The 115,343-nt window shown below is 33.5% G+C and carries 101 protein-coding genes, 2 tRNA genes, 1 other RNA gene and 2 pseudogenes; 57 read left to right on the top strand and 49 right to left on the bottom strand.

The genetic code is table 11. The annotated features are described in order from the left end of the window. Positions 1–157 precede the first annotated feature (157 nt). The 6 genes from lon to H603_RS0114245 all read left to right on the top strand — a co-directional run bounded on the left by lon (position 158) and on the right by H603_RS0114245 (position 8,476). Positions 158–2,608, top strand: a complete 2,451-nt coding sequence (gene lon / locus H603_RS0114275) for an endopeptidase La (RefSeq protein ID WP_026709249.1) — start codon at positions 158–160, stop codon at positions 2,606–2,608. Between the two features lie 294 nt (positions 2,609–2,902). Beyond that, positions 2,903–3,598, top strand: a complete 696-nt coding sequence (gene cmk, locus H603_RS0114270) for a (d)CMP kinase (protein ID WP_026709248.1) — start codon at positions 2,903–2,905, stop codon at positions 3,596–3,598. Between the two features lie 70 nt (positions 3,599–3,668). After that, on the top strand, positions 3,669–5,045 hold the full coding sequence (locus H603_RS0114265) for a nucleoside permease (protein ID WP_026709247.1): 1,377 nt from the start codon (positions 3,669–3,671) through the stop codon (positions 5,043–5,045). Positions 5,046–5,409: 364 nt separating this feature from the next. Then, entirely contained in the window at positions 5,410–7,191 is a 1,782-nt protein-coding gene (rpsA, locus tag H603_RS0114255) for a 30S ribosomal protein S1 (RefSeq protein ID WP_026709246.1), read from the top strand. Positions 7,192–7,434: 243 nt separating this feature from the next. Then, on the top strand, positions 7,435–7,764 hold the full coding sequence (locus H603_RS17495) for a DUF5362 family protein (RefSeq protein ID WP_245576124.1): 330 nt from the start codon (positions 7,435–7,437) through the stop codon (positions 7,762–7,764). A gap of 157 nt (positions 7,765–7,921) precedes the next feature. After that, the gene (locus H603_RS0114245; RefSeq protein WP_026709245.1) at positions 7,922–8,476 is read left to right on the top strand and encodes a fasciclin domain-containing protein; all 555 of its coding nucleotides are present in this window, start codon (positions 7,922–7,924) and stop codon (positions 8,474–8,476) included. Between the two features lie 110 nt (positions 8,477–8,586). Here the strand turns inward: H603_RS0114245 and pheT are convergent, their stop codons facing one another. Further along, complete coding sequence (pheT, locus tag H603_RS0114240; RefSeq protein ID WP_026709244.1) at positions 8,587–11,007, bottom strand: phenylalanine--tRNA ligase subunit beta; 2,421 nt, start codon at positions 11,005–11,007, stop codon at positions 8,587–8,589. Positions 11,008–11,327: 320 nt separating this feature from the next. On the opposite strand from pheT, the gene H603_RS17390 reads away from it, so the two are divergent. After that, on the top strand, positions 11,328–11,471 hold the full coding sequence (locus tag H603_RS17390) for a helix-turn-helix domain-containing protein (RefSeq protein ID WP_084157752.1): 144 nt from the start codon (positions 11,328–11,330) through the stop codon (positions 11,469–11,471). A 52-nt stretch (positions 11,472–11,523) separates the two neighbouring features. On the opposite strand, the gene H603_RS0114230 is transcribed toward H603_RS17390, so the two are convergent. From H603_RS0114230 to dinB, 3 genes are read right to left on the bottom strand one after another with little or no spacing between them, the layout of a single operon-like run. Beyond that, positions 11,524–12,138, bottom strand: a complete 615-nt coding sequence (locus tag H603_RS0114230; RefSeq protein WP_026709243.1) for an alpha-ketoglutarate-dependent dioxygenase AlkB family protein — start codon at positions 12,136–12,138, stop codon at positions 11,524–11,526. Between the two features lie 20 nt (positions 12,139–12,158). Beyond that, on the bottom strand, positions 12,159–15,209 hold the full coding sequence (locus tag H603_RS0114225; protein ID WP_026709242.1) for a DNA polymerase III subunit alpha: 3,051 nt from the start codon (positions 15,207–15,209) through the stop codon (positions 12,159–12,161). A 15-nt stretch (positions 15,210–15,224) separates the two neighbouring features. Continuing rightward, on the bottom strand, positions 15,225–16,409 hold the full coding sequence (gene dinB / locus H603_RS0114220; protein ID WP_026709241.1) for a DNA polymerase IV: 1,185 nt from the start codon (positions 16,407–16,409) through the stop codon (positions 15,225–15,227). An 86-nt stretch (positions 16,410–16,495) separates the two neighbouring features. Between dinB and H603_RS0114215 the strand changes: the two genes are divergently transcribed. Then, positions 16,496–17,263: an XRE family transcriptional regulator gene (locus tag H603_RS0114215; protein ID WP_026709240.1), complete on the top strand. Its 768-nt coding sequence runs from the start codon at positions 16,496–16,498 to the stop codon at positions 17,261–17,263. A gap of 80 nt (positions 17,264–17,343) precedes the next feature. On the opposite strand, the gene H603_RS0114210 is transcribed toward H603_RS0114215, so the two are convergent. Further along, positions 17,344–17,520 carry a histone H1 gene (locus H603_RS0114210; RefSeq protein ID WP_026709239.1) on the bottom strand — a complete coding sequence of 59 codons (177 nt, stop codon included), beginning with the start codon at positions 17,518–17,520 and terminating at the stop codon, positions 17,344–17,346. Positions 17,521–18,038: 518 nt separating this feature from the next. Here H603_RS0114210 and H603_RS0114205 point away from each other — a divergent pair. Further along, a complete protein-coding gene (locus H603_RS0114205) occupies positions 18,039–19,751 on the top strand; it encodes an FAD/NAD(P)-binding protein (protein ID WP_035676101.1) in 1,713 nt (570 codons plus the stop codon). A gap of 432 nt (positions 19,752–20,183) precedes the next feature. Further along, positions 20,184–20,630: a DUF1810 domain-containing protein gene (locus H603_RS0114200; RefSeq protein WP_026709237.1), complete on the top strand. Its 447-nt coding sequence runs from the start codon at positions 20,184–20,186 to the stop codon at positions 20,628–20,630. A 125-nt stretch (positions 20,631–20,755) separates the two neighbouring features. Here H603_RS0114200 and H603_RS0114195 read toward each other — a convergent pair whose 3' ends face one another. The 19 genes and pseudogenes from H603_RS0114195 to H603_RS0114090 all read right to left on the bottom strand — a co-directional run bounded on the left by H603_RS0114195 (position 20,756) and on the right by H603_RS0114090 (position 36,650). Beyond that, entirely contained in the window at positions 20,756–21,577 is an 822-nt protein-coding gene (locus tag H603_RS0114195) for an SDR family oxidoreductase (RefSeq protein WP_026709236.1), read from the bottom strand. Positions 21,578–21,829: 252 nt separating this feature from the next. Then, the gene (locus tag H603_RS0114190) at positions 21,830–22,186 is read right to left on the bottom strand and encodes a hypothetical protein (protein ID WP_026709235.1); all 357 of its coding nucleotides are present in this window, start codon (positions 22,184–22,186) and stop codon (positions 21,830–21,832) included. Between the two features lie 709 nt (positions 22,187–22,895). Next, entirely contained in the window at positions 22,896–23,441 is a 546-nt protein-coding gene (locus tag H603_RS0114180; RefSeq protein WP_026709234.1) for an AI-2E family transporter, read from the bottom strand. A 160-nt stretch (positions 23,442–23,601) separates the two neighbouring features. Beyond that, positions 23,602–24,120: a DUF2141 domain-containing protein gene (locus tag H603_RS0114175; protein WP_026709233.1), complete on the bottom strand. Its 519-nt coding sequence runs from the start codon at positions 24,118–24,120 to the stop codon at positions 23,602–23,604. A 237-nt stretch (positions 24,121–24,357) separates the two neighbouring features. Further along, a complete protein-coding gene (locus H603_RS0114165) occupies positions 24,358–25,284 on the bottom strand; it encodes a mechanosensitive ion channel family protein (RefSeq protein WP_026709232.1) in 927 nt (308 codons plus the stop codon). 140 nt (positions 25,285–25,424) lie between these two features. Further along, a complete protein-coding gene (locus H603_RS0114160) occupies positions 25,425–25,949 on the bottom strand; it encodes a PRC-barrel domain-containing protein (RefSeq protein ID WP_026709231.1) in 525 nt (174 codons plus the stop codon). A gap of 22 nt (positions 25,950–25,971) precedes the next feature. Beyond that, complete coding sequence (locus tag H603_RS0114155; protein ID WP_026709230.1) at positions 25,972–26,574, bottom strand: hypothetical protein; 603 nt, start codon at positions 26,572–26,574, stop codon at positions 25,972–25,974. A gap of 497 nt (positions 26,575–27,071) precedes the next feature. After that, the gene (locus tag H603_RS0114150) at positions 27,072–28,070 is read right to left on the bottom strand and encodes a sterol desaturase family protein (RefSeq protein WP_026709229.1); all 999 of its coding nucleotides are present in this window, start codon (positions 28,068–28,070) and stop codon (positions 27,072–27,074) included. 374 nt (positions 28,071–28,444) lie between these two features. Beyond that, positions 28,445–28,831: a DUF302 domain-containing protein gene (locus H603_RS0114140; RefSeq protein WP_026709228.1), complete on the bottom strand. Its 387-nt coding sequence runs from the start codon at positions 28,829–28,831 to the stop codon at positions 28,445–28,447. A 370-nt stretch (positions 28,832–29,201) separates the two neighbouring features. After that, the gene (locus H603_RS0114135) at positions 29,202–30,701 is read right to left on the bottom strand and encodes a trypsin-like peptidase domain-containing protein (RefSeq protein WP_026709227.1); all 1,500 of its coding nucleotides are present in this window, start codon (positions 30,699–30,701) and stop codon (positions 29,202–29,204) included. A gap of 270 nt (positions 30,702–30,971) precedes the next feature. Next, positions 30,972–31,118, bottom strand: a pseudogene (locus H603_RS17385) (thiamine pyrophosphate-binding protein); the annotation flags it as partial. Between the two features lie 64 nt (positions 31,119–31,182). Then, entirely contained in the window at positions 31,183–31,683 is a 501-nt protein-coding gene (locus tag H603_RS0114125; protein WP_245576123.1) for a DUF4833 domain-containing protein, read from the bottom strand. Positions 31,684–32,133: 450 nt separating this feature from the next. Next, complete coding sequence (locus H603_RS0114120; RefSeq protein WP_026709225.1) at positions 32,134–32,433, bottom strand: 4a-hydroxytetrahydrobiopterin dehydratase; 300 nt, start codon at positions 32,431–32,433, stop codon at positions 32,134–32,136. 279 nt (positions 32,434–32,712) lie between these two features. Next, on the bottom strand, positions 32,713–33,696 hold the full coding sequence (locus H603_RS0114115) for an NADP-dependent oxidoreductase (protein ID WP_026709224.1): 984 nt from the start codon (positions 33,694–33,696) through the stop codon (positions 32,713–32,715). A 205-nt stretch (positions 33,697–33,901) separates the two neighbouring features. After that, positions 33,902–34,570, bottom strand: coding sequence for an FAD-binding oxidoreductase (locus H603_RS0114110; RefSeq protein ID WP_026709223.1), 669 nt, complete (start codon positions 34,568–34,570; stop codon positions 33,902–33,904). Positions 34,571–34,601: 31 nt separating this feature from the next. Next, positions 34,602–34,823 (bottom strand): hypothetical protein, encoded by a 222-nt coding sequence (locus tag H603_RS0114105; RefSeq protein WP_026709222.1) that lies wholly within the window; start codon positions 34,821–34,823, stop codon positions 34,602–34,604. A 10-nt stretch (positions 34,824–34,833) separates the two neighbouring features. Further along, entirely contained in the window at positions 34,834–35,586 is a 753-nt protein-coding gene (locus tag H603_RS0114100; RefSeq protein WP_026709221.1) for a PRC-barrel domain-containing protein, read from the bottom strand. Between the two features lie 119 nt (positions 35,587–35,705). Beyond that, on the bottom strand, positions 35,706–35,936 hold the full coding sequence (locus H603_RS17635; protein WP_211223779.1) for a hypothetical protein: 231 nt from the start codon (positions 35,934–35,936) through the stop codon (positions 35,706–35,708). Positions 35,937–36,434: 498 nt separating this feature from the next. Continuing rightward, complete coding sequence (locus H603_RS0114090; protein WP_026709219.1) at positions 36,435–36,650, bottom strand: aldehyde dehydrogenase family protein; 216 nt, start codon at positions 36,648–36,650, stop codon at positions 36,435–36,437. A gap of 623 nt (positions 36,651–37,273) precedes the next feature. On the opposite strand from H603_RS0114090, the gene trhA reads away from it, so the two are divergent. Beyond that, positions 37,274–37,921, top strand: a complete 648-nt coding sequence (gene trhA / locus H603_RS0114085; RefSeq protein ID WP_026709218.1) for a PAQR family membrane homeostasis protein TrhA — start codon at positions 37,274–37,276, stop codon at positions 37,919–37,921. A 354-nt stretch (positions 37,922–38,275) separates the two neighbouring features. Here the strand turns inward: trhA and H603_RS0114080 are convergent, their stop codons facing one another. From H603_RS0114080 to H603_RS0114055, 4 genes are all read right to left on the bottom strand, one after another. Further along, positions 38,276–40,528, bottom strand: a complete 2,253-nt coding sequence (locus H603_RS0114080) for an FUSC family protein (RefSeq protein WP_026709217.1) — start codon at positions 40,526–40,528, stop codon at positions 38,276–38,278. A gap of 1,144 nt (positions 40,529–41,672) precedes the next feature. Next, entirely contained in the window at positions 41,673–42,989 is a 1,317-nt protein-coding gene (locus tag H603_RS0114070; RefSeq protein WP_026709215.1) for an APC family permease, read from the bottom strand. An 890-nt stretch (positions 42,990–43,879) separates the two neighbouring features. Next, positions 43,880–44,200 (bottom strand): HPF/RaiA family ribosome-associated protein, encoded by a 321-nt coding sequence (locus H603_RS0114060; RefSeq protein ID WP_026709213.1) that lies wholly within the window; start codon positions 44,198–44,200, stop codon positions 43,880–43,882. 20 nt (positions 44,201–44,220) lie between these two features. After that, the gene (locus H603_RS0114055; RefSeq protein WP_245576122.1) at positions 44,221–44,739 is read right to left on the bottom strand and encodes a hypothetical protein; all 519 of its coding nucleotides are present in this window, start codon (positions 44,737–44,739) and stop codon (positions 44,221–44,223) included. Positions 44,740–44,890: 151 nt separating this feature from the next. Between H603_RS0114055 and H603_RS17810 the strand changes: the two are divergent. After that, positions 44,891–45,001, top strand: a pseudogene (locus tag H603_RS17810) (IS91 family transposase); the annotation flags it as partial. Between the two features lie 545 nt (positions 45,002–45,546). Here the strand turns inward: H603_RS17810 and mnmE are convergent. Continuing rightward, positions 45,547–46,947: a tRNA uridine-5-carboxymethylaminomethyl(34) synthesis GTPase MnmE gene (gene mnmE, locus H603_RS0114050; RefSeq protein ID WP_026709211.1), complete on the bottom strand. Its 1,401-nt coding sequence runs from the start codon at positions 46,945–46,947 to the stop codon at positions 45,547–45,549. A 293-nt stretch (positions 46,948–47,240) separates the two neighbouring features. On the opposite strand from mnmE, the gene H603_RS0114045 reads away from it, so the two are divergent. Both H603_RS0114045 and H603_RS0114040 read left to right on the top strand, forming a co-directional pair. Continuing rightward, positions 47,241–48,074 carry a universal stress protein gene (locus H603_RS0114045; RefSeq protein ID WP_026709210.1) on the top strand — a complete coding sequence of 278 codons (834 nt, stop codon included), beginning with the start codon at positions 47,241–47,243 and terminating at the stop codon, positions 48,072–48,074. A gap of 205 nt (positions 48,075–48,279) precedes the next feature. Further along, complete coding sequence (locus H603_RS0114040; protein ID WP_026709209.1) at positions 48,280–50,052, top strand: MutS-related protein; 1,773 nt, start codon at positions 48,280–48,282, stop codon at positions 50,050–50,052. A gap of 30 nt (positions 50,053–50,082) precedes the next feature. On the opposite strand, the gene H603_RS0114035 is transcribed toward H603_RS0114040, so the two are convergent. Then, positions 50,083–50,424: a DNA polymerase III gene (locus H603_RS0114035; protein WP_084157751.1), complete on the bottom strand. Its 342-nt coding sequence runs from the start codon at positions 50,422–50,424 to the stop codon at positions 50,083–50,085. A gap of 22 nt (positions 50,425–50,446) precedes the next feature. Between H603_RS0114035 and H603_RS0114030 the strand changes: the two genes are divergently transcribed. Then, positions 50,447–50,683 (top strand): hypothetical protein, encoded by a 237-nt coding sequence (locus tag H603_RS0114030; RefSeq protein ID WP_026709207.1) that lies wholly within the window; start codon positions 50,447–50,449, stop codon positions 50,681–50,683. A gap of 31 nt (positions 50,684–50,714) precedes the next feature. On the opposite strand, the gene dnaX is transcribed toward H603_RS0114030, so the two are convergent. The 3 genes from dnaX to H603_RS0114015 form a co-directional block, all read right to left on the bottom strand. Beyond that, entirely contained in the window at positions 50,715–51,800 is a 1,086-nt protein-coding gene (gene dnaX, locus H603_RS0114025; protein ID WP_026709206.1) for a DNA polymerase III subunit gamma/tau, read from the bottom strand. Positions 51,801–51,990: 190 nt separating this feature from the next. Next, a complete protein-coding gene (locus tag H603_RS16895; RefSeq protein ID WP_035676098.1) occupies positions 51,991–52,287 on the bottom strand; it encodes a hypothetical protein in 297 nt (98 codons plus the stop codon). A 51-nt stretch (positions 52,288–52,338) separates the two neighbouring features. Beyond that, a complete protein-coding gene (locus H603_RS0114015) occupies positions 52,339–52,650 on the bottom strand; it encodes a hypothetical protein (protein ID WP_026709205.1) in 312 nt (103 codons plus the stop codon). Positions 52,651–52,769: 119 nt separating this feature from the next. On the opposite strand from H603_RS0114015, the gene rnpB reads away from it, so the two are divergent. Both rnpB and H603_RS0114010 read left to right on the top strand, forming a co-directional pair. After that, an RNA gene (gene rnpB, locus H603_RS17170) (RNase P RNA component class A) lies at positions 52,770–53,104 on the top strand. A gap of 120 nt (positions 53,105–53,224) precedes the next feature. Next, entirely contained in the window at positions 53,225–54,169 is a 945-nt protein-coding gene (locus tag H603_RS0114010) for a ketopantoate reductase family protein (RefSeq protein ID WP_026709204.1), read from the top strand. 71 nt (positions 54,170–54,240) lie between these two features. Here the strand turns inward: H603_RS0114010 and H603_RS0114005 are convergent, their stop codons facing one another. Continuing rightward, positions 54,241–55,785: a hypothetical protein gene (locus H603_RS0114005; RefSeq protein WP_026709203.1), complete on the bottom strand. Its 1,545-nt coding sequence runs from the start codon at positions 55,783–55,785 to the stop codon at positions 54,241–54,243. A gap of 154 nt (positions 55,786–55,939) precedes the next feature. On the opposite strand from H603_RS0114005, the gene H603_RS16890 reads away from it, so the two are divergent. From H603_RS16890 to H603_RS0113930, 15 genes are all read left to right on the top strand, one after another. After that, complete coding sequence (locus tag H603_RS16890; RefSeq protein WP_084157755.1) at positions 55,940–57,103, top strand: 2-isopropylmalate synthase; 1,164 nt, start codon at positions 55,940–55,942, stop codon at positions 57,101–57,103. A 66-nt stretch (positions 57,104–57,169) separates the two neighbouring features. Further along, positions 57,170–58,294, top strand: coding sequence for a 3-isopropylmalate dehydrogenase (leuB, locus tag H603_RS0113995; RefSeq protein ID WP_026709202.1), 1,125 nt, complete (start codon positions 57,170–57,172; stop codon positions 58,292–58,294). 41 nt (positions 58,295–58,335) lie between these two features. Beyond that, complete coding sequence (ilvD, locus tag H603_RS0113990; RefSeq protein WP_026709201.1) at positions 58,336–60,009, top strand: dihydroxy-acid dehydratase; 1,674 nt, start codon at positions 58,336–58,338, stop codon at positions 60,007–60,009. A 40-nt stretch (positions 60,010–60,049) separates the two neighbouring features. Then, the gene (gene ilvB, locus H603_RS0113985) at positions 60,050–61,747 is read left to right on the top strand and encodes a biosynthetic-type acetolactate synthase large subunit (protein WP_026709200.1); all 1,698 of its coding nucleotides are present in this window, start codon (positions 60,050–60,052) and stop codon (positions 61,745–61,747) included. A gap of 96 nt (positions 61,748–61,843) precedes the next feature. After that, a complete protein-coding gene (ilvN, locus tag H603_RS0113980; RefSeq protein WP_026709199.1) occupies positions 61,844–62,371 on the top strand; it encodes an acetolactate synthase small subunit in 528 nt (175 codons plus the stop codon). A gap of 10 nt (positions 62,372–62,381) precedes the next feature. Beyond that, positions 62,382–63,851, top strand: coding sequence for a ketol-acid reductoisomerase (gene ilvC / locus H603_RS0113975; protein WP_026709198.1), 1,470 nt, complete (start codon positions 62,382–62,384; stop codon positions 63,849–63,851). A 521-nt stretch (positions 63,852–64,372) separates the two neighbouring features. Continuing rightward, entirely contained in the window at positions 64,373–66,280 is a 1,908-nt protein-coding gene (gene acs, locus H603_RS0113970) for an acetate--CoA ligase (RefSeq protein WP_026709197.1), read from the top strand. A 173-nt stretch (positions 66,281–66,453) separates the two neighbouring features. Then, positions 66,454–67,761 carry a mechanosensitive ion channel family protein gene (locus tag H603_RS0113965; protein WP_035676095.1) on the top strand — a complete coding sequence of 436 codons (1,308 nt, stop codon included), beginning with the start codon at positions 66,454–66,456 and terminating at the stop codon, positions 67,759–67,761. Positions 67,762–67,848: 87 nt separating this feature from the next. After that, on the top strand, positions 67,849–68,979 hold the full coding sequence (locus H603_RS0113960) for an NAD(P)/FAD-dependent oxidoreductase (protein WP_026709195.1): 1,131 nt from the start codon (positions 67,849–67,851) through the stop codon (positions 68,977–68,979). Beyond that, the gene (locus H603_RS0113955; RefSeq protein ID WP_026709194.1) at positions 68,980–69,693 is read left to right on the top strand and encodes a methyltransferase domain-containing protein; all 714 of its coding nucleotides are present in this window, start codon (positions 68,980–68,982) and stop codon (positions 69,691–69,693) included. It abuts the gene before it with no gap. Next, positions 69,690–70,742 carry a type III polyketide synthase gene (locus tag H603_RS0113950; protein ID WP_026709193.1) on the top strand — a complete coding sequence of 351 codons (1,053 nt, stop codon included), beginning with the start codon at positions 69,690–69,692 and terminating at the stop codon, positions 70,740–70,742. The genes H603_RS0113955 and H603_RS0113950 overlap by 4 nt, the downstream gene beginning before the upstream one ends. A 12-nt stretch (positions 70,743–70,754) precedes the next feature. After that, positions 70,755–71,204, top strand: a complete 450-nt coding sequence (locus H603_RS0113945; RefSeq protein WP_026709192.1) for a 3-hydroxyacyl-ACP dehydratase FabZ family protein — start codon at positions 70,755–70,757, stop codon at positions 71,202–71,204. Then, entirely contained in the window at positions 71,197–72,471 is a 1,275-nt protein-coding gene (locus tag H603_RS0113940) for a beta-ketoacyl-[acyl-carrier-protein] synthase family protein (protein ID WP_026709191.1), read from the top strand. The genes H603_RS0113945 and H603_RS0113940 overlap by 8 nt, the downstream gene beginning before the upstream one ends. A 5-nt stretch (positions 72,472–72,476) precedes the next feature. After that, entirely contained in the window at positions 72,477–72,731 is a 255-nt protein-coding gene (locus H603_RS0113935; protein WP_026709190.1) for an acyl carrier protein, read from the top strand. 57 nt (positions 72,732–72,788) lie between these two features. Further along, positions 72,789–73,277 carry a 4'-phosphopantetheinyl transferase family protein gene (locus H603_RS0113930; RefSeq protein WP_026709189.1) on the top strand — a complete coding sequence of 163 codons (489 nt, stop codon included), beginning with the start codon at positions 72,789–72,791 and terminating at the stop codon, positions 73,275–73,277. Here H603_RS0113930 and H603_RS0113925 read toward each other — a convergent pair whose 3' ends face one another. Both H603_RS0113925 and H603_RS0113920 read right to left on the bottom strand, forming a co-directional pair. After that, a complete protein-coding gene (locus H603_RS0113925) occupies positions 73,278–73,874 on the bottom strand; it encodes a 3'-5' exonuclease (RefSeq protein ID WP_026709188.1) in 597 nt (198 codons plus the stop codon). Between the two features lie 2 nt (positions 73,875–73,876). Continuing rightward, positions 73,877–75,793, bottom strand: coding sequence for a DUF294 nucleotidyltransferase-like domain-containing protein (locus H603_RS0113920; protein ID WP_026709187.1), 1,917 nt, complete (start codon positions 75,791–75,793; stop codon positions 73,877–73,879). A gap of 766 nt (positions 75,794–76,559) precedes the next feature. On the opposite strand from H603_RS0113920, the gene H603_RS0113915 reads away from it, so the two are divergent. From H603_RS0113915 to H603_RS0113885, 6 genes are all read left to right on the top strand, one after another. After that, complete coding sequence (locus H603_RS0113915; RefSeq protein WP_026709186.1) at positions 76,560–77,498, top strand: hypothetical protein; 939 nt, start codon at positions 76,560–76,562, stop codon at positions 77,496–77,498. A 167-nt stretch (positions 77,499–77,665) separates the two neighbouring features. Beyond that, entirely contained in the window at positions 77,666–79,438 is a 1,773-nt protein-coding gene (locus H603_RS0113910; RefSeq protein ID WP_026709185.1) for an ATP-dependent nuclease, read from the top strand. 193 nt (positions 79,439–79,631) lie between these two features. Next, positions 79,632–79,874 carry a hypothetical protein gene (locus tag H603_RS0113905; protein WP_026709184.1) on the top strand — a complete coding sequence of 81 codons (243 nt, stop codon included), beginning with the start codon at positions 79,632–79,634 and terminating at the stop codon, positions 79,872–79,874. Between the two features lie 21 nt (positions 79,875–79,895). Beyond that, positions 79,896–80,282, top strand: a complete 387-nt coding sequence (locus H603_RS0113900) for a DUF6624 domain-containing protein (protein ID WP_026709183.1) — start codon at positions 79,896–79,898, stop codon at positions 80,280–80,282. A 90-nt stretch (positions 80,283–80,372) separates the two neighbouring features. Next, positions 80,373–80,930, top strand: coding sequence for a hypothetical protein (locus H603_RS0113895; protein ID WP_157510451.1), 558 nt, complete (start codon positions 80,373–80,375; stop codon positions 80,928–80,930). Positions 80,931–81,547: 617 nt separating this feature from the next. Continuing rightward, positions 81,548–82,078 carry a CIA30 family protein gene (locus H603_RS0113885; protein ID WP_211223778.1) on the top strand — a complete coding sequence of 177 codons (531 nt, stop codon included), beginning with the start codon at positions 81,548–81,550 and terminating at the stop codon, positions 82,076–82,078. A gap of 127 nt (positions 82,079–82,205) precedes the next feature. Here the strand turns inward: H603_RS0113885 and H603_RS0113880 are convergent, their stop codons facing one another. The 6 genes from H603_RS0113880 to H603_RS0113845 all read right to left on the bottom strand — a co-directional run bounded on the left by H603_RS0113880 (position 82,206) and on the right by H603_RS0113845 (position 89,484). Beyond that, positions 82,206–82,871 (bottom strand): aspartate/glutamate racemase family protein, encoded by a 666-nt coding sequence (locus H603_RS0113880; RefSeq protein WP_026709179.1) that lies wholly within the window; start codon positions 82,869–82,871, stop codon positions 82,206–82,208. A gap of 46 nt (positions 82,872–82,917) precedes the next feature. Beyond that, positions 82,918–83,973: an ArsO family NAD(P)H-dependent flavin-containing monooxygenase gene (locus H603_RS0113875; protein ID WP_026709178.1), complete on the bottom strand. Its 1,056-nt coding sequence runs from the start codon at positions 83,971–83,973 to the stop codon at positions 82,918–82,920. A gap of 517 nt (positions 83,974–84,490) precedes the next feature. Next, positions 84,491–84,781, bottom strand: coding sequence for a putative quinol monooxygenase (locus H603_RS0113865; RefSeq protein WP_026709177.1), 291 nt, complete (start codon positions 84,779–84,781; stop codon positions 84,491–84,493). Positions 84,782–84,999: 218 nt separating this feature from the next. Then, complete coding sequence (locus H603_RS0113860; protein ID WP_026709176.1) at positions 85,000–85,224, bottom strand: hypothetical protein; 225 nt, start codon at positions 85,222–85,224, stop codon at positions 85,000–85,002. Between the two features lie 400 nt (positions 85,225–85,624). Continuing rightward, positions 85,625–87,376 carry a DUF885 domain-containing protein gene (locus H603_RS0113850; protein ID WP_026709174.1) on the bottom strand — a complete coding sequence of 584 codons (1,752 nt, stop codon included), beginning with the start codon at positions 87,374–87,376 and terminating at the stop codon, positions 85,625–85,627. A 131-nt stretch (positions 87,377–87,507) separates the two neighbouring features. After that, the gene (locus H603_RS0113845) at positions 87,508–89,484 is read right to left on the bottom strand and encodes an alpha-ketoacid dehydrogenase subunit alpha/beta (RefSeq protein ID WP_026709173.1); all 1,977 of its coding nucleotides are present in this window, start codon (positions 89,482–89,484) and stop codon (positions 87,508–87,510) included. Positions 89,485–89,704: 220 nt separating this feature from the next. On the opposite strand from H603_RS0113845, the gene H603_RS0113840 reads away from it, so the two are divergent. Further along, positions 89,705–90,145: a response regulator gene (locus H603_RS0113840; protein ID WP_026709172.1), complete on the top strand. Its 441-nt coding sequence runs from the start codon at positions 89,705–89,707 to the stop codon at positions 90,143–90,145. Positions 90,146–90,186: 41 nt separating this feature from the next. After that, a complete protein-coding gene (locus tag H603_RS0113835; protein ID WP_026709171.1) occupies positions 90,187–92,439 on the top strand; it encodes an ATP-binding protein in 2,253 nt (750 codons plus the stop codon). Here the strand turns inward: H603_RS0113835 and H603_RS0113830 are convergent. Continuing rightward, the gene (locus tag H603_RS0113830; RefSeq protein ID WP_026709170.1) at positions 92,429–92,989 is read right to left on the bottom strand and encodes a biliverdin-producing heme oxygenase; all 561 of its coding nucleotides are present in this window, start codon (positions 92,987–92,989) and stop codon (positions 92,429–92,431) included. The genes H603_RS0113835 and H603_RS0113830 overlap by 11 nt on opposite strands. Before the next feature lie 180 nt (positions 92,990–93,169). On the opposite strand from H603_RS0113830, the gene H603_RS0113825 reads away from it, so the two are divergent. The 9 genes from H603_RS0113825 to H603_RS0113785 all read left to right on the top strand — a co-directional run bounded on the left by H603_RS0113825 (position 93,170) and on the right by H603_RS0113785 (position 100,186). Further along, positions 93,170–94,120: an isopenicillin N synthase family dioxygenase gene (locus H603_RS0113825; RefSeq protein ID WP_026709169.1), complete on the top strand. Its 951-nt coding sequence runs from the start codon at positions 93,170–93,172 to the stop codon at positions 94,118–94,120. 187 nt (positions 94,121–94,307) lie between these two features. After that, a complete protein-coding gene (locus H603_RS0113820; protein ID WP_026709168.1) occupies positions 94,308–94,700 on the top strand; it encodes a GxxExxY protein in 393 nt (130 codons plus the stop codon). A 335-nt stretch (positions 94,701–95,035) separates the two neighbouring features. After that, positions 95,036–95,365 carry a translation initiation factor gene (locus tag H603_RS0113815; RefSeq protein ID WP_026709167.1) on the top strand — a complete coding sequence of 110 codons (330 nt, stop codon included), beginning with the start codon at positions 95,036–95,038 and terminating at the stop codon, positions 95,363–95,365. A 119-nt stretch (positions 95,366–95,484) separates the two neighbouring features. After that, positions 95,485–96,354: a nucleoside phosphorylase gene (locus H603_RS0113810; RefSeq protein WP_026709166.1), complete on the top strand. Its 870-nt coding sequence runs from the start codon at positions 95,485–95,487 to the stop codon at positions 96,352–96,354. A gap of 123 nt (positions 96,355–96,477) precedes the next feature. Next, the gene (locus tag H603_RS0113805; RefSeq protein WP_026709165.1) at positions 96,478–97,005 is read left to right on the top strand and encodes a GNAT family N-acetyltransferase; all 528 of its coding nucleotides are present in this window, start codon (positions 96,478–96,480) and stop codon (positions 97,003–97,005) included. After that, a complete protein-coding gene (locus H603_RS0113800; RefSeq protein WP_026709164.1) occupies positions 97,005–97,856 on the top strand; it encodes a substrate-binding domain-containing protein in 852 nt (283 codons plus the stop codon). Before H603_RS0113805 ends, H603_RS0113800 begins: the two co-directional genes overlap by 1 nt. 24 nt (positions 97,857–97,880) lie before the next feature. Further along, positions 97,881–98,810, top strand: coding sequence for a hypothetical protein (locus H603_RS0113795; RefSeq protein ID WP_026709163.1), 930 nt, complete (start codon positions 97,881–97,883; stop codon positions 98,808–98,810). A 233-nt stretch (positions 98,811–99,043) separates the two neighbouring features. Further along, the gene (locus H603_RS0113790; protein WP_026709162.1) at positions 99,044–99,610 is read left to right on the top strand and encodes a DUF3575 domain-containing protein; all 567 of its coding nucleotides are present in this window, start codon (positions 99,044–99,046) and stop codon (positions 99,608–99,610) included. 12 nt (positions 99,611–99,622) lie between these two features. Further along, positions 99,623–100,186 (top strand): hypothetical protein, encoded by a 564-nt coding sequence (locus H603_RS0113785; RefSeq protein ID WP_026709161.1) that lies wholly within the window; start codon positions 99,623–99,625, stop codon positions 100,184–100,186. A gap of 34 nt (positions 100,187–100,220) precedes the next feature. Here H603_RS0113785 and H603_RS0113780 read toward each other — a convergent pair whose 3' ends face one another. From H603_RS0113780 to ribB, 3 genes are all read right to left on the bottom strand, one after another. Then, positions 100,221–101,138, bottom strand: coding sequence for a bestrophin family protein (locus H603_RS0113780; protein WP_026709160.1), 918 nt, complete (start codon positions 101,136–101,138; stop codon positions 100,221–100,223). A gap of 86 nt (positions 101,139–101,224) precedes the next feature. Continuing rightward, entirely contained in the window at positions 101,225–101,800 is a 576-nt protein-coding gene (locus tag H603_RS0113775; protein ID WP_035676091.1) for a Crp/Fnr family transcriptional regulator, read from the bottom strand. Continuing rightward, complete coding sequence (gene ribB / locus H603_RS0113770; protein WP_035676089.1) at positions 101,801–102,463, bottom strand: 3,4-dihydroxy-2-butanone-4-phosphate synthase; 663 nt, start codon at positions 102,461–102,463, stop codon at positions 101,801–101,803. It lies immediately after the preceding gene. Positions 102,464–102,727: 264 nt separating this feature from the next. Here ribB and H603_RS0113765 point away from each other — a divergent pair, with 264 nt between their 5' ends. Beyond that, positions 102,728–103,426 (top strand): pseudouridine synthase, encoded by a 699-nt coding sequence (locus H603_RS0113765; protein ID WP_026709157.1) that lies wholly within the window; start codon positions 102,728–102,730, stop codon positions 103,424–103,426. 217 nt (positions 103,427–103,643) lie between these two features. Here H603_RS0113765 and H603_RS0113760 read toward each other — a convergent pair. Then, positions 103,644–103,718 (bottom strand) — tRNA-Val (locus H603_RS0113760). 165 nt (positions 103,719–103,883) lie between these two features. After that, positions 103,884–103,958, bottom strand: a tRNA-Val gene (locus tag H603_RS0113755). 218 nt (positions 103,959–104,176) lie between these two features. Between H603_RS0113755 and H603_RS0113750 the strand changes: the two genes are divergently transcribed. Further along, positions 104,177–105,967: an ABC transporter ATP-binding protein gene (locus H603_RS0113750; protein WP_026709156.1), complete on the top strand. Its 1,791-nt coding sequence runs from the start codon at positions 104,177–104,179 to the stop codon at positions 105,965–105,967. A 43-nt stretch (positions 105,968–106,010) separates the two neighbouring features. After that, positions 106,011–107,297 (top strand): porin, encoded by a 1,287-nt coding sequence (locus tag H603_RS16885; protein ID WP_169628301.1) that lies wholly within the window; start codon positions 106,011–106,013, stop codon positions 107,295–107,297. 72 nt (positions 107,298–107,369) lie between these two features. Here the strand turns inward: H603_RS16885 and H603_RS0113740 are convergent, their stop codons facing one another. Beyond that, on the bottom strand, positions 107,370–108,542 hold the full coding sequence (locus tag H603_RS0113740; protein ID WP_026709155.1) for a proline dehydrogenase family protein: 1,173 nt from the start codon (positions 108,540–108,542) through the stop codon (positions 107,370–107,372). Positions 108,543–108,702: 160 nt separating this feature from the next. Between H603_RS0113740 and H603_RS0113735 the strand changes: the two genes are divergently transcribed. The 5 genes from H603_RS0113735 to H603_RS17490 all read left to right on the top strand — a co-directional run bounded on the left by H603_RS0113735 (position 108,703) and on the right by H603_RS17490 (position 115,337). Beyond that, entirely contained in the window at positions 108,703–111,087 is a 2,385-nt protein-coding gene (locus H603_RS0113735) for an O-antigen ligase family protein (RefSeq protein WP_026709154.1), read from the top strand. A gap of 6 nt (positions 111,088–111,093) precedes the next feature. Then, the gene (gene aroB, locus H603_RS0113730; protein ID WP_026709153.1) at positions 111,094–112,173 is read left to right on the top strand and encodes a 3-dehydroquinate synthase; all 1,080 of its coding nucleotides are present in this window, start codon (positions 111,094–111,096) and stop codon (positions 112,171–112,173) included. 291 nt (positions 112,174–112,464) lie between these two features. Further along, the gene (locus H603_RS0113720) at positions 112,465–113,865 is read left to right on the top strand and encodes a type III PLP-dependent enzyme domain-containing protein (RefSeq protein ID WP_026709151.1); all 1,401 of its coding nucleotides are present in this window, start codon (positions 112,465–112,467) and stop codon (positions 113,863–113,865) included. 92 nt (positions 113,866–113,957) lie between these two features. Further along, positions 113,958–114,929: a deoxyhypusine synthase family protein gene (locus tag H603_RS0113715; protein WP_026709150.1), complete on the top strand. Its 972-nt coding sequence runs from the start codon at positions 113,958–113,960 to the stop codon at positions 114,927–114,929. A gap of 9 nt (positions 114,930–114,938) precedes the next feature. Beyond that, positions 114,939–115,337: a hypothetical protein gene (locus tag H603_RS17490; RefSeq protein ID WP_026709149.1), complete on the top strand. Its 399-nt coding sequence runs from the start codon at positions 114,939–114,941 to the stop codon at positions 115,335–115,337. Positions 115,338–115,343: the final 6 nt, after the last annotated feature.

Genomic DNA, 115,343 nt, shown 5'->3' with positions numbered 1-115,343 from the left:
TATGACTTAAGGCAACAATTACATGATATTATGGCATAGTGATTGCCCCATTACCCCTGTAAATATTTTATAGTGTTTGTTGCTCTATTTTAAGTAAAGCCAAGCCAATATTTACTTAGAATATTAAACTTAATGACAAAAAGACTTAAAAAATACTATGTCAAATCATAAAATACTAACAATTGACAACTTGTCACTTCAAGAATTCGATTCTGAAGCCGAATTGATACCTTTATTAACACCAGAAGATGAAGAGGAAATGATCAACGAGCAATTGCCCGAGTCATTACCTATTTTACCATTGCGAAATATGGTTTTGTTTCCTGGCGTTGTAATCCCAATTACTGCTGGACGCGATAAATCGATCAAATTAATTGATGATGCTAATGCCGCTGGAAAAATTATAGGTGTGGTTGCTCAAAAGAACGAGGAAGACGAAGATCCAACAAAAGAGGATATTCATAGCATAGGAACTGTAGCGAGAATTTTACGTGTTTTAAAAATGCCTGATGGAAATACGACTGTAATTCTTCAAGGTAAAAAGCGCTTTGAAATTGATACCGTAGTTTCTGAAGATCCCTATCTTACTGCAACTATTAAGGAATTTGAAGAAAGCCGCCCTGATCAAAAAGATAGCGAGTTTCTAGCAATCTTAGAATCGGTTAAAGATATTGCTATCCAAATAATAAAGGAGAGTCCGAACATTCCTAGTGAAGCAACTTTTGCCATTAAGAATATCGAGAGTCAATCTTTTCTAATCAATTTTGTAACTTCAAATATGAATTTGACAGTTAAAGAAAAGCAAGATTTATTAGCAATTAGTAATCTTAAAGACAGAGCTTTAGAGACGCTTCGATATATGAATATCGAGTTGCAAAAACTAGAGCTTAAAAATGATATTCAATCTAAAGTTCGTTTTGATTTAGATCAGCAACAAAGAGAATATTTCTTGCATCAACAAATGAAAACAATCCAAGAAGAGTTGGGTGGTGTTTCACAAGAAGAAGAGATGGACGAGATGTCTCAGAAAGCTAAGACAAAAAAATGGGACGATAAAACGCAAAAACATTTCGAGAAAGAATTGTCTAAAATGCGTCGTATGAATCCGCAAGCTCCAGATTTCGGAATTCAAAGAAATTACTTGGAGTTGTTTTTAGAGTTACCATGGAATGAATACTCAAAAGATAATTTTGATTTAAAAAGAGCGCAAAAAATTCTTGACAGAGATCACTTTGGATTAGAAGAGGTAAAGAAGAGAATGATTGAGCACTTGGCAGTCTTGAAATTGCGTAATGATATGAAATCGCCTATTATATGTTTAACAGGACCTCCAGGTGTGGGAAAAACATCAATAGGTCGTTCAGTTGCAGAAGCATTAGGCAGAGAGTATGTTCGTATTTCTTTAGGAGGTTTGCGTGATGAATCTGAAATTAGAGGGCATAGAAAAACATATATTGGCGCTATGCCAGGACGTATTATTCAGAGTTTGAAAAAAGCGAAAACGGCTAACCCTGTTTTTGTTTTGGACGAAATTGATAAATTATCAAATAGCAATCAGGGAGATCCGTCTTCTGCCTTGTTAGAAGTTTTAGATCCAGAACAAAATAGTTCGTTCTATGATAATTTCTTAGAAATGGGATTTGATTTATCGAAAGTGATGTTCATTGCTACTTCAAATAATATGGCAGCAATCCAACCGGCTTTGCGCGACAGAATGGAAGTAATTAAGATGTCGGGATATACTATTGAAGAAAAGGTAGAAATAGCTCGTCAACACTTATTTACGCGTCAATTAAAAGAGCACGGATTGACTTCGAAAGATTTGACTATTGGAAAAAAACAATTAGAAAAAATCGTTGAAGGGTATACAAGAGAATCTGGAGTTCGTGGATTAGAAGCAAAAATTGCGCAAGTAATTAGAAATGCTGCTAAGTCAGTTGCGATGGAGGAGGAATATAATAAAAAAGTTACTGACGAGGATATTATTAAAGTTCTAGGGGCTCCTAGAATGATCAGGGATAAATATGAAAGCAACGATGTTGCTGGTGTAGTTACAGGATTAGCTTGGACGAGCGTAGGTGGAGATATATTATTTATAGAATCGTTGATTTCTCCAGGAAAAGGAACCATGACCATTACAGGTAATTTAGGTAATGTAATGAAAGAATCGGCTACAATTGCTTTAGAATACATTAAGGCAAATGCTGAAATTCTAGGAATTAATCCTGAGATTTTAACTAAAAATAATATTCATTTACACGTTCCGGAAGGTGCAACTCCAAAAGACGGACCTAGTGCTGGTATTGCAATGCTAACATCTTTAGTGTCATTATATACTCAAAAGCGCATTAAGAAAAATATTGCGATGACTGGTGAAATTACTTTAAGAGGAAAGGTATTGCCAGTAGGAGGAATTAAAGAAAAAATTCTAGCAGCTAAAAGAGCAAACATTAAAGAGATCATCTTATGTCAAGAAAATAAGAGTGACATTGACGAGATCAAACCAGAATATTTAGATGGATTGACTTTTCATTTTGTGAAAGAAATGAGTGATGTTCTTAAAGTGGCTCTTACAGATCAAAATGTAAAAAACGCTAAGAAATTGTAAACTAATTTTCAGTGTATTAGATAGGATTCCAATGCTAAAGCTTCAGTTAGAAGTTTTGGTATTGGAATTTTTTTTGTTCGAAAAGACAACATATCCTTAAAGATGTTTTGGCTTGATTGCTTTTTTAGCTTTATATTCGCGCAGTAAATGCTTTTGCTTTTTAAGAAATTAAAACGGGATCGCATTTAATTTTAAAATGGTTTTTTTTAAAGGGAAAGTCTAAATTTGAACTTGCTTCTTACTAGATGTTTTTATCTTTAATATTAAGACTACTTAATTTTCAATCTTATTATTTTGACTAAAAAAATTACAATCGCCATAGATGGTTTCTCATCTACAGGAAAATCAACAATTGCAAAACAGTTAGCAAATAGTTTAGGTTACGTTTATGTCGATACAGGCGCAATGTACCGTGCAGTTACTTTATATGCTATGCAAAATAATTTAATAGCTAAAGATTATTTTAAGGTAGAAGAATTGATTGCTGCGCTACCTACAATTAAATTACAATTTAAATTTAGTTTCGAGGCAGGCTTCGCTGAGATATTTTTAAACGGACTTAATGTCGAAAAGGACATTCGCAATATTGAGGTTTCTAGTTTTGTGAGTAAAGTCGCTGAAATTTCTGAGGTGCGTTCTAAATTAGTAGAGCAGCAACAAGAGATGGGTAAAGACAAAGGAATTGTAATGGACGGTAGAGATATAGGAACCGTAGTTTTTCCTGAAGCAGAATTAAAAATTTTTATGAATGCAACGGCTGACACTCGCGCTCAAAGGCGCTATGACGAATTAAAAGCCAAAGGTGATCAAGTGACTTATGAAGCTGTTTTAAAAAATGTACAAGAGCGCGATTACATTGATACGCATCGAGAAGACTCTCCTTTAATTGTAGCAGAAGATGCCATTGAGATGGATAACTCATCAATGACAAAAGACGAACAATTTAATTTTGTTAGTACGCTAGTAAACGATATTACTAAAACGTTATAATTTTTTGTAGATACCATTTTTAATATTAGATTTACGCCTTGTAAATTTTGAAATAAATACAATTCATCACATGGGAATTAAGTACAGGTTGATCTTAATGAGTTTTCTACAATTTTTTGTTTGGGGAGCTTGGTTGATTACAATTGCAAACTATTGGTTTGGGACTAAAAATTGGGATGGTACGCAATTTGGGTTAGTTTTTAGTACCATGGGGATTGCCTCCTTATTCATGCCTACTTTAACCGGAATTATTGCAGACAGATGGGTAAACGCTGAAAAGTTATACGGAGTATTACATATTTTGTATGCCGGAGTCTTATTTTATTTACCAATGGTAACAGAATCTACGACATTTATTTACATTATATTACTGGCAATGTGTTTCTACATGCCAACGATTTCTTTAAGTAACTCGATTTCCTACAATGCTTTGATAATGAATAAGAACGATATCGTAAAAGATTTTCCTCCTATTCGCGTTTTTGGTACAATTGGTTTTATTGTAGCTATGTGGATTACCAACTTAACTGGAAATAAAGCTACAACGTATCAGTTCTATATTGCAGGAGTTGCTGCCTTAATTTTAGGGATATATGCATTTACATTACCTAAGAGCAAGCCACAGCGTTTGATTAAAGAAAACGCATCGACTATGGAGGTGCTAGGATTAGAGTCTTTTAAATTATTTGCCAATTATAAAATGGCGTTATTCTTTGTTTTTTCTATGTTTTTAGGAGGCGCTTTGCAATTAACAAATGCTTATGGTGATGTGTTTTTAGATGAGTTCAAACATTTTCCAATGTACGCTGATTCATTTGTAGTAGAATATTCTACAATAATCATGTCGATTTCACAGGTTTCTGAAACCTTATTTATATTAGCAATACCATTCTTCTTGAAACGATACGGAATTAAAAAAGTGATGTTAATTAGTATGTTGGCTTGGGTACTTCGTTTTGGATTTTTTGCTTATGGAGATCCTATAGATGGATTGTGGATGATTATCATGTCATGCGTAGTTTATGGAATGGCTTTTGACTTTTTCAACATCTCAGGTTCTTTATTTGTGGAAACAAATACCGATCCTAAAAATAGGTCATCTGCACAAGGATTGTTTATGATGATGACTAACGGTTTTGGAGCTATTCTAGGAAGTTTTACATCAGGGTGGGCGATTGACCATTTTTTTACTAAGTCATTCAATTCGACAGAAACTTTATCAACTTTTTTAGAAACAGAACCTACTAATCCTTTAATGGGAGAGTTTATCAAGGGGCAAGGAGTAGAGATTTTATCGAATGGTACTTTTAGTAACGCGATATTTATGAAAGATTGGCATACGATTTGGCTATCATTTGCATTGTATGCCTTAATTATAGCAGTTGCTTTTGCAATATTATTCAAGCACAAACACGATCCAAAAATAGTTGAAAAATTAAATCATTAAGATGATACCTTTATATAACAACCCGATATTGAAAGATGTCGGGTTTTTTTGTGGCTGAAAATGAAGGGTGTAAGCTGCTTAGCCCCGATGGAGCCGGTATCCTCGTAGTCACTTTTGAGGGACGTAGAGATAAAGGCGAGAGCGGGAAACCATGCTAGCAAACAAAGCCAGTTGTTTCGCTTCTGATTTTCAATAGTTTATCTTTTATAGAATATTTTGTTGTTTCAAATAAAAGTATTACTTTTGCACACCTTTTGGTGGATAAGAGTCTCCATTAGGTATCAATTAATTATACAAACAACTTCTGTTGTTTTCTACTACTTTAAGAGACTCGAGAGAATGCAGAATACAAATTTTAATCAGCATGTCTGAACAAATCCAATCACAAGAAGAGTTTTTAGCAAATTTTAACTGGCATAACTTTGAAGAAGGTATTGATCCAGTAGATGAGAAAAACTTACAAGAATTCGAAGAATTAGTATCAAAAACTTTTATCGCTACTGACCAAGAAGAAGTAGTAGATGGTACTGTTGTAAGAATTACAGATAGAGACGTTATCGTTGATATCAACGCAAAATCGGAAGGTGTTATTTCATTAAACGAATTCCGTTACAACCCAAATTTAAAAGTAGGTGATACTGTTGAAGTATTAATCGATATCCGTGAAGACAAAACTGGACAACTAGTTTTATCTCACAGAAAAGCACGTACTATCAAATCATGGGATAGAGTTATTGCTGCAAACGAAACAGGTGAAATCGTTAATGGTTTTGTAAAATGCAGAACTAAAGGTGGTATGATCGTTGACGTTTTCGGAATTGAAGCGTTCTTACCAGGATCTCAAATTGATGTTAAACCAATTAGAGATTACGATGTTTACGTAAACAAAACAATGGAATTCAAAGTTGTGAAAATCAACCACGAATTTAAAAACGTTGTTGTATCTCACAAAGCGCTTATTGAAGCGGATATTGAAGTACAGAAAAAAGAAATTATTGGTCAATTACAAAAAGGACAAGTATTAGAAGGTGTTGTTAAAAACATTACTTCTTATGGTGTCTTTATTGACTTAGGTGGAGTTGATGGATTAATTCACATTACTGACCTTTCTTGGTCTAGAATTAATCACCCATCTGAAGTTCTTGAATTAGATCAAAAATTAAATGTTGTAATCCTTGATTTCGATGATGAGAAAACAAGAATTCAATTAGGATTGAAACAATTAAACGCTCACCCATGGGATGCATTAGATGCTAACTTGGCTATTGGAGATAAAGTTAAAGGAAAAGTAGTTGTTATTGCTGATTACGGAGCTTTCATCGAAGTTGCTGAAGGTGTTGAAGGTTTAATCCACGTTTCTGAAATGTCATGGTCTACTCATTTACGTTCTGCTCAAGATTTCGTAAAAGTAGGTGATGTTGTTGAAGCTGTTATCTTAACATTAGATAGAGATGACCGTAAAATGTCATTAGGTATCAAACAATTGTCTCAAGACCCTTGGACTGATATTACTTCTAAATACCCTGTAGGTTCTAAACATTCAGGTATCGTTAGAAACTTTACAAACTTTGGTATCTTCGTAGAACTTGAAGAAGGAATTGATGGATTAATTTACATCTCTGACTTATCTTGGACTAAGAAAATCAAGCACCCATCTGAATTTGTAAACGTTGGTGAAAAACTTGACGTTGTAGTATTAGAATTAGATGTTGATGGACGTAAATTATCTTTAGGTCACAAACAAACTACTCCTAATCCATGGGATCAGTATGAAGATTCATTCGCTGTTGGAACTATCCACAACGGAGAAATCTCTGAAATCGTTGATAAAGGAGCTACTGTAGAATTTGGAGATGATATCGTTGCTTTCATTCCTACTCGTCACCTTGAAAAAGAAGATGGTAAGAAATTGAAAAAAGGAGAATCTGCTGATTTCAAAGTAATCGAATTCAACAAAGAATTTAAAAGAGTAGTTGCATCTCACACTGCTATCTTCCGTGAAGAAGAAGAGAAAAATGTGAAAGCTAACACTGAAAATAATTCTTCAGCTTCAAACTCATCTAATGCACCTGCATCTACTTTAGGAGATAGCAATGATGTATTAGCTGCATTGAAAGCTAAAATGGAAAAATCAGAGAAAAAATAATTCTCAGACAATCTATATATTCAAAGCCTCACAGTAATGTGAGGCTTTTTTTTGTGTTGTAATTTCTGATTAAATTCATATATTTAGTACTTAATAACTAAACTAAAATTTATGAATGTATTTACTCCAAAAGAGAATCAAGACTTAGCAATTGATTTTGAAGCACAAGGTTTTTTAAAGGAAACTGCAAAGTAGACACACTTCCTATCAATTTTAGGATTTGTAGGTGTAGGACTATTTGTTATGATAGGACTCTTCGTTCAGTCCATATTTTCCAAATTGGGGAGTATGTCTGGTGGTATGATGGGTAATCAAATGGGCGGTGGTTTTATTGGTTCATTTTACATTGTGATGGCAGTCATATACTTCTTTCCAGTTTACTACATGTTCAAATTTTCAACTAAGCTTAAAGCTGCTCTTAGAACTAATGACAATCTAGAATTAAAAGCTGCTTTTAAGTTTTTGAAGTCACATTTTAAATTTGTGGGTATATTATTCCTAGTTTTAACAGTATTATATCCAATCGTTTTTGTAATTGCTTTATCTGCTGGAGCGCTAGCTTTTTTAGCTTAGAAATAATTTAAACAACAATCTTTTTTCAATGTTTTTTAGTCTTCTAATCTCTTGCTAAATAGCATGCTATATTTTTTATTGTTTATTTATCATTTATTTTAAAACCATAAGAGTTATAATGGCGTAAATGCTTTTATATAACTTAATAAATATAATTATGAAAACAAGAAAATTTTTATCAGTAGCATTTTTAGCATTAGTATTCGGAGCAACTTCATTTGCTCAAAAATCAGTAATGGTTGGTGGAGCAGAGATGTTTCCTAACAAAAACATTGTTGAGAATGCAATTAATTCAAAAGATCATACAACATTAGTTGCAGCAGTAAAGGCAGCTGATCTAGTGGAAACATTACAAGGAAAAGGACCTTTCACAGTTTTCGCTCCTACAAATGCAGCTTTTGACAAATTACCAGAAGGAACAGTAGAAACATTACTAATGCCTGAGAACAAAAAAATGTTACAAACAATCCTTACTTACCATGTTGTAGCTGGAAAAATGAACGCTTCTGATATTGCAATGGCAATCAAAAAGGGAAATGGAAAAGCAACAATGAAAACAGTAAGCGGTGGAACATTGACAGCTTGGATGAAAGGAAAAAAATTATATATTACTGATGAAAAAGGTGGTATGTCAATGGTTACAATTGCTGATGTAAACCAATCTAATGGTGTAATTCATGTTGTTGATGCTGTTTTGTTACCAAAAAACTAAATAGCTTTTAGTGTAGCTATCATTAAAATAGAAGATAGTAAATACTTATAATAAAAAAGTCCCAACACTGTGATAAGTGTTGGGACTTCTTATTTTAAGATAATTGAGTTTTATCTAAGAGTTGCACCAAGTTCTGTTTCGAATGCTTTTTGCATTTTCCCCATTATTTTATCAATTTGAGTATCTGTCAATGTTTTAGATACATCTTGAATTATAAAACTAATGGCATATGATTTTTTACCTTCTGGCAAATTCTTTCCTTCATAAACATCAAACAAGTTAATGTCTTTCAAAAGGTTTTTCTCTGATTGTTTTGCGATTGCAAATATAGCGTCGTAGTTCACATTGTTATCAACAAGTAGCGCTAAATCTCTACGAACCTCAGGATATTTAGGAATGTCGGTGAATTTAATTTTAGTGGCCGCAGCTTTTAATATAATATCCCAATTAAAATCAGCATAGTTCACTTCTTGCTTGATACCAAAAGTTTTTAAAATTGATTTTTTTACCAATCCAAATTCTACTAAGTTATTGTGTCCGCTTCCTATTGCAATTCCTTCTGAGAATATATCAGAAGATACTGGGCTATTTTGTGTTTTCTGAATTCCGAAACGAGATAATACAGCATCAACATATCCTTTCAATAAGAAAAAGTCTGTGGGTTTTTGTGCGTTAATCCAGCTTTCTTCTGTTTTATTTCCAGTAATGAATACAGATAAATGTTTGTGCTCTTCATAACCTGATAAAAACTTATGGTAAGTTTTACCAAATTCAAATAACTTTAAATCGCTATTTTTTCTGTTGATATTATAAGAGATAGCTTCTAGTCCAGAGAACAATAATGATTGACGCATTGTCGCAAGATCGTTACTCAATGGATTTAACATTGTAACATTGTGCTCTTCTTTTAATGTTTCAGACAGCGCAACATAACTTGCCGTTGTCAATGAATTTGCCATCATCTCATGAAACCCTTGTGAATTCAATTGAGTAGCAATAATATTTTGCAATTTGTAATCTTCGTTTCTTGGAGAGTTTGCTACTGTAGCATTAAATTTATTCGAAAAATTAATGTTGTTGTATCCGTAAACTCTCAAAATTTCTTCGATAACATCAATTTCTCTTTGCACATCTACTCTGTATGCAGGAATTGTTAATCCCAAGCCAGTTTCAGAAACACTATTTACTTTAATCTCTAGTGAAACTAAAATTTGTTTGATGATGTCTTTAGGAATTTCTTGACCAATGATTTTTTTAACATTGCAAAAATTTAAGAAGACAGCAAAATCTTCAATTTTCTTTTGGTAAATATCACTCACATCTGAGGTTATTTCTCCACCAGCAACTTCCTGAATTAATAATGCCGCACGCTTTAAAGCATAAGCAGTTATAGTAGGGTCGATTCCTCTTTCAAATCTAAAAGAAGCGTCTGTGCTAAGTTGGTGTCTTTTTGCAGTTTTTCTAATGCTTACCGGATTAAAGTAGGCACTTTCTAAAAAGATTGTATTGGTATGTTCTGTAACTCCTGAATTTTTACCTCCAAAAACTCCAGCGATACACAATGGTCCTTTTTCATCACAAATCATTAAATCCTCTTCGTGTAAAGTACGCTCTACATCATCTAATGTTGTAAATTTTGTACCTGCTTCTAGGGTTTTTACAATAATTTTTCCATTAATTTTAGAGGCGTCAAAGGCATGTAACGGTTGTCCTAAATCATGCAAAACATAATTAGTAACGTCGACTATATTATTTTTTGGAGTTAATCCAATAGCTTTTAATCTATCTTGTAGCCATTTTGGTGACGGCTTTACTGTAATTCCAGAAATGGTTACACCGCAATATCTAGGTGCTAATTGAGTGTTTTCGATAACAGTATCAATTTTTAAAGTACGCATATCAACTCTAAAATTGCTTACAGATGGAGTTATAAGTTCTAAATTAAGACCACTTTGTATTAATCCTGCTCTTAAATCGCGTGCAGTACCTAGATGACTCATGGCATCAGCACGGTTTGGTGTTAAACCTATTTCAAAAACTTCGTCATTTTCTACTTTAAAAACTTCTGCTGCTTTTGTACCAGGTACTAACGCCTCATCTAAGATCATGATACCGTCATGACTTTCACCTAGACCTAATTCGTCTTCGGCACAAATCATTCCGTGGCTTTCTTGACCGCGTATTTTTCCTTTTTTAATAGTAAAAGAACCGCCCTCTTTGTCATATAAAACGGTACCTATCGTAGCTACAGGAACTTTTTGACCCGCATCAACATTAGCCGCTCCACATACAATTTGTATAGGAGTTCCGGTACCAATATCAACAGTTGTCAATTTTAGTCTGTCAGCATCTGGATGTGGAATGCAAGTAAGTACGTGTCCCACTACAATTCCTTCTAATCCACCTTTTATAGATTGGTATTTTTCAACAACTTCTACTTCTAGACCTAAATCTGTTAGTAATGCTGCTGCTTCTTCAGAGTTCCAGTCTATTTTAATGAATTGTTTTAACCAGTTATAAGATATTTTCATCTGTCATTTTTAATAAGACTGCAAATATAAGGATTGCAGTTTGTAGTAAGAAACTATTTTTTTTGTTTTTTGGGGAATATTGTAACTTTTTGAAGACAAAACGATTTAGTATCTTTTTCGAAAAAAATGATTAAAAATTGTAGCAAATTAAGAGTATACTTTAAATAAATAGCCATCGTATACATGCCTTTAAGTGCTAGCTAGTTATCATTTATATGTTTAGGGTAGAGGTTTTAATCGAAAGCTCAAATTTCTTTTTTGGTATACTTAATTGGAAATTTGGATAAGTATTTTGGCCACATTTATTCAAACTTTGCATTATGAAAGAACATCAAATTATAAGAGGTAGTTCAACCACAAAAGAACTTGCCTTTGAGCTGGGATTTGATTCTATTAGTAGTCTTTCTAAATTCTTTAAAAACAATGTTGGCGTGAGTCCATCTCAATTTAGAGCTGAGAATTAGTATTCAATAATTAGTTTAATAAATTAGTTTTAAATGTTTAACAATTATTAATTTATAAAAAGTCTACATCCTGATACACTTGCCGAAAGGTCAAATTAATTCGAGGTAATATTTGCTTTGCCGTTTTAGGAACTTGGTGTTGCCAAAAAGTATTTGTTGTTCCAGACATTAGTAAAAACGAACCGTGGTGCAACGGAATTTCGATTACGGCTAATTCTTTATTGAATTTGTGACGTAGTTTAAAAATACGGGTTTCCCCAAAGGTAATCGAAGCTATCGTTGGATTTTGCCCGGTATTATTTTCTTTGTCGCTATGCCAAGCAACACTATCGTTTCCGTCTCGATATAAATTTAATAGAACGGCGTTAAAACGATCTTGAACTTCCTTTTCAACTTGGGTTCTTATCTTCATTAATTCGGCTGGCCAAGTAGCATTTTTATTATCTTGATACCAAGCAATCATTCTAGGAGCTACACATTTTTTATTGTACAATTCCATTTCATAGTGTCTCCATTTTGTTTGGTTTAATAAATTTTCATAATATAAATCAGCTTCAGGTTTTGCAATAAATTGATCAATTAGCATGAGTTCTCCATCAGGCAAATCATAAATAATTTTACCAGCTGTACCCTGAGTAAAAATATCGGTATCGTTGAAAAGTGTCATAAATTAAAAATTAATGTTGGTTACTGCATTTTATACCTTGGAATATTGATTTCATGTGCCTGAGGATATGGTTTCCGTTGTGTGCTGCTCACATCTTCCTTAATACTTTTTTGGGTAGTAAATTGATGGTCTTTAGCATCAGAATATCTTGGATCAGGAACAAAAGGCATTCGAGCCATTTTACTTATAGTAATCGTGGGAAAGTGATAATCTACCTCTACCGTCCCTAATAATAAGTAACAACCACCGCCCTCAAAGGGATACTGCAATAAATTATCGGGAAAATGTGTGGTGTCAAAATAAGTTCCTTCTACATCAATCCAAGTCCCAAAATACATAGTCCCTCTTTTTGTAGGTACTTGTTTTCTCGAAATTAAATAGGCGAGTAGACGCACTTGTTTTTTATGGTGGTGTATCATTTGTTTTGCCATGACATCACCTCTAAACTTTGTTTGCAACAATTCAAAAGGAGTGTAGGAAACCGGAAAACTTAGTAACTCGATTTCGTCAAAAGCATCTTCCAGTGGATCGTGATCTAATTTAGGCAACACAAATTCCTTTGTAGGTTCTTGCAATAAAAGTAAATTAGTAGAAGGTATAGGCGAGTTGTACCGCAAACTAGCTAAAATTAGGAGTTGGTTTTTTGTTTTATTGGTAAACTTAAAGGCACCAATAAAAATTAATATTTTAATGTTTTCAAGTCCAATGGGAATTCGGTTTATAAAATCATCTAGTGATTGATACGGTCCATTATTTTCTCGTTCAGAGACAATATTTAATGCTACAGCCGTATTTATTCCTAGTAAATGCTGAAAACCTAAATAGACTTCTTTGCCACACACTGTAGTAGTGTATTCACTGTTGTTCACACAAGGATTATTCACGGTTGCTCCAGCCATGCGTGCTTCATGAACATAAACCTCTGTTCGATAAAAACCACCTTGATTATTAATTACAGCGACCATGAATTCGATAGGATAATACACTTTTAAATACAAACTTTGATAACTCTCAACGGCGTAAGAAGCCGAATGCGCTTTGCAAAAAGAATATCCAGCAAAAGATTCTATCTGCCGGTAAATTTCTTCGCTAAGAGCAAGAGGATGCCCTTTGATGGCACAACAAGCAAAGAAGTTGTCTTTTACTTTTTTAAGAGCATCTAGTGAGCGTCCTTTTCCGCTCATGGCACGTCGCAGGATATCTCCATCTGCAGCGGGAAGGCCACCATAATGCAAAGCAATTTTTATCACATCTTCTTGATACACCATGATGCCATAGGTCTCTCCTAATTGTTCTTTAAAAACGGAATGAAAGTATTCAAATTTATCAGGGTGATTGTGGCGGTAAATGTATTCCTTCATCATTCCTGATTGTGCTACGCCGGGACGTATTATAGAAGAAGCAGCTACAAGAGTTTTGTAATCACTGCATTTTAATCGTCGCAATAATCCCCTCATAGCGGGACTTTCGATATAAAAACAACCTATTGTGTTTCCTTGTGAAAGTGCGGCATTTGCCACTGCTTCGTTTTTTGATAAATTGGTGTTTCTAATGTCAACATGAATTCCTTTATTCTTAGCAATAAGCTTCACACTTTCATCGATATGTCCAATTCCTCGTTGGCTTAAAATATCAAATTTTTCAAAACCTATAGATTCGGCAATATGCATGTCAAAAAGCACAATAGGAAAGCCTTTTGGAGGCATTTCTAAAGGCGTATAATTAGTAATTGGTTCTTCAGAAATTAAAATTCCGCAAGAATGCATGCTGCGTTGGTTGGGGTATTTTTCGAGTAATTTTCCATATTTTTGTACTAATTTTACGATAGTGTTGTTGGGTTGCAACTTGGTTGGATTCTTGGCTAGCACATCTAGTTCTTCTTTGGGTAAACCAAAAACCTTTCCCACTTCTCTAAAGATTGAACGGTATTTAAATTCCACATTTGTGCCACAAAAAGCGACGTGCTCTTTGCCATAACGTCTAAAAATATATTCTAGAATAATATCTCGTTCTTTCCAACTCCAGTCGATATCAAAATCAGGAGGACTTTTTCGGTTTAAATTTAGAAAACGTTCAAAATACAAATCGAGTTCAAGAGGACAAATTGCAGTAATTCCCAAGCAGTAAGCAATAATACTGTTGGCACCACTACCACGACCTATGTGTAAAAAACCTTGACTATTACTGTACCTCACAATGTCAAAGTTGATTAAGAAGTATCCGCTAAAATCGAGTTGGTCAATCACTTTTAGCTCTTTTTCTATGCGGTCTATGGCTTCTTGATTGTTTTCTCCATAACGCCATTTAAGACCTATTTTTGCCAATCGTGTAAGCAAAGCAATGTCATTCTTTTTAGATTTAGTATAGTGCTTTTTATTTTTTGGAACCGAAAAGTCAAATTCAAAATTACATTGCTTGATAATTGATTGCGTATTTACAATTATTTCAGGATAATTTTGATAGGCATGTAACAATGTTTCCATAGTGATCATTACCTCAGTACTTTTTGCATAATCCTTTTCGGTGAGTTTTGAAAGTACGGTGTTAGTATCAATTGCTCTCAATATTTTATGCAAATTGAATTCGGTTTTTGTTCGAAAAGTCACTGGTTGCAACACAACCATCTTAGATAACTTGGCGTTCCATTCTTTCGAATATAATTTATTTACTTCTTCGGGTCTCACACCAATATATTCATTTTCACTTAATACTTCAGGCGCACTTTCAAATGTATACAGTATAATTACGCCTTCCCATTGAGGCGCAACAATAGGCAATGGTTCACCACTGAAATTATGTGCCGTTAAAAACCGATTCATTGCAGCAAGTCCTTCTTTGTTTTTAGCTAGACCAATGTATCTCAAATCATTTCCTGATCTAAATTCGATCCCTACGAGGGGTTTTATATTCACTTTTTTACATGCACTAATAAAATCATAAATTCCAGTAACCGTATTAATATCAGTTAATGCCATGGCTGTTACTCCCGCCTTGATTCCGTGATTAATGAGATCGTCAAGCGGAATAGTGCCGTATCGTAAAGAATGATAAGAGTGACAGTTTAAATACATTGTATGCTTTAAATTTTAATTGTGTTTTCTATTTAATATTTCGTTTTTAGTATTTGGTTTTAGCGCTGCACCAGCACATCGCATAACTGCGTCAAAGCCATACCTGCCTTTTAAATAATCCATAGCAGTATAAAGCGAAAGCATTTCTTGAGTATCCTCAAAAAGATTTATTTGGTAAGTTCCATGTACCAAACCACTAAAACGGATTCCCACTAAGCGCAACCGCATGCGTCTTTGATATAGTTTTTCAAATAGCTCCATCACCTTATCGTGAAGCTGATGATCAGCAGAGGTATAAGCGATTTTACTTTGTTTGGTTTCTGTATCAAAATTGGCGTAGCGTATTTTAACAACCACTGTCGATGTAAGCCATTGCTCTGAACGAAGCTGAAAAGCTAATTTTTCTACCATACCAGAAAGCACTGATTTTAATTGCGCCATATTAATTGTATCTTCAGAGAAAGTATGCTCTGTAGTAATTGATTTTCTTTCGGTATAAGGTTCTACCGCTTGATTGTCAACGCCATTGGCTTTTTTCCAAATCTCCAATCCATTTTTTCCAATCATCCTGTGTAATACTTCAGCAGGCATTTCGGCTAAAGTTTGTATTTTTCTAATCCCAATACGTGACAATAGTTGAAAAGTAACATCGCCTACCATGGGAATTTTTTGAATCGACAACGGATTCAAAAAGGGACGAACTTGATCCTCGGATATTTCAAGGTTTCCCATGGGTTTCCCTTCTCCAGTGGCTATTTTAGAAACCGTTTTATTAATAGATAGTGCAAAACTTATAGGTAAACCGGTTTCTTTAACCACGCGTTCCGCTAGTTCATTTGTCCATTTATAAGCGCCATGAAAACGATCCATTCCCGTGATATCAAGATAGAATTCGTCAATACTTGCTTTTTCTACGATAGGCGCTTTTTCATTGATAACTTCTGTGACATCATGTGATAATTGTGAATAACGCTCCATATCACCTTTTACAATTTTTGCTTGCGGACACAGTTTTAAAGCCATTGCGATAGGCATGGCAGAGCGCACACCAAAACGCCTAGCTTCATAAGAACAAGATGCCACTACGCCACGGTCTCCACCGCCTATAATCAAAGGAATTCCTTCTAATTGCGAATTTATTAAGCGTTCGCAAGAGACAAAAAAAGTGTCTAAATCCATATGTACGATTGCTCTGCTCATTATTTTTTGATTTATAAAAAGCAAAATTAGTACGGATTGTAACAAAAAGAGTTACATTTGTTGTTACAAATTATAACAAAAAGATCATGTCTATATTTTCTGACAACATTAGAAATCTAAGGATTAAAAGGAAAATTTCGCAAGAGAAATTAGCAGAATCATTGGCTATAACTCGCGGACGCTATGTGAAATATGAAGACGGAACCTCAGAGGCGCCTTATGATATTTTAAAAAAGATAGCGCAATATTATCACATTAGCATCGATTTGTTACTATCTGTAGATGTTCGAAAAGTACCTATCGATGAGTTATTGAAACTAGAAGATAATCGTATTTTATTGCCCATAACAGTAAATAAAGATGGAGATAATTTTATCGAAATCATTCCGCATAAAGCTCGTGCAGGATATCTTTCGGGTTATTCAGATCCTGAGTTTATTGAGAATTTACAACAAATATCATTACCATGGTTGCGCAACGGAAAATTTAGAGCTTTCCCTGTCGATGGTGACTCAATGCCTCCTCATAAAAGCGGGTTTTACATTGTAGGCCGTTATGTAGAAAGCTTGGGCGAAGTAAGAGATGGCAAAACATATATCCTGCTTACAAAAAACGAAGGTATTGTTTATAAAAGGCTCAACAAGAATGGTAAAAATGCCTTAGTGCTTCACTCTGACAATACGTATTACAAATCATACGAAGTAAAAGCTTCAGAAATATTGGAGATTTGGGAATTTGCTTGTAGTCTCGCGACAGAAGAATTTACGCCAGATGATCTTACTCCAGAGAGTTTAAAAGACGTTTTGATGGATCTAAGAAGAGAGGTGAGGGAAGTAAAAGAAAAATTAGCCTAATGATATTTACTCAAAATTTGCTATTTAAAGCACAAAAAAAAAGTCCTTAGCTTTCACTAAGGACTTTTTAATAAAAGGAATTATTTTTTAGACTCCTCAATAGAAAGTTTTCTAAATTCCTTTAGCATTTTTTCCATTTCTAAAGTTGATTTACGTGCTCTTGCTCCAGCAGCTTTAACTCCTTTTTCGATTAGAGATTCTGTTTCTGCAGTAAATGTTTCAAATTCAGCATTAATTTTTGCTACTAACTCTTTCATATTTTTAATATTATAATTGAATAGCAAAAATAGAATTTTGCAATAGATAGCCTAGCAATATTATGTTAAAAATGAATTAATATTATAATTTATATTGAACTTCCCTTAAAAAAAGTTGCTAAAAATAGCATTTAAGTATTTTTTGACCCTTCGAATTAAAAAAATAAAATCATATCAAAGCTGTTCTTGAAAATAACTATTTTTTAATAGTATTAAGGTTTTACTTCTCTTAAATTTTATAAAATTATAGCCAAATCTCATAAATACAAATAGTAGTGTTCGATTACTTTTATAGTGTATAAAAAGACATAAAATGATTTGTTTTTAAATGTTGCTTGACTAACATTTTATAGTGACATAGTAGGATTAATTTATTGAATATTGCTATTTTTTTATTCGAAAAAAAACGGCAATTATACCAAATCAATAATTCAAATTATCTCTTTTAATCATTTATAATTCAGAGAATTATTATTTAGATAAAAGTAAAAAAAGCAACTAACATATTTCAACAATTGATGAGAGCTAAAAGACGCATTGCGATAGTAGGAGGGGGCCCTAGCGGACTATTTCTTTATAAAAGATTATTAGAAACAGGAGAAACAAATTTTGAAGTAGAAATTTTTGAAAAGAAAGCTATTTTAGGGTCTGGAATGCCATATAGTACAGAAGGTGCAAATGACGAACATGTGACTAATATTTCTGATAATGAAACGCCAGAATTAGTCACATCAATAGGGGAATGGCTGCAAACAGTGCCACAAGAATTGCTTGAAAGATTTAATATCGATATTGTTAATTTTAATGAGTATAAAGTGTTGCCTCGATTGCTTTTTGGCTATTATCTGACGGCTCAATTTGATTTACTACGAGATATTGCCACAAAATTAGGCATTGAAACGCACGTTCGCTACGAAAGTCCGGTGATCGATATTGATTATGATCAAGAAAATAAAGCGGTTTGGGTATCTACATCAAATGAAAAAATAAGATTTGACGATGTGGTGATTTGCACAGGTCACTCTTGGCCTTCTCGTTTTGAAGGGAAATTTGAGGGCTGTTTTGATTCGCCTTATCCACCTACAAAAGTAGCGCTGAAATTGAATCATGCGGTTGCAATTAGAGGTGCTTCACTAACCGCTGTAGATGCCATACGAACACTTGCTAGAGAGAATGGAACTTTTTATAAAGAGGAAAACGGAAATCTCACCTACACTTTGAATGAAGAAAGTAGTGAGCTAAAAATGGTGATGCACTCTAGAGGTGGATTGCTACCTGCTGTTAGATTTCACTTAGAAGATTCTCATTTATCAAATGACTCTTTATTGACTGAAGATGAAATTAACTTACATAAAAAAGGAAATGGTGGTTTTCTATCTTTAGATTATTTGTTCCAAAAAGATTTTAAAGACATTTTTAGAGACAAAGATCCCGAGTTTCATGCTAAAATCAAAGATTTAACTATTGAAGAATTTGTGGACGAAATGATGGAATTACGTCTCACACTAGATCCGTTTTTATTACTCAAAGCAGAATATACCGAAGCCGAAAAATCAATAAAAAGACACCAATCTATTTACTGGAAAGAGATGTTAGCGGTATTAAGTTTTGCCATGAATCATCCTGCAAAATATTTTTCGGCAGAAGATATGCAACGTTTGCAAAAAGTGTTAATGCCTTTAATTTCAATTGTGATTGCTTTTGTTCCTCAAACCTCATGTGTCGAATTAATGGCTTTGTATCACGCTGGTATTTTATCAATTGAAGGTGTTGGTTTTGATAGTGAAGTGATTCCACAAGAAAAAGGAGGGATTATCTATAAATTTATGGATGACAATAAAAAATTGCAATCGGTGTACTATAAAACATTTATTGATTGTGTAGGACAGCCTCATTTATCATATGAAGATTTTCCGTTTGAGAGTTTAAAAAAGCAAAAAGCAGTTAGCCCAGCAAAATTGAGATACCAATCAGAAGCGATCGCTTTAGAGGCAATAAATGCCGGGAATAGTTTTGTGGAGTCAGGTGAAGTGGGGAATTATTACCTGAATGTTTCTGGAATAAGTATTAATGATCATTTTCAAATATTAGATCATTATGGGGCTTTCAATGAAAATATTTACATTATGGCAGTTCCTTATATAGGTGGGTTCAATCCAGATTATTCTGGCTTAGATTTTTGTGAAGCTACCTCGCAACGTATAGTAAATGCTATTTTTACACAAGCATAGTTCTCCGTTTTAGAAAGAAAGTTTTTAGTGTTTTTCATTCTAATTTCAAAAAATATTCAGCCACAGATTAATTGGATCCTAAAGGGTTTGATCTGTGGCTTTTTTTTGTTACATAATAGGAGCTTTTAAAACTAGGAAGGTATGCTTTAAAATAAATCTATTTTTTTTCGAATGAGAAAATTTTTTAAAATCTAATTGTTTAATTGTCAGTAAGCTAGATTTGGGTTTCCTTTTTATTGTACTGTTTTTTTATACTTTTTCTTCGGAATGTCACTATCGGTGGTACATTCGATAAAAATAATAAAACTAAAAAGTTATAAGCTTACGCCAAAATACTGTAAGAAATTTTGCTGCAATCTCATTTAAATTTGCCCCGGCAATAAATACAATTAAGTACAGCCAATAAAATTAATTAGATTAAAATATAGCATCATGTCTTATTCAAACATTGAATTACAACGTTTTTTAGAAGCACAAAATAAATTATATACTACTGCAATATCAGAGTTAAAAAGAGGGAAAAAAGAAACACATTGGATGTGGTTTGTTTTTCCACAATATAGAGGTTTAGGAAAAAGTAATCTATCTGATTATTACGGAATCAAAGATTTAGACGAAGCAAATCGTTACATGCAGCACCCAATACTTTCAAGAAATTTAATCGAAGCTACGCGCTTATTATTAGAATATAAGAATAAATCAGCCGAAGGTATTTTAGGAGATTTAGGTGCGATGAAATTACTATCATCAATGACGTTATTTAGTCAAACTGAAAATGCAAACCCTATTTTTCAAGAAGTAATTGACACCTTCTTTTTTGGTTGTATCGATGCAAAAACGGCAAGTTTAATACATACAAAACTTGCAATAGCAGTATAATAGCTTGTATTTGCAACTAATTCTAAACCAGGTTTATAAAATAAAAATACTTTAATAAAAATAGCCATCTCAAATGAGATGGCTATTTTTATTTCAACTAATTACAAAGTGTAAATTTAATAATTTTATTTTTTTGATTCGTCAACTTCATTTGTTTGAATTTTATATTGACGCTCTTGGTATTCCTTGCACATTGCTACAAATTCCTCAGTGTGTATGGTTCTAAAGTTATGTTTCTCTTGCGGTATGATTTCGACCATTTTGTCAATCATAATTTGTGGATCCAATTGCATTTTACCCATTTGTTCCGCTGCTTTTTCGATATCTTTTTTAGGAGTAAAATTCACGTCTTCGTCAAACCATTGTTTGTACGAATCATAGGCGCGATCGTTGAAGCCAGTTTCAAACGGTCCTGGATTAATTGTAGCGACAGTCACTCCAAAAGGTTGTAACTCATCACGCAAACATTGCACTACAGCTTCAAGTGCATGCTTAGATGCATTGTAAGCTCCTAAAAACGGATTAGTCACTAGCCCTGCAATTGACGATAGAAAAATAACTTTTCCTTTTTTCTTTTTCACCATTTTTTTAATAAATGGCTGCGAGAATTCAAGTGTTCCAAAGGTGTTAACCTCCATCACCTCTCTAAGGTAGTTTACTGGAATCTCTGCCATAGGTCCAGTTTCGGCTCTTCCGGCGTTGTTAACTAAAATATCTACATCGTATTCCCATGCTCTTTTACGATCAATAGGATCTAGAATATCTATTTTTATTAATTCAATTTGTTTTTTATAATCGGTGTCTGCTAATTCTTCTTTAAATCGAGACATTTGTTCCCATGTATGCACTGCAGCAATTACATTGTGTCCTTGTTGTGCTAATCCTATTGCTGTTCCTTTTCCTAATCCTGATCCAGCTCCTGTGATAAATATTGTTTGCTTCTTCATGTTACTTGTATTATAAATTATTTAATACTGTAAAATTAGAGTTCTCAGGTGGTGAATGGGTTATGCTACTTTTTACAATAGTTACAATATTATACAAGTAGCATAATAGATTTATTTTTAGTATTGAAAAAAGTGATTTATGTAATATACAATTAATAGGTGATTTTGTTATAGAGCTAGTATAGGATTTTATATAGCTACACTTTTTTTTAAATCCTTATCAATAGTCTCTTGCTTATAAAGTAAAACTATTTAATTCAAAACTTCTTGTGAATTAATTCGTAGTGCTTGTTCTGTACCCAAGTAAAGTGGGTTTCCATGTTTTTCTGACCAAAAACCATCTAAAATATCTTTAGTAATGCAACGATACACTGCGACGCCTTTAAAAATTAAATCATCAACTAAATAATTGAAATTGATAACTAAAATATTATCCTTGAAAAATCCGCTTCCATTTTGCTCTTGGCCGTGACCAATATTCCAATGTGCTACAATTCGATTATTTTCATCAAGAGAAAGGGTGAGTTTTCCTTTGTAAGTTGGAACATCACTACTGTCTTGATTGCTACCTTCAATAAGGTATTCGCCTACTAAATCTTGTATTGTCATAATGGAGGTGTTTTATATTTTCCTATTTCCCATAGCCGAAAGGATGTGCATCATCCGGTTTTTTTTAGCTTTTATGAATTCCTAAAAGAAGCTATAGTTAGTTTATTGAGCCAACCGTCCTATACATACCTTCAAAAAGCATGGACGAACTTTCCGTAAAAGCAGTAGCAATAAATCTATCCCAACGTTAGCGCATAAAGCGATGTAAATTACAATTTTAGATTCTCCTACCATTTTAAATAATCTATAATATTTCAGAAATAAAACTGTAAAAAAATACACTTGCATCCATTCTCAATTATTTTATCTGAGAAGCCTTTCTCTCAATATATAATTTATTTACTAAGGTTATTGTAATAACTACTAGAGGTGTCGCCAGTTCCACGCCCTAGAAACCTGCGATTAAACTCATAATCACCTGACCAAAAATAATGAGTGCAAGTGGAATACTTAACATCCTCTTTTGAATAAGTGGCTGTTTTACGGCACTTTGTACTATTAGAATCAGTACATAAAGGCAAGCAACAAACACAGCTACGGAAGTCCCTACGGTGAGACCAAGAAGTATTGCGGGAATGGCTGCAACAAGTCTGAGTTTGGGAATAAAGTTGGATAAGCCGGCTATTAAGGCTAAAGTTAGTATGAGTAGTAATCCTATAATCCATAAACCTAAAGCTGTATGCGTTACTATAAAAAAGAAACCAAAAATTTAGCCTTGTAGCCATTTTTTAAAGTCTTTATTAAGGTTGACCAGAATTTCTCCACCCATATCTTTGGCGCTTGTTGGTAACAGTTTAATAAATCCATTTCTATAAATAGAAGGGCTTGCAATAAAAAAAGCGGCAAGAAGCACGATGATATACAGGTCGTTTACAATTCCAAATCCCGAGGAAAAAAAGTTTTTTACGAGTGACGCGTTTATCTGTGAATTTCCCGAATTTTCAAGGAAATTTAAAATTTTATTTCCTAAAGGCCTTTGCTCCATTTGGGATTTTAGATGCACAATTGTTTTTAGAAGAGTATCAGATAACTCAGCAGCTTGTTGTTGCAATCGTGCTCCTACTAAACAAAAAAAAGCAATAATTAATAAAATATTTATAACAATGGAAATCCCGATACTCCATTTTTTTGAATGATGTAATTTTTTATGAGTAATATTAGCACATCCATGAAAATAGGTTGAGATTAACACGCCAGCCAAAACAAGGAGAAGAATGCTAAAAATTAATTTAATCAGAACTAACATAATTATCATCCAAGATAGAATTGCTGCTGCAATCCATATTTTTCTCGAATAAGAAACGGTATTACTTAGATCCGGATTTATTCTATTTTCCTTTAACCTCAGATACCGTTTTATCTTTTACTTTATCACTTTCTTTAAACTTCTGATAAACACAAACGAATTTTAAAATTTAATAGTTAAGAGAAATAGACATTTGCAGATGTCCTCCATCGTATGTAAATACAGCATCAGAAAATGAAGGAGCACTCATTGTAACCTCTGCACCACTGGAAAAACCATGGCCTTCTGTTGGTATCCCAAACATATTAGTGTCAAGTTCGCCGTTGCGGTTTTCATCATGGATTACGACAATAGCGTATGTTCCGGGTTTAATATCTGAAAACTCAAAACTCGCATTTTTACCACTAATTTGGGTTAACATGATCTTGGATGCAAATTTCATGAATTTGTTAGGAAAACCCTCCTCGGATTCAAAAATGGCACAGGCTACAACCCCTGTATTATTATTTATATTTTGGATTTTTACATTAATGGAAGGGCATTCCGCCTGAGCAAAACCGCTTGTTGGTATCAACATTAAACCAATTGCTAACAAAAAAATCAGTCGGGAAAATTTTAATGGAAAGCTGAGCAACTGAAGCTGTTTAGTATTTTGAAAAGAAAACTTATTGAGAATTTTATTTACCATTTTAGTATATTATTTAGAAAATTACATGATAATAATTAGGAATTGATTCTATCTTCGATAGGATATATTTGATCTAATTTTTGGTTTTTAAATCCAATTATAACCATCGTTTTGTTATCACTGAAGTGCTTTGCATTGGGCAACATCCATCTTTTTTCAAAACTGTATTTTTTAAATTAAAGATTTAAATGAATCTGATAAACCGCCTTCCCAATTGGGGTTTTAAAAAACTGGACCTTATTCTACTTCCTTCGTTGCTCCATTCATATTCAATTTCATTTGCGAGAGTTTTTGCCCGCCTTTAATTCCAAAGTCCAATGTTCTAATAGGAAAAGGAATAGTAATATCTTGTTCGTCAAATGCTTTTTTAATCGCTTTTATGGCTTTGCTTTTCATCGTGAAATAGCTAGGTTCTCCCGGATATTTTATCCAAAATCGAATATTAAAGTTGATAGAACTAGAGTCAAATTCAGCATAGTCAAAAACCATCAAATCTTTATCTATCACTCCGTCCAAGTTTTTTACTGTACTCAATATAAGATCTTCAACTTTATCGAGATCATCGGCATAGGAAACTCCAACGGTTATATCAATCCGCCTTTTTTCTAACACAGAAAAATTGTAAAAGGCATGCTGTAAAAAGTCTTTATTTGGAATATAAACCTCTTGGCCCTGAAAAGTCGCAATAGCTGTATCGCGCAAGCCAGTTCGGGTTACTTGACCCATTATATCATTTATTTCTATGATTTCTCCTATTTTAAAAGGTCTATTAAAGGCCAAGATAATACCCGAAACAAAATTGGCAGCGATATCTTGAAAAGCAAAACCCAATGCCAAACCTATTACACCAATTCCTGCTAATATTGATGTTAAAGCTTTATCCAATCCAAGAACGCCAAGCATAATAAAAAGCCCAATGCTGAGTATTGCGACATAAAATACAGTGGAAAATAAATGTTCTAGTGCTTCGTTATTTGATGCTTTGTAGAAAAATTTTTTAAACAATTTACTTCCAAGCTTGGCAAGCACCAAAAAGATGACCAATAATAATAAGGTCACTGCCATATTAGGCAGCATGTTGATAAAGGTGTCAAGCCAATTTTCTAACTTTTGTACTACCGTTTGTACTGGTTCTGCTACTTGCTCTTGTATGTCTTGTGTCATTGTGCTATTATAAAATTGCTTTTATTTAATAGGCAGCTCCTTTATGAATTAGAGCCAAACCAATCATTCCTTTGCTTCTGTTCACAATTACTACTCCAGAATCTGCTAAAACACTGTAAGGCGATTATTTACATAGAATTTTACTCCAAATCTCTTTGAGGAAAAGTATTATTGAACTCTTCGCGATCATAAAATCCATCAACACTATTCGAATGGTGAATCGTGTTATCTCCCTTGTAATGACGAAGTAAATTTAATTCATATTCAAAATCTACAATAGCTCCCTTTTTGAATCGCTTAGCTTTAGCAAAAGTCGAACTATCAATTTCATTGGTATTTACGAATTTATTCTTCTCATCGATATTTACAATTCCAATTGGAATAATCAAATGATTTTCCCCTTCCTTGTTTAAAAATTCATGCAAACCGGCACTTACACGCTTATCATACGTTTCGTGCCCTTCCTCAATCACAGTTTTATCTACTTCAACATCAAGGTAAACTACTCGTTCTGCAGTTTTATTTACCAGTAAATGATCCACCTTCCCAATGATGCGGTTATTTGCATCTTTTACATTCCAACCCCTTACATCATTATAATTTTCAGCTACTTTATAATCTGATAATTCATCTAGATTAAAAAGATTTTTGTTTGTATCTGTCATGGTTTTATTTTTTTAAGATTATCTAATTCATTTTTTGAAGAAGGTCTGCAGCTTTTGCAAAGTAGTTCTTAACGGCGTCTTTTTGGTCAAGAGTTAGCACTCCCGGTTTTATTGATTCCGAAGCACTTTTTAATGCTGTAACTTCATTGGTCAATTCTGGATATTTAGCCTCTTGAATATTTTGTAAAACATTGGTTACCATGTCATCTGCCTTTCTTACATTATCTGCATGTGTTGTTTCAAAAGAATCTTTAGTAATCATTTTTGCAAAATCCCTTGCCTTTTGTAAATCTGCTTGTACGTCATACCCAACCTGATTGGCCATAGCATCAGTAGCGTCAATTAGTTTTACTAGGGCTTCATTTGTATATTCATGATCCAAACTCATTTTTTCTTTGTTATTTTCTACAAAACTGACGTAAGCCGCTACAGTGTTGTTATTTTCTTTAATACCTAGAAGGTCTGATTCGCTAGTATTAGTGATGGAATCTGGTTCAGCTACTGCCTCTGTATTTTCGCTATTGTCACGAAATACCAAAAAATAGACAAGCAATCCAACGATGACAAGCCCAACTAACAACCACGGCCATATAGGTTTTTTCTGTTCAATCTTAATTTCTGCCATAATAATTTTGTTTTTAAGTGTTAAAATATGTTTGCGGTAACTTTTTCTTTTTCAACTGTTATAAAAGATGATAAAGTAATTATAGTAATAATAGTATTCTATTTTTTTGAAGGACTTAAATGACTATTGCGATAAAGGTGATAAGAAGCAATGAATGGATGATTCCCATAATTTGAAAGCCAATAAATGAAATTACCGCTATCATGTAAGGTAAATTTATTATTATTAATACTTTAAATGCTAATTGCTAATAAACTACAACAAAGTTACATACATAAAAACTTACAGCTGTTATCTAATTCTTAGAAGAGTTACAAGATTAACACATTTTATCTATTTAAATTTTTAATAAAGGGTAGCTTTCTATCGCTCTTGTGTAGTTCCCAAACCTTTTGTATCTCTTAATTATTTTAACTTTTATATCATTCCATATATGCAATAATTTATAATTAGGTTAGGAGTAGCGCTAACCTGACTACACTGCTGGTAATCGTATTTTAGGATTTAAAAATTTGATTGCTGAGTACTAACCCTTCTTCTTGGCTCTTTTTTGGGGCATTCTTTTTTATAAACTTAGCATCGACCATATTTAATTGTTCCTGTTCCAGCAGATAAAAAGATTTAAATTCAGCCTTAACAGCGTCTAACTTTGATGGGCTTGTAAATAGCATGGCATAGCCTTCTTTTAATGACCTACTTTTGTATACATCCAAAAAAATATCTTTCCATTCATGAAAGTTTAAAGTAATTGGATTATAGGTATTTAGAGGTGTTGTAATTCCGTAAAGAGTTTGTTCTTTTTCTTCTTGAAAGGTGCCAAATAATCTGTCCCAAATAATAAATGTTGACCCAAAGTTCTTATCTAAGTATTTTTTATTACTGGAATGATGCACTCTGTGATGTGATGGAGTAACAAAAATGTATTCAATTGGAGCCGGTAATTTTCTAATATATTCGGTATGAACCCAGAATTGATAAAGCACTTCGACTTGGTGGCAGATAAAAAAAACCACAGGGTTAAACCCCATTAAAATTACAGGAATAAAGAAAATGAATTTAATGTGTTGTGTCCAGCCCAATCTAAAAGCCACAGACAAATTGTATTTTTCTGAATTGTGATGGGTAACATGAGTGGCCCACCAAAAGCGATTTACGTGGGTTAATCTATGGGACCAGTATCTAAAAAAATCTAATGCAATAATGCAAAGGACATAGGTCCACCAATGGGTTGGGATACTCCAAGGGATAATATTGTAAAAAAACAATATAACCCCGAAAATCCCTATTTTTAATAAAGCGGATAGACCAACATTTACAAGACCTATAAAAGTGGCAGATAGGGTATCTAAGCTATTATAGTAATCTTTTTTTTGAATTATTGTAAAAACCCACTCTAATACAACAAGTAAAATCAGCGGAATGGCTGCAATTTGGATAAAGTTCAAACCTATTATTTGATCTAATAGCATTTCTACAGTAATAGGATTTTCTCTCATATGGATATAATATTTGTTTTTTAAAGAATCCCGACAGTTATCAGGAAGTATCGCCATTCTTCATTTGTACTTAGACCTTAGAATCGTGGCGATTTTATATTGCAAAATTTAAGTGGAGTTATTTTCAATTATGCTATGCTTAAAAAGATAAAAAAATCTTTCTTCAGCTTTTTCCCAAAAAAAAATAACTAAATGGATGTATTATTTTTTATTAACTAGCTTAACAACTACCCAAATAATAAACACTAGAACAACAAGGCCGATAATCCACCCATAGCCATATCCCATTCCCCAACCGTTATTCATCCCATTATTCATCCCATCCATCATAATATTAGTCTTTAAATTAATAAATTAAATCTTCAAAATTCTTGTTACAAAGAGGCAATAGCCCGTTCGAGTTTTTCTTTTATTTCAGTTGCTATCCCGACTAAATCCTGATTTTCGATAGCCATCATTGAAGCAACCGGATCGACAGCCGCAACTTCAATTTCATTGTTTCCCAATTCCTGAACGATAACGCTACAAGGAAGCATGGTTCCAATTTTATCTTCCTGCTGTATTGCCTTGTAGGCATAAGCTGGATTGCAGGCACCAAGTATTTTGTATTTCCTGAAATCGACATCCAGTTTTTCTTTCAGTTTCTCCTGAAGGTTAATTTCGGTGAGTATCCCAAACCCTTCTTTTTTTAAAGATTCAGTCACAAGATGAACGGCTTGTTCAAAATTGGTATTGATTTTTTTACTGATGTAGTATTTCATAATTTTCTATTTAGTATTATAATTCGATTCGTTCCTGTTATTCATAGGCTTTACAACTATGTTCCCATTCCTATTTTTATAAGTTTGCTCCTTATCGGTTTTTTTTTATCATTATCGAACCTATAGCAAACATCATTAAGGTGTCAGTATTTAAATGTTTCCATTATCATTCTATTTCCATTTTGGCAGAATGCCCCAAAATAAACTGTCGTAAAAAGCAAGCTTAGTTATTGTAAATTTATCATGATCTGATTTTTTAATAATTAGTATCTCAGTTAATAAATAGGATTCTTTTAGATATTAAAGTACTGTTGGATTTCGTATTAGATTTTTAGAAATTATACATTTTTAAAAATTATCCTATTGATTATTATGTACCTAATGAAAGATTAAAGATCACCTTGGATCCATCAGGTGCAATTGCAAAGACTTGTATAATTCCTCTTTGTGCTGATAAAAAGGCTAAATCTATATCTTTAGAACTATTGATAGGTTTACCGTTGATGTAGGCAATAATGGTTCCAACAGGAATTCCATTATGGTCAAAAAAACCACCTTCGCGAACATTTGTTACTACTACTCCTGAATTAATATTGAAATATTCTTTCTGACCCTCTGTAAGCGGTGCGAAACTGACACCTAACTTAGCATAGATTTGGCTCAATGATTCATTGCTGCTAGCTATCGCCTTTATTGGTGCTTCCTTCTTTAAAGTTGCAGATGCATTTCTAATTTTTCCGTCACGTAAATAGCTAAGTTTGATAACATCATCAGGGCGATGTCTAGCGATCCTTTCTGAAAACTCTGTCGATGAGCTAAGTTGTATTCCATCTATACTTTGTATAATATCGCCTTCTTTAAGACCTGCTTCAGCTGCTGCGCTTTTGCTCATAACATTAGTTATATAGACGCCATTTACTGTACCAAGGGCAATCCCCTGTTGCTTAAAATACCTTTGTTCATCTGAAGGCGAAGGAAATGCAACTCCTAATATTCCTCGATTTACAGAACCATACTTTTTTAAATCATCCAGAATTTTCTTGGCTAAGTTTACTGGTATTGCAAATGCATAACCAGCGTAGCTTCCAGTTTGGGAAGCAATCGCACTATTAATACCTATCAGTTCCCCTTTAGTGTTTACAAGTGCACCGCCACTATTTCCGGGATTAATTGCAGCATCAGTTTGAATAAAAGATTCGATTGCCGTATTTGCAGTTGTACCTGAATTAGCTTGAGAATTAGTACTCCCTTGGCGGTTAATTATTCCAATACTCCTTGCCTTAGCACTAATAATTCCAGCAGTGACGGTTGTATTTAGCGAGAAAGGATAACCTATAGCCAATACCCATTCCCCAATTTGTACATTATCTGAATTTCCTAACTTTACTATCGGAAGTCCTTCTGCTTTTATTCTTAAAAGCGCTAGATCGGTATTCGGGTCACGACCAATTAATTCAGCTTTAAATTCCCGTTTATCAGGTAAAATGACATTAATTTCTGAAGCATTTTCAATCACATGATTGTTTGTTGCAATATAGCCGTCCTGAGAAATTAGTACACCAGAACCTGAAGCCATCACAGGAACATTGCTTCTGGACTGGGTGCCATTGGGTTGTCTCAAATTATTATTAGCTGTTGCCGATTTTATGATAGTCTTAATATGAACCACCGCGGGCATTACCGCTTTTGATGCAGCCACAAAATCTCCAATTCCTTCTGATTTATCATCCATTTCCTCATTGCCAGCTAAATAGGCATTCACAATACCATCGCCAGGAGCAAAATCAGATGATTGTTTTTTATCTGAACAACTGATGCTAAAGATTTGAACGATTGAAAATAGAACTATAATTTTTAATATTTTTTTCATAAAGTAATTTTTAATCTGGTTAATGCAAAGCGCCATGACTTTTAAATAAACACCACCACCTTTTCATGTGTGTTGATGCTATTTTCCAATTCTAGAAAATGTTCTTGACTGGGTATTATTCTTGGTTATGTATAGCAATTTTTATTAAGTGGCTATACTGTTTCTATTCCAGAACTAGCTACTTACCTTAGAAGTGCTAAGACAGCCACCCCCTTTTTCACAATAGTATGTTGAATAGCGATTTATATTTCATTTAGGGCTTGTTTCTTAGTGTCTTACATGAATACATTGTAATCTTCCATCCCTTCGTACAGCATTATTTACAGGATTTAAACTATCTCCAGTAATTGTGTAAATGCGTGTTACACCTGCTTCTACTACCATTTCTACTAAATAATCGGATACGTTTTTCGACATTATTTTTCTAATTTTTGTATTATATTATAAGTTCTACAGTAATAAGTAGAGCACGTAGAAGAATTTATTTTGGCTCATATTTTTCTATTACGGGTTTGCCGGAATTATAATCTTTGCCATAAAATAGAACATATTCGAATCCTAAACTGATGCCAAAAATTCCATTTTTAAGTTGAATGAACATCTTGTCCAGATACATCTTATGCTTATTTACGGTAACATAAACTCGAGCTCCTTCATTTTCGTCATAATTGAGATAAAAAAATATTTTTTTTCTAGAAGCAAGTCTTAACTTAAATAAGTTAGTTTTTGAATCTAATAAAATTATTCCGTAGGCTAATTTTTTTTGTAATCTTGACAAGGGTTTTTTTACACCATTTTTAGTATAGACAATGCGGTATGCGTTAATGGGTTGTGACGAATCAATAATTCCTGCTTTTATATTTGCATCATATACGTACGTATTAGGATTATCACTATGTTGAATATAGAATAATCGGGTAGGTGTTTTGGCTGGTTCTGGATAGTCGTTTTGTGAATATCCTGAAAAAAGACAGATAAACATTAGGAAAAAAGAAAGAATAATTTTCAAGTTAATTGTTGTTTTATTTCTTGTAAATAGTGGCCTATTTTAAGATATTAATGAATTTTTACGCTAATTAACTTTTTTAAACTATTATACAAATCAACTATTAATATCTCTTTTTTTAGCGCTCTTTTTTGATCTTAACCCTGAAAAAAAAACGATAGCTTACAGGTACTATTAGGTTTCATCCAGTAGGGGAGTTACAGCGTTAATTCTCAAGCTAGCACTAGTATACATGTCAAACTATTAGTATCTAATATGAATTCATTGTAATCTATTATCCCGTTGTAAATCATCATTTATAGGATTTAAACAATCGCTAATAATTGGTTAAATACGTTTTTGGGCAGGATCCTTTTTACATTTTTGTTATTCTAATAGACTACAAGCTCTCGCTTATGAAAATTACATCCCATAGAGCACTGTAAATTAAATATTTGCGTAGTTTTTTACTATTTGATCAATTCCTTTTGCCAATTGGAAATCCTTAATTGTGATTCCATCAGCATCATGAGTGTTAAGATCAATAGTAACTTTGTTATAAACATTTTTCCAATTTGGATGATGATCACTCTTTTCAGCTATAATTGCAACGGCTGTCATAAAAGAAAATGCTTCGACAAAATTCTTAAAAATAATTTCTCTATGAATGAATTTGCCTTCTACAACCCACAAAACATCAATTTCTTTCATTCTATCCTGAATCTCTTGTTTACTTAAATTTGTCATTTTTGTCATGTTTTTAATTTTAAACTATTATTATTACTTGTACTCAATCGCAAATTCATCTTTTGTGTTGCTGACTTTTTTCATATCTACTAAGTGACATGTTTATTTTTGCCGTTCTCTAACAATAACAGTAAGCTTATAATTTTTAGATTCTTTTAATAAAATAATAGTGATTCTTCCCGTGGTACCGTTTGCAACAGCTACTACTATATTTTTTTGTTAGTGCTATTTTCTTTGTTTATAAAAAAAACAGTAATCTGGTCCAGCGTATTAAATAGTTTAAGACATGCTTATAATTACTTTGCCTTTGGCTCTGCCGGTAGCTAGATATAAATAAGCATCGATTCCATTTTCGAAGGAATAAATCAAATCGACGATAGGCTTAATATCCCCATCTTCAACCATGCTGCTGATAGTATTTAACTGCTTAGCATCAGGCTGCATCCAGGTTAGTTTATAAATAGCAGATTTTTTCTCAATCAGTGTTGCTAATTTTTCGGTCAATTTATAATCTTTCATTCCCATTTTCTTTGCTGTTTCTTCGTCAGGTGGACCTGCTATCGTAGTCACTTTTCCACCTTCTTTAATGATTTCAAAAGCATCAAAGGTGTAGTCATTCCCTAAAGTGTCAAAAACAATATCCAAATTGTTTGCAACCTTTTTATAATCTTCAGTTTTATAATCAATTACTCGGTCAGCACCCAAAGCTTTGACCCAGTCTACATTTTTGCTGCTGGTAGTCGTATATACGATAGCTCCTTTAGCTTTGGCATACTGAATTGCAAAGCTACCTACACCACCAGAACCTGCATGAATAAGAACTCTATCGTTCTCTTTAATACCAACATTCTCCAAGGCTTGTATTGCTGTAAGTCCAGTTAGTGGTAATCCGGCTGCTTCTTCAAAAGAACTATTTTTAGGTTTTTTAGCAACTAGGTCACTATTAATACTTACAAATTCTGCTACTGTACCCATTTGTTCTTGTGGCACTCTGGAATATACTTCATCTCCTATTTCGAAATTATTTACAGCCACACCTCTCTCAACCACTACACCACTTACGTCAAAACCTATTGTACTGGGAAAGTTTAAAGAAATCATATCTTTCAGGTGACCTTCCACCATTTTGTAATCAATGGGATTTAAAGAAGCTGCTTTAACTTCAACTAAAATATCATTTGGTTTTAAAGAAGGTTTTTCGATCTCATTGATGGATAAACTGTCCTTAATTTCACCGTATTTTATTATTTGTAGTGCTTTCATATCAATTATATTTTATTGTTAATTATCTTTTATTATCTAGCTTTTTAATTTTCTGAAAAACTATCGGTTCGCTTACTTAACATCTTTATTTGGTCCGGTATTCACATCCTTTTCCTAAATATCAATACTGTTTATCTAATCTTTATCTTTTCTATCGAAAAAAGAACAAGCCAATCGTTAAAGCCTTTTTAACAAATCTCACAGATTAATTCTCAAAAACTACTGTATCAGTTTTGGCTCCTAATAAGGTAAGTGCTTCTGAAATAGCTGTTACAAATTGTGGTGGACCACAAACATAGAATTGCTGTTTGAAGTTGTCTATTTTTTCTTTTAGAAAAGCATAGTCAATCCTACCATTTTTGTACCCTTCTTTTTTTTCATTAGTGAGCGTGTTGATAAAATTCTTGCCAAGCATTTCATTAAATTCTTTTTTCAGAATTATATCTTTTTCTGTTTTATTGGTAATAATTAGTTTGTTGTTAGCAATTTTGTCATCCACTTGTAACTGCCGCAGAATTGCAATGAATGGTGTAATACCTGCACCACCAGCAATGAATACTCCTTCGCCTTTATATTCAATTGCGCCCCAAACATCACGGATGATAATTTCGTCACCCTGCTTTAATTTTCCTAATTCTTTTGTAACTCCGTGGAGACTATCATAAATTTTAATTGTAAATTCCAGATGCTTATTATCATTTAAACTTGTAAATGTAAAAGGTCGCTTTTCATTTTTAAATGCAGGAGTATTGACGGACACTTCGGTTGCCTGTCCCGGTATGAATTTGAAACCTTCTGGCTTTTGAATTGTAAATCGCTTTACATCATGCGTTACTGGTTCTACTGCAATTATTTTTACAATATGATTTTCCATGGCTTTTATTTATATGGGATTAAAAGTATACTCAAGAATTAGGTCTTCCTTTCAATCGAATATCTATTCTTTTTTTCTTAATGGTTAAACGCTTCATTACATCCATTAAGGTTGCTTCTTTCGTCTTCATATAAATTTCATTGATTGCTAATACCAGTCGTTTAGCTTCTCTTGAAGCTGTCACTCTATCACTATTAGACATATTACTCATTTTGGCTTTTTCAAATACTTCTGCTTCTTGTAAAATTTCCATAATTATTATTTTAATTTTCGTAATAGTCATTGAGCAAATGCTCATAGGAATCATTTATCGGTTGCGAGGAATCATATTCGGGACTGTTTTTCACTTCTTCCTTTGAGTGATTAATAGTAACTGTCTGCTCTTGCCATCTTACATCTTTAATCCAACGTGGAGAGATAATCACTTTTTTTCCCGAAAACCAGTTGCCGGTTTCCACAATAAGAAAATGGATTTTCCAGCTTACGTCATCCATTATAAAATCTTCGACTTTGCCTATGTCACCGTCCGTTGCATGAATATCATACCCTGTAACTTCTTGTGTGCTTCGTAGATGTGGTTTGTCATTAGTATGCTTTTCCCTTTTCCTTTGTATCATTTCTTTTTCTGTTTCTCTTAATTCAACCAGCGGATATCCCCACATGCCTAAGCCCATGTGTCCATACATTCCGCTTCCGTAATAGCCGGGCCAAGAGTAATATCCACGAATTAAATCTTCCTGTTGTTCTGAAACAGGTTTGTCTGTTTCGATATCGGGACTATTTTTTATTTTTTCCTGCGTAAGATTTACAGATAGTGTTTTTGATTCGCAATCCAATTTTTGAAACGCTTCGGGCGAAATCAAAACTTTTTTTTCGGAAGGCCATCCTCCCGTTTTTACCACCATATACCGTATGGTTGAGGTTTGATCATCAAAATAGAACTCTTCTACTTTTCCAATTTCGCCATCAGTTCCTTTAATGGTGTAGCCTAATAAACTGTTTATACTTCGTTTCATATTATTTTATATCTTTAATTATTTGGTTCATTACTACAATTAAGTAGGTTTCATCCGAACATTAATTCAAATTATCAATAAAAAACCCAAGCCTTTAACTAATCCTAATAGTCTGTTTCTTAAGGATTAGTTGTGGTAGCATCTTGAGCCAAACTTATCTCACCTGATCTTTTTTCCAAATCTTTACCTAATAGGTATAGTGCATCACCGTTTGCTTTTTCATTTTTAATTAGTATCGGATCCTGAGGATTGTCAGGCTGAGTAGGGTGCGTGGGCATATATAGTGATATGCAGGTTCCTTCATTGACACTTAATAATTCTGGCATCATGTCTTTAGTAAGTAAATTCAAATAGTTTTGATTTATTAGTTGTTAAATAATTATTTACATTGTTCTATTTTCATGAGGTTAATTTATTTTCTTTGAGGATAGAGAGAAAAATATACAAGCTATTCAAATTGTAGTTTCTACCTATTTAGCAGCAATGGACTTGCATATTTAATATTAGGTTACTAAATTGAATGCTACTGTCGTATTATTATTGACTACAACTTGTAAGTAAGTCTGATACATTGGGACCGTTCTAAACGGATAGCAGTAGATGGGTATGATAAATGATATTTTATCACCCTTAGCAAATACAACGATTATCCTAATTGGTAATATGCTGATTTTGTGAAGTTAGTAGTGCATCTAAAACAGATTTTAATTTGCCCTATAGTAGCTTTTTTTAAAATGGATCGTTTAATCCACTTACACGAATTAGTTTTTTATTTACAAAGCATATTAATCTAAGATATCAGCACTTAAGTTTATTTCTCCTTTTGCTTCAGGCAGGAGTTTACCCATTTAAAAGGTGAAAGTTTTCGCAAGCTCCGGTTTCTGGATTCGCATGAATTTAGCTACCTTATTTAGCAAATCAGCCCCTTGCTGATAGCTCGTTTCTTTCCAATAGGGATAAGCTAGATGTGCTTTCGCCACTTTAGTATCAACTGTTTTCTCTGTCATTTCTTCAAATGACATCACTGCCTGGTTTGTGTTTGGATTAACTGTTTGAATGGACATATTGACTCGTATTTAATTACATAGTCTGCGGAAATATTCCGCAACCGTTTTGAAATCATTTCAAAAAGAATTCATCACTTTGATTGCTCAAAATGGATACGCTACATTTTTCATGTATGGCTTTAATGCGATTTTAGTGAAGGTAGTACCTTAAGCGACTAATGCTATTACACAATTACAAGGAATAGTTACATAATTCCCATAACTAGAAAATTGGGGGGTGGTAAAAGTTATTACGAGCTAGGGTTATTTTTGAAAAAGATGTATGCTTTTCTCATTTCTAGTAATCTGTTTGTGAGTGGAGATTCTCTTGACTTGATGCGAAAGTTTGGTATTTGCTGGTTTATTTTCCAATCCAGTTTCAATAGCAAAAAAATAGTAGCACATAGAGTCAAATTGTATTCTATTAATTTTCTTGCTACTCCTTGTCTAAAAAAGAATAGGTCTATAGACCTGCTATACACAAGGTTTTCTTAAAAGATGGCTCAAGATGCGGACCTCTTGGAAGTAAAATGGATAGTAATAAAACAGTAAATTATATAGACAATCGAACTTAGTTAGTAATAGATTTGAGTAATTTTACAAAAAAGGGATAGAACAATACCCCTTGTCAAATCAATTTTATGCAAACTAAGAATTCAAATATACAAATCAGACAAGAACTCATAAACAGTATCGTACATGGTTTTGGAATTATTTTTGGTATTGTAAGTATTCCTATCCTAATAGCATTTGCCATTAAAAGTGATAATACTTCTGGCATTATTGGTGCGGCTATATATGGCTTTTGTTTTTTACAACTTTTTACTTTTTCTACACTCTACCACGGAATCCAGCATGCTCAGGCAAAACGCACACTTGAAATCCTTGACCATATTAGTATTTTCTTCTTGATAGCAGGTACGTACACTCCGTTTTTACTTATGTATATGCCTAATTCTTTTGGTATAACGTTGCTATCGGTTTTGTGGGGTCTTACAGTAGCGGGAATTATTTTCAAGATTTTTTTTACAGGAAAATGGAAGGTTTTTTCAACACTAATTTACATAGCAATGGGTTTTCTTATGATTGTTGGCGGACGTACTTTCTTTGAAAGTATTCCCTCTAATATCCTCACAATGATTCTAATTGGAGCCGCACTTTACCTTATGGGTGTAGTTTTTTACTTATGGAAGAAATACCGTTACAACCATGCTGTCTGGCATTTTTTTGTGCTCGCAGCTTCTGTTTGTCATTACGTAGCTATTTTATTGGCAGTAGTGTCGAATTGATTAAAAAATGAATTGGGTTATAAGAAAATAAAAGACGCAACATTAAAGGAGGTAATGAATAGGTTAACGGTAAAGAAAAAACAATTGATATTCGATTAAAAGGAAGTTCGAATTCCGGAATAGGATAAACCAAATATCAGAAAGCGGCAGTTATAAGAAATAACTACTTAATAAGTAATACGTTTTATTTGATCTTTATGTAATTCAATTCTTCAAATAGGAGGAACGCTGGATATATTGAAAACAACAAAAAATAAGATATTGACGAGTACTAAATTTAGTTTGTGAGTAAGTGCTTTAAGTAATAATGATAAGCATGTTGGGAATATCGCCTAAACATTGATAAAATTACTACTAGGTTTCTACGATAGTCAAGCGATAGCGTTCTGTGGCTTTTTGTAGGTTTTCTGAAAGGGATTTTAACCAAGTCATGTGATTGGCTATCAAATAAGCTTCTTGAAGACCATGAAGCGTTTCGGTATCTAATTCGGTATTACCTAGTCTGATATTTTCATCTCGCACATTTGATAATTGCTGATATTTACCAAACAACTTCTCCTCTGCATCTTCAACAGTTTCATGATAGACTTTTTTCTTTATTTGGGTATCGTCTAAACTATCGAATGACATTTGTAAGGTATTGGAAATCTTGTTGATGAGTATATTAAATTCTATAGAAGCAGGTGTGGTTTGATGATTGCTGATAAAGTTACCAATGGACGCGATGGCAGAAACCATCGTTTGGCTAAGCGTCACAATTTCATAAATGAGTTCAAATTCTTTCTGTTTCGATTTTGGGTCTTGAGTTAGTCGCTGAAAAGCAGTATTTAAATTACTAATGGCAAGAAAGGCTTCTTTCCTCGCCAAACTATAGGAGAATTTGTGTTTAGAGGGATCTTGATACAGCTCTTGTGTTGCTAAAAGGTATTTTTCATTCATTTTTAAAGCGTTCAGAAGTACCTGTTTTAAATTATTGACTTCCCAACTAGGCACAAGTAGATAATTAGCAACGACAGCAATCGTGGCACCAATGATAGTGTCGATCACGCGATATTGAATCACTTCAAAGGCATTAGGATTGATTAAGGAATACACAAAGATGATACTGATGGTGATCAATGCGGCGGCAAACTTATAATTCTGCTGAATCAATGCAAATGCGAATACTAATGAAACAAATGCAAGTGCCATATAAACCACTGCATTTTGAGTAAGCAGCACAATACCAACAGCGATAGCCGCACCAATGAGTGTGCCGATGATACGATCTTTCGATCGCTCTTTGGTTAGGCCATAGCTAGGTCGCATTATAACAATGGTGGTCAGCAAAATCCAATAGGTGTTTTGGATGTCAAAAAGAAGGCCTAATAGATAAGCAAATACTATCGCAATGGTAAGACGCAAGGAATGTCTAAAAATGGTGGAATCTAAACTGAAATTTTGAACAAGGACATTCAGTCTGTATTCCTGAAGCGTTAAAAACTGACTCGAATCTTGTTTTTTTAAGGATACTTTGGAAGCCTCTTTGACATTAGCCATTACACGTCTGATAACTCTGATTTCTTGTAGGAGTTGCTCTTGGTAATCGTATAGATTTTTCAATACCAAAGCACCTTCACGCGCTTCAGGTAACTTGACGGTATCAACGTAATTTTTGATAGATTCGTTGGCTTCTGCTAATGCAATTAATAGAATATCTTTATTTGGTATTTTATCATTTTGAACCAATAATTCAGACAAACGTATGAGGTGGTTGCCCATGATTTTGCTCAGATTTTTTGAAGCATTTAGGAATTCTTTATGCTTACCAAAAACGGTATCGATCATTTTGTAATCCAAATGTTTAGCTTCTATCAATTCGAAGATATTGATGGAGGATATTAAGATCAATAATTGCTCTTCTTCATAATGGGAACGTCCGGAACGTTTACGTGTGGTAAGCAGTGTTTCTCGCAGTGTTTCCTGCTTCTCGTTGATTTGATGTTGCAGTGCGAAGGTTTGTTTAAGATGTTCGTCACGCTTGGTCTTTTTTGTTAATAATTTGGCTCGTATTTTTAGGTATTCACCAATAAGAAGAAGCGTATCTGACAATAGCTGATTCTGATCTTTAACGGGCGCAAGTTTTTGAAAAACAAAGGATACGACCAAATACCAAAGTCCGCCAACCCCCATTAAGGCAACCTGAAGCAAAATATCATGCGCTGTTTCTTTTTGAATAGCAAATGCTATAACCATTGTCAACAAGCCGGAGAAGGATACCAAAGACGCTCTAAAACCATAAACCGAAAGCAGGGACACAACAAACGTAATGACTGTAATTGCCAACAATAAAAGAGGTAGGAATGGTTTTGAAAATAAGATTATAGCTGTAATAACCATCATTAATCCAATACTGACTAAAATGGCATTAAACTTACGTTTGCTGCTTCCCAGAATGTCGCCTGGCGCATTTAAAAAGGTACCGACAACAATAGCTGTAGCATATTCAAAATACCCTAAAAAGTACAGTAGGGCAAGGGGTACAGCAATCCCAAATCCAATCCGAATTCCTCGATCAAAGCTGGAACTTTTTAGAAATAATTCTAGTTGTTTGAGTTTTTCCTTCAAGCAGTTATCTTTTTTGATTCTAAAGATAGAATAATTGAGGTAAAAGAACGTCTGGTAAAGTTTTTTTTAGTTATTATTCGATAGGTGCATTTAAAAGAATTGAATCAAATGAAATAGTTGTATAAAGCTTTTTAGGTGTCTGCTGATTTCCCTCAGTAGCGCTACATACTAATATAGCTCAGTAATACTCATCTTTATAAAAGTAATACCCATCTTATTTGCTTGTTCAGATTTCTTTAAATAGACTTTAGCTTTAACAGTCTCTAATTTAGAGGGGCGAGTAAATAACATCGAATAAGTTTCTTTTAATGACCGACTTTTTATTACATCTAAAACAATGTCCTTCTATTCGCAAAAATTTAAAGTAATCGGGTTAAATGAATTGATTGACATCGTAATGCTATAAATTGTTTGCTCTTCCTGTGCTTGAAAAGTCCCAAATATTCTGTCTCAAATAATAAATGTTGATTCAAAATTCTTATCTAAGTACTTATCATTTGTTGAATGATGAACGCTGTGATGAGATGGTTTAACAAAAATAAATTCAATTGGAGCTGATAATTTTCTAATATATTTGGTATGAACCCAGAATTGATAGAGTACCTTGATTTGATCACATATAAAAAAAGAACATGGTAAAATCCCGTTAAAACTACTGAAATAAAAAAATGAATTTAATGTGTTGTGTCCAGCCCAACCTAAAAGCGACAGACAAGTTGTATTTTTCTGAATTATGATGTGTAACATGAGTTGCCCACCAAAAACGATTAACATGGATTAATCTATGGGACTAGTATTTAGAAAAATCTATAGCACTAATACAAAAAGTATAGGCCCACCATTCTCTTGGGATGCTTCATGAAACGATATTGAAAAAAAATTATATGACTCCAAAAATACCTATTTTAAATAAAGCGGTGATACCAACATTTACAAGTTCTATAAATGTGGCGGATATGGTGTCTAAGCTATTGTGATATCCTTTTTTTGAACAATGGAGAGAATTCATTCCGATCTAACAAGCAAAATCAGTGGAATTACAGCAATTTGGATAACATTCAATCCTGTCAATTGGTCGAACAACATTTCCATAGCGAATGGATTTTATTTCATTTATGACTTATTTAAATTTATGGAGGCGTTGTTATTTAAAAATAGTACGAAAAAATCCTTCGCTACCTTTATTAACTTTTCTATGTGTAATTGATCTGATAACGATTTCAATTAAAAATGACAGTGCCAGTATTCCCAAAAACAAATAAAGTATAGTATATGAGTCTTCAATAGAGTATATTAAAAACAGCACAATTACTCCTAGTGTCGTCAGCAGAGCAGTAATCACCATAAATTTTGATGCTTTAGTTTGCTGAATAACTTTAAGATGGCCTAAATGGGTTACTGCATGAATAAACAATACTGTAATAGAACCTACTGCAGCTATTTGTAATAAATTCAGGAATACTATCAATAACGCTGTCACTATTACAGTTACAAATAAACCCTCTCTGGTAGATCCAATTGCTTTTGCAAAGAATCCGGGTAACTGACCCTCTTTTGCCATTTGATACGAAATATTAGTTGCAGCATATAGTACAGCGTTAATAGATGATGATATCGCAAACAATGCGGCAATTGAGATAATAGTAAACCCAATTACTCCAAAAATAGGTTTAGCAGTTTCAGCCAAAGCAAAGTCTTTTGCTTCAATTACTTTGTCCACTTCCAGATTGCCAAATACAGCAATTGCCAATGCAGTATATAGCACCATTGTAATAGCAATTGAAATGTAAATTGCTCTAGACAAGTTCTTTTTCGGATTAACAATGTCTTCCGCAGTATGTGTAATTATTCTAAATCCTTCGTATGAAAAGAAGGTTATGGCGATACTAAAGAGTATTTTATTAGATGAAGGGTATAAGGCTGGTGCCATTAATTGCGGTTTCATATTGATTAAACCTGCAGTGGCAAATCCAACTAATATTATAATGGTAATTATGATTGCTATATTCTGAAATTTAACTATCTTTTTTATTCCGAAATATTGCACTATTCCAAGTAATGTCATTATCGATAAAGCAAAGATGTTAGTGTATAACAAAGACCCATTTAAATTTAATAAAGCTGTAGTATAACTTCCAAAAGCCTTGGCCAATAATGCCAGTGAAATTAGGGTTGCTAAATACAACATAATACTTATTGCACCAGTAAAAATGTTTACACCAAAAGACTTGACCACATATTCTACAATACCCCCAGCAGCGGGGTAGCGTGCTCCCAGTTTCGCTAAGGAGTACCCGCTAATTGCAGCGACAAGGCCTCCTAGAATGAATGAGATGTAAACCGCTTTTCCTGCAATTGCTCCAGCCTGTCCCATAAGGGCAAATATTCCCGCACCAATCATGGCTCCAACGCCGATTCCAACTGCCGACCATAAACTTATTTTTTTTGTAGAATTACTCATTTTTAAAAATTGTTTAATCTATTTTTTTAACACGGTCGCTATGCCTTTTTTTATTCTTATTTGATACTCACGGTATAATTTTTCATTAATCTGTTGCTTTGTACCTTTTTTTACACTTATTGCCGACTTCAGTTCTTCTAAAAACCTGCTTATTTATTTTTTGTTTTTGGACACCCATCCTAAAGAAAATATCAAATATGCAACTCTTAGAGACTTGATTTAGGTTTTTAGACAGTTTGATATCTTTTGAAGGTGTGTTCATCACAGCCACTAGTTTTTTGGATGAATGATGACGGGATACAAAATGATTATTTAGAGTGTAGTGGTATTCTTTTTACCTATTTTTTTCAAGAAATTCATATAGGATTATTAAAATCCATAGAAGTAATCCTTTACATCTTATAAAAGTGGCATAGGATAGTAGTGGTAATCGTTGTGATTCATTCAGTTGTTATTCTGTTAACTACCAATTTAAAAAGAAGATCATTTTTCCGTTTTTTTATAAAATTACTCATACCTAAATGAGGGAACTGATTCACAAGCGATTTTATGTGTTCATACAAAATCGTGAGGATACTCTCATACTTTACAAACAGCTCTTTGATAAATCCTTTGCTGTCATTTTTAGCAAGGATGGGATAAGCTTCAATAAGCGATAAAAATTGCTAGTACATAATGATCAATAAGCAAGATACGTTTAGCAACATTGTCTATTGCTAAATTGTATTTCAAAGAATTGATGCTAATCCTATCACCAGGATTCTTAAATGTTCATAGTGCATTTTTTCTTTTTATATAAATTACAGTTTTTACCTAGCAAAACTCTTATTATAAAGTGTGCCAATTCTTTTCAATAGCGTACTCTATTTCCTATGTGTGTTCACCTAATTTTATCTTTCATGATTTTGCATCCTTCCAAGAATGGTCTCTAGGGATGATTTTATTTTTTCTATGGCACCTGCCACAGCATTTTTGGTAGTATCTGCGTCACAAGTAACCGCTATTGGATCTTTGCCTTCTATTCTAGCTTCCAGTATACATTGTATATCATTATGGCCTTCTTTTTTCCCATTTTCGTCTGATAAATGCACTTCTATTCGGGTAATATGCGATTGGAATCGGTTTAGCTTTTCGGCGATCAAAGACGTAAAATAGTCTTCTTGATTTTCGTCACCAGAGATTGTTTTGTCTGTGTTGAATTGAATCTTCATTATTGTTTTTTTTTTATATATTATATTTTGTCTTCGTCTAAATCATTATGGTTGTCTCCACCGAGACTGTAATAATTGTTTTCTTCGTCTTCGCTTCCCACATTTTCTTGTTGGTCGTCTAGCTCTGAACCTGGAACATCTAAATCAACACCCGTTTTAACATGTTTAAAGTCCTTTTCGTTCCAAGTTCCTTCCTTTTCGTTTGGTGCTTTATTTTTTGTAATATCTTCAGGATTCAAATCTTTTTCTTCCTTTAATTTTTGATAAATATCTTCTGAAGGTGGATAGATTTGTAAGTCTGCGTATTCAGGTGTTTTAGGAATTTCTTTACTCTCCGTTTCATTATGCGTTCTTACATATTTGTTAAGAAGATCTTCTAAAGAATTATAGTACTCATCAAGGCTTTTGATGGTTACTTCCTCACTCTCCGAATTGTTCTCGGGCATTTCAATAATAAATTTTGATAGCTCTGGATATTCTTGTTTAATTGTAGTAGTAATCTTTATGATGCTTTGTTCTAACTGAATTTTAGTTTTCATTTTTTCTTCTTTTATGATTATACTCGTTCAAGTAAGCAGTGGAATATTTTCTTTACTTGTAATAGACAATGGTTTTTTACCATTATTTTAAAGGTACAAAACTTTAGATGGAGAACGGCCTACAATTATTTTTAATATGATATAATTAAAGGTTTATGGTATTCTTTTTGAGTCGGCTTGGGCTACTTTAAGCAGTTTTGGCAAAAAGAAAGAATTCCAAATCAGTATGATTGTCGTTTTGCATACCTTGAGCCAAGATTTGATCTCGTATCGGTGTATTCCATTTTACTTGAACGTGGAGTATCTGCCTGCAAGAATGACAAGTGGACAAACTGATGTCCGCCAATATAAAAACGGACTAAATATAAATTCGGAATCATATAATATACCATAAACGGGGTAGGGCTGATTTGAGCGGTCTTTATGACATATTGGTTTAGATACATTATGCTTTTTTCTACTTTTCCTTTGTATACCAGTGATTTATAACCACGGTTGTGGCAAATGTGCGAACGATACCGTATGCGCGTTGTTCTGGCTGTGAACTGTTTTTTGCAGTGCTCACAAATTCTGATAACCTCAATGTTAGAACTCATAATGTGACTGATTTTGTGTCCCATTGTGTCTATGTGTGTCATCATTTCGCCAAAAGAAAAGCCAATATGGGAAATTATTTTCGTGGTACAAAAAGGAACAAACCATCTACAAGTAAAGCTAAATGAACAGAAAGAAAAATCCCAGTTAAAATGCCGTTTTATGACATTTTAACTGGGATTCTCTGTCTTATTTTATGATGTTTTGTGAAATCTATTTCCCGATACAGAAATTTGCAAAGATATTACCTAGCAATTCATCGTTAGTAACCTGCCCAGTAATCATCCCAAAATGGTATAAAGCTTCGCGAATATCTAGAGCCATTAAGTCGCTAGAAAGATTAGTTTCGAGTCCGAATTTCACTTTTGAAACTTCGTCTAAAGCTTTAAGTAATGAATCGTAATGTCTTGTATTTGTTACGATAGTTTCATTATTTCGAAGTGCTCCCGTGTTTACAAATGAGAGTAGTTGATTTTTAAGTTCGTCAACGCCAATTTTCTCTTTGGCAGAGATTTTTAAAAGTTTAAGGTTTAAAGTTTCAAGTTGTTTATTGATGCTTACAATTTCATCTTCGGCTAACAAGTCAATTTTGTTTACTACAACTAAAATTGGTTTTAAAGGATATTTGTTTTTTACTTTTTCGATTTCTGTGATATAGTCAAAGCCGGAAACTTTAAACTTTAAACCATCAAACAAAAAGATAACAACTTGTGCTTGTTCGATTTTTTCGAATGTTTTCTTGATTCCGATACTTTCTACTACGTCTAGTGTTTCACGAATACCAGCTGTATCAATAAAACGGAAACCAATTCCGCCAATTGTTAATTCGTCTTCAATTGTATCACGAGTGGTACCGGCAATTTCAGATACGATGGCGCGTTCTTCGTTTAATAAAGCGTTTAAAAGAGTTGATTTCCCTACGTTTGGTTCGCCAACGATTGCTACAGGTATACCGTTTTTGATTACGTTACCAACCGCAAAAGAGTCGATCAAACGTTTCAGTACAAATTCAATTCTATTCAAGAGTTCGTGAAATTGCGTTCTGTCTGCAAATTCTACGTCTTCTTCAGCGAAGTCTAATTCGAGTTCGATCAACGAAGCAAAATTCAATAATTCCTCACGCAGTTTGGCAATCTCATTAGAGAAACCGCCTCGCATTTGCTGCATTGCGATTTGATGGCTAGCTTCATTATCTGACGAAATCAGGTCAGCAACTGCTTCTGCTTGCGATAGGTCTAGTTTTCCGTTTAAGAAAGCGCGCAAAGTGAATTCTCCAGGATCAGCCATTCGACAACCATTTCGCAACAAGAGTTGAATGATTTGTTGCTGAATATAAGTAGAACCGTGACACGAAATCTCGATTGTATTTTCTCCTGTATAAGAATTTGGGCCTTTAAAAATAGAAACCAAAACCTCGTCTAACGTTTTAGATCCGTCGACAATATGACCTAGATGCAAGGTGTGTGTCTTTTGGGTTAATAAATTCTTATTTTTTATAGATTTAAAAACCGAGTTTCCAATGGTTATGGCTTCTTGTCCTGAGATTCTAATTATTGCAATGGCTCCAGCTCCTGATGGAGTCGCTAGTGCTACTATGGCGTCGTTGTTTAGCATGTTTTATTGTATTGGTTGCAAAGGTACTAAAACAAAACATCTAGTAATAATGAAATTCACTTGATTATCACTAGACTCGCGTGAGGGATAGTAGCAAACCGCCAACGCGGTGCGTATAGCCCGACAGCAATCCGGTAAAAGGGTTATGAGCGCCTGCTAGATAGCCCTTTTACAGGATTGCGGGCACGCCCAAAATTCTCTTAAAAATATGATAAAGAGCTGATGATTATCATTTTATTGACGTAACTTTAAAAGTATATTTGAACTGATATTAATATACAAAGCCAAATCATATGAAACGCATCCTTTTTCCAACAGACTTTTCTGTCACTGCCAACAACGCTTTTATTCATGCTTTACAATTTGCTAAAGCTATTGATGCTGAAATCTTATTGCTACATACTTTTGAATTACCTGTTATTGACAACCAAATGTTTCCTCAGAATTATATGATTATTTATGAATCTTTAGAATTATCAAAGTTTGATTTATTCAAGGAGGAAATTCCGAAACTGAAAGCAATCGCATCAAAGTATAATTTAGAAAACATAAAATTGAGTCATCGACTGATGAAAGGTTCGCTAGTTTACGCAATAGAACGATCAGTAACTGAAGATAAAATAGATTTTGTAATTATGGGTACAGAGGGCGCTACAGGTTGGGCTTCTTACTTTGTTGGTACCAATACAGTAAATGTTCTTGACGAGATTAAAATTCCATTGCTTAGCGTTCCATCAGGAGCAGTGTATAATAAAGTGAAAAATATTGGATTTACTACTAGATTTAGAAATAAAGACAAATTTGCTTTAAGAAAAGTCATCCAAATAGCAAATTATTACAAGGCCACAGTTCAATGTCTTTATGTTAAAACTAATGAATCAGATGTTGATGCTGCAGAAATTACCTTGTGGCAAAATGAATTTGATGGTCAAAATATCGTATTTCATGTGGTTAGTAGCAACGATGTTGAAGAATCTATTTTAGATTTTATATTGTATAAAGATATTGATATATTAACAATGCTATCTTACAAGAGAGGATTCTTTGAAGGAATAGTTAACCCAAGTTTGACTAAGAAGTTGACAAAGAACTTTGAAATCCCAATTTTGTCTTTTCCAATTGATTAAGTTTAAAAAAAAAATAAACATAACACTCTGTTTTATAGTGTTTTTAACTGCTTTACTGCAATTTATTAATTAATACTGTTTCTAGCAGCTTTTCTTGAATGTCAAGTTATAGCTGCTATTTTTTTTTTTTGTAGAAACGATTTAAGATTTTATTACATAAGTTATTTGTCACGGAATATTATATTTGTGAAACATAAATTAAACCATGAATATATACCAATCAAATAAGGAGCAATTTTCTAAGGATTTGCTTTCAATTAATAAAAAATATACCACGATAAGTTTTCTTAGATTATTGAGCATTGTTATTTTTATTGGTGCTTTATACTTTCATTTACAACAAACACAAACAGTATATATTGCATTAGAAATATTGTCGTTTGCGACCTTCATTCTCTTAATGCGCTACCATGCAAAGCTATCGACAAAAAGAAAACTTACTGAAGCTTTGATCGAAATCAATGAAAACGAAGATCAGTATTTAGAACATGGGAGTTTGCACTTTGCTAACGGTGCTGTGTTTAATGATTTTCAGCATCCTTATGCTTATGATTTAGATATTTTTGGAGATCATTCATTATTTCAAAATATCAATCGTACTGCAACTTATGTGGGTAAAAAGACGCTTGCAAATCAATTATTAAGTGTTTTGCCTAACGATGAAATTCTAGAGAATCAAGAAGCAGTTGCAGAACTAAGTGCTAAAATAGGTTGGCGTCAAGAGTTTTTTGCTTACGCTAAAGTAACCAAAGATAATAAGCTAAGTTATGATGCGCTACTTGCTTGGAGCAAATTTCCAAGTACGTCATTGCCTAAATGGACTGATATCGTTTCTTATATTATGCCCGTTTTATTTGTAGCAACATTGGTAGCGTACATCTTTACGTCCAATACGATCTTTTTAACGTACTTAACGTATATTTTTATCATAAACTTAGCGATTCTTGGAACATTTTTAAAGCGGATTCAGATCGAAATTGCCAATGCCGAAGATATCGATAAAGTCATAAGTCAATATGCCTCATTACTTGAACAAATAGAAAAAGAAGATTTTAAATCAAAAAAGCTGATTGATTTACAGGAGAGTTTAAAATATAAAGAGGTGAATGCGAGCGTTCATTTGCACAAATTATCTGGATTGTTTTCTAATATGGATACGATTGGTAACTTGGTTGCAGCTTCATTATTCAACGGTTCGTTCCTTTTTAATCTACATGTTTTAAAACGATTATTAACTTGGAAAGAAGAACACGCGAGTGTGCTGGAGCTGTGGTTAGAGGTTATAGGCGAATTTGAAATGCTTAACAGCTTAGGGAATCTTGCCTACAATAATCCTGCTTTTGTTTTCCCAAGTTTAAATAACGAAGGCAAAATAGATTTTAAAAACTTGAGTCATCCTTTGCTTAATTCAAGAAGTAGGGTAGGGAATGATGCCTCTTTTCATCCTCAAAGTTTTATGATTTTAACAGGTTCTAATATGTCTGGGAAAAGTACTTTTTTAAGAAGTTTAGGAATCAATATGGTGCTCTCTGGAATAGGATCGGTAGTTTGTGCTAGTGAGGCAAATGTGCAACCACTACCTATATTAGTTTCTATGCGTTTATCTGATTCGCTTTCTGATAGCGAGTCTTACTTTTTTGCTGAAATTAAAAGGTTAAAATTAATTATGGATGCTCTGGAGGATAAACCGGCTTTTGTATTGTTAGACGAGATCTTGAGAGGAACCAACTCTGATGATAAGCGAAACGGAACAATTGAAGTGGTGAAGAAAGTAATTGCTAAAAACGCAATAGGTGCGATTGCAACGCATGATATTGAAGTATGCTTAACTACTCACGAATACCCTAATACATTGACAAATAAGTGTTTTGAAGTCGAAATAGTAAATAATGATTTGCACTTTGATTACAAACTACGTGACGGAATTTGCAAAAATAAAAGCGCAACTTTCTTGATGAAAAAGATAGGTGTAATATAGTTTTTGTTTAGAATTTCAGAAATAAATACATTAAGTAATATCTAATCCAAATGTTGTTCTCAATAGATCAATATTTGGATTTATTTCGTGTAAACGATTGTAGCGATCTTGGTCGTTAAAACTTCTTTTGCTCTCAAAACTCTCATTAACGATCACTTCGATAGTAATGTCATGATTGTGTAAATGTCCGCGCAAATGTCCTATTAAACCATTTTTTTGGCTTTCAAAATCTAATTTAGAGCCTTCGTTCGGTAATTCGATACTAATCACGGTTCCGTTTAAAACAGGATCGTTGATTAATAATAATGATTCCATGATCTTAAATCCTTTGGCACCCAACTTTTTAGCATAATTGGTCCATTGAATCATCATTTCAGTTTCTGTAAAGGCTTCTGTGGGTAAGTTTTCGGTTGGTTTTACGAAGTTTTTGCTGCTTTCTTCAAGTGCTTTTTTTGCTTTGATGCTCCCTATTGAAAATGCCGAAACTTTAGGTCCATTAAATGTTTCCTCCTTTTTAACAACTGGAACAGGAGGAGGCGTTGCACTTATTGTTGGTGCTGGAGTAGGTGCAGTTATCGTTTCTTCTGAACTAACGGTAGGAGCGGTTTTCTTAACTTCGGCAATAGAATAATCAGGTTGTTTTCTAAAATAGGTAGGCGGAATTATAAAGGACTCAACTTTTTTTTTTCTCCATCATAATTGATAGAGGCAAGTTGCATCAAACATAATTCAACGAGTAATCGCTGGTTCTGACTCAATTTGTATTTTAAATCACAGTCATTGGCAATTTCGATTCCTTTTAATAGAAATTCAGTGCTGCATTTTTGTGCTTGCAATCCGTACATTTTTTGTGCTTGCTCACCTACCTCAAGTAAAGTTAAAGTAGCGGGTGTTTTACTTACCAATAAATCTCTAAAGTGAGAAGCTAGACCTGATACAAAATGATGTGCATCAAATCCTTTTGATAAAATATCATTAAAAGCCATCAATAAATCTGGAATCTTACTCTCTAGTAATAATTCGGTAATGTTAATGTAGGTTTCGTAATCAAGAACATTTAAATTCTCCGTAACTGCCTGACGCGTCAAGTTGGTACCACAATAAGAAACTACTCTATCAAAAATCGATAAAGCATCACGCATCGCACCATCTGCTTTTTGAGCGATAATATGCAAAGCATCATCTTCAAACTGTACTCCTTGACTTGTAGCAACTTCTGCAAGGTGCTCTTTAGCATCTTTTACAGTGATTCGCTTAAAATCAAATATTTGACATCGAGATAAAATAGTAGGAATGATTTTATGTTTTTCGGTCGTAGCCAAAATAAAAATCGCATGTTTAGGCGGTTCCTCTAATGTTTTTAAGAATGCATTAAAAGCAGCCGAAGACAACATGTGCACCTCATCAATAATATACACTTTGTACTTTCCTGTTTGTGGAGGTATGCGTACTTGATCAATCAAACTACGAATATCATCAACAGAATTGTTTGAAGCAGCATCTAATTCGAAAACATTAAAAGCAAAATCTTCAGTAGGATCATCATAACCAGGCTGATTAATTTTACGGGCTAGAATACGGGCGCAAGTTGTTTTCCCTACACCACGAGGTCCTGTAAATAATAATGCCGAGGCCAAGTGATTGCTCTCTATAGCATTTAGTAAAGTATTTGTTATAGCTTTTTGCCCCACAACATCGTTAAATGTTTGTGGTCGGTATTTACGAGCTGATACTATAAATTGTTCCATAGATTTTTATTCGAAAGCAAATATAGTCAATGCAATTAGATTTTAAAAACGATACTTTACATAATTATCAACTAAAAAAAAGTGTGAAATTAACCTGGTTTTATTAGATACAAAATAGCAATAGCAAGACATTACAAGACAGATTATTACTTGCTTTTGCAACAATAAGATGCTATAAAAAATGATTCTCTTATTCTCTCTGTCTTATTTGGATATCTATAATTGCTCGCAAGGCATCGGTAATTGAATTGGGAGCAAATCCAGAAACAAAAACGCCTTTCTTACCATTTTTTGGTTGGATTCCATATACTGTAGCTTGATCGTCTGGATTTGTAAAACCTTCGTATCGGTACACATGTGCTATATTTATATCTTCTGCATTGTTGACTATATAGTCTTCATCCAGATTATAATCATAGGTAAACCCTAAAAGTTTTAACTCGTCTAGCGCTTTTGAAACAGAGGCATAATGATAGGTCTTTTTCATAATTGTTGCTATTTAAATTCAATTGCCATTCCTAACTAAATAGTTACAAAGTTAAACAGCTCTCTTTCGACCATCTTTAGTGCTCAAATTGATTAATATTTGTCCTGCTTCGCTAATAGAATTAGCCGCAAAACCGGTTACAAAAACACCTCTTCGACCTGTAGAACATTTAATACCATAAACAATTGCCTCATCTCCAGGATCAGTATTGCCTTCGTATCTGTACACATGCTCAATTTCGTATTTCTGTGGATTTTTTACAATTTCTTGTTCATTAATATTAAAATCATAAGTAAATCCTTTTTCATGCAAATCGTCTAATGCTTTTGAAACCGTGGCATAGTGGTACATTTTAATTTTCATAAATATAAAGTTATTGGTTATAGCTTAAAGATAAGTCTTTTATTATTAAGAGATTATAAAACTGTTGTTAAAGTAAATAATACTTTGTAGAAAAGGTGTAATAAATAATGTAAATTTGCGCAACAGACCGCCTTATCGCTGTTTTGTTCCTGATACCTATTAGGACAAGAGAGAGGAAAGTCCGGACACCATAGGGAAGTATAGCGGGTAACACCCGTCAGTGTTAATTTATTAATGCTAGGACAAGTGCAACAGAAAGTATGTACAGGTAATGCTGTAGTGAAACCAGGTAAACTCTATACGGTGAAATATCAAGTATATCAGCATTTAAGGGTTTCTCGCTCGTTGTTGAAGGGTAGATAGCTTGAGTCTCAAAGTAATTTGAGATCTAGATAAATGATGAGGGTCTCGATTTATCGAGATACAGAATCCGGCTTATAGGTCTGTTTTTTTACTAATTTAATGCATTGTGATTTTGAAATCAATAATAACCATTAAGAAATTAAGTAATAGTAAGTTTTTCAATTTGCTAGGCTTTATTTCTTAATGGTTTTTTTTATCTAAAAAATAAATTATGAAAACAAGAATAGGTATTTTAGGTCTAGGTGGAGTAGGTGGCTATTTTGGAGGTCTTTTGGCGAAAGCCTATAAAGATTCCGAAACAGTTGAAATTGTATTTATTGCAAGAGGGAAAACCCTTGAGATAGTATCAGAATCAGGTTTGAAATTGATCACAGACGAAGCTGAGACTATCGTTTTTCCAGCTATTGTCTCTAATGATCCCGAGCAAATAGGGAAACTTGATTATTTAATTTGTGCTACAAAAACTTATGATATCGAGAGTAGTTTAGAAACACTTAGAAAATGTATTACTAAAAATACGGTTTTTCTACCTTTATATAACGGTGTAGATGTTCCAGAGAGAATTCGAACATTATATCCAGATAATGAAGTATTATTAGGCTGCGTCTATATCGTTGCCATGATCGAAAGCCCCGCAGTTATTAAAAAAGTAGGGCCTATCGAGAAACTTTTCTTTGGTTCAGATTCGGCACCGCTCTCTAAGTTGAAAGCATTACAAAGTATTTTTGAAAAAGCAGCTATCGAAAGTAGCCTTTTAGAAAATATTGAAGCAAAAGTGTGGGAGAAATTCATTTTCATCTCTAGTTTAGCTTCCGCTACATCGTATTTAAATCAGAATATTGGAGAAATTATTGCGTCTAATTCAAGTAGAACTTTATTCGTGAATTTATTGCAAGAAATTACCATGCTCGCGGCGGTAAAAGGACTTGATTTACCGGGAGATATTACCATGAAGACGATCAATCAATTAGAAAAAATGCCACACAGCGCTACTTCATCAATGCATAGAGATGTCATTGCTGGGAGCAACTTTGAGTTGGCTTCGTTAACTGAATTTGTAGTTAATGAAGGAATAAAATATGAGGTTGATATGCCTAATTACACAAAGGTTCTCGAAACTTTGTTACCTAAAATGCCTTCAGATGAAGCACTTTAAAATTGCGGTTTTCCTCTTTTATAAATTAGTTAAAAAGCCCGTCACGGTTTCGAACTGTGACGGGCTTTTTTTTATCTATTTATTAATTTTGCCTTTTCACGCATGATGTCGGCAATTTTTCTGTTTTCGATTTTACTTTCTAACCACGAGATAATGTCTAAGTATAAAAAGGCTCTTTTTTCATAGGTGTTTTTTTCCAACTCAATGAAGCGAGCACGCATTTTTATAAATTCTTTCTTGATATCTGCAGGATAGAGTGAATTCAAGTTTTTCAAAAACCGAATAATTTCTTTTTGAACTTCGTGTAAATCATTCATTTTTAAAAGAAACTTATAGGTACTCTTAAGCTGTGATTCTAAGTTGAAATCTTTTCCCATTTCGTAATGAACAATTAAATACAATAACCTAGCAAAGCACATTAAGTCCTCACGCATGCTTAGATTTTTATTATTAATGATCTTTTCTAGATAGAAAATAGATTCAGCATATTTCTCTGTCCCAAAGTAAATACAAGCAATTTTATAGTAAAACAACATTTCGTGATGTTCATCTAAGTGCTCACTATGCAATTTTATTTTGTGTAAGATTTCCGGAATTAGGTATTCACTTTCATTAAAAGTACCTTCTAGAATATGGTAATTTAACTTGTTATTGTATAAGTATAAAAATGACAATGATGCAATATTGTCGTTTGCTGGAAACTTAGAGTTGTTTATCGTCTCCTCTAACTTTAAAAGATATTTTTTAAAATTAGATTTGTATTTCAACATGAACAATGATTCTAGCAAATAGTGATTTCCTTTTAAGAAAAAGACTGGATTAAGATAGATCATATTTGGATTATCATAAAACAGTGTTACCCACTTGTAGGCATATTTGTAACTAGCCAAGAAATCTTGCACTAAAAAGCTGTGCCACAAATTAGCATTGTAAAACCAATATTTTTCACGAAAACCAAATTTATTCTCATCAAATTTCGAGATATGTTTCGTGAAATACTCGTCAATGTATTGAAATTCTTCATCTGTTTTTGCGTAACCCGTTTTAAGCATGATTCCGTACAGTTGAAGTGAAAGGTTTGATAATTTACTCGAAATAGTATTTCGATAATTCAATTCCTTTGCTTGCACCACAAGTTCGTCCGCACGACCTTGAATACTTCGTGTGATGTATTGTGATTCAATAAGTTTTTCGAACTCAACAATTTCAAAAGCCATGTATTTTTCGTCATTTTCTAACGCTTGGATTTTAGTTTTGTCTAATATCTTCAAACTTTGCTTATAAAGTCCTTTATTATATAGAATACTAGCAAAATCAATTTGTTCTCTTAATTGGTATCGTATGTTCTGACTAGGGATGTTCAAACGAATGCTTACCAGAATTTGCTTGTATAAATACGACTTCAAATTTGATAACTGTACCTTCTTGATGGCACCACTTTTTAATATAATTTTCTCGTCATACGTTTCAGACTTATCTAAAATATTAAACAATTCAATAAACTTAGTATGCGAACTCGCTTCTAATCTGCTGGCAAATATTTTAAATTGTCGCTTTTCTGACTTAGAAAGTGATTTAATTAATACAAATAAAAAATCTTTTTGATGGTTAGCCATTGTAAAATAGTAAAGCTTAAATAATTGGTAATCAATAACTTATATCTTTATAGTTTGCTTTATGAGCAGTATATTTCGTAGGATTTGGTTTTATAATGAGGGAATCAAATCTAACTTTGTTATTGAAATGTGAAATTACATTAAATAAATGAAAATGAATAGAGAGAAAGTTCAAATTTTTGACACCACTTTAAGAGACGGAGAGCAAGTTCCAGGATGTAAATTAGATACCAAACAAAAACTAGTAATCGCAAGTCGACTGGATGAGATGGGTGTTGATATTATCGAAGCTGGTTTCCCCGTATCTAGTCCTGGTGATTTTTTATCTGTTTCTGAAATTAGCAAAATTGTAAAGAATGCTACTGTTTGTGGGTTGACTAGAGCAGTAAAGAATGATATAGATGTTGCCGCAGATGCTTTAAGATATGCTAAACGACCAAGAATTCATACTGGTATAGGAACTTCTGAATCGCATATTGTTCATAAATTAAATACTACTCGTGAGGATGTAATCGCCAGAGCAAAAGCTGCTGTAGCCCACGCAAAATCATATGTTGAAGATGTAGAATTTTATGCTGAAGACGCTGGACGAACGGATAACGAGTTTCTTGCTCGAGTCTGTGAGGAAGTGATTAAATCAGGAGCGACGGTATTAAATATCCCAGATACAACTGGCTATTGCTTGCCAGAGGAATACGGAGCAAAAATCAAATACCTTAGAGAGAATGTAAAAGGTATAGAAAATGTGGTTTTGTCTTGTCATTGTCATAATGATTTAGGAATGGCTACCGCTAACTCGATCTCAGGAGCTATTAATGGTGCTAGACAAATTGAATGTACCATTAACGGAATAGGGGAAAGAGCAGGAAATACGGCACTTGAGGAAGTAGTAATGATTTTTAAACAACATCCTTATTTGAATCTTTATACTGATATAAACACGAGACAATTAAACGAAATGAGTCGTTTGGTTTCTGAAAGTATGGGAATGGTGGTTCAGCCAAATAAAGCAATCGTAGGTGCTAATGCCTTTGCACATAGCTCAGGAATCCACCAAGATGGTGTGATTAAAAATAGAGCAACCTATGAAATCATGGATCCGCTGGAAGTAGGCGTAAATGAATCATCAATAGTCTTGACAGCTAGAAGCGGAAGAGCGGCGCTAGCATATAGAGCAAAAAAGGTAGGTTATGAATTGACAAAGGTACAACTAGATATTGTATACCAAGAATTCTTAAGATTTGCCGACATAAAAAAAGAAGTAGTAGATGAAGACATTCATCAAATAATAGAAGCTTGTAAGAGCGTAACCGTATAACTGTTTGCATTAGACCAAATAACACAACTAATTATTTTTTCTAATTGATTATTAATAGCGAGAGATATGAATTTAAAGATAGCAGTTTTACCAGGAGACGGAATAGGACCCGAAGTAGTTTTACAAGCCAAAAAAGCATTGTATGCCATTAGCGTGATGTTTGATCACGAGTTTATTTTTGAAGATGCCTTAATTGGTGCTGTCGCTATTGATAAAACAGGTACAGCATTGCCTGAGCAAACATTGAATCTTTGTTTAAATACAGATGTAGTTTTACTAGGAACTGTAGGAGATGGAGATCCAAAATACGATAACAATCCAGATGCACAAAAACGTCCATCACAAGCAGTTTTAAAATTAAGAAAAGAATTAGGGCTTTTTGCTAATAAAAGACCAATTAAGACCTATGCAACATTAATGCATTCGTCGCCTTTGAAAAGAGAGATTATCGAAGGTACCGACTTTATCATTTTTAGAGAATTAACAGGGGGAATATATTTTAGTGATAAAAGTTTAAACGACGAAAAAAACAAAGCCACTGATGTATGTGAATACTCAGAGGAAGAAATTACAAGAATTACACACTTGGCATTTCAAGCAGCTCAAAAAAGAAGAAATAAAGTTACTATGGTGGACAAAGCCAATGTTCTTGAAACTTCTAGGTTATGGCGAAATGTAGTGCAAAAAGTGGCTTATGATTATCCAGATGTAGAATTGAATTTTCTTTTTGTGGATACCGCAGCAATGCAATTAGTTCTTAATCCGAGACAATTTGATGTTATTCTAACTGAAAATCTTTTTGGAGATATTCTTTCTGATGAGGCAAGTGCAATCACGGGATCAATAGGATTATTGGCTTCAGCATCTTTTGGTACTAAAAAAGCACTATTCGAACCAATTCATAAATCGTTTCCGCAGGCTAAAGGGAAAAATATTGCAAATCCTATAGCTTCAATCGTTTCAGCAGCTATGTTATTAGAACATTTCGGCTTGACCGAAGAAGCAAAATTAGTTCACGAAGCAATTGAAAAAGCGATTGAATACAATGTAGTGACCTTGGATTTAAATCCTGGAACTAGTTTTGGAACTAATGAAGTAGGGGAGTTTGTTTCCAACTTTATTTTGAACAAAGATGATTTGATGTACTTCAATAATGATAATGTACACATCGGACAGTCAACTATCGTTTAGATTAAAAAAATAAATTAAAAATACAGCAAGAAATACATATAATGGAATTAAATAAATATAGTAAAACCATCACCCAAGACGAAACGCAACCGGCAGCACAAGCGATGTTGTACGGAATAGGATTAACAGAAGAAGATCTTAAAAAAGCGCAAGTAGGGATTGTAAGTATGGGTTACGAAGGGAATACCTGCAACATGCACTTGAACGATCTAGCCAAGGATATTAAAAAAGGAGTATGGAAAGAAGATCTTGTTGGTCTAATTTTTAATACTGTGGGTGTAAGTGATGGAATTTCGAATGGGACTGATGGAATGCGTTTTTCACTAGTATCGAGAGACGTAATCGCTGATTCTATCGAAACAGTTATGGGAGCACAATGGTATGATGGACTAATAGCCGTTCCAGGTTGCGACAAGAATATGCCAGGATCTGTAATTGCGATGGGTAGAGTAAATCGCCCATCGATTATGGTTTATGGAGGAACAATTCATTCTGGTAAATGGAAAGGAGAATCTCTAAATATTGTTTCTGCGTTTGAAGCATTAGGAAAAAAATTCAGCAATACTATCGAACCAGAGGATTTCAAAGGTGTTATTAAAAACGCTTGTCCAGGTGCCGGTGCTTGTGGAGGAATGTACACTGCTAACACCATGTCATCAGCAATTGAAGCTTTAGGAATGAGTCTGCCTTACAGTTCGTCAAACCCAGCTTTAAGCCAAGAGAAAAAACAAGAATGTATTGATGCTGGAAAAGCAATTAGAATATTGTTAGAAAAAGATATCAAACCTCGAGATATAATGACTCGTGAAGCATTTGAGAATGCGATCACCATGGTGGCTGTTTTAGGAGGATCTACAAATGCGGTGATGCATTTAATTGCAATGGCACATTCTGTTGATATCGAAATCACATTAAAAGATTTCCAAGACATTAGTGACAAAACACCATTACTAGCTGATTTAAAACCTAGTGGAAAGTATCTAATGGAAGATTTACATGAAGTAGGTGGCGTTCCAGGAGTGATGAAATATTTATTAAAAGAAGGACTTCTTCACGGAAATTGCTTGACTGTAACTGGTAAAACATTAGCTGAAAACTTAGCTGCTGTTCCTGACTTAAACGATGGACAAGAGGTTATTCACGAAATCCAAAAAGCATTAAAAGCAACAGGTAATATACAAATACTTTATGGTAATCTAGCCGAAGAAGGTTGTGTTGCTAAAATTAGTGGTAATGAAGGAGAATATTTTGAAGGAGATGCTATCGTTTTTGAAAACGAACATGATGTAATTAAAGGCGTTCGTGCTGGAGAGGTAAAACCAGGTAATGTAGTCGTCATTAGATACTGTGGACCTAAAGGTGGGCCAGGAATGCCTGAAATGCTTAAACCAACATCAGCGATTATGGGTGCAGGTTTAGGAAAAAGTGTCGCTTTGATCACTGATGGTAGATTCTCTGGTGGTTCACATGGCTTTGTTGTTGGTCACGTAACGCCAGAAGCTTTTGATGGAGGTGGAATTGCACTAGTTGAAAATGGTGATATCATCACTATCGATGCAGTCAAAAACACTATTAACTTAAAAATTTCTGACGAAGAGTTTGCTGCAAGAAAAGCAAAATGGGTGCAACCCGAATCGAGTATTAAAAAAGGAGTTTTACTAAAATACATTCGTTCAGTATCAAGCGCATCTACGGGATGTGTAACTGACAAATAAAGCAAAGAGCGTTAGTCTCAATGCGAATAAATTATATCCGATGGAAACAAATAAAATATCAGGCGCAGAAGCCGTTATTAGATGTCTATTAGCAGAAGGAGTAGATTTGGTTTACGGCTACCCTGGTGGCGCCATCATGCCAGTCTACGATGAATTATATAAGTTTAAAGACGAATTACATCATGTATTAGTTCGTCACGAACAAGGTGCAACACACGCCGCACAAGGATTTGCAAGAGCAACAGGAAAAGTGGGTGTGGCAATAGCAACTTCGGGACCGGGGGCAACTAATCTAGTTACAGGAATTGCAGATGCACAAATTGATTCAACACCTATGGTTTGTATCACAGGACAAGTTGGAAAACACTTGCTTGGCTCAGATGCTTTTCAAGAAACTGATATCATTGGCATTTCGACTCCGGTGACTAAATGGAATTACCAAATTACAGAAGCTTCAGAGATTCCAGAAATCATGGCCAAAGCTTTTTACATTGCAAGATCAGGTCGTCCAGGTCCAGTATTAGTAGATATTACTAAGAATGCACAATTTGATTTGCTTGATTTCTCGTATGAAAAATGTACAGCCATTAGAAGTTATGTTGCTGTTCCAAAATTAAAATTAAAAAAAGTTGAAGAGGCTGCCGCGATTATCAACAATGCTAAAAAACCCCTAATTGTTTTTGGACAAGGTATTATCCTTGGTAAAGCTGAAGAGTTGTTTAAAGCATTTGTTGAAAAAACAGGAATTCCTGCCGCTTGGACTATTTTAGGATTATCTGCATTACCTACAGACCACCCTCTAAATGTGGGAATGTTAGGGATGCACGGAAATTATGCACCTAATATCATGACTAATGAGTGTGATGTTTTAATTGCTTTAGGAATGCGATTTGATGATCGTGTTACAGGAAATTTAGAAACCTACGCGAAGCAAGCAAAAGTGATTCACTTTGATATTGATCCAGCTGAAATTGATAAAAATGTTAAAACAGAAGTAGCAGTACTAGGAGACGTAAAAGAATCTCTTGAAGCAATTCTACCTCTCATCGCAAATAAATCTCATGATGACTGGCATACTAAATTTAAGGAATTATATAAAATTGAATGCGAAAAAGTAATTAATGAAGAGCTCGCTCCTACAAATGGTAAAGGAATTTCAATGGGTGAAACTATCGAAATGATTAACAAACATTCAAAAGGAGATGCTATCATGGTTTCTGATGTAGGTCAGCACCAAATGTTCACTTGCCGTTATTCTAAATTCAATCAATCTAAAAGTAATGTTACTTCTGGAGGTTTAGGAACAATGGGATTTGCTTTACCAGCAGCAATTGGAGCTAAAATGGGAATGCCAGATCGCGAAGTAGTTGCTATTATTGGAGATGGTGGTTTCCAGATGACAATTCAAGAACTAGGAACTATTTTTCAAACAAAAGTACCGGTAAAAATAGTAGTCTTAAATAACGAATTCTTAGGAATGGTACGTCAGTGGCAGGAGTTGTTTTTTGACAGAAGATATGCTTCTACAGAAATGACTAACCCTAATTTTACAGCTATTGCAGAAGGTTATTATATCAAAGCAAAAAAGGTAACAAAACGGGAAGATCTAGACGCTGCAGTTGCTGAAATGTTGGCTTCAAAAGAGTCTTACTTTCTTGAAGTAATGGTCGAAAAAGAAAATAATGTATTCCCAATGATACCTACAGGAGCATCAGTTTCAGACATTCGTTTGTCTTAATGTAGTTTAAAGTTTAAGGTATAAAAGTAAAGTCAATTGAAAATGGATGTTGGCCAACTTTAAACATTAAACATAAAAGCTTTGAACATAAAAAAAATGGAAAATAAAACATTCACGATTTCTGTTTATTCAGAAAACAACGTAGGACTGCTTAACAGGATATCAGGAATATTCTTGAAGCGTCACATTAATATATTGAGTTTAAATGTTTCAGAATCAGAGATTGAGACTGTTTCAAGATTTATAATAGTTGTGGATACCACTGAAAAATGGGTGCAAAACATTGTAGGTCAAATAGAAAAGCAAATTGAGGTTATTAAAGCTTTCTATCATGTAGACGAAGAAACAATCTTTCTAGAAAATGCCCTTTTCAAAATTGAATCAAGTCTGCTTTTTGATGAAAGACAAATTCAAAATATTATCAAAGAAAGTAATTCAGAAATTGTTACTGTAGCAAGAGACTTTTTTGTGATTTCAAAATCAGGAAAAAGATCAGAAATAGAAGAGCTGTATTCGAAACTAAAACCGTACGGAATCATGCAGTTTGTACGCTCAGGAAGAATTTCTATTTCGAAAGAAAAAATGGAAATTTCAGCATTATTAGAAGAACTAAAACAAAATTAAAAATATAAAAATGGCAAATTATTTCAATTCATTACCACTTAGATTACAATTAGAACAATTAGGCGTTTGCGAATTCATGGATCAATCAGAATTTGCTGATGGAATCGCGGCTTTAAAAGGTAAAAAAGTAGTAATTGTAGGTTGTGGAGCTCAAGGTTTGAATCAAGGATTGAACATGAGAGATTCTGGTTTAGATATTTCTTATGCATTGAGACAAGAGGCAATTGATCAAAAGAGAGCTTCTTATATGAATGCCGCAGACAATGGTTTTAAAGTAGGAACTTATCAAGAATTAATTCCTACAGCAGATTTAGTTTGTAACCTAACGCCAGATAAACAACATACTGCAGTAGTTACTGCAATTATGCCTTTAATGAAAAAAGGATCAACACTTGCTTATTCTCATGGTTTTAATATCGTTGAAGAAGGAATGCAGATACGTAAGGATATCACAGTTATTATGTGTGCTCCTAAATGTCCAGGATCAGAAGTTCGTGAGGAATATAAAAGAGGTTTTGGTGTGCCTACATTAATTGCTGTTCACCCTGAAAATGACCCTAATGAGGAAGGTTTTGCTCAAGCAAAAGCTTATGCTGTTGCAACAGGAGGACACAAAGCAGGGGTGTTAAACTCATCATTTGTAGCTGAAGTAAAATCAGATTTAATGGGAGAGCAAACCATTCTTTGCGGAATGTTGCAAACAGGCTCTATCTTGTGTTTTGATAAAATGGTGGAGAAAGGTATCGAACCAGGATATGCTTCAAAATTAATTCAGTACGGTTGGGAAACTGTAACAGAAGCCTTGAAACATGGTGGTATCACTAATATGATGGATCGTCTGTCTAATCCATCAAAGGTAGAAGCATACAGACTAGCTGATGAATTAAAAGATATTATGCGTCCGTTATTTCAAAAACACATGGATGATATCATCTCAGGTGAATTTTCAAAAAACATGATGATTGACTGGGATAATGACGATGTAAACTTATTGACTTGGAGAGCCGCTACTGCTGAAACTAATTTCGAAAAAACAGCGCCACAAGAAGCAGCTATTTCGGAACAAGAATATTTTGACAATGGTATCTTGATGATTGCAATGGTAAAAGCTGGTGTGGAATTAGCTTTTGAAACAATGACTGAGTCTGGAATTATTGAAGAGTCTGCATATTATGAATCGTTACACGAATTGCCTTTGATTGCCAATACAGTAGCTAGAAAAAAATTGTACGAAATGAACAGAATTATTTCTGATACAGCAGAGTATGGTTGTTACTTGTTTGATCATGCGTGCAAGCCATTATTAACAGAATTCATGAAATCGGTAGATACAAATATCATTGGTAAGCCATTCTCAACGTCAAATAATGTTGATAATGCCGTATTAATTGCCGTGAATAAAAGTATTAGAGTACACCCAATCGAGCAAGTGGGAGAGTGGTTGCGTACATCAATGACTGCAATGAAAAAAATAGGATAATAATTAGAGGGAATTGCCACACAACAGTGTGTTTAAATCGGTATAAATGCATTGTTTTCTGTATTTTGGATTAGTAAACAACATCGCATAAAAATTAAAATGCATATGACCGCTCATTACATTCACTTAGTTAATACAATAACTAAGTGAAGTAATTCCTTTTAAATTTAAGGATGTATATTTTTTTAATTTGTTACAAGATTATATAATGCAGAGAGATCTTATGTTAAAAATACAATTTAATCCTCTAAGTCATATACATGGTTTAGAGGTTTAAAATTGTTATTTTTTGTTTTAATTTTTATTTATTGGTTTGAATAATTATTAAGTAAAGAGGTGAAATGGCTATGCTGTATCACCTCTTTTTTATTGTAGCTGTATTAAAAATCTGCTGATTTTAATGCATTCCTAATTTATCGTGCTTTATATTAATAATTACATATGATTTCGTAGGAATTAATGGTTAAAATTGTTTTAGCAATACAGAGAGTTTTAATACATTTATAAAAAATTAAAAAAGCATGAGTTACTACAAAGTTGACAATCTAGAACAATATTTCAAACATTATAACAAATCTGTTCGAGAACCAAGAAAATTTTGGGGAAAAATCGCCGAAGAAAATTTTACTTGGTACCAGCAATGGGATAAGGTTGTCGATTTTAATATGGCTGAAGGGGATATAAAATGGTTTACTGAAGCCAAATTAAATATCACTAAAAATGCAATCGATCGTCACTTGAATAAAAGAGGCGACAAAACGGCTATTATTTTTGAGCCAAATAATCCGGAGGAAGAAGCTCTTCATATTACGTATAATGATTTGCATCAAAGAGTTTGTAAAATGGCCAATGTTTTGCGTGATCAAGGAATTGCTAAAGGTGATCGTGTCTGTATTTATTTACCAATGATACCAGAATTAGCTGTGGCATTGTTGGCATGTGCTAGGATAGGAGCGATTCACTCGGTTATTTTTGCTGGTTTTTCTGCAGATGCAGTTAGCAATCGAATCACAGATAGCGGTTGCAAGATGGTTATTACTGCTGATGGTGGCTTTCGCGGAAGCAAGACAATAGCATTAAAAGAAATTATTGACGAAGCACTAGAAAAATGTGATTCTGTCGAAAAAATATTGGTGGTAAAAAGAACCAATACACAGGTTAACATGAAGGAAGGCAGGGATCAATGGATGCAGCCTTTATTAGATGAAGCATCAGATAATTCAATTGCTGAAATCATGGATGCAGAAGATCCTTTGTTTATATTATACACTTCTGGATCTACAGGGAAACCAAAAGGAATGGTACATACTACTGCAGGTTACATGGTACAAAGTGCCTACACGTTTAAAAATGTTTTTGCTTACGAGGAAACAGATGTTTTCTGGTGTACCGCTGATATCGGATGGATCACAGGACACTCTTATATTGTTTACGGTCCTTTATTAAATGGTGCTACTACAGTAATTTTTGAAGGTGTTCCATCGTATCCCGACTTCAGTCGTTTTTGGCAAATTATCGAAAAACACAAAATCACACAGTTTTATACAGCACCTACAGCTATTAGAGCTTTAGCTAAAGAAAATTTAGAGTATATTAATAAATACGCCTTAAAATCATTGAAGGTTATTGGTTCCGTTGGTGAGCCCATCAATGAAGAGGCTTGGCACTGGTATAATGACCATGTTGGTGCAAAAAAATGTCCCGTTGTTGATACTTGGTGGCAAACCGAAACTGGAGGAATCATGATTTCACCACTAGCTTTTGTAACTCCTACAAAACCCACGTATGCAACTTTACCATTGCCTGGAATTCAACCCGTTTTAATGGATGAAAAACGCAATGAGATTGAGGGGAATCAAGTAGTAGGAAGTCTTTGTATTAAGTTTCCTTGGCCAGGTATTGCACGTACAATTTGGGGAGACCACAAGCGATATATCGACACTTATTTTTCGGCTTTTCCAGGTAAATTCTTTACTGGAGATGGTGCTTTGAGAGATGAAGTAGGGTATTACCGTATTACCGGTCGTGTTGATGATGTTGTTATAGTATCTGGACACAATTTAGGTACTGCTCCAATTGAAGATGCGATAAACGAACATCCAGCTGTTGCAGAAAGTGCAATTGTAGGTTTCCCTCATGACGTTAAGGGTAAAGCACTTTATGGCTATGTGATTCTTAAAGAAACAGGAGAAATTAGAAATAAAGAAAACTTATTTAAAGAGATTAACCAGCACATATCTGACCACGTAGGTCCTATCGCCAAACTTGATAAAATTCAATTTGTTGATGGTTTACCTAAAACGAGGTCGGGTAAAATCATGCGTAGAATTCTTCGCAAAATTGCCGAAGGTGACTTCTCTAATTTTGGTGATACCTCGACTTTACTGAATCCCGAAATTATCGAACATATAAAAGAAGGTTCTAAATAATATTTTAAAATTGTCTTTATAATGCCCTTTCAATTTAAATTGAAAGGGCATTTATTTTTATTGCTATTTCATAATTATCAAGCGTTCGTTTGTTAATCCTATTATAATCTTTGAGCGAGTCTTCGACTAGTCCTATTAGGAATGCTATATTTACATTTAATGCTTATTTTATAATGAAAGAACTAGAAAATAAATACAATATTGCAGATTGGTTAGATAATCTTTTTATCAATGATTTTGGACTCGATACTACCTTAGCGCTCTACTTAAAACTACTAACACTCATAGCTGTACTTTTTATTGTAAGCATGATCGCTTACTTTGTAACTAAATATTTTGTAGTAAGTTTAGTCAACAAATTCATTTTAAAAACAAAGGCAACATGGGATGATATTCTAGTGGAAAAGAAGGTTTTCGAAAAAATTGCTTATCTCGTGCCTGCCTTCATTATTGTCCTAGCGGCACCTTATATTTTTGGGGATTTTCCTTCGCTTATCAAGTATGTAATTTTACTTTCGAATGTTTTTATAATCATCGTAATCTTCAGGTCGCTTCTAAATCTTTTATCTGTATTTGGAGTAATCTTATCTGGTACAAAAGGGCTTCGAGACAAACCAATTACCACCTATATTCAAGTCTTGAAAATTGTGGTCTACTTCGTTGGTTTAATATTAGTACTCTCCTTAATTTTAGGAAAAAGTCCGTTTTACTTTCTTGGCGCCATGGGAGCCATGACTGCTATTTTACTACTGATTTTTAAAGATACGATCCTAGGTTTTGTTGCCAGTGTACAAATGTCTGTTTATGACATGGTGCGCGTGGGAGATTGGATTTCGATGCCGAAATTTGATGCAGATGGTGATGTTCTGTCTATTAACTTAAACACAGTAAAAGTTCAGAACTGGGATAAAACAATCACTACTATTCCCACATACGCTTTCATTACAGATTCTTTCAAAAACTGGCGTGGAATGAGCAATTCAGGAGGTCGACGAATTAAAAGAGCCATTTATTTAAAAGTAAGCAGTTTTAAATTTTGTGACGAACAAATGTTAGATAAGTTTCGTTCTTACAAGTTAATTAAATCTTATATCAATGATCAAACAACTGCAGTCAATAAATACAACACAGAATTAGCAGAAAATGAAGAAACCCCAGCAACAATAAGAAGATTAAGCAACGTGGGTGTTTTTAGAATTTATGCTGAGAAATACATCACCGCAAATCCACATATTAATAAAGACATGATGATTATGGTGCGACAATTAGAAGCGACTTCTAAAGGGTTACCACTAGAGATTTACTGCTTTAGTTCAGAGAAGGATTGGTTAAAATACGAAAACATAATTTCTGATATTTTTGATCATTTATTGACGATTACAAGTGAATTCGAATTAGAGGTTTTCGAAGAGTTCACGGGTAATAAGTACGCTCATTTGCAAAAAAAATCAAATGTTACTATTAATGATGACTTTAATTAAAATCAACTATATAATCTTATAGTTTTATAAAGTAAGCTTTAAATTGCATAACTTCATCATCATGTTAATGTATATATTTACTTCACGATGAACTCAAAAAAAGTGCTAATTATTGGAGGTGGTTTAGCTGGTCTTACGGCTGCGCTTCATCTATCTAAGTACGGTATCGATGTTACTTTAATCGAAAAAAATAATTATCCTAGGCATAAAGTATGTGGTGAATATATTTCCAATGAAGTGGTACCTTACTTTCATTATTTAGGGATTGATCTTACTACAATTAAACCTTCAGAGATAACTGATTTACAGTTTTCTAACGTGGATGGAAGTATTCTTTCGACTACATTACCATTAGGAGGTTTTGGAATTAGTAGATACGCATTAGACCATTATCTGTATAAAAAAGCGGTTTCTAATGGTTGTAAAATAATTATTGATCAGGTTGAAAATATTGATTTCGAGAACAATTTATTTACCATAACTACTCAAGCTGATAAGATTTTAACTGCGGATTTGGTTCTAGGCGCTTTTGGCAAACGTTCTAATATCGACCAGAAATTACAGCGACCATTTTTCAAGAAGCAATCAAAGTGGCTTGCAGTGAAAGCGCATTACCATTTCACAATGCAGAAGGATTTAGTTGCACTACACAATTTTGATGGTGGTTATTGCGGTGTTTCTAAGATTGAAAACGATATTGTAAATATTTGTTATTTGGCTGATTACAAGTCTTTCAAAAAATACAAAAACATAACTGATTTTCAATCGCAGGTGATGGCTAAAAATCCCCATCTCAAAAAGATATTTGAAAATAGTACGATGTTATTTGACAAACAACTGACTATAAGCCAAATCTCATTCGATAAAAAGAAAGCAATAGAAGATCATATTATCATGATTGGGGATACTGCAGGCCTAATTCATCCGCTTTGTGGTAACGGAATGGCTATGGCGATTCACAGCGCAAAAATTGCATCAGAACTAATCATAAAATACAATAGTAAGACGATAGGAACGAGAGCAGAATTAGAAAAGGAATACCAAAAAAAGTGGAATCTTACATTTAAAAAAAGGTTGCAGGCAGGACGCTTTTTGTCTTTAATCTTAGAAAATAAAAAGAATGCTAATTTGGTTCTAAAAATGGTTACTACCTTCAAATTTATCTTACCTTACATTATCAAGCAAACGCATGGAAAACCACTTACAGTTGAATCATAAATGGGCTTAACAACAAAATACAGAACAGATCAAGAGGAAATCATGGACGATTTTGCCATGGAAGGCGAAATACTTCGTGATGCCCTAGATAAAATAGCGAGCATCAATCAATTGCTAGGCGGCAATAAACTAACACTTCATGGAGTGAAGGACATGTTGTCTACTGCTGAACAAGATAGAAAATTTACCATTGTCGACGTGGGATGTGGTAATGGCGATATGTTGAGAGCGCTAGCAGATTATGCAACAACTAAAGGGCTTACTTTTAATTTGATTGGAATCGATGCTAATAATTTTACGATTACGCATGCCAGAGACTTATCTAAAAACTACACTAATATTTCCTATCGATGCGAAGATATATTCGATAAAGAATTTGAAAATCTTAAATATGACATTGTACTTTGCACATTGACATTGCATCATTTTAAAGACGATCAAATTGAAAAATTGCTTAGTGTTTTTTATAAGAACGCTACCTTAGGTGTTGTGATCAATGACTTGCATAGAAGTAAAATAGCGTATCGTTCATTCCAAGCGTTGTGTAAAGTATTTCGATTAAATGATATGTCACGCGAAGATGGATTGGTTTCGATATTAAGAGGATTCAAGAAGGTTGACTTGATTCAGTTTTCTGAAAAATTAGGTTTCAGAAAATACGATGTTAAATGGAAATGGGCTTTCAGGTACCAATGGATAATATATAAAATATGAGTGTAAAAATAAGTTCAGTTAGCAAGCAATTACCTAAATATTCAAGAACCACCGAGGAGATCCTTCCTTTTCTAGATCATTGGTTGATGAATCAAGACGATCGTTTTATTCGAAAAGTCAAAAAGATTTTTGAAGGAGCTGCCGTAGACAAAAGGTATTCTATAATGGATCCTATCGAAGTTTTTACACAGTCGTCTTTTGAAGAGCGCAATGATATTTATACTCGAGAAGTAATCGATTTAGGCGAAAAAGTGCTTATTAAAGCTTTAGAAAAGTCCAATTGGCAAGCAGAAGATTTAGATTTTATCATCACAGTGAGCTGTACCGGAATCATGATTCCGTCCCTAGATGCGTACTTAATCAATAAATTAAAATTAAGACAAGATATTGTGCGATTACCCGTTACAGAAATGGGATGTGCAGCTGGAGTTTCGGGAATTATATATGCTAAGAATTTTTTAAAAGCCAATCCTGGTAAAAGAGCAGCTGTAATTGCTGTTGAAAGCCCCACGGCCACGTTTCAGTTGGATGATTTTTCAATGGCAAATATTGTAAGTGCTGCCATTTTTGGTGATGGTGCTGCCTGTGTTTTACTTTCTTCTTGCGAGGAGGATGAAGGACCAAAAATTCTTGATGAAGCGATGTATCATTTTTATGATAACGAACACATGATGGGTTTTAAATTAACCAATTCAGGCTTACAAATGGTTCTTGATATTGCAGTTCCAGATACTATTGCTTCGCATTTTCCAGCGATAATCCATCCTTTTTTAGAAAAAAATAATTTAAAAATTGAAGAATTAGAACATTTGATATTTCATCCAGGCGGAAAAAAAATTGTGCAAACAGTTGAAGCCTTATTTTCTGATTTGGGTAAAAACATCGACGATACTAAAGCGGTTCTTCAGTTATATGGAAACATGTCTAGTGCCACCGTTTTATACGTTCTAGAGAGAATTATGGATAGCAAACCTAAGGCTGGTGAAAAAGGATTGATGTTGAGTTTTGGACCTGGATTTTCTGCACAAAGGGTGCTACTTGAATTTTAATTTTTGAATCTAATGGATACAACTGCAATTTTAAATCAATTACCCTATACGAAGCCTTTTTTGTTTGTTGATAGCCTTACAAAAATTAGTGATAATGGTGTGTTGGGAACTTACACTTTCAATGAAAATGCTGATTTTTACAAAGGACATTTTAAAGACAATCCGGTAACTCCTGGAGTAATTCTCAGTGAAACAATGGCTCAGATAGGGGTAGTTTGCTTGGGAATTTATTTATTAGACAAAGATATTAACTCTGGAGTTTCAATTGCTTTAACATCAAGCAGTATCGAGTTTCTAAAAGCAGTATATCCTAATGAAAAAGTAACTGTTTCATCTGAAAAAATATACTTTCGATTCGGAAAATTAAAGTGTAAAGTCAGTATGCGAAATGAAGCAGGGATCGAAGTGTGTAAAGGAGAAATAGCCGGAATGATTATCCAAAATAAAAATAAAGATGAATAGGAGAGTGGTCATTACAGGAATGGGTGTCGTCGCTCCTAATGGGGTGGGACTTCAGGAATTTACGCATGCAATAAAAAATGGTCTATCGGGAATTAAAAAAGATCCTGAGTTAGCACGTTTAAAATTCTCATGTCAAATTTCAGGTACGCCAACTATTTCAACCGAGAAAGCGTTAGAATATTTCACGGAACTGGAATTGCGAAACTTCAACTCTTCCGGAATTCTCTATGGCGTGATTGCTGGCTTAGATGCATGGAAAGATGCAGGACTCGAAATAAAGGAAGGAGAAAATCCAGATTGGGATAGCGGGACCATTTTTGGTGCTGGGACATCAGGTATTGAAAAATTTCGCGAAAGCATTTATAAGATTGATGATTACCAAACCAAACGTTTGGGGAGTACGGCTGTAGCGCAAACGATGAATAGCGGCATTAGTGCGTACTTGGGTGGTAAATTAGGATTAGGAAACCAAGTGACTACAAATTCGTCAGCGTGTACGACCGGAACGGAGAGTTTAATGATGGCTTTTGATCGAATACAATCCGGACAAGCCAAAAGAATTCTCGCGGGAAGCACTAGTGATTCTGGACCTTACATCTGGGGCGGATTTGATGCTATGCGAGTGTGTACTTTTAAACACAATGATACGCCAGAAAAAGGATCGAGACCGCTCAGCGCAACGGCATCAGGTTTTGTTCCAGGAAGTGGAGCAGGGGCATTTGTTGTTGAAGATTTAGAGTGCGCATTGGCGAGAGGGGCCAAAATATATGCTGAAATCCTAGGTGGCAATATAAATTCTGGAGGACAAAGAGGTAGTGGCACAATGACAGCGCCTAATGCCGTAGCCGTACAAAGATGTATAAAACAGGCTGTAAAAAACAGTGGGATAAATCCAGAGGAAATTGATGCCATCAACGGACACCTCACTGCGACTACAAAAGATGGATTCGAAATTGGGAACTGGAATCAAGCGCTAGGATTAAAAAATGCTAACTTTCCTTATATTAATTCGCTAAAATCCATGATAGGGCATTGTTTGTCAGCAGCGGGAAGTATTGAAAGTGTTGCTAGTGTATTGCAAATTCATGAAAATTTTGTATTCCCTTCAATTAATTGTGAAGATTTGCATCCTGAAGTGACTGCCATCATCGATGCCAATAAAGTGCCTCAGAAATTAATTGAAATGCCGGTAAACATTGTAGTAAAAGCTAGTTTTGGCTTTGGAGATGTGAACGGTTGTATTGTATTTAAAAAATTTGAAAAATAAAATAAATGGACAGAATTACTATTATCGAAAATTTGAAAAATATCATCACACCTTTCGTAGGCGATAAAGAGGCCCTTGATAACTTAACAGAACAAACAGATTTTATAAAAGATTTAAATATCAACTCTGCCAATTTAGTAGATATCATTTTAGATGTTGAAGACTTCTTTGATATCCAAATTGATAATGAATCGATGGAAAAAATGCTGAATATCGAAGCAACAATTGCTATTGTTGAAGAAAAACTAGCTTCGAAATAACTGACATTAATACTTTATATAAGGTGTTATAAATCTCTTTCAATCAAATAGTTATTTATGATAGGTAATGATGTTGTTGATTTGGCTACAGCCAAAAATGAAAATAACTGGCGGCGCAAAGGTTATCTAGAAAAGCTTTTTACTGAAGAAGAAATAGCGTTAATTAAAACTGCCAATAATCAAGATGTAATGGTCTGGAATCTGTGGAGTAGAAAAGAAGCTGCTTACAAGATTTTTAATCGCGACACCGGTTTACGAGCATTCATGCCTTTGCAGCTCGTTTGTACTTATGTGAATGAACTGCAAGGAACAGTGTACTGCCAAGGAAAAACATATTACACAAAAACGGTTGTAAAGCCAGATCATATTCACACAATTGCTGCTGTTGATACCAAAATATTAGAAAATATTGTGTTTTTAAAAGACCGAAAATTAATCTTAAAAAAAGAAGGCGTTCCTTATTTAGTACAGCCAGAAACTACACAAACAGTACCTGTATCGATATCGCATCATGGGAACTACGAGTACATTATTACAATGTCATAATTATTTAATGCGCAGTCTTGATTTGAGTTTTAAAAATAGTACAGCGATCGTGTAGGCATCATCTGCCGAAGAATTTCGATCACTAATAGGAGTTTTAAAAGCTTCAGAAAGTTCCACTAAGGAGAACTCTTTATCTGTTATGTCCTGTAATTTTCGGTACATAATATCGATATCCAGTGCTTCATTTTTTAAACGACCGCATCCCAAACGTTCTAATGAAGCATTAATCATTTCGACATCAAAATCGATGTGATGACCTACGATTACGGCGTTACCTAAGTAGTTGATGAATTTCTCGATTGCTTCAGGCTCACTAAGTTTTTCCATTTTACTTTCGATAATAAACTCATTAGAAAGTTTGTTGTCATGAAAGTATTTGTACTGTAATAAAATGTGTTCAAAATTATCCCCAATTAAAATACTGTCATCAACGACCGCAAAAGCAGATATGGTCAACACAACATCATCCTTAGGATTTAATCCCGTAGTTTCAGTTGATAGCATGACGTATCTGTTTGATTTTTCGCTAAATTTAGCCAGATACTCTTTGTAAAATTCAGGATACTCTTTGTTTATATTTTTAAGCCAGTCTAGCATAGTTATGAAAAATGTGTCAGTTGGAATTTGTCTTTAATTAGGTCTTCTAGCTTTCGCATCGGCGCTAAAGCATTCTTTAATTTGTCTCTATCTATCTTAGATAATTCCTCTAAATTAACAAATTGTCCCGAATTATCATTTTTTATTCCCTCTAAAGTTCTAATTTTCGAAAGTACTAAAAACGCTTCAGCACATTCTAAATAGGTTTCAGCATGCTTGGGATCTACCATGGCCAACTGTTTAAAACGGATGTAAGTGTTGTTGATTCCTTTTACTTTAAAGCTCAAAGTAAACAAACGCGCACCATCAATTAATGGCATTAAAGCTTTTGTTTTTATGTCGAATTTATCTTTATGCGATCCTTCTTCTTCAACATTGAAATTTTTGAAAAACGTTAAAGGTGAATTTTTGCGCAATGCATCATTTCCTAAAAAATCAAAGAATAAAGTATTGTTTTCCATATTTTGAAAAACAGTGCTGCTAATGGCATCTTCAATTTTTTGTTCGCCATAAACTAATTCATAGTCAAAAAAGATGCTGCTTAAATCACCGCTATGTTCGCCAGGAGTATTAATCCAGTTGTTGTACTGTTTCATCCAGTCAGTGAGTGATTTACACCACAAAATATTCTTAGCCATGTGACCATTAGGACAAGCTTCGTAACCTACACCTTCTAACAAATCAGTTGTTTTGCTAGCGAGATTCAAGAAGTAATCTTTCACCTCTCGATACTTTTCAGGAGTGACATCCTCAAATATTAAGATACTGTCTTGATCTGTAGGTAGTAATTGTTCCTTACGACCCTGGCTACCAATGCTTAACCACGCAAAACGAGCAGGAGGGGAGCCCAATTCTAAAATGGACAGTTCGATAGCACGTTTTAATAAAGCAAAAGTGATTTCGCTAGCAATGTTGTTCACATGCGTTAGCGGAATGTTCTTTTGGATCGAATTCTGAACCAAATCAGCTAGTCTAAAACGTATTTGTTTTAAATCGTTTACATTGTGAGCACGTTTAATTTCTTTAACTAAAACACCTGGATTGTTTGCTTGAGCGACAACCAAATCATGTTCTGAAATTACACCTTTAACAGCAGATTTATCAGAACCATCTTGAGTTACACACAAATGCGAAACGTTATTCTTGAGCATTAATAGTTGTGCTTCGGCTAGAGAAACGTTTTCTAAAACCGTGATCACCGGATACACCATAATTTTATCTATGGTAGTCGTTACGGGAAATCTTCCGGTGGCAATTTTAGACGACATATCGCTATCCGTAACGATCCCAAGCGGAATTTTGTTACTGCATATCACGGCACAAGTATTTTTAGATTCCGCCATTAACTGCGCTGTTTCTTGAACAGTATCAGAATGGGAAACCGTGATAGGATTGTTATTATACGACAAGGTTTGGAAATACTGCATTTCAGATGTTTGTCCCGTATAAAAAACAGAATCTGAAATCTGATTGTTGTGCAAACTTTCTTTGTCTTTAGAATTTCGCGTGTTAACAGCAAAATTCTCCAACAGAAAATTAAGCACGTCGGTATTGTTAGCTACAAAAGGTCTGAATACAGCGATAGGTATGGCATATAAAATACTTTCTTCACGCGCTTTTGCAGTCATTGTATAATTATTCTTGGCAAAAAATGGGCGTAAACCAAAAATGGCACCTTCATGACATTTGTTCAAAATATTTTCTTCGGCATCTACGATAACCGTTAAGTTGACCAAACCAGATGCGACAACGTAAAAGACATCGTGCAAAGGACCATCAACTTTAAACAAGGTTTTGTTGACCTCTAAATTTAATACTCGAATATTTGTGGCAATTGCAGCTAACTCATCAAAACTTAAATATTTAAATGGTGCATATTCCTTAAGAAAGTCGGCAATGTTATTTGCAATTGTATTCATACTTGAAATTATTTAGTGAAACAAAATTAATAAAATATATATGGAATAGAACGCATATTGCATTCTATAATTATAAAATGATTGTAAAGAAATTTAATGTGTTGGCTTTTGTTAGCAAATTATGATTTTTTTCGGGAAATAGTACTGTTGGAGCCTAAGTCGTGTTACTAATTATAAACAGCAAATCAATTGATTATAAGTTAGCATAGAGTAGTTTTACATTTTCTATTTTACATAATATAAATTATAGTTCATTTGTATGCTGTAAGAAAGTAGGGGTTTTGCAGCTTTAATTTATGTCTTGAATCGTTTATTAGATTGTACTGTATGTTGCCAAAGGTTTTAAGAATATTGAAATGATAAAATTATGGTTTAAGATAGTTCTAGTAATCTCTGGAATTTATAAAGTGTTTGGTTAAAATATAAAGTTTGAAATATTTAGTTCGAATTTTAAAAAGAGAATCATTTAGTAAATTCATTTTTTTAAAATTAGTATTGTTCGAAAGCTATTAAAATTGACAAACAAGATTACAGATTTACTTTTCTTGAATTTCTTTCAATCGAAATCCTAATTTTCTATAGTATGTAAAGAATTTAATTTTAAGATTTTATTCTAAAATTAAGTAAATAAAATTGATAAAAATAAGGAGTAGAAATATTTCAACAACTCCCCTGCGCCTTTTTGAAAACTTAGATTCACATAGTATTCTAGGTTTTTGAATGTTAAATAATCATTTTTATTTTTTGTAAGATAAATTTTCTATATTTGAAATTGAAATGTAGTTTCGCTAATACAGCTGATTTAGGTTGGTTTGCGAAGGTTTGTATAGCTTATTTAAGAGTTGCCAGTAATATGAAAAAAACAATATTTTTAGTGCTTTGTATATTTTCGTTTTTTAAAACGATTGCCTGCGATTGTGAAAGTCCAAAACCAATTGTTGAATTTATATCTTCAAAATATGTTTTTGAAGGTAAAGTAATTTCTAAAGTTTATGCAAAAGATTCTCTGACTTTTACTGTAACTTTTGATATTACAAAACACTATAAAAAAAGTGACTATCCAAAAACATTAGAATTTAAGTTTAAGTCTGAAGCAAAATATACTGGTGAATGGACATCTTGTGACTGGTATATAAATAAGAACGAAAAATGGCTTGTGTATGCTTATCATTGGAAAGACAAATTGTCTTTTGGTTACTATTGTTCTAACTCAAAACCTATTGATAATGGAGCTATTTGCATAAGTGAGCAAAAAGTATTAAATAATGCAAATAACTTTAAAATTGATAAATACACATTCACAAACTTGGAAGGTCATTTTACCAATGCAAAACCAAAAGCCGATTTAGACTCTATATTAAGGATTTATAGGGATAAAAATTATGGAGAAGAATACGAAGAAAATAGAGTCGATATTGTAGTTGACATTGACAAAAATGGAAATCTAATTTCTGCGAATTTAAGTTCTAAAGAACATGAGAGGACTGAAAACAATGAAATCGTTGATTCAATTTACAATCTTAATAAACCGAAAAATATTGAGATCAGAAAACCTAAAACAAATTTTGAAAAAGATATTTTAGCGATTATTAAAAAATTGAATGTTTGGGAGAAAACTTATATAAACGGAACCAAAACGTCTGTAAGAATTAGAAAATTTTTACAGTTTTATAAAGTACCAAATAAAATTAAAGTTTATTATTAAAAATACTACTGGCAACAATGTATAAAAATAATAGCGGTTTAATCGCTAAAACGAAAGTAAGTAAATTTAAAAGAGGCCTGTGTTTAACCGAAAGTTTAGGCTTTTTTTATCCGCCACATCGCTAAGTGGCATAACGTTAGGCACAATTTACCGCAACACACAGAAGAATGGGACATATTATAAGTAATATTCATATTAAGAATTTTAAATCAATAAAAAATCAAGAATTTGAACTTTCAAACTTTACTCCACTTGTAGGCTACAACAATGCGGGAAAATCTAACATATTAGAAGCTATAAAATGGGTTTTGAGGAAAAGCTCGTTAAGCACTTCTTGTTTTAACGACATCACTCAACCGATAACGATGATAGCTAAAATTGAAGGAATAACTATTGATATTCTAGATAATATTGAGCAAACTCACCGCGCAAGAATTGAACCATTCCTCCAAAATGAAATTCTGACAATAAAAAGAATTCAAGAAACTCCAGGACAAGGTGTTGCTCAAATTAAGTTAATGGTGCTTGATCCAAATGATGGAATTACTTGGCAGAATAATCCAGCTGGAATAGACAATGCGATAAAAGATTTATTTCCTGAACCAATTCACATAGGTGCTATGGAAAATTCCGAAGAAGATATTTCACGTTCTAGCACAACTTCAACTATCGGTAAATTACTCGCTGAAATTATTGGACCAATTGAATTGCAGTATGGGGAACAAGTAAATGCAGCTTTGGGAGGATTAAAACAAATTTTAGATGCAGAAGGAATTCATCGTGCCCCTGAACTAGTGAGTTTTGATCAAGAAATTAATGGTAAATTAGATGCTTTTTTTCCTGATATTACGGTAAAAGTTCATATACCAACACCCGAATTAAAAGAGGTATTTAGAAAAGGAACCATAAAAGTTTATGAAAACCTACTTCCTAATCCGAAAGACGTAAGTTCACTTGGTCACGGTGCACAAAGATCAATCCAAATGACATTAATCAGACATCTGGCAAACTTAAAATTACTTGCCCAGCAAAACAGAACAACAACTTTGCTTTTAATTGATGAACCAGAACTTTATCTTCATCCTCAAGCAATTGAAATATTAAGAAAATCACTTAATATTTTATCAACTCAAGGTTATCAAGTGATTTTCTCAACTCATTCACCTTTTATGATTACTCAAAAAGACGTAGGAAATACTGTACTAGTCAGGAAAAATAGTTTATTAGGTACATTTAAAAGAACTACATTAAAATCTGCAGTGCCAACAGTTGAACAAATTGCACAGCATCAATTAACTTTGATGTATTCATTAAGTAATTCTAGTAACATACTTTTTTCAGAAAAAGTAATTTTAGTAGAAGGAAAAACAGAAAATAAATTATTGCCCTTAATTATTGAGAAAGTTTCTGGCAGAACTATTTTGCATCATAAAACAGCACTTGTAAAGCTTGATGGTTCAAGTAACATAAAAAAATCAATGCAAGTACTATCTACAATGGATTTACCTACAAAATCTATTGCCGATTTAGACTTTGCTTTAAAAAATGGAATATCTGAAGGATATTTACAAGTTGAAGATACTGATATCACAGCTTGTTTAACTGAAATTGGAAATATTGCGTTAGCAAATAATATTTTTATTGGAACTGATGGTTGGCCAGCTAAATCTAGTAACTCAATTTCAGCAGCCGAAGGATTTACAATTTTAGCACAAAGTCCGATTGTAACTCAAAATATAGAAAACATATTTACTAAAATGCAAGTTCAAAACATTTGGATTTGGAAATATGGAACAATAGAAAATCATCTAAACCTTACAGGCAAAAATGAAATGGTCTGGGCAAATTTCACAAATACTTTAGAACAAACAACTTTACAAAATATGCTTCCCAATCATTTTCAAGAAATAGAAAATTGCATAAATTGGCTATTGAATTAAATAAAATCACTATGCCCAACCGCTGTTTTGGTATAGCTGGAATTTAGTGAAATTACCATTTCGCATTAACTTTTCGTTCTACCGAAAGTACTCGTTTTCAAAAGTCCACAATCATCTCAAAGTAGCATAACATTGTGTGTAAGTAAAATCAAAATGGCGAAAAAAAAAAGCCAAAAAAAATCTAAATTTGGAAATGAAAAAATTAGTTTTAATATTTACTTTTTTAATTTTTAGTTGTTCAACAACTAAATTAAGTAAAACTGAATCTGAAAATCTGAAAGCAGAATTTACAGAAATGCATAAAATCGACCAAATTGCTGCTGCTCCAAAACCAAATGGTGACTTCATAAATTACCCAAATGAAAACTGGGAGAAATTTAAAGATAGTGTCTTCACAAAAAACAAAAACAGAACCGAAAGTTTATTCAAAAAATAAGGATATTTAGGGATTAATGAATTGGGAGAAAGTGGAAGCAATGATTTTTGGCTATCTGTTCAACATAGTGACAAGTTTCCTGAATTTCAAAGGAAAATATTGAAATCGATGAAAAAAGCAGTTAAAAGAGGAAATGCAAATCCGAATAATTACGCATATTTAATGGATCGAGTTAATTCAAATAATGGCGAAAAACAAATGTTTGGAACTCAAGTTGATTACAGAATGAACGGACAAGCAAAACCCAAAAATGGTTTAATTGACAGTTTAAATGTTGACAAACGACGAAGCGAATATGGTTTAAAACCGTTAAAAGATTATTTAAACCAAATGACCCAAATGCATTTTGAAATGAATGAAGATCACTTTGCTAAAAAAGGGATTATAAAGCCAAATTTATATAATTAGAATAAAACCCAAAATAACCAGCACACAACAGCTAGTAAGCAATAGCTGGGAATCTGGCTTAATGAGATGCATAACGGTAGCACCAAACGTATGACAACAAAACGACACATAAAACTCGTACGACAAACAGCATTAATTTCATTCTTGCTTGGGACAGGCATTTTCGGACTCTACTTCCTGACCTCTTCGTTTGAATTACTTTTCATTGGTTACGGTTTTATTGGATTGGCAGGTTTGCTAAATGCTGGTGTTTTAATTTCAATTTTAGTAAAAGCTAAAAACGACAAAGACAATAGAATAAAATTATTTACGACTTGCGGACTTATGTTGCTTAATATTCCGGTAATGCTTTTTTACTGTTGGATAGTTATAATTTTGCTCAACACAATGAGAATTACTTTTACAAACTCGACACAAACAACTTTGACAAACATAAATATCGTTGGTTGTGGCGGTGAACATATTGACAAATTAGAAAGTGGAGAAAGTGAAACGGTTTGGATTGACATAACTGGTGACTGTTCAATAAACATTGACTATTTATCTGACGGACAAAAGAAAGATGAAACTGTTGCGGGCTATTTGACGAGCAGTATGGGAAAGAAAATGAAACATAATATTGGCGGACAAAACGAAGAGCAATTTTGATAACAGCACGACAAATAACCACGGTCGGCACAACGCCAGGGTACTAACAAGCGTTTTGTGCCATTTACGAATCTAGATAATAATATAAAAAAGCATTACTAAAAGCCATTTTGAGCTAGCTGGAGTTTAGAGGAATTATCGTTTCACATCAAGTTTTTATTAAGCGGAAAATTAAGAAGTTACGAACTTCCATAATGCACAATCATTTAGAATAATTAAGGTAGTGAAGTCAAAAATAAATAGCTAAATTTGATTTGGCAACTAGTGTTCGTTGCGGCTAAAAGCTTAGGGAACAGTTAGACATAATTTCGAAAATTACTATTATTTTAAATGCATGTATTATGATAAAGTTTTGGTTGATTGCTATAGTTACTTTTGTTGTTTCAACATTCATATTGTCGAAATTAACATTGAAATCCAACAGAGATAATGCTGGTGAACGTATTTGGAGATTCGGTAACGGAAGGTCTGTTTATTGGCGTGTTCTTACACTGTGCAGTTTTGGAATAACCGCTGTAATAATGCTTACAATGCATTGGATAGGAATTCCTATTGTTTAAAAAATTGTAGCTAATTGCAATTCATTTAAATATCTCACCAATCAAAAAAGAATTAGTATGAAAAATTTAATTTGTATGATGACTTTATTTTCTTCCCTACCTCCACTCCTACTTTTTGATTTTACTAAAAAATCTAACATTCAAGATTGGCGAGTGGTAGATGATGTTGTCATGGGAGGAATATCTTCGGGTAATTTCAGTTTAAATTCGGATGGTTTTGCTGTGTTTGAAGGCGCTATTTCTTTGGAAAACAATGGAGGCTTTTCATCTGTTCGGTATCGCTTTCCAAAGGTTAAAACAGAAGGATACAGCAGCATAGTCATTAAACTTCGAGCTGATGGTAAACAGTATCAATTTAGGATAAAAACAAACTCGGCGGACTCTCATTCCTTCATTGCACCTTTTTCAACTTCGGGAGAATGGCAGGAAATAACAATTCAGCTCAAAAACATGTATCCTGCATTTAGAGGTAGAACACTAGAACAACGGAACTTTTCGGATCCATATTTTGAAGAAATAGCTTTTTTAATTGGCAACAAGAAAAATGAAAAATTCAAACTCATTATTGATCGAATTGAATTGAGATAAAAGAGCAGTCCTCAAAAAAATGATTAAAAATTTTTGATCGTTTTATAACATAAATCAAGTTGCAAATAGTACAATATCTTCTGTACGAAACCAGACATGACTACACTCGCTTAGTAAAACTTGCAAGTTAATTAGTAAGTAAAACGGCCTCTTCTACTTGCAACTGCACCATATCTATGATGCGATTATTATCAATTGGTTTTAAAATGGACAACTCTGTGCATGCCAGGATTACAGGGAATTTTTCAGTGTATTTATCTAGCATCTTATGATAACTAACTATTAAATCTGGAGTTTCAGTTTTGGCGTAGACTTGCTTTCGAACAGTATCAATAAATAAACGGTCTTCTTTTGATGGGATTTCGACAATAATACCCCTGTTTTCTAAGTAAGAGCTAACATAATTAGATTCCATAGTATGTAGCGAACCAAATAAAAATACTGTGCTCCACTCCTGCTCTATTATTTTTTTAGTAGTTAAAACTAAAGGATGCAGTAGCTTTTTACGAATTTTTAATCTATCGATTGTTTCGTGCAATGTGATATTAGGAATTAGAATCGCAATTATTTCTAGTTTCTCGAGTCTGGTTACATATTCTGTTACAAAAGCATCTAATTCATTCGAAGGATTGGGTAAAAGGGAATTGATGGCATCAAAATTTGCATTGATCATCACAAAAGGAAATGTACTGTAGCCGCCCATTTTTTTATTGTAAAGTCGGTTTAACTGCTCAATGTAATACAAGGTGCTACGACTGCCCAATCCTAATAATCCAATACTTTTTTTACTCATCTCTTATTTTATTTACTTTTTAAGTCTAATATAATTTTTATACTTGCTATTGATTAATATCAAAGAAGCCTTTAATTTCTTCAACCGTTTTTCGTGCTGTTTTACCTACTCCATAGATTGTAGCCGAAGCAAAACCGGTCCAGTTCCCGTAACCAACGAGCCATAAATTTGGTAGCACAGATGATTGTGTGCTTTCTGGATTGGTTTTTATTTGGTTGTCATTGATAATTGCAAGAGATTTTAAATGATCTAAGTTGGCTTTAAATCCAGTGCACCAAATGACTGCATCAAATGGCTCCTTATCCCCATTATCCCAAATTACTCCTTTTTCATAAAAGGACTTGAAGGGTCTTACTGCATGTAACACATCTCTTTCTCTAGCCTCCTTTATTGTTTGTACCATAACAATACTAGACAGTGTGATTTTTTCGGAAGCAACGTTATTTGTTTTACCAAAATAAGTATTGTTTGCTTCTTCAAATAAATAGCGACCATCAATATCGTCAGCTAGAAAATGTGGCTCTTGTAATGTGACCCATTTTGTAAACGCGTGCTTTGATACTTCTGCGAGTATTTGTGCTCCTGAATTTCCGCTACCTACAACAAGGACTCTTTGATTTTTGAAAATATCTGGACTACGGTAAGCGTGAGAATGGATTTGCTTTCCCATATATTTCTCGTTATCAGGATACGCTGGTATAAAAGGATTTCTTGCGGTACCAGTTGCACTTACCACTGTTTTTGAATAGAAAGTTCCCTTTGAAGTATCTATTTTAAAAATAGTGCCTTCTTTGACAACACTATCAACTACAGTATCTCTTTGAATAGGGAAATTGTATCTATTTTCATACCGTGTAAGATAATCGATAAACGTTGTTTTACTTGGATATTCTTCCTCACTTTGTGGCATTGCCCAACCAGATAACGAACTGTAAGCAGCAGGAGAAAATAATTTTAAACTATCCCAGGTTTGTAACCAAGAACCTCCAGGCTTTGATTGATTATCGAGGATAAGATATTCTAAATTGGTTCTTCGTAAAAAGTAAGCCACAGATACTCCTGCTTGCCCTCCTCCAATTATTATGACATCATATTGTTTCATATTATCCACCTATTTTTTAATAGTATCTTTTCTTGGTTTCCCATCGCACTATATTTAGTACAAGGTAAATAATTTAACTCATGTTTTGGTTCGAATACTAAAAGGAATGACATCCCACTTCTTTCTTTAATGATTTAGACACTTACAAAGAATCATCTATTAATTTTTCTAAATCGTTTTAAACGAAAGTAGCGCTCCAAAAAAGCAAATTAAGGCCAAATAAAACCTTGATAAAATAAGTCATAAGTCAAAATTAAAAGAATTTGAAAAAACTGTATTTACTTTAATATGTAAAGCATTAGAGCATTGTTCGAAAAAAAAATAATATTTCAAATTCAAACATAGCGCAGATCATAAAACAAATTGACTCTATCTGTTTATTTTCGAAAATATAAAAGCATTTGAAAAATTGCAATAATTTCATTTCGATTAAATTGGACAAAAAAAAGCCGCTTTGCAGCGACTTTTCTATATTAAGACAGAAACCATTTAAGTCTAGTTTAAGACCGTAATAGCTCTAAGAAATTGTTGTCATTTTATTTAATGATAATTCAGCTAGACTTTCTTGAACTGCTTTTTTAAATCCTACGTAATGTGGCGTTTCAGCATGTAAAGTAAGCGCCTCTGCATCTTTCCAATTTTCATACATTATAAAAGTATTGGCATCTTCGTTGTCTTGAAGGCAGTTATAGTTTACACAACCAGCTTCTGTACGGCTTCCAGTAACTAATTTTAGTAATTCCTCTTTAACGAATGCTCTATTTTCTTCTTTGGCTACAATTTTAGCCACAACTGTTATTGTACTCATGATTTGTTTGTTTTATTATACCAAAATTACAGCTTTCAGATGGCTTTACTACCTATTTTAACGTTCTCTTCTCAGTTAAATAGTGATAAAAACATTGGTGGTTTTATTTACAAGTAATTGCTATTACTTAAATTTCAATAGAATCAAAAAGTTAGCATTTTCTTTAGGTATCAATTCTTTAAAGCTTCCACTAAATAATTAGGAAAGAAAGAAACAGTTTATTTGAATTCCTTTCTACCTCTTATGACATCTTCAAAGGTGCAGCATTTTACAAATTCTTGTTCGCCATCAATTAACATGGGTAAAAATATGGTATCGACTTCTGATAAATCTTCTTTTAAATAGAAAGCAATATCATCAAAATTATAGAACCATTCTTTGTCAAATTGCACTTTGTTAATCGTGGCATCTTTTAAAATATTCTTTTCGAGTAGCGGCTTCATGGCAACATTTAATAATTAATAGGATAAAAAAAAGCAAAGGTACACTTAAAAGATAGCGTAGCAAATACCCTATTATTAAATATAGTCAAAGTAATCCTATAACATTTGTTATTAAGCTAACTTTATTATATCGCAATTAACATCAATATTTACAACATTGTACTCAAAATTAAAATCGTTGCATTTAATACCTATTTTTATTGAAAATTAAACAAATACTAACCAAAATTATAACCATGAACGGATTTTTTAAAACAATACTTGCTGGCTGGGGAGCCAAAAAATTAGGAGGTGGCTGCTTTGGTACCATTATCCTATTTGTAATTATCTACTGGATATTAGGATACTTTTAAAATAGAAAAAGACCCAATTAGCACGTGCCAATTGGGTCTTTTAAATATTACTTCTTTTTAACATCTTGGAGCATCAGCCCTTTTATATATTTAACTGGTGCACTACCATAGCTTAAGAACTTCTCGTGAAATTCTTTCAAATTAAAAGCATCTTTTTGTTCCTTTTTCAACATTTCTCTAAAAGAATATATCTCTGTGTAACCAGTGAAATAAGAAGATAATTGCACTTGTGATAAGGTCACTCTTTTCCATTTCCCTTCTGCTTCTGCTTGTTGCTGGAACGCTTCTACCATTAATAGATGCATCGCAGCTTCAAGAGACATCTCTTTAGTATGCACGCTATAATCTAAAATCATATTACAAGTAGTTCTTAAATTCCACTTATAATACATTAGCCACATCTCGTCAGAATTTTTATAGCCACTTTCTAGCATCATCAACTCGGTATAAACAGCCCAACCTTCGATCATCGCTCCGTTTCCTAAAATTGATTTAATAATACTTGGTGATTGGTTGCTATAAACTAACTGCGTATAATGTCCAGGAATGGCTTCATGAATATTTAAGATTTGTAGAATATAATCATTGTACTCTCTTAAATAACTTTCTGAAGTTTCTTTATCCCAACCAGCCATGCTCCCTACATTATAATAGGTATTTGCATTTTTATCGTAAGGTCCAGGAGCCGAAATTGAAGCACCGGCAACACCCGCCATATAACTAGGTTCTTTTCTAACCACTAATGGTTTTGAAGGATCTATATACAGTAAATCTTTCTCCTTAACATAAGCGACCAATTCTGGGATTTGCTTCTCGATTTCTGATTGAAATTTAGCTGGAGTCGTATGTTGCAAAGAAATCTTATCAATAACTGATCGTATTAAAGTCAAGCTATCCGTAGGTTTCACTGTTTTCTTATTGTATTTCTCCCAAAGGCGATCTGCAATCACAAACATTTTTTGATGCAGCTCCGCCTTGTGCGTCATTGCAATTTTAAAAATAGAATCAACTTCTAAACTTGACTGTATGTCTAAGTCAAACTTTTTAGCATACAAATCAGTTCCTAGTCTAAAAGAGCGCGGCGTTGTATTATCTAATTCTTTCAGCCATTTAGCATACTCTTTTACGGCAGCAATGGCGAGTTTGGCTCTTTCTTTGATTTGGTTTTTCTCAGCAGTCTTTAATTTGCTTTTGCTTAAAGCGCTATTTAAATCTTTTTCGAAAACAGAAATTCCACCTAAATTTTGAGCAATCGCTAGATCGGTATGTTCGATTGTTGGGTTCTTGATATTATTCTTGGCTGCTTCATAATATGCTGGTACATTTTTAAGTTTGATATTAAAATGATGCAGTCGCACGTCTAGCGAATCGTAATTACCGTTTAGAATTTCAGCAAAAGAGCCACAAACATTATATTGCGAAGGATCCCACTCTGCTGATTTTAACTTGTCGATATTAAAAATCGTGCTCTGTAGTTGATTTTGAATAAGATGTAAATCGGTTTTATTATTATTCGAAAGCTGTTCTAAAGGATAAGCACGAAGGGAGTCCAGTTGTACGTGGGCAAAATCCAATTGTAATTTTGTGTAAGCAGAATCAGCGACATTTAATATACTGTCTCCTTTGTGATACCCTTGACTAGAAGCCCAATCAGGATAAACATCCCATAAATTAGTGATGAAATGTTCTTTATATTTCTCGAATTTAGAATCTATAGTTTCAGTTTTTTTAGGATCTTCCTTCTTTTTACAAGAAGCTAAGGCACCCAAAATAAAAAGCGATACTAGAATTTTTTTCATGTTGGTAAGGTTTAAAGAAATAAAGATAGAAAAAATTGGCGGGCCTACACTATAAATTGAGTAGCCTTTGTAAAAGCAAACATCCCTTTACAAGTGAAACTCATAAAAGGATGCTGTGTACTTGCTAACTTTTAATATTCTAATAGCGCCAATAGTTCTTTTTCAAATCGGCCTTTAGGTAAATATTGATCTTCTAAAGCCTTGGTAAATGGAATAGGTGAATCGAGACTCCCCACCCGTTTTACTGGAGCATCTAGATATTTAAAACATTCCTCCATTATCAATGCCGATATATCACTAGCAATACCGCCAAATAATGAATCTTCCTGATAAATTATGACCCTTCCCGTTTTCTTAACTGACTTGTAAATAGCTTCGGTATCTAGAGGTTGTAATGTTCGCAAGTCTAATAAGTCAGCAGAAATACTTGGGTTTTTATCTAAGGTTTCTAATGCCCAATGCACTGCCGCTCCAAAAGCGATAATGGTCACATCGTTACCTTCTTTCAATAAGGCAGCTTTGCCTAATGGTAAAGTATAATAATTTGTAGGCACCTCTTGATAAATAGAGCGATATAATTGTTTGTGTTCAAAAAAAAGTACAGGATTAGGATCATTTATCGATTCATTCAAGAGTCCTTTTGCATCATAAGGAAAGGCGGGATACACCACTTTAAGTCCGGGAGTTTTTGTAAACCAAGCCTCATTTGTTTGCGAATGAAAAGGTCCAGCTTGTGTGCCACCGCCGCACGGCATTCGTACCACAACATCTGCTTTTTCTAACCAGCGATAGTGCGATTTAGCGAGTAAATTTACAATAGGATTAAATCCTGTAGATACAAAATCAGCAAATTGCATTTCGACAATTGCCTTGTGTCCGTTAATTGATAACCCCATGGCAGCTGATACTACAGCGCTCTCACAAATAGGTGTATTGATTACTCTTTGTTTACCAAAGTGTGATACAAATCCATCTGTTATTTTGAACGCTCCACCATATTCAGCGATGTCTTGTCCCATAATAACCAAATTATTATGGCGTTCCATTGACTCTCGTAAACTATTAGAAATGGCATCTATAAATCGAATCTTTTCTTTTTCCTGAGATGGACTAACCTCTTTATATCCAAATGGTTTATACACATCATTCAACTCTTCACTCAAAGAAGCTTGTATCTCAGGTTCAGCATTGGCTATAGCTAGACCTTCATCAATTTCCTTTTTAATTTCTGTGCGTAATTTATCGTCAAATTCCTCCGTTAAAATTTTATCAGCTTTTAGAAATTGTCGGTAATTTTCGACTGGGTCTTTAACTGCCCATCCATCCATTAATTCTTGCGGAACGTATTTTGTACCACTCGCCTCCTCATGACCACGCATTCTAAAAGTTTTAAATTCGAGTAAAATTGGTCGCGGATTAGTTTCCATAGATTTCTTTAGATTCGAAATCAAATTGTAAACTTCTAATATGTTATTTCCATCCACGATATGACTTTCCATGCCATAACCAATGCCTTTATCAGCTAGATTTTCACAACGATACTGCTCGTTTGTAGGAGTCGAAAGTCCGTAACCATTATTTTCGATAACAAATAAAACTGGTAATTCCCAAACTGATGCAATATTCAATGCCTCATGAAAATCTCCTTCAGAGGTAGCACCTTCACCAGTAAATACGGCAGTTACTTTGCCATTCTTTTTTAATTTATTTGCAAGAGCTATCCCATCTGCGACTCCTAGTTGCGGGCCTAGATGCGAGATCATTCCGATAATTTTATATTGCTGTGTGCCAAAATGAAAACTTCGATCACGACCCTTTGTGAAACCACTTGCCTTGCCTTGCCATTGTGAGAATAAACGGTATAATGGTATATTTCGACTAGTAAAAACACCTAGATTGCGATGCATCGGTAAAACATATTCGTCTTGATCTAAAGCAGCTGTAACTCCTACAGCAATTGCTTCTTGACCGATTCCAGAGAACCATTTAGAAACTTTTCCTTGTCTGATTAAAATGAGCATTTTCTCCTCAATTAATCTTGGTTTAAGAATTTTTTTGTACAAATCCAGTAGTACATCGTTAGTTAGATTGGCTCTTTCAAATTTCATTATTAGCTATTTTTGCATCTATCAAATATACAGAAATATAACATTTGCAATTCAAAATGTTATATTATTATTTAATTCTACTATTATCTAATTTAAAAAACTATTTGAGAGCGTCCATTCAATTTTATTAAAATTTTAAGTAGTAAATTGATGTTAAAGTTTTATTTTTGCGGTGGTTCTTAAAATAATGTTAATCACATAAAGTAAATCTTGAGCTATTATGCGACATATTAAAATATTTTATGCAGACGACGACGATGATGATTTAATGTTCTTCAACGAGGCTGTCGAACAAATATCTGAAGCTATTCACTCCCCTATTAGCTTAGATGTTTTTAAAGACGGTGAAAATTTAATTGAAGGTATCAAAAAAAATGAAGAGAATAATTCAGTACTGTTTTTAGACATTAACATGCCCTTGAAATCAGGTTTCCAATTTTTACAGGAAATTAGAAACGATCCTAAATTAGTAGGTTTTCCTGTGGTGATGTATTCTACGAGTTCTGACAATTCAATTATTGAAAAATGTAAAGCCTTAGGAGCAAGTTATTATGCTATAAAACCCTACGATTTTAATGATTTAATAAAATTGATCACTTCATTTGCGGGTATTAATTGGGAAAATCATCATGTAGATTCTAAGAACTTTTTATTTAGATAAACAAACTTAAATACCTACATTACTTAAGATACTTTATAATAATGAGTTTTAGAAATATTCTTAATGACAGTCTCGTTAATTTAGATAATTGCGATGACGAACCTATACATATACCGGGATCAATTCAGCCACACGGTTTTTTACTTGCAATTGATTCAAGCTCTTTTACAATAACAGTTTGTAGCGCAAATTGCGAACAGTTTATTGGTATAACTTACGAGCAAGCTTTAGGTAAAGAGCTTTCTCAATTATTTGATGCTTCAATTTTAGAATTTTTAGAGGAAATTAAATCAGAACAAACGGATCAAGTTAAAACGATCAATTACAAACTCAACGAAACCGATTTCATCATTAGCGCACACAAAAGCGACAACGAAATTGTAATGGAGTTCGAACCTTTAAATACGCAATTTGACGAAAAAAATTCCCTGTACAATTCCTCTAAAAAATTATTATCATACATTGAAAACACCAATACTTTACTAGATCTTGCTGATGTAGTTGCATTAGCAATTAAAGAAATTACAAAGTTTGATCGTGTGCTCGTTTACCGTTTTGATAAAGATTATAATGGAGAGGTAATTGCTGAGAGTAAGGAGCCTCACTTAGACCCTTATTTAGGTTTACACTACCCTCACACAGATATCCCTGCGCAAGCTAGAGAATTATATTTGCGCAATCAATTGCGTATTATTGGGGACGTAGATTACATTCCCGTTCCGCTTTTTAAATTAGACACAGAACAAAACAGCCGTTTAGATTTGAGCTTGTCTGTGCTGCGTAGTGTATCGCCCATCCATATTGAGTATTTAAAAAATATGAAAGTAGGCAGTACATTAACGATTTCGTTAATTCATAAAAATAGGTTGTGGGGAATGATTACTTGTCATCACTCTAAACCAAAGTATTTAAGTGAAGAAATCAAATCAGCAGTAAAATTGCACGGTCATTTTATTACTTCGCAAATTGATGGCAGATTATTGAATGAAGAATTTGAAATTGCACGAAGTACTTCGGACGCATTAAACAACTTAATTGGAAAGAAATTAGATTTAGATAGAAAAGATATCCAACAACTGGTTGCCAATGAAACCGTTATGGATTTATGCAATAGTGTGGGTTTTACTGCAATAATCGCCGATGAATTTTATGGTGTGGGCAACACTCCGTCCGAAGAAAACACAAAGCGTTTGGCCTTGTTTTTATCTGAATTTGTTAAAGGAGATCACTTTGAAACCGATTCTTTACTTTCGATCAGTAAAGACCTTGCTTTTATATCTTCAAATTTTCCAGGAATAAATTATTATTCGTTAAATAATGAGAGCGATTGTATTATTTGGTATCGTGAGGAATCGATTAAAAATATCTTTTGGGGAGGTGACCCTACGATAAGTAACGACAGCACTGAACGCTTGACACCTCGTAAATCGTTTGCTAAATATGCTGATTCTATTAAAAACCAAAGTAGTATTTGGCTAAAAGCCGAACTAAGTGCTACAAATAGTTTTCATAACTTTTTACAAATAAACTTGCGTACAATACTGTTATTGGAGGAAAAAGAAAATCAAAGACGTTTGCATACCATTCTAAGAGATACTAACGCAGAGTTAGAAAACATCAATTGGATTAGTACACACGATCTGCAAGAGCCTTTGCGTAAAATAAGAATGATGGCATCTGTGCTTGTAGGAGGTAACGAGCTTAAAACACTTCCTGAAGACGTTCAAAATAAGATTTTGAAGATGCAAAGTTCAGCCGAACGCATGCAAAACTTAATTACGGATATATTAAAATACACTAAAACCGGTGCTCAAAACTCAAATTTTGAATGTATTGATTTGAACTTTTTGTTTGCCGAGTTGAACAAGGAAGAGTTGATCGATAGTTTTGACTCAAACGAAGCTACTTTAATCGTTGAAGAATTACCTACAATCAAGGGAGTTCCGTTTTTATTAAAACAATTGCTTTCAAATCTAATTAATAATTCGATTAAATTTAAAAGTCCGCTACGTGATTTAGAAGTTAGGATAAGCGATAAAACAGAAACTTTAAATAGTTATGGAAAACGCTATCACATTATAGAAGTCGCTGACAACGGAATTGGACTTGACAATGAGTATAAAGAGAAAATCTTCAAAATATTTTCTCGCTTAAATGATAAGGAAGAGTACGGCGGTTCAGGAATTGGACTTGCTTTATGTAAAAAGATAATGACCAAGCACGATGGTTTTGTCACTGCAGAAGGAATACTGGGTGAAGGTGTAAAAATACACCTCTATTTCCCTATAAACTAAGTTGTAACCAATCTTCTAGTGCTTTAAATGTGTTTTGTGCCGCATTTAAAGCACTATTTTCATCTATATCAATTGCTTTTTCTTCGATCGAAAGCTTGAATTGTTTCCACATTTCCATGGTATTCTCACCATATGAAAGAAAATAATTTATTTGTGAATCTGTCAATGTTGGCAGTTGCTTTTTTAACATTGTAGCAATAAATTGCCCTCCTAAAGTAGAACCTTCGATAACATATAAAACGCCCACGGCCTCAGAAACAGAAGCAATTGTATCAGGATATCTATTTGCAGTGGTAATAGCTACGCTGTGATTTAAGTTTACCAAATCAGTATGTAAATTGGCAACATGAACCCTTTTACTAATATCAGGCAGTAGCGTTTGATCAATAATACTGTGCACCTTTTTCTCTAACTCAAAATAGAATCCGTAAAGCTGAAAAAGTAAGTTTGCATATTCCTCTTGTGAAGAGAGATTTTTAAGTTTATGGACTAATACTTTCTCAACACTACTGTGATTAACTTTTGTGGCAATTTTTAAATGATCTAACAAGGACGCTTTTTTATGATTTATAAGAAACAAAAGTAAACTATTAGCTTAGATAATTGATAATTGTAGATGTTAATCAATACTAAAAATTAGTAATCAATAAAAAAGGATTACAATTAAAATTATTACATTTACCGCAATGAAATTAATATAACTATTATATTAATAAATAAATTTATAAGTATGCAACAAATTCCTAGTGTTGACTTACGTGATTTCCTGTCGGATGATCCGGCACGTAAACAAAAATTTGTAAATGAAATCGGAAGTGCTTTTGAAGAAATTGGCTTCGTAGCGCTTAAAGGTCATTTTTTAAATGATCAATTAGTAGAGGAACTGTATGGTGAAATTAGAAATTTTTTCTCTTTACCTTTAGAAACAAAACGTAGTTATGAGATTCCAGGAATTGGAGGACAACGTGGTTATGTATCTTTTGGAACAGAACATGCAAAAGGAAGAAAAGAAGGAGATTTGAAAGAATTTTGGCATTTCGGTCAGTATGTGAGCGAAGATTCAAAATATGCTTCAGAATATCCTGAAAATGTGCAAGTGAAGGAACTGCCTAAATTTAACGCTGTTGGTAAGGAAGCTTATCAGATGCTTGAAAAAACGGGAGTTTATGTTTTAAGAGCGTTGGCTTTGCGTTTAGGATTAGACGAATTCTACTTTGACAATTATGTCAAAGATGGAAATTCTATTCTAAGACCTATTCACTACCCTCCTATTACATCTGAACCTGCAAATGCAATTCGTGCTGCTGCTCACGGTGATATCAATTTGATCACTTTGTTAATGGGAGCACAAGGAAAAGGGTTACAAGTTCAAAACCATGAAGGTGAATGGATTGATGCCATCGCTGAATCGGACGAGCTAGTAATTAATGTGGGAGATATGTTATCTCGCCACACAAATAATAAATTGAAATCTACAATTCATCAAGTGGTTAATCCGCCAAGAGAATTATGGGGTACTTCAAGATATTCCGTTCCATTTTTTATGCACCCAGTAAGCGATATGCCACTAAATTGTTTGGAAAACTGTATTGATGCAGAAAACCCAAAACAATTTGAAGACATTACTTCAGGTGAATATTTGTATGAACGTTTAGTAGATTTAGGTTTAATAAAAAAATAATTCCTAATTTTACTACTAGTAATAAAAGACATTGAGTTTACTTAATGTCTTTTTTCTTTTTGATCACTATCGTTAAATTACGAATACTTGTAGAGGTGAGAAAATTGAACGCGGATAACACGGATTTAAACGGGTTTACGCTGATTGATTGTAAATTGAAGCATTTTATTAATTCAGTTCTATATTTATGAGTAGTATTTTACATCGTGAGTTAACGAAATCCATATTGCAACATTTTTACGATGTTTATAATGCACTAGGGTATGGATTTCTTGAAAGAGTATATCAAAATGCCTTATATTATGAACTAAAAGAAAATGGATTTAAGGTGGAAGCTCAGAAAAAGATCAAGGTATACTATAAAAATATTGAAGTGGGAGAATATTTTGCAGATATAATCGTAAATGATTTAATAATTTTAGAACTGAAAGCACAAGATTATTTAGTTGAGGAGAACGAATTTCAATTAATAAATTATTTAAAATCTACAGAATGTGAAGTCGGTTTGCTTTTGAATTTTGGAAAAAAACCTGAATTCATTAGAAAAGTATTTCAGAATAATATTAAACGAATAGTATAAACAAAAACTAATATAAAAAATCTGTGAATATTCGCTTAAACCTGCGTCATCCGCATGCCATTCAAAGGTAGTAAAATGATATAAAATAGATTAGCGCTCATTTTAAAGAGGAGAAAAAAAATAAAAACACAGTATAATAAAACTAAAAAAATCCGTGAATATTCGCTTAAACCCGCGTCATCCGCGTGCCAATAAAACGAAATAAAACGGTATATAATAGATTAGTATCCATTATTAAAGTAGAGAAACAAATATAAAATGGATGACCACTTGCTTAAATTTACGTCATCCGCGTGCATTTATAGCAGAATAAAATGTCACAAAAAATTCAAGTTATGGACTTAGCAGACCAATTAAAAAACCTTTTCCCTGATCACGAGCCACTTCCCGAAGAAAAAGCTGAAGAAGTGCCTCATGAATTATACGTTCAAAAAGAGCCTATGATTTGTAAGTTCGAAAAAAGAAAAGGCAAAGCAACCACTATTATTGAAGGTTATGAAGGAAGCGACGAAGACTTTAAAATCTTAGCCAAAGAAATCAAGACCAAATTAAGTGTTGGTGGTACTTTCAAAGATGATTCAATTATTATTCAAGGTGATTACCGCGACAAAATAATGGAAATATTGAAACTAAAAGGATTCAAAGTAAAACGTGTAGGTGGATAATCCCCTCATAGCCTCCCCGAAGGGGAGAAACTAAAACGGTATAAATAAAATCAATCTAAATCTGGCACTAACTCCCTCTCCTTTGGAAAGGGCTAGGGTGAGGAAAAAACAAAAATTAAATGATACAATCATCAGAATTAATATTAAATCCAGACGGAAGTGTTTACCACTTAAACTTAAAACCCGAAAACATTGCACACGACATCATCTTTGTAGGTGATCAAAATCGTGTGGAAAAAATTACGCAATTCTTTGACAGCGTAGAGTTTTCGACTCAAAAAAGAGAGTTCAAAACGCAAACTGGGATGTTCAAAGGAAAAAGAATCACGGTAATGTCAACCGGAATTGGTCCTGATAATATTGATATTGTCGTTAACGAACTAGACGCATTAGTTAATATTGACTTAGAAACGCGCCAACCTAAAAAAGAGTTGACAAGCCTAAATATCATTCGTATAGGGACTTCAGGTTCGCTTCACGCTGATATTCCTGTTGATAGTTTTGTAATGTCTAAATTTGGACTAGGACTTGACAACATGCTGCGTTCGTACTTAATTGACGAAGTTTCAAATGAGAAAATCGAAGACGCATTTGTAAGTCATACTAATTGGGACATTCGCAAAGGAAAGCCGTATGTAATTGCTTGCTCTGAGAAGTTAGAAAAAGTTATCGAAAGCGACAAAATGCACAAAGGAATCACCGCTACAGCTGGAGGATTTTACGGACCACAAGGACGTGTCTTGCGTTTGAATATTCAAGATGAAAAACTGAATTCTAAAATGGATAACTTCACATTCGAAAATAATAGAATCACCAATCTAGAGATGGAAACGGCTGCGATATATGGACTTTCAGCGCTTTTAGGGCATCATGCTTTATCGTTAAATGCTATTATTGCAAACCGTGCTTCAGGGACTTTCAGCGCTGATCCTTACAAAGCTGTTGATGCTTTAATTGCGTACACATTAGATAAATTGGCCGCTAACTAAAATTTTTAGGAGCTAATTCCTGCTGTCCGCTGTATTCCCGATTTAGAAAAACTACAGCTTAAAAAAGCCTTGTTTTTCTAAATCGGGAGATGCCGCTCCTATCAGGGCTAAAAAACAAATAGCATGAGCATCACCATTCAGACAGAACGATTACTTTTAAGAGAAATTCTCGACAGCGATCTAGAAGGAATGTTTGCATTAGATAATAATCCTAATGTGCACAAATATCTGGGTAAAAATCCTATTCTTATTATTGATCAAAGCCAGGAATACATTAACAACATCCAGAAGCAATACGTAGAGAACGGCATTGGTAGGTATGCTGTTATTCTTAAAGAAACTGGTCAGTTTATAGGATGGTGCGGCATAAAATACATCACAGAATCTGAAAATGGTCACGTGAATTTTTTCGAAATTGGCTATCGGTTTATTGAAGCGTTTTGGGGCAAAGGATATGGATATGAATCGGCCAAAGCTTGGTTAGATTATGGTTTCAACAGCATGAAAATTAATACGATATATGCTTCAGCACATGTTGATAATAAAGGTTCGCGCCATATTCTTGAGAAATTAGGGATGCAAACAAAAAATGAATTCGAATGGAACAAGCTTCCGTGTATTTGGTATGAATTAAATAATAGCAATAAATAATGACTACAATAAAAATAGCTGGAGTACCAGAACATTTTAATTTACCGTGGCATTTAGCCCTTGAAAATAATGAATTTGAGCAGCAAAACATCAATTTACAATGGACTGACGTTCCTGAAGGAACTGGAAAAATGTGCCAAATGTTGCGATCAGGAGAAACCGACATCGCCGTTATTTTAACCGAGGGAATTGTCAAAGATATTGTCGCAGGAAATCCATCAAGGATAGTTCAGGTATATGTAGATTCACCTTTGATTTGGGGAATTCATGTAGCTGCAAATTCGAGTTATGTAACTATTGCGGATTTAAAACTTAAAAAAGCGGCTATTTCACGACTTGGTTCAGGATCACAATTAATGGCTTATGTCAATGCTGGAAATGAAAATTGGAACACCGCAAATTTAGAATTTGAAATAGTAAATACCATCGATGGCGCCGTCGAATCATTAACTGCTGGAACTGCAGATTATTTTATGTGGGAACGTTTCATGACCAAGCCATTGGTAGATAAAGGAATCTTTAGACGCGTTGGCGACTGCCCTACTCCATGGCCTTGTTTTGTTATTGCTGTACGTGAGGAAGTTTTAGAAAAACAACCTGAAATTATCACAGCTATATTAAGTGTTATCAATAATAAGACTGCAAACTTTAAAACTATCGCAAATATTGATCAAATTTTAGCTGATAGGTACCATCAAAAAACGACTGATATTCAAGAATGGCTTTCATTAACGGAGTGGTCGCAAAAACCATTGGCTAAAAATTTGTTAAACAATGTCCAAAATCAGTTATTTGATCTCAAAATCATTGATAAAATAGGTACTTTTGAGGAAATTGTAAAAACGTTGTAACTTTTACTTTTTCGAAATTGCAAGATGGATATTAAAAACTTTTCTTTTCAAGATATAAAACAGAAACTCAGGGTTCAAAAGCCTTGGGATGATGTGATTATTTTTATTTTGAATATTTTAATAGCCGTACCTGTATTCATCATCGCACACCAAAACTTGATTGAGCTAAATTGGGACTTCAACTTAGACCGTATTTTGCTATTCATACTTTTGATAACTGTTATTCAGCTTATTCTAAGATTGTTGCGAACGATTATTATCATATGCATCATTATCTATATTTTATTGCTTTTTTACGGTACCGTTTTTGGAAACTATGGATTCAATAGTGTCTATGAAGATTATGATTCAATGATTTATACTATGTCAGACAATCCTTATCCTCAAGATATTATAATTTCGAAACTACTTCCATTTCCCAATAAGTCTAAGATTCTAACTTCGATTGAATATAAAAATCCTAAAGTGCGAAATTTTGCTATCATGGCAACTAGCAAAAACTTTAAGGATGTAAAAGGATATTCTGAATACCGAACTATAATTCAATGTTTTGCTGTTTTCAAAGAAATTAATAACCGCTGGAATTACGTAAACGACCCTAAGGATGGGGATTATATCGCAACAGCTAGTGAATCGCTGGATTACTTCTCTGGAGATTGTGATGATCACTCTATATTAATGGCCGCAGCCGTGCGTGCTATTGGTGGTACACCACGACTAATTCATACAAAAGGGCACATCTACCCCGAAATCTTAATTGGATCCATGAATGATCTAGAAACTGTGAACTATTTAATTAAAAATGTACTTTTTGTAAATGAAAGTGGAAACAAACAGTTGCATTACCATATTGACGAGCGTGATCAAGTATGGTTGAATTTAGATTATACAGCTCATTATCCGGGAGGTCCGTTTTTATCTGAGGAAATTCTAGGAGCTTTGACATTAAATTAATTTTTACAAAGCATTTTTTCAGGAGCTATTTCCAGCTATTCGCTATATCTTTTCATTTTTTAAAGAAAAAAATAAAAAGGATATCGCTGCTATCTGGGCTAAGTGTCTTGTATTAAATCACAATTTAGATTTATTTATAGACCTTAGATGGCAAGCTATTTGTAACAAAAAAATGATATTACGTTTACTTTTTATTAATTCATATTAACTACTTTTACTACAAATAAGTTAAAATGAAAATGCGATTTTGCTTGCTTTTATTGTTTACATCGCTCTCTTTTCAGGCACAAGAACTCCATGGCCTTAAAAATCCTATTCTAAACCGAAAAAATGAGCTTAGAATTGATTTTGGAAAAATAATACTAAATCCCAAATTACAACTCACCTACGAATATTTTATAAAAAACAGACTTTCGGTTGGGGTAAGTGCTATGTTTATAAACGATCAAGAAAAAACGTATAATAGTTTTCAAGGTGAAAGAAAATATCAAATTGATCCATTTGTTCGTTATTCCTTTTCAAATAATAATAGGAGTCTATTTTATGCCGAATTTTTCAGCTCAATTAATGGCGGATCTAATGATAAAATAGCACGATTGAATAACGTAAACTATGGCTATTATGACAGGATAGAATACCAATATATTGATGTTGCTATAGGTAGTTCAATAGGTTATAAAGTTTATATTGCGCACCGCTTTCCTATTAATTTAAATTTAGGATTAGGTTTCAATTTGTTTAATAACTCAAGCCCTGCTGGTTTATCAAGAGTAAGCTTTAGTACAGGATATCGTTTTTAATAAATAATTATAATGAAAAAAATTTTAAACTACGTTACCGCTTTTTTATCCTTAATAGTTTTATCTAGCTGTGGAGAGCCAGATGAAATTTTAATGGGATCAAAAACTATTACAATTGATAATGCAATTCAAATTGAGGCTAAAAGTAGTTATCAATTAAACGATGTATTGTATGTAAACGCTACATTTTCTAGATATTTACAAGAAAAAGGCTTTGATACTCTTTTAGATATTTATAAATCTACAAGTTCAGACGAATATTATTTTAATTTTTATTTAGAAAAGAAATCGGCTTACGGTACATGGAGTACTATTGATTTAGGAGAGAATTTAATTCTAGAAAAAGGAAAATTGAACAATTATTATGGTAATTCAGCTTTGTGTATACTTGATCAAGTAACTAATTTGTATGAATTCAGGGTAGGTATTCCATTACTTGAAAAAGGAACTTATCGATTAAACATATCTAATACTATTTCTCCCTCATATGCAAACAATTCATTTATAGCAGTGAATATAGAAACTACTATAAAGGATGTTGATGAAAATGGTAATTTTAATTTTTCAATTGACTAGATAAATTTAAAACGGTCAATTTTAATACTAAAAACTAAATAATGTAGTAATCCTTAGAAGGTACAATGGCTTCAATTTTTTTATTATCAATTTCAGCTAAGGTATTTTCGATATTATTTGCCATAGCATCAAGCGCTAGATCGTTATCTTCTATTCCAAAAGGATCTTCTAATTCATCAGCTATTGCCTCTAATGCAACAAAGGTATACGCTATAAAAACAATTACTAGAGGACTAAGCCATTCCATTGAACCAACAAATCCAAAGGGAAGTAAAAAGCAATAAATGTAAACGGTGCGATGTAGTAAAATGCTGTAGGTATATGGTATTGGTGTGCTTGCTATACGCTCACATCCACCTATAATATCTGAAAGTTTATTAAGGTTAGTATCAACATTGGCTTGTGTTATAGAGTCTAAGCGGCCTTCCATTTTTGCATTATTGATCCATAACCCTAACTCATTAAGCAACATTATAGGTTTGTAAATCTTATTTCTATATTTATTAAGATCATCAGGAGAAAGTAAGCGTTTAAAATCTTCTTCTGTATCTGTATTTCTCAATTGATGTTTCAATGCAAATACTACAGCTGTCAACAATTTAATAAATCTTGATCGTTCCGCAGTATAATTTGATCCCTCTACAAGCGTATGAACTTGTCTTGCTAGAGAACGGGTATCATTAAGCAACGCACCCCATAATTTTCTACCTTCCCAAAAACGGTCGTAACTTACCGTATTTCTAAATCCAAAAAAAATAGCTAAAGCTATTCCAAATAGTGTGAAAATAGCTGGGTTAATTGCCAACTGATAGGTTAATAATTCTTCTCTAAAATATACAACAATGCAGGAGTAAATAAAAATTATGAGTAATCTTGGAAGCAGTTTAGGTAAAACAGAACCGTTCCATTCAAATAACATTCCAAACCAATGAGTTTTCTTTTTTATAATCATATCGATAGTGTAGTTCTAATTATTTGTATTATCGCTTAACTAAATTAATTACCAAACTCGAAAAACTGCAATAAGCAGAATAAAGTCTAAATTTTGGACTTTATTCTGCTTAAAGTTTCTTGAGAAATATTTATATAAGAAGCGACTATTTTATTAGGTAATCGCTTAACTATATCAGGATTAATTTGAAATAATTGTTGGTACCTTTCACCAGCATCCAAAGTGCTAAATGATAGTAATCGCTTTGAATTGTTTACGTAAGCTTTTTCCAAGTATAAATTGTAAAAATCTTTCCATGCGGGTACCACCTCCATCAATTTTCTAAAATCTTGATGCGATATCTTTAGTAGTTCAGAGTCTTCAACAGCTTGAATTGTTTCTTGTGCTGGCTCCTTAGTTATAAAACTCACTAGCGCTGTGGCAAATTGATTTTCAAAGGCAATGTATCTCGTCCGTTCTTTTCCTTCTGGGTTAATGTAGAAAATTCTGAGACATCCCTTTTTCACAAAGTAATTACACTGACTCACTTTCCCCTCTTCGAGTAAAATTTCGTTCTTGCGCACTTTAATATTTTGAAAGCAAGAAAGAATTTGGTCTAAGTCCTCCTCATTAATTTTAATATTCTTATGTAAATAAAGAGCAAGCTCTTGGTGTATGTTCATTTAGTTATAATCTCTCACAAATTTACGATATTCAATGATATCTTCAATTGATAAAACCGTAAAATTGTGTTGATCAGCAAAGGCAATAATCTGTGTTGTGGTTGCCATCGTACCATCTGGATTCATCAATTCGCATAAAACTGCTTCAGGTTGTAAATTAGCCAATTTCATTAAATCTACACTTCCCTCAGTATGCCCTTTTCTTTCTAGAACACCATTGTCTCTAGCTCGCAATGGAAATATATGTCCAGGTTTAGATAAATCAGCGCTACTTGCACTTGCATGACTAGCTGCTTGAATGGTGCGCAAACGATCAGCTGCAGAAACACCTGTTGTTACTCCAGTTTTTGCTTCGATAGTAATTGTGAATGGTGTTTGAAAACTACTAGTATTCTCTTTAACCATATACGGTAATTCTAGCTGATCAGCTTTATCGTTATTCAAGCAAAGACAAACAATGCCACTGCATTCTCTAATCATCAATGCCATGCTTTCAACTGACATATTGTGAGCCGAGTAAATTAAATCTCCCTCATTTTCTCTATTTTTATCATCGATTAAAAGGACTCCTTTTCCTTGTTGAAGTTGGCTCAACGCTTTGTTAACGCGTTCTTCACTTGTATATCCAAATTTTATTAACGGATGTGTTTCTGTAGCTATCATTGTATTTTTTATTGTTTAATTATCAAATACAAATTTAGAATTGTTAGCAATCAATTTGTTTGACTTAGGTCAAATAATGACGGCTGTGTATTTATTAGATAAAAAAGGGTAACTAGTAGCTTAGAACAAATTGAAATATGTTCCTTGAGAATCGTTGTGAAATAGTGGGTTTCATTTTAATCGCGGTAATTATGTTAATACGTTCGATCTAATTAATTAAAGTTTAAAAGTGATTTTAATCGAAATCTCTGTTACTTTTGTCAAATGTTAGAAATTCTTTACCAAGACGATTATATTGTAGCGATCAATAAACCTAGTGGTTTGCTGGTTCATAAATCTTTTTACGCACGAGATGCCACCGTGTACGCTATTCAAGAATTACGAAATCAAATTGGTGGTCAACATGTCTATCCAGTGCATCGTTTAGACCGAAAAACATCTGGAGTTTTATTATTTGCTTTGAATAAGGAAGCTTTAAAGATTATGAATGACCGCTTTGCTGCACGCGAAGTCGAAAAAAAGTATCTGGCTATTTTGCGCGGTTGGACAGTTGATGAATTAACTATTGATTACGATCTAATAAATGACGATGAAATTAAGCAAAATGCTATTACTTATTTTCATCGTTTGCAAAGTGTCGAAATTGATTTAGAATTCAATAATAAACCAACTTCCAGATATTGTTTGGTTGAAGCTATTCCAGAAACGGGACGCATGCACCAACTTAGAAAACATTTCAAACATATTTTCCATCCTATTTTAGGAAGTCGTCCACATGGTTGTAACAAACAAAATAAATTATGGCTGGAGAATTATGACGTAAAGGGAATGATGCTTCATGCGCACCAATTAATTTTTAATCATCCTGTGACAAACGAACGATTAACTTTGAATGCAAAGATTAACGAAGAGTTCAACAAAGTGGGATCTATTTTGAATCTAGATTTAAGGAAGTATCAATAGCATTGTTAGTTATATAAATATTCGCTGTGTCTTTTAAGATAGTTGTTGTAGCGATCTATTTCCCAATTGTCTTTATTTAATCGAATAAAAAAAATTAGCTAATCCTACTAATTTCAACACTATAGTAGCATTCTAAAAGCATATACTTTTAGAATCTCTTACAATTTTACTAGAATTTTGAACAAAAAAAAACTCCAACATTTCTGTTGAAGTTTTGTGGGCGATGAGGGGTTCGAACCCCCGACCCCCTCGGTGTAAACGAGGTGCTCTGAACCAGCTGAGCTAATCGCCCTAGTCTTTAACATTTCATGAACCGTGTCGTTCCTTATTGCTGGTGCAAAGATACACCTAGATTTGAGATATACAAGGGTTTTTTAAAAATCTTATTAAAGGATCTAATACATTTTTACAAAAAATTTGGACAAAAAAAAACTCCAACATTTCTGTTGAAGTTTTGTGGGCGATGAGGGGTTCGAACCCCCGACCCCCTCGGTGTAAACGAGGTGCTCTGAACCAGCTGAGCTAATCGCCCTAATCTTTAGCTTTTCACGAAACGTTTTGTTCGTTATTGCTGGTGCAAAGATACATCTAGAATTGGTATTTACAAGCGTTTTTAAAAAATATTTTCATAAAAATTGTACTCTTTTTTCTTCTATCCTCACACACAAATACTTAATAAAAAAGATAGTGAATATTATTTTTTTGTAATGATTCGCTATAGTGGTACATTTGCATCATAAACAAATTATAATGGCAAGGTACAAGGAAAATGATTTACCGAAAGCGAAATTAAATTCGAATTCACTACAAAAAGCATTACGCATTTTTAAATATGCTAAAAACCACAAATGGAAATTTTTCGTTGGTTTAGTTTTTTTACTATTAACAAGTGCTACTGCCCTAGCCTTTCCCAAATTGATGGGAATGCTCGTTGACTGTGTCACTAATAAAGATCTTGATAAAGCAAACAATGTTGCACTGGGTTTAATGGGGATTTTAGTGCTTCAAGCTATCTTTTCATTTTTCCGTATTTCACTTTTTGTGAATTTCACAGAGAATGCGTTATCGAATATTCGATTTGCACTTTATGAGAATTTGATAAAGCTGCCTATGAACTTTTTCTCTCAAAAACGTGTGGGAGAATTAAATAGTAGAATTAGTGCTGATATCTCGCAACTGCAAGACACTTTCACTACTACAATAGCCGAATTTTTACGTCAGTTTATTTTAATCGTAGGAGGATTTATCATCTTAGCTAGTATTTCGCCAAAACTTACTTTAATGATGCTTTGTATTGTTCCAATAGTAGCAGTTGGTGCTGTATTATTTGGTCGATTTATTCGAAAATACGGAAAGAAAACACAAGACAAAGTAGCAGAAAGTCAGGTAATCGTTGAAGAAACTTTGCAAGGAATTACTAATGTGAAAGCTTTTGCCAATGAATGGTACGAACTACAGCGTTATAAAAATAAGATTAACGAAATAGTTAAAATTGCAATCAAAGGAGGTCAATACCGTGGCTACTTTGCTTCATTTATTATATTATGCCTTTTTGGTTGTGTTGTTGCCGTTGTCTGGTATGGAATTACATTGACTATTAAAGGTGAGGTTGAAGGTGTGGGAGATTTAATCTCGTTCATATTGTATACCACTTTTATTGGTGCTTCTTTTGGGGGAATTGCCGAAATGTATGCACAAATCCAAAAAGCCGTTGGAGCCACTGAGCGAGTTTTTGAATTATTAGACGAGGTTCCTGAAGCTATTTCTACAAATCCAAGTTCTAAAAATATAGAAAAATTAAATGGAACCGTTCGATTTGAAAACGTTGCTTTCAACTACCCTACGCGTAAAGAAATTGCTGTATTAAAAGACGTTAATTTTGACGTGGCTTTCGGTCAGAAAATTGCATTAGTTGGACCGAGTGGTGCTGGTAAATCGACTATTGCATCCTTGTTACTTCGTTTTTATGATATCGAAAAAGGAACTATCACCATCGACGGTAAAAACATTTACGATTACGACTTAGAAACTTTAAGAGGAAATATGAGTATTGTTCCTCAGGATGTCATATTATTTGGGGGAACAATTAAAGAAAACATTGCTTATGGGAAACCATTAGCTACTGATGACGAAATTTTTGCAGCAGCAAAGCAAGCCAACGCATTAGACTTTATTCAAGGATTTCCTGAAGCATTTGAAACTATCGTTGGAGAACGCGGAATCAAATTATCAGGTGGACAACGCCAACGTATTGCGATCGCCCGAGCGTTATTGAAAAATCCTAGTATCTTAATTTTAGACGAAGCAACTTCGTCATTAGACAGCGAGAGTGAAAAGTTAGTTCAAGAGGCACTAGAGATTTTGATGAAAGGACGTACAAGCATCATCATTGCACACCGTCTTTCAACGATTAGAAGCGCTGATCAAATTCTTGTTTTAGATAATGGAATAGTATCTGAGAAAGGAACGCACCAAGAGCTTATCGCTTTAGAAAACGGAAAATATAAAAACTTAAGTAACTTACAATTCACTGAATATTAAGATGGCCAAACTAACCACTAAACTGAACAGAATAAGCAGCTGTTTGTTACTACTAGTATTACAGAGTTTTACAGCAGAATCTCAAGAAAAGAAAAATCCTTTTACAGTAAACTTATCTGAAGATGGGTCTAGATATATTAAGTTTGGTGCCAACTTACAGCTTTGGGGACGATATACCGATTTGAATCCGCAGAGTAAAGTAGGTGAAAATGTCGTTGCTACAACTACTGATATTGTGATAAGAAGGCTGCGTATTCAAGCTAGTGGGATGCTGACAGAGAATATTTTCTTTCATTTACAATTGGGACAAAATAATATCAACTTTACTCAAAATTCTGGACCAAGCAATGCACCCCTATCAATTATGGATGCCATTGGCGAGTACCGCTTTAACAATAAACTTCATGTAGGTGGAGGATTGACAGCTTGGGGAGCTGGAACAACGCGCTACTCTGCAAATAGTTCTGCTTCACAATTAACTCTTGATGCGCCGTTGTATCAACAAAATATCAATCCTTCAGCAACATTTGGAAATAGAAATTTAAGTATTTATGTTAAGGGTATTATTGATCGCTTTAGCTACCGTGTTGCCATTACTAATCCCTATCGTTATGCTACTTCAAGTTTGAATGCAAATACTACGATAAGCACGCAAACGCCACACGCACAATATGCAGGAATACTAACTTATTCATTGGCTGATATAGAATCAAACAACGAACCATATAATAAAGGAACTTATTTAGGAACTAAGAAAATTTTCAATATTGGCGTGGGTTATTTAACACAATCAAAAGCAATGTGGAGGACAAATCCTGCTGATGCCTCAAAACCTATTAGTACAGATATGAATATTCTAGGTATAGATGTTTTTTATGACAAACCAGTGAGTTTAAAGGGAGCTGCATTAACTGTTTATGCAGCTTACAATAACTTAAACTACGGCCCAAATTACATTCGAAGCATAGCAACACCCAATCCAGCCATTGCAGATGGTACATTAATAAACGGTTCAGGTAACGGATTTATAGGTGTAGGAACTGGAAGTATATATTATGCCCAATTAGGGTATTTGTTACCAAAAGGTGCAAATACTACTGCAAAAGGTCGCTTGCAAGCCTATGTTGCATCTCAAATAGCTGATCTAGAAATTCTAGAAACTCCTATGAGTATGTATGAACTGGGTGCTAACTATTATTTGACTGGAAATTTAGGACCTAAATTAAGTTTGGGGTATCAGAATAGAGCGTTATTCGAAAATAATGGGGAGAAATATACACAAAGCGATCGAAAAGGAATGGCAATGCTACAACTACAAGTTTCTTTCTAGAAATAAGATTATTCTAAAATGAAAAGAGGTCCCGTTAAATCAAACGGGACCTCTTTCTATGTAATGTAATTGTTATGATTGCTTTTTACGACGCTTGCGTTCTTTTTTCAACATTTCTAGTTCACGACTTGTTTGTCCTGCAACTGAGGTGTTTTCTTCTGCACGCCTAATTAGGTATGGCATCACATCCTTTACGGGGCCGAATGGCAAATATTTAGCCACATTGTAACCCTCTCTAGCTAGATTATAGCTGATGTTGTCACTCATTCCGTATAATTGTCCAAACCAGATATGCTGGTTATCTGGAGCAATCGCTTTAGCTTTCATAAGGTCCATCAACTTATACGTGCTTTCCTCATTGTGAGTTCCAGCAAATATTGACAGACGGTCTAGATGCTCCAACATGTATTTTACAGTAGTATCATAATTGATATCAGTGGCTGCTTTAGATTCACATATAGGTGTAGCATATCCTTTTTCAATTGCGCGTGCATTTTCTTTTTCCATGTAGGCACCACGAACAATTTTCATTCCCACGTAAAAATTTTCTTGTTCAGCAATTTGATGTATTTTCTTTAAATAATCCAATCGATCCCAACGATATAATTGCAATGTGTTAAATACAATCGCTTTTTCTTTATTGTATTTGCGCATCATATTAGTGACAATTTCATCTGCTGCATCTTGCATCCAGCTTTCTTCACCATCAATTAATAGAGCTACATCTCTTTCATGTCCGCGCTTGCAAACTTGTTCGAAACGGTCTAAAACGCGATCCCACTCTGCTTGTTCAAGCGTTGTAAAAATTTCGTTATTACCTTTTTTTTCATACAATTCAAAACGCCCTAAACCAGTAGGTTTGAAAACAGCAAAAGGGATGGCCATTCTTTCCTTAGCAAACTCTATTGTTTTTAAAGTCATTTTAAGAGCAGCATCAAATTGATCTTCCTCTTCTTTACCTTCAACAGAGTAATCTAAAACCGAAGACACTCCTTTTGTATACATTTTATCTACTACAGAAAGGCAGTCTTCTTCATTAACCCCTCCACAAAAATGATCAAAGACCGTTGCTCTAATTAATCCCTCCACTGGCAAATGTGCCTTAAGAGCAAAGTTAGTTACCGCTGTTCCTATTCGAACAAGTGGTTGGTTTGCAATCATCTTAAACAGAAAATAAGCGCGATCTAATTCAGTATCACTCTTTAATGAAAATGCAACTTGGGTGTTGTCAAACAATTTTTCCATATACTGGTTTTTTTACGCAAATATAGATATAGTTCCATATCAATGTTATGAATATGATAAAAAATATCTTTCAAACTCTACTATTTAATAATTTTTAACAAAAAAAGTTTCTTGGGAAAAATAATTGATAAATTTGTTAAAATTTTAATTTAAACTACCAATGGCAAAAAAGAATAGCGCAGCAGGAAATATATTAAATAGTAATCAAGCGCCTACTGATAATAAAAGTTATTTTGATGTTGTAGCAATGCTGCTCATTTTTAGCATTATGCTAATTGACTTTTTCCCCCAATTTGGAAGTTCAGAAATTATTGCCCCACAATATCTATATTTATCCTTGATTAATATTGCTTGCGGATTATTTATCTATAAAAATCCTGAACTGTTGTCAAGCTCTTTGCTGGCGAAGTTTAAAACAAGTTTGCTTACTAAATCGTATGTACTTTTTCTTGGTCTTTGCACCCTATCGATATTTTTTGCTAACAACTTTTCTTTGGCTCTCGTCAGTTTGGTACAATTATTTGTTGTAGGCTGCCTGGCCTTTAATATTGCCGTGTTTTTAAACAATAGACTGTACCTGATCTATAATATCGCACTGCTTATAAGTGCATTTGTTTTAATTGAAGGACTAGTTGCATTGAATAGTTTTTTTGCTATTGTTCAATCCGAGAGCATACTAGCTGCATTGGCACAGCTAAGAGGTAATACTGGTAACATCAATATATTTGCAGCCAGTTTAACGGGTCGCATACCGTTTTTACTTCTAGCTATATTACATTTTAAAGATTGGAGAAAATGGGTAGTTATATTCAGTTTGTTTTTGACTTCTTTTTTAGTTCTGCTTACTGCTTCTAGAGCTTCGTATATTGCTATATTTTTAATTTTTGTAACTTTTGTAGTGCTGCAATTCATACAGAAATCAGAGCGTTCTCAAAAGTTGCGTATCCTTGCGACTGTACTACTGCCTTTACTATTAGCATTTACAGCCTCTAGCTATATGTTTTCTAAGAGTGAAGATACGGGTCGATTTGCCTCTGTAACGAGCAGAGTGGCTGCTATAAATCCAATAAATAGTACGGATGGTTCAGTAAACATTCGATTAAAATACTGGGAGAATGCCCTAACTATAGCCAGTGAAAATCCCATTTTCGGAGTTGGATTAGGAAACTGGAAAGTAGAATCGTTGCCTTTTGAAAAAGAAATTAGTAGTAGATTAGTTGTGTCTAACCATCCTCATAATGACTTTTTAGAAATCGCTGCAGAAACAGGTTATTTAAACTTTATTGTCTATTTAAGCATTTTTATTATTGCACTAATAATTAATATAAATCGCCTTCGAAAAAATGACAATGAGCTCAGTCAAACAATTGCTTTTATCAGCTTACTATTACTGCTAGCTTATGGTATTGATGCGATTTTCAACTTTCCATTGTATCGTGCTACCATGCAGCTTAATTTCATCTTTATAATAGTATTGTCTGTAATAAATACTGTAGATGTTGACATTTTAGCACCAAATAAAAATCATAAACTAACTGCGGGTATACTTGTTGCATTAGGGATATTTACTAGCTATTTCTCGTATGCTACTTTTAAAAGTTTTCAGTTTGAAAATGATACAATTATTGATCTTGCACAAGTTGATAGCCCTCGTAAATACACGTACACTGATATTGTAAATAGAATACCAAGATTTCCTAACGTAGCAAATAATTCGCAACCCTACATTGAAGTTGCTGCTATCTATGCTTTGAACGAAAAGAGGTACGAACAAGCCTTAAACTACTTCAACCAATCAGAGAAAATTAATCCCTATACTGGAAGATCATCATTTTATAAATACCGTTTATATAAGGAAACGCAAAAACTAGACAGCGCTGCATTTTATGCTCGCAAAGCATTTGACACTCGTCCTCGCAATGAAGATTACTACCTATCTGCACTTGTAGTAGAGGCTAATGCAAAAGACACAACAGCTATATTAAAGATTCACAATCGTTATACTCAGTATGTAAAAGATCCTAGCGTGTGGATAAATACATCAAGCGCACTTGCACAATCGCGATACCCTAACAATTATATTTTGAAATTTATAGATACTGGTTTAGCATTATTTCCTACTGATAGTACTTTAATCAACAGAAAAAAATCATTCGAAAAAGATGCAATTTTAGCTAAAAAAATAGTTAATGTTACCACTGTAAGTGCAACTGCTATAATGAAAGCAAATATGTATGCTGCAAAGTCAGATTTTAAATCGGCTTTAAAATTTTACAAACAAGCTGCAATTGAGGACCCAAATAACATCATAATAACACAGAATATTGGAATTTGTTATTTTAAGACAAATCAGTTTAAATCAGCTATTATTTATTTGGAAAAAGCCTTAAATTCGCCTCAGTTAACAGATGGCAAGACAGAATTTATTCTTGGGGCAAGTTATCTAAACACAAATAATAAAGAGAAAGGTTGCAAATATCTTATTCTAGCCGAAAATAAAAACTATCCTGAAGCTGCAAAAATCGTAGCACAATATTGTAATTAACTTATCATGTCTGAACAATTAACAACTATACAAGCAAGTAACCATCCTATTTATTTTAATGAAAAAGGATACGAAGCTTTGAATGAACATTTAAGAAACAATAAGTATTCGAACCTATTTATCATTGTTGATAGCAATACTAATGAATCCTGCTTGCCTAAATTACTACCCATTTTAGAAACAGATTTAACTATTGAAATTATCGAATTTGAAAATGGTGAAATCAATAAAAATATTGAGACTTGCGTCGAAATATGGAATGTACTTACAGAGCTAGGTGCTGATCGAAAAAGTCTTGTGATTAATCTAGGTGGTGGTGTTGTAACAGATTTAGGAGGATTTGTCGCTTCTACATTTAAACGTGGTATCGATTTTATCAACATTCCTACTACCCTACTTGCTATGGTTGATGCCTCTGTAGGCGGTAAAAATGGTGTTGATTTGGGGAATTTGAAGAACCAAATTGGTGTTTTTAATCTTCCGGTAATGGTTCTAGTAAATACAGAATTTTTAGAAACCTTGCCACAAAACGAAATGCGTTCTGGTCTAGCGGAGATGTTGAAACATGGTTTGATTTTCGATAAAAATTATTGGGAAAAATTTCTTGATTTAAAAGAGTTGGATTACGCCGATTTTGACACTTTAATTCACCGTTCTGTAGCTATCAAAAACGAAATCGTTACGATTGATCCCACAGAGAAAAACATTCGAAAGTCATTAAATTTTGGTCACACTTTAGGTCATGCAATCGAAAGTTACTTTTTAGAGAGTGATCAAAAAACCACATTACTTCATGGCGAAGCTATTGCTGTAGGAATGATACTAGAAAGCTACATCGCTTACAAAAAATCATTACTAACTAATACCGAATATATAGAGATAAAAGAAGCTATAAAAGCCATTTTTGATGACATTGCATTCGATACAAATGACATTGATCCGATACTTGAATTACTCATTCATGATAAGAAAAATGAGTATGGTAGCATTCAGTTTGCGTTAATTGACGGAATAGGAAATATAAAAATAAATCAATTGGTTGAAAATGAATTAATTCTTGAAGCTTTTACAGATTATCAATCTTAAATATTTTTTAGCTAAAAGGATTGCATTGCGTCTATTTTATTTTTTACATTTGTCCCAATGAAAAACACAAAAAACAAAGGTAATTACGGGTCTAATCGAATTGAAAACAATAGTTCTTTCTCTAGAGTGTTGAAGCATTTCTATTCTATAAAAGGAAGCTTTACTTTTGATATTTTTCAATACTTGAAACTTGAGAATAAAAAGTTGCAAATAATTTATGCGAATATTAGAGTTTGAATACCAAACGGTACTTTTTTTTCAAACTTAAAATAATCTTTATACTCAAATTCAATGAATACAAAATATTCCGACTTAATAAATCAAACATACTATTTCCCTCAAGAAGAATTTAAATTAAACAAAGACAATCTTCAATTTCATAACATTGATTTAATGAAATTAGTAGAGCAATATGGTACTCCTTTAAAGTTTACCTACTTGCCGCAAATTTCTAACAATATCAATAAAGCAAAAAGTTGGTTTCGTAAATCAATGGAGAAAAACAAGTACGATGGTAAATATTTTTACTGCTACTGTACAAAGAGTTCTCACTTTGAATTTATTATGAATGAGGCTTTTAAAAACAATATTCACGTTGAAACATCATCAGCATTTGACATTAATATTGTAGAAAATTTAATGGCTAACGGAAAGATTAATAAAAGCACTTATGTAATATGTAATGGTTTTAAAAGAGACCAATACATTGAAAATATTGCTAGATTAATCAACAATGGTCATAAAAACACCATTCCTATTATCGATAACTACGAAGAACTAGATTTGCTTCAAGCAGAAATTAAAGGGAAATTTAAAATAGGAATTCGTATTGCTGCTGAAGAAGAACCTAAATTTGAATTCTATACTTCTAGGCTAGGAATAGGATATAAAAATATTGTCAATTTTTACAAAAAGCAAATTCAGGACAATGAGAAGTTAGAGTTAAAAATGCTACACTTTTTCATTAATACTGGTATCAACGATACTGCATATTACTGGAATGAATTAGTAAAATGTATTAAAGTATATATTGCTCTTAAAAAAGAATGTCCTTCATTAGATGGATTGAATATTGGTGGTGGTTTCCCTATCAAAAATTCATTAGCTTTTGAATATGATTACCAATACATGATTGACGAAATCATCAATCAAATTAAAATAGCTTGTGATGAAGCTGAAGTTGATGTTCCCAATATATTTACAGAATTTGGTTCGTTTACTGTAGGAGAAAGTGGTGGAGCAATCTACCAAATCCTTTATCAAAAGCAACAAAATGATAGAGAAAAATGGAACATGATTGACTCTTCATTCATTACTACTCTACCAGATACATGGGCAATTAACAAGCGTTTTATTATGCTTGCAATTAACAGATGGAATGAAACTTATGAACGGGTTTTACTAGGTGGGTTAACATGTGATAGTGATGATTACTACAATTCTGAACAAAACATGAATGCTATTTATTTACCTAAATACAATAAGGAGAAACCTTTATACATCGGTTTCTTTAATACTGGTGCCTACCAAGAGACAATTGGTGGATACGGTGGATTACACCACTGTTTGATTCCGCAACCTAAACATATCTTAATTGATAGGGATGAAAACGGAATTATTGCAACAGAAGTTTTCTCAGAACAACAAACTTCTGAGGATGTGCTAAAAATTCTAGGTTACAACACAAAATAATAAATTACATAATTAGTCAAAATAAAATTTCGCTATATTTGAAAGCATACAATATTCAATAGCCGATTTTTTAAAAATTAAAATCCAATAAAATGAGTAAAGGACCAATCAGTCAGTTTATCGAAAAGCATTACTTGCATTTCAATTCTGCGGCTTTAGTAGATGCAGCAAAAGGCTATGAACAACAGCTAGCAAATGGAGCTAAAATGATGGTAACTCTTGCTGGAGCAATGAGTACTGCCGAAATTGGAAAGATTTTTGCAGAAATGATCCGTCAGGACAAAGTGCAAATTATATCTTGTACAGGTGCAAATTTAGAAGAAGACATCATGAACTTGGTAGCTCATTCACATTATGAAAGAGTGCCAAACTACCGTGATTTGACTCCAGAACAAGAATGGGATTTACTTGAAAGAGGATTAAATCGAGTAACTGATACTTGTATTCCTGAGCATGAAGCATTCCGTCGTTTGCAAAAACATATTTACAAGATTTGGAAAGATGCAGATGATAAAGGAGAACGTTTTTTACCGCATGAATTTATGTATAAAATGCTTTTATCAGGCGTTTTAGAGGAATATTATGAAATTGATTTAAAAGACAGCTGGATGTATGCTGCAGCAGAAAAAAACTTACCAATTATCTGTCCAGGATGGGAAGATAGTACTATGGGAAATATTTTTGCTTCATATGTTATTAAAGGAGATTTAAAAGTCTCTACGATGAAATCTGGAATAGAATACATGACATTTTTAGCAGATTGGTATCCTAAAAATTCTGCTAATGGAGTTGGATTTTTCCAAATTGGTGGTGGTATAGCCGGAGATTTTCCAATTTGCGTTGTTCCTATGTTGTATCAAGATATGGAAATGCCTGAAACTCCTTTTTGGAGTTATTTCTGCCAAATCTCAGATTCTACTACTAGCTACGGTTCGTATTCTGGAGCAGTACCAAATGAAAAAATTACTTGGGGTAAACTAGATATTAAGACTCCTAAGTTTATTATTGAATCTGATGCTACAATTGTGGCACCTCTTGTATTTGCTTATATATTAGACCTATAGAATATCATTATGAAAAGAGTAATTGTTGATTACGCAAAACTTACTAACGAAATTTTAAACCTATTAGTAGAAAAATTTCCTGACGGTTATGACGACTCAGATATCATTCGTTTTAGAAATGCTAAAAACGAATTAATTGAGGCTGTTGAAGTACGAACTGAAGATACTATTTATTTAGTTAAAGTAAGTATGAAACTTGCTGACAGAATAGAAAATCATGACGATGATGAAGATATCGATGATGTAATCGAACCAATCATCCCTATCAAAGGTCTAGACTTAGACGACGATGAAGATGACGACGATGATGACGATAACTTAGATAAGCCTGATGTTGATGATGAAGATGATGACGAGGATTCTAACAAGAAAGATTACTCTGATGACGACGATGACGACGAAGATTAATTCATT

The sequence above is a fragment of the Flavobacterium frigidarium DSM 17623 genome, from assembly GCF_000425505.1.
Taxonomy (GTDB): domain Bacteria; phylum Bacteroidota; class Bacteroidia; order Flavobacteriales; family Flavobacteriaceae; genus Flavobacterium; species Flavobacterium frigidarium.
Note: the sequence above shows the minus strand (reverse complement) of the source record. Positions and strands in the feature narration are given on the sequence as shown.

Coding starts and splice junctions, on each gene's coding strand:
- lon (WP_026709249.1), top strand. CDS start 158: ATGTCAAATCATAAAATACTAACAATTGACAACTTGTCACTTCAAGAA.
- H603_RS0114265 (WP_026709247.1), top strand. CDS start 3,669: ATGGGAATTAAGTACAGGTTGATCTTAATGAGTTTTCTACAATTTTTT.
- rpsA (WP_026709246.1), top strand. CDS start 5,410: ATGTCTGAACAAATCCAATCACAAGAAGAGTTTTTAGCAAATTTTAAC.
- H603_RS17495 (WP_245576124.1), top strand. CDS start 7,435: ATGATAGGACTCTTCGTTCAGTCCATATTTTCCAAATTGGGGAGTATG.
- H603_RS0114245 (WP_026709245.1), top strand. CDS start 7,922: ATGAAAACAAGAAAATTTTTATCAGTAGCATTTTTAGCATTAGTATTC.
- pheT (WP_026709244.1), bottom strand. CDS start 11,007: ATGAAAATATCTTATAACTGGTTAAAACAATTCATTAAAATAGACTGG.
- H603_RS17390 (WP_084157752.1), top strand. CDS start 11,328: ATGAAAGAACATCAAATTATAAGAGGTAGTTCAACCACAAAAGAACTT.
- H603_RS0114230 (WP_026709243.1), bottom strand. CDS start 12,138: ATGACACTTTTCAACGATACCGATATTTTTACTCAGGGTACAGCTGGT.
- H603_RS0114225 (WP_026709242.1), bottom strand. CDS start 15,209: ATGTATTTAAACTGTCACTCTTATCATTCTTTACGATACGGCACTATT.
- dinB (WP_026709241.1), bottom strand. CDS start 16,409: ATGAGCAGAGCAATCGTACATATGGATTTAGACACTTTTTTTGTCTCT.
- H603_RS0114215 (WP_026709240.1), top strand. CDS start 16,496: ATGTCTATATTTTCTGACAACATTAGAAATCTAAGGATTAAAAGGAAA.
- H603_RS0114210 (WP_026709239.1), bottom strand. CDS start 17,520: ATGAAAGAGTTAGTAGCAAAAATTAATGCTGAATTTGAAACATTTACT.
- H603_RS0114205 (WP_035676101.1), top strand. CDS start 18,039: ATGAGAGCTAAAAGACGCATTGCGATAGTAGGAGGGGGCCCTAGCGGA.
- H603_RS0114200 (WP_026709237.1), top strand. CDS start 20,184: ATGTCTTATTCAAACATTGAATTACAACGTTTTTTAGAAGCACAAAAT.
- H603_RS0114195 (WP_026709236.1), bottom strand. CDS start 21,577: ATGAAGAAGCAAACAATATTTATCACAGGAGCTGGATCAGGATTAGGA.
- H603_RS0114190 (WP_026709235.1), bottom strand. CDS start 22,186: ATGACAATACAAGATTTAGTAGGCGAATACCTTATTGAAGGTAGCAAT.
- H603_RS0114180 (WP_026709234.1), bottom strand. CDS start 23,441: ATGATAATTATGTTAGTTCTGATTAAATTAATTTTTAGCATTCTTCTC.
- H603_RS0114175 (WP_026709233.1), bottom strand. CDS start 24,120: ATGGTAAATAAAATTCTCAATAAGTTTTCTTTTCAAAATACTAAACAG.
- H603_RS0114165 (WP_026709232.1), bottom strand. CDS start 25,284: ATGACACAAGACATACAAGAGCAAGTAGCAGAACCAGTACAAACGGTA.
- H603_RS0114160 (WP_026709231.1), bottom strand. CDS start 25,949: ATGACAGATACAAACAAAAATCTTTTTAATCTAGATGAATTATCAGAT.
- H603_RS0114155 (WP_026709230.1), bottom strand. CDS start 26,574: ATGGCAGAAATTAAGATTGAACAGAAAAAACCTATATGGCCGTGGTTG.
- H603_RS0114150 (WP_026709229.1), bottom strand. CDS start 28,070: ATGAGAGAAAATCCTATTACTGTAGAAATGCTATTAGATCAAATAATA.
- H603_RS0114140 (WP_026709228.1), bottom strand. CDS start 28,831: ATGAAATACTACATCAGTAAAAAAATCAATACCAATTTTGAACAAGCC.
- H603_RS0114135 (WP_026709227.1), bottom strand. CDS start 30,701: ATGAAAAAAATATTAAAAATTATAGTTCTATTTTCAATCGTTCAAATC.
- H603_RS0114125 (WP_245576123.1), bottom strand. CDS start 31,683: ATGTTTATCTGTCTTTTTTCAGGATATTCACAAAACGACTATCCAGAA.
- H603_RS0114120 (WP_026709225.1), bottom strand. CDS start 32,433: ATGACAAATTTAAGTAAACAAGAGATTCAGGATAGAATGAAAGAAATT.
- H603_RS0114115 (WP_026709224.1), bottom strand. CDS start 33,696: ATGAAAGCACTACAAATAATAAAATACGGTGAAATTAAGGACAGTTTA.
- H603_RS0114110 (WP_026709223.1), bottom strand. CDS start 34,570: ATGGAAAATCATATTGTAAAAATAATTGCAGTAGAACCAGTAACGCAT.
- H603_RS0114105 (WP_026709222.1), bottom strand. CDS start 34,823: ATGGAAATTTTACAAGAAGCAGAAGTATTTGAAAAAGCCAAAATGAGT.
- H603_RS0114100 (WP_026709221.1), bottom strand. CDS start 35,586: ATGAAACGAAGTATAAACAGTTTATTAGGCTACACCATTAAAGGAACT.
- H603_RS0114090 (WP_026709219.1), bottom strand. CDS start 36,650: ATGTCCATTCAAACAGTTAATCCAAACACAAACCAGGCAGTGATGTCA.
- trhA (WP_026709218.1), top strand. CDS start 37,274: ATGCAAACTAAGAATTCAAATATACAAATCAGACAAGAACTCATAAAC.
- H603_RS0114070 (WP_026709215.1), bottom strand. CDS start 42,989: ATGAGTAATTCTACAAAAAAAATAAGTTTATGGTCGGCAGTTGGAATC.
- H603_RS0114060 (WP_026709213.1), bottom strand. CDS start 44,200: ATGAAGATTCAATTCAACACAGACAAAACAATCTCTGGTGACGAAAAT.
- H603_RS0114055 (WP_245576122.1), bottom strand. CDS start 44,739: ATGAAAACTAAAATTCAGTTAGAACAAAGCATCATAAAGATTACTACT.
- mnmE (WP_026709211.1), bottom strand. CDS start 46,947: ATGCTAAACAACGACGCCATAGTAGCACTAGCGACTCCATCAGGAGCT.
- H603_RS0114045 (WP_026709210.1), top strand. CDS start 47,241: ATGAAACGCATCCTTTTTCCAACAGACTTTTCTGTCACTGCCAACAAC.
- H603_RS0114040 (WP_026709209.1), top strand. CDS start 48,280: ATGAATATATACCAATCAAATAAGGAGCAATTTTCTAAGGATTTGCTT.
- H603_RS0114035 (WP_084157751.1), bottom strand. CDS start 50,424: ATGATGATTCAATGGACCAATTATGCTAAAAAGTTGGGTGCCAAAGGA.
- dnaX (WP_026709206.1), bottom strand. CDS start 51,800: ATGGAACAATTTATAGTATCAGCTCGTAAATACCGACCACAAACATTT.
- H603_RS16895 (WP_035676098.1), bottom strand. CDS start 52,287: ATGAAAAAGACCTATCATTATGCCTCTGTTTCAAAAGCGCTAGACGAG.
- H603_RS0114015 (WP_026709205.1), bottom strand. CDS start 52,650: ATGAAAATTAAAATGTACCACTATGCCACGGTTTCAAAAGCATTAGAC.
- H603_RS0114010 (WP_026709204.1), top strand. CDS start 53,225: ATGAAAACAAGAATAGGTATTTTAGGTCTAGGTGGAGTAGGTGGCTAT.
- H603_RS0114005 (WP_026709203.1), bottom strand. CDS start 55,785: ATGGCTAACCATCAAAAAGATTTTTTATTTGTATTAATTAAATCACTT.
- H603_RS16890 (WP_084157755.1), top strand. CDS start 55,940: ATGAATAGAGAGAAAGTTCAAATTTTTGACACCACTTTAAGAGACGGA.
- leuB (WP_026709202.1), top strand. CDS start 57,170: ATGAATTTAAAGATAGCAGTTTTACCAGGAGACGGAATAGGACCCGAA.
- ilvD (WP_026709201.1), top strand. CDS start 58,336: ATGGAATTAAATAAATATAGTAAAACCATCACCCAAGACGAAACGCAA.
- ilvB (WP_026709200.1), top strand. CDS start 60,050: ATGGAAACAAATAAAATATCAGGCGCAGAAGCCGTTATTAGATGTCTA.
- ilvN (WP_026709199.1), top strand. CDS start 61,844: ATGGAAAATAAAACATTCACGATTTCTGTTTATTCAGAAAACAACGTA.
- ilvC (WP_026709198.1), top strand. CDS start 62,382: ATGGCAAATTATTTCAATTCATTACCACTTAGATTACAATTAGAACAA.
- acs (WP_026709197.1), top strand. CDS start 64,373: ATGAGTTACTACAAAGTTGACAATCTAGAACAATATTTCAAACATTAT.
- H603_RS0113965 (WP_035676095.1), top strand. CDS start 66,454: ATGAAAGAACTAGAAAATAAATACAATATTGCAGATTGGTTAGATAAT.
- H603_RS0113960 (WP_026709195.1), top strand. CDS start 67,849: ATGAACTCAAAAAAAGTGCTAATTATTGGAGGTGGTTTAGCTGGTCTT.
- H603_RS0113955 (WP_026709194.1), top strand. CDS start 68,980: ATGGGCTTAACAACAAAATACAGAACAGATCAAGAGGAAATCATGGAC.
- H603_RS0113950 (WP_026709193.1), top strand. CDS start 69,690: ATGAGTGTAAAAATAAGTTCAGTTAGCAAGCAATTACCTAAATATTCA.
- H603_RS0113945 (WP_026709192.1), top strand. CDS start 70,755: ATGGATACAACTGCAATTTTAAATCAATTACCCTATACGAAGCCTTTT.
- H603_RS0113940 (WP_026709191.1), top strand. CDS start 71,197: ATGAATAGGAGAGTGGTCATTACAGGAATGGGTGTCGTCGCTCCTAAT.
- H603_RS0113935 (WP_026709190.1), top strand. CDS start 72,477: ATGGACAGAATTACTATTATCGAAAATTTGAAAAATATCATCACACCT.
- H603_RS0113930 (WP_026709189.1), top strand. CDS start 72,789: ATGATAGGTAATGATGTTGTTGATTTGGCTACAGCCAAAAATGAAAAT.
- H603_RS0113925 (WP_026709188.1), bottom strand. CDS start 73,874: ATGCTAGACTGGCTTAAAAATATAAACAAAGAGTATCCTGAATTTTAC.
- H603_RS0113920 (WP_026709187.1), bottom strand. CDS start 75,793: ATGAATACAATTGCAAATAACATTGCCGACTTTCTTAAGGAATATGCA.
- H603_RS0113910 (WP_026709185.1), top strand. CDS start 77,666: ATGGGACATATTATAAGTAATATTCATATTAAGAATTTTAAATCAATA.
- H603_RS0113905 (WP_026709184.1), top strand. CDS start 79,632: ATGAAAAAATTAGTTTTAATATTTACTTTTTTAATTTTTAGTTGTTCA.
- H603_RS0113895 (WP_157510451.1), top strand. CDS start 80,373: ATGACAACAAAACGACACATAAAACTCGTACGACAAACAGCATTAATT.
- H603_RS0113885 (WP_211223778.1), top strand. CDS start 81,548: ATGAAAAATTTAATTTGTATGATGACTTTATTTTCTTCCCTACCTCCA.
- H603_RS0113880 (WP_026709179.1), bottom strand. CDS start 82,871: ATGAGTAAAAAAAGTATTGGATTATTAGGATTGGGCAGTCGTAGCACC.
- H603_RS0113875 (WP_026709178.1), bottom strand. CDS start 83,973: ATGAAACAATATGATGTCATAATAATTGGAGGAGGGCAAGCAGGAGTA.
- H603_RS0113865 (WP_026709177.1), bottom strand. CDS start 84,781: ATGAGTACAATAACAGTTGTGGCTAAAATTGTAGCCAAAGAAGAAAAT.
- H603_RS0113860 (WP_026709176.1), bottom strand. CDS start 85,224: ATGAAGCCGCTACTCGAAAAGAATATTTTAAAAGATGCCACGATTAAC.
- H603_RS0113850 (WP_026709174.1), bottom strand. CDS start 87,376: ATGAAAAAAATTCTAGTATCGCTTTTTATTTTGGGTGCCTTAGCTTCT.
- H603_RS0113845 (WP_026709173.1), bottom strand. CDS start 89,484: ATGAAATTTGAAAGAGCCAATCTAACTAACGATGTACTACTGGATTTG.
- H603_RS0113840 (WP_026709172.1), top strand. CDS start 89,705: ATGCGACATATTAAAATATTTTATGCAGACGACGACGATGATGATTTA.
- H603_RS0113835 (WP_026709171.1), top strand. CDS start 90,187: ATGAGTTTTAGAAATATTCTTAATGACAGTCTCGTTAATTTAGATAAT.
- H603_RS0113825 (WP_026709169.1), top strand. CDS start 93,170: ATGCAACAAATTCCTAGTGTTGACTTACGTGATTTCCTGTCGGATGAT.
- H603_RS0113820 (WP_026709168.1), top strand. CDS start 94,308: ATGAGTAGTATTTTACATCGTGAGTTAACGAAATCCATATTGCAACAT.
- H603_RS0113815 (WP_026709167.1), top strand. CDS start 95,036: ATGGACTTAGCAGACCAATTAAAAAACCTTTTCCCTGATCACGAGCCA.
- H603_RS0113810 (WP_026709166.1), top strand. CDS start 95,485: ATGATACAATCATCAGAATTAATATTAAATCCAGACGGAAGTGTTTAC.
- H603_RS0113805 (WP_026709165.1), top strand. CDS start 96,478: ATGAGCATCACCATTCAGACAGAACGATTACTTTTAAGAGAAATTCTC.
- H603_RS0113800 (WP_026709164.1), top strand. CDS start 97,005: ATGACTACAATAAAAATAGCTGGAGTACCAGAACATTTTAATTTACCG.
- H603_RS0113795 (WP_026709163.1), top strand. CDS start 97,881: ATGGATATTAAAAACTTTTCTTTTCAAGATATAAAACAGAAACTCAGG.
- H603_RS0113790 (WP_026709162.1), top strand. CDS start 99,044: ATGAAAATGCGATTTTGCTTGCTTTTATTGTTTACATCGCTCTCTTTT.
- H603_RS0113785 (WP_026709161.1), top strand. CDS start 99,623: ATGAAAAAAATTTTAAACTACGTTACCGCTTTTTTATCCTTAATAGTT.
- H603_RS0113780 (WP_026709160.1), bottom strand. CDS start 101,138: ATGATTATAAAAAAGAAAACTCATTGGTTTGGAATGTTATTTGAATGG.
- H603_RS0113775 (WP_035676091.1), bottom strand. CDS start 101,800: ATGAACATACACCAAGAGCTTGCTCTTTATTTACATAAGAATATTAAA.
- ribB (WP_035676089.1), bottom strand. CDS start 102,463: ATGATAGCTACAGAAACACATCCGTTAATAAAATTTGGATATACAAGT.
- H603_RS0113765 (WP_026709157.1), top strand. CDS start 102,728: ATGTTAGAAATTCTTTACCAAGACGATTATATTGTAGCGATCAATAAA.
- H603_RS0113750 (WP_026709156.1), top strand. CDS start 104,177: ATGGCAAGGTACAAGGAAAATGATTTACCGAAAGCGAAATTAAATTCG.
- H603_RS0113740 (WP_026709155.1), bottom strand. CDS start 108,542: ATGGAAAAATTGTTTGACAACACCCAAGTTGCATTTTCATTAAAGAGT.
- H603_RS0113735 (WP_026709154.1), top strand. CDS start 108,703: ATGGCAAAAAAGAATAGCGCAGCAGGAAATATATTAAATAGTAATCAA.
- aroB (WP_026709153.1), top strand. CDS start 111,094: ATGTCTGAACAATTAACAACTATACAAGCAAGTAACCATCCTATTTAT.
- H603_RS0113720 (WP_026709151.1), top strand. CDS start 112,465: ATGAATACAAAATATTCCGACTTAATAAATCAAACATACTATTTCCCT.
- H603_RS0113715 (WP_026709150.1), top strand. CDS start 113,958: ATGAGTAAAGGACCAATCAGTCAGTTTATCGAAAAGCATTACTTGCAT.
- H603_RS17490 (WP_026709149.1), top strand. CDS start 114,939: ATGAAAAGAGTAATTGTTGATTACGCAAAACTTACTAACGAAATTTTA.